This is a genomic window from Streptomyces sp. NPDC056373 (assembly GCF_042262425.1).
Classification (GTDB): domain Bacteria; phylum Actinomycetota; class Actinomycetes; order Streptomycetales; family Streptomycetaceae; genus Streptomyces.
The window spans coordinates 1-112,576 of record NZ_JBHJPX010000022.1; the positions used below are offsets into that span (position 1 = coordinate 1).

The 112,576-nt window shown below is 71.9% G+C and carries 99 protein-coding genes and 1 pseudogene (1 of these 100 cut by a window edge); 42 read left to right on the plus strand and 58 right to left on the minus strand.

Going from position 1 to position 112,576, the window contains the following annotated elements:
* Positions 1–136: 136 nt before the first annotated feature.
* Genes ACFCXS_RS34870 through ACFCXS_RS34885 form a run of 4 tightly spaced genes read left to right on the plus strand, consistent with a single transcriptional unit; the run spans position 137 to position 3,390 of the window.
* Positions 137–568, plus strand: coding sequence for a CBS domain-containing protein (locus ACFCXS_RS34870; RefSeq protein ID WP_376647377.1), 432 nt, complete (start codon positions 137–139; stop codon positions 566–568).
* Positions 565–741 carry a hypothetical protein gene (locus tag ACFCXS_RS34875; protein ID WP_376647378.1) on the plus strand — a complete coding sequence of 59 codons (177 nt, stop codon included), beginning with the start codon at positions 565–567 and terminating at the stop codon, positions 739–741. Before ACFCXS_RS34870 ends, ACFCXS_RS34875 begins: the two co-directional genes overlap by 4 nt.
* A 4-nt stretch (positions 742–745) precedes the next feature.
* Complete coding sequence (locus tag ACFCXS_RS34880) at positions 746–1,288, plus strand: type 1 glutamine amidotransferase domain-containing protein (protein ID WP_376647379.1); 543 nt, start codon at positions 746–748, stop codon at positions 1,286–1,288.
* Positions 1,288–3,390 (plus strand): catalase, encoded by a 2,103-nt coding sequence (locus ACFCXS_RS34885; RefSeq protein WP_376647380.1) that lies wholly within the window; start codon positions 1,288–1,290, stop codon positions 3,388–3,390. Before ACFCXS_RS34880 ends, ACFCXS_RS34885 begins: the two co-directional genes overlap by 1 nt.
* A 78-nt stretch (positions 3,391–3,468) precedes the next feature.
* On the opposite strand, the gene ACFCXS_RS34890 is transcribed toward ACFCXS_RS34885, so the two are convergent.
* Complete coding sequence (locus ACFCXS_RS34890) at positions 3,469–3,726, minus strand: DUF6158 family protein (RefSeq protein WP_376647381.1); 258 nt, start codon at positions 3,724–3,726, stop codon at positions 3,469–3,471.
* A gap of 94 nt (positions 3,727–3,820) precedes the next feature.
* On the opposite strand from ACFCXS_RS34890, the gene ACFCXS_RS34895 reads away from it, so the two are divergent.
* Positions 3,821–4,921 (plus strand): Vms1/Ankzf1 family peptidyl-tRNA hydrolase, encoded by a 1,101-nt coding sequence (locus tag ACFCXS_RS34895; RefSeq protein ID WP_376647382.1) that lies wholly within the window; start codon positions 3,821–3,823, stop codon positions 4,919–4,921.
* Between the two features lie 103 nt (positions 4,922–5,024).
* Here the strand turns inward: ACFCXS_RS34895 and ACFCXS_RS34900 are convergent, their stop codons facing one another.
* Together ACFCXS_RS34900 and ACFCXS_RS34905 are read right to left on the minus strand one after the other, a co-directional pair.
* Entirely contained in the window at positions 5,025–6,644 is a 1,620-nt protein-coding gene (locus tag ACFCXS_RS34900; protein ID WP_376647383.1) for an ATP-binding cassette domain-containing protein, read from the minus strand.
* 62 nt (positions 6,645–6,706) lie between these two features.
* Complete coding sequence (locus tag ACFCXS_RS34905; RefSeq protein ID WP_376647384.1) at positions 6,707–7,249, minus strand: MOSC domain-containing protein; 543 nt, start codon at positions 7,247–7,249, stop codon at positions 6,707–6,709.
* Positions 7,250–7,431: 182 nt separating this feature from the next.
* Here ACFCXS_RS34905 and ACFCXS_RS34910 point away from each other — a divergent pair, with 182 nt between their 5' ends.
* Together ACFCXS_RS34910 and ACFCXS_RS34915 are read left to right on the plus strand one after the other, a co-directional pair.
* Positions 7,432–8,253 carry a methyltransferase domain-containing protein gene (locus ACFCXS_RS34910; protein WP_376647385.1) on the plus strand — a complete coding sequence of 274 codons (822 nt, stop codon included), beginning with the start codon at positions 7,432–7,434 and terminating at the stop codon, positions 8,251–8,253.
* Positions 8,254–8,295: 42 nt separating this feature from the next.
* Positions 8,296–8,466 (plus strand): hypothetical protein, encoded by a 171-nt coding sequence (locus ACFCXS_RS34915; protein WP_031136400.1) that lies wholly within the window; start codon positions 8,296–8,298, stop codon positions 8,464–8,466.
* A 57-nt stretch (positions 8,467–8,523) separates the two neighbouring features.
* Here the strand turns inward: ACFCXS_RS34915 and ACFCXS_RS34920 are convergent, their stop codons facing one another.
* The 13 genes from ACFCXS_RS34920 to ACFCXS_RS34980 form a co-directional block, all read right to left on the minus strand.
* On the minus strand, positions 8,524–8,787 hold the full coding sequence (locus ACFCXS_RS34920; RefSeq protein ID WP_031108664.1) for a gas vesicle protein K: 264 nt from the start codon (positions 8,785–8,787) through the stop codon (positions 8,524–8,526).
* A gap of 35 nt (positions 8,788–8,822) precedes the next feature.
* Positions 8,823–9,011: a gas vesicle protein gene (locus ACFCXS_RS34925; protein WP_361880861.1), complete on the minus strand. Its 189-nt coding sequence runs from the start codon at positions 9,009–9,011 to the stop codon at positions 8,823–8,825.
* 16 nt (positions 9,012–9,027) lie between these two features.
* Positions 9,028–9,783, minus strand: coding sequence for a GvpL/GvpF family gas vesicle protein (locus tag ACFCXS_RS34930; protein ID WP_376647386.1), 756 nt, complete (start codon positions 9,781–9,783; stop codon positions 9,028–9,030).
* Complete coding sequence (locus ACFCXS_RS34935; protein WP_104780937.1) at positions 9,780–10,118, minus strand: gas vesicle protein; 339 nt, start codon at positions 10,116–10,118, stop codon at positions 9,780–9,782. The genes ACFCXS_RS34930 and ACFCXS_RS34935 overlap by 4 nt, the downstream gene beginning before the upstream one ends.
* The gene (locus ACFCXS_RS34940; RefSeq protein ID WP_376647387.1) at positions 10,115–11,218 is read right to left on the minus strand and encodes an SRPBCC family protein; all 1,104 of its coding nucleotides are present in this window, start codon (positions 11,216–11,218) and stop codon (positions 10,115–10,117) included. The genes ACFCXS_RS34935 and ACFCXS_RS34940 overlap by 4 nt, the downstream gene beginning before the upstream one ends.
* Complete coding sequence (locus ACFCXS_RS34945; protein ID WP_376647388.1) at positions 11,215–11,955, minus strand: DNA primase; 741 nt, start codon at positions 11,953–11,955, stop codon at positions 11,215–11,217. The genes ACFCXS_RS34940 and ACFCXS_RS34945 overlap by 4 nt, the downstream gene beginning before the upstream one ends.
* Positions 11,952–12,215 (minus strand): gas vesicle protein GvpG, encoded by a 264-nt coding sequence (locus ACFCXS_RS34950; RefSeq protein ID WP_366716547.1) that lies wholly within the window; start codon positions 12,213–12,215, stop codon positions 11,952–11,954. Before ACFCXS_RS34950 ends, ACFCXS_RS34945 begins: the two co-directional genes overlap by 4 nt.
* Before the next feature lie 4 nt (positions 12,216–12,219).
* Positions 12,220–12,993 (minus strand): GvpL/GvpF family gas vesicle protein, encoded by a 774-nt coding sequence (locus tag ACFCXS_RS34955; RefSeq protein WP_376647389.1) that lies wholly within the window; start codon positions 12,991–12,993, stop codon positions 12,220–12,222.
* The gene (locus ACFCXS_RS34960) at positions 12,990–13,424 is read right to left on the minus strand and encodes a gas vesicle structural protein GvpA (RefSeq protein ID WP_376647390.1); all 435 of its coding nucleotides are present in this window, start codon (positions 13,422–13,424) and stop codon (positions 12,990–12,992) included. Before ACFCXS_RS34960 ends, ACFCXS_RS34955 begins: the two co-directional genes overlap by 4 nt.
* A 46-nt stretch (positions 13,425–13,470) precedes the next feature.
* Complete coding sequence (locus ACFCXS_RS34965; RefSeq protein ID WP_376647391.1) at positions 13,471–13,842, minus strand: gas vesicle protein; 372 nt, start codon at positions 13,840–13,842, stop codon at positions 13,471–13,473.
* 92 nt (positions 13,843–13,934) lie between these two features.
* Positions 13,935–14,864, minus strand: coding sequence for a non-homologous end-joining DNA ligase (gene ligD, locus ACFCXS_RS34970; RefSeq protein ID WP_376647392.1), 930 nt, complete (start codon positions 14,862–14,864; stop codon positions 13,935–13,937).
* Positions 14,861–16,708 carry a transketolase gene (locus tag ACFCXS_RS34975; RefSeq protein ID WP_376647393.1) on the minus strand — a complete coding sequence of 616 codons (1,848 nt, stop codon included), beginning with the start codon at positions 16,706–16,708 and terminating at the stop codon, positions 14,861–14,863. Before ACFCXS_RS34975 ends, ligD begins: the two co-directional genes overlap by 4 nt.
* Positions 16,705–18,642: an FAD-dependent oxidoreductase gene (locus tag ACFCXS_RS34980; RefSeq protein WP_376647394.1), complete on the minus strand. Its 1,938-nt coding sequence runs from the start codon at positions 18,640–18,642 to the stop codon at positions 16,705–16,707. Before ACFCXS_RS34980 ends, ACFCXS_RS34975 begins: the two co-directional genes overlap by 4 nt.
* Positions 18,643–18,813: 171 nt before the next feature.
* Between ACFCXS_RS34980 and ACFCXS_RS34985 the strand changes: the two genes are divergently transcribed.
* Complete coding sequence (locus ACFCXS_RS34985) at positions 18,814–19,776, plus strand: TIGR03557 family F420-dependent LLM class oxidoreductase (protein WP_376647395.1); 963 nt, start codon at positions 18,814–18,816, stop codon at positions 19,774–19,776.
* A gap of 26 nt (positions 19,777–19,802) precedes the next feature.
* Here the strand turns inward: ACFCXS_RS34985 and ACFCXS_RS34990 are convergent, their stop codons facing one another.
* Both ACFCXS_RS34990 and ACFCXS_RS34995 read right to left on the minus strand, forming a co-directional pair.
* A complete protein-coding gene (locus ACFCXS_RS34990) occupies positions 19,803–20,855 on the minus strand; it encodes an SDR family oxidoreductase (RefSeq protein WP_376647396.1) in 1,053 nt (350 codons plus the stop codon).
* A 6-nt stretch (positions 20,856–20,861) separates the two neighbouring features.
* Positions 20,862–21,341, minus strand: a complete 480-nt coding sequence (locus tag ACFCXS_RS34995) for a phage holin family protein (RefSeq protein ID WP_376647397.1) — start codon at positions 21,339–21,341, stop codon at positions 20,862–20,864.
* 48 nt (positions 21,342–21,389) lie between these two features.
* Between ACFCXS_RS34995 and ACFCXS_RS35000 the strand changes: the two genes are divergently transcribed.
* Positions 21,390–21,737 (plus strand): VOC family protein, encoded by a 348-nt coding sequence (locus ACFCXS_RS35000; RefSeq protein WP_104780926.1) that lies wholly within the window; start codon positions 21,390–21,392, stop codon positions 21,735–21,737.
* A 45-nt stretch (positions 21,738–21,782) separates the two neighbouring features.
* Here the strand turns inward: ACFCXS_RS35000 and ACFCXS_RS35005 are convergent, their stop codons facing one another.
* The 14 genes from ACFCXS_RS35005 to ACFCXS_RS35070 all read right to left on the minus strand — a co-directional run bounded on the left by ACFCXS_RS35005 (position 21,783) and on the right by ACFCXS_RS35070 (position 40,225).
* Complete coding sequence (locus ACFCXS_RS35005) at positions 21,783–22,343, minus strand: GNAT family N-acetyltransferase (protein WP_376647398.1); 561 nt, start codon at positions 22,341–22,343, stop codon at positions 21,783–21,785.
* 44 nt (positions 22,344–22,387) lie between these two features.
* Positions 22,388–24,172, minus strand: coding sequence for a CocE/NonD family hydrolase (locus tag ACFCXS_RS35010; protein WP_376647399.1), 1,785 nt, complete (start codon positions 24,170–24,172; stop codon positions 22,388–22,390).
* A 133-nt stretch (positions 24,173–24,305) separates the two neighbouring features.
* Positions 24,306–25,238 carry an LD-carboxypeptidase gene (locus ACFCXS_RS35015; RefSeq protein ID WP_376647400.1) on the minus strand — a complete coding sequence of 311 codons (933 nt, stop codon included), beginning with the start codon at positions 25,236–25,238 and terminating at the stop codon, positions 24,306–24,308.
* Positions 25,235–27,187 (minus strand): prolyl oligopeptidase family serine peptidase, encoded by a 1,953-nt coding sequence (locus ACFCXS_RS35020; RefSeq protein ID WP_376647401.1) that lies wholly within the window; start codon positions 27,185–27,187, stop codon positions 25,235–25,237. The genes ACFCXS_RS35015 and ACFCXS_RS35020 overlap by 4 nt, the downstream gene beginning before the upstream one ends.
* 16 nt (positions 27,188–27,203) lie before the next feature.
* Entirely contained in the window at positions 27,204–28,517 is a 1,314-nt protein-coding gene (locus tag ACFCXS_RS35025) for a M20/M25/M40 family metallo-hydrolase (protein WP_376647402.1), read from the minus strand.
* A complete protein-coding gene (locus ACFCXS_RS35030; protein WP_376647403.1) occupies positions 28,510–29,343 on the minus strand; it encodes a M55 family metallopeptidase in 834 nt (277 codons plus the stop codon). The genes ACFCXS_RS35025 and ACFCXS_RS35030 overlap by 8 nt, the downstream gene beginning before the upstream one ends.
* A 173-nt stretch (positions 29,344–29,516) precedes the next feature.
* Positions 29,517–32,099: an FtsX-like permease family protein gene (locus ACFCXS_RS35035; RefSeq protein WP_376647404.1), complete on the minus strand. Its 2,583-nt coding sequence runs from the start codon at positions 32,097–32,099 to the stop codon at positions 29,517–29,519.
* A complete protein-coding gene (locus ACFCXS_RS35040; RefSeq protein WP_376647405.1) occupies positions 32,096–32,776 on the minus strand; it encodes an ABC transporter ATP-binding protein in 681 nt (226 codons plus the stop codon). The genes ACFCXS_RS35035 and ACFCXS_RS35040 overlap by 4 nt, the downstream gene beginning before the upstream one ends.
* Before the next feature lie 115 nt (positions 32,777–32,891).
* Positions 32,892–33,203 carry a hypothetical protein gene (locus tag ACFCXS_RS35045; RefSeq protein WP_376647406.1) on the minus strand — a complete coding sequence of 104 codons (312 nt, stop codon included), beginning with the start codon at positions 33,201–33,203 and terminating at the stop codon, positions 32,892–32,894.
* A gap of 39 nt (positions 33,204–33,242) precedes the next feature.
* Positions 33,243–33,575, minus strand: a complete 333-nt coding sequence (locus ACFCXS_RS35050) for a response regulator transcription factor (RefSeq protein WP_376647407.1) — start codon at positions 33,573–33,575, stop codon at positions 33,243–33,245.
* Between the two features lie 191 nt (positions 33,576–33,766).
* Positions 33,767–34,492, minus strand: coding sequence for a class I SAM-dependent methyltransferase (locus tag ACFCXS_RS35055; RefSeq protein ID WP_376647408.1), 726 nt, complete (start codon positions 34,490–34,492; stop codon positions 33,767–33,769).
* Positions 34,493–34,614: 122 nt separating this feature from the next.
* Complete coding sequence (locus ACFCXS_RS35060) at positions 34,615–37,035, minus strand: SpoIIE family protein phosphatase (RefSeq protein ID WP_376647409.1); 2,421 nt, start codon at positions 37,033–37,035, stop codon at positions 34,615–34,617.
* A 164-nt stretch (positions 37,036–37,199) separates the two neighbouring features.
* A complete protein-coding gene (locus ACFCXS_RS35065) occupies positions 37,200–39,590 on the minus strand; it encodes an MFS transporter (protein ID WP_376647410.1) in 2,391 nt (796 codons plus the stop codon).
* Between the two features lie 191 nt (positions 39,591–39,781).
* Positions 39,782–40,225 carry an SRPBCC family protein gene (locus tag ACFCXS_RS35070; RefSeq protein ID WP_376647411.1) on the minus strand — a complete coding sequence of 148 codons (444 nt, stop codon included), beginning with the start codon at positions 40,223–40,225 and terminating at the stop codon, positions 39,782–39,784.
* A gap of 170 nt (positions 40,226–40,395) precedes the next feature.
* On the opposite strand from ACFCXS_RS35070, the gene ACFCXS_RS35075 reads away from it, so the two are divergent.
* The 3 genes from ACFCXS_RS35075 to ACFCXS_RS35085 all read left to right on the plus strand — a co-directional run bounded on the left by ACFCXS_RS35075 (position 40,396) and on the right by ACFCXS_RS35085 (position 44,004).
* A complete protein-coding gene (locus ACFCXS_RS35075) occupies positions 40,396–41,433 on the plus strand; it encodes an Rv2578c family radical SAM protein (RefSeq protein WP_376647412.1) in 1,038 nt (345 codons plus the stop codon).
* 301 nt (positions 41,434–41,734) lie between these two features.
* Positions 41,735–43,324 (plus strand): alpha/beta hydrolase, encoded by a 1,590-nt coding sequence (locus ACFCXS_RS35080; protein ID WP_376647413.1) that lies wholly within the window; start codon positions 41,735–41,737, stop codon positions 43,322–43,324.
* Positions 43,325–43,479: 155 nt separating this feature from the next.
* Entirely contained in the window at positions 43,480–44,004 is a 525-nt protein-coding gene (locus ACFCXS_RS35085; protein ID WP_376647414.1) for a GNAT family N-acetyltransferase, read from the plus strand.
* Between the two features lie 2 nt (positions 44,005–44,006).
* Here the strand turns inward: ACFCXS_RS35085 and ACFCXS_RS35090 are convergent, their stop codons facing one another.
* Positions 44,007–44,582 (minus strand): adenylosuccinate lyase, encoded by a 576-nt coding sequence (locus ACFCXS_RS35090; RefSeq protein ID WP_376647415.1) that lies wholly within the window; start codon positions 44,580–44,582, stop codon positions 44,007–44,009.
* 477 nt (positions 44,583–45,059) lie between these two features.
* Between ACFCXS_RS35090 and ACFCXS_RS35095 the strand changes: the two genes are divergently transcribed.
* From ACFCXS_RS35095 to ACFCXS_RS35140, 10 genes are all read left to right on the plus strand, one after another.
* Entirely contained in the window at positions 45,060–46,865 is a 1,806-nt protein-coding gene (locus ACFCXS_RS35095) for a 3-hydroxyacyl-CoA dehydrogenase family protein (protein WP_376647416.1), read from the plus strand.
* Positions 46,866–47,007: 142 nt separating this feature from the next.
* Positions 47,008–47,835: a TetR family transcriptional regulator gene (locus ACFCXS_RS35100; protein WP_376647417.1), complete on the plus strand. Its 828-nt coding sequence runs from the start codon at positions 47,008–47,010 to the stop codon at positions 47,833–47,835.
* Positions 47,836–48,216: 381 nt separating this feature from the next.
* Positions 48,217–49,560, plus strand: a complete 1,344-nt coding sequence (ccrA, locus tag ACFCXS_RS35105; RefSeq protein WP_376647418.1) for a crotonyl-CoA carboxylase/reductase — start codon at positions 48,217–48,219, stop codon at positions 49,558–49,560.
* Positions 49,561–49,682: 122 nt separating this feature from the next.
* Positions 49,683–51,749: a protein meaA gene (locus ACFCXS_RS35110; protein WP_376647482.1), complete on the plus strand. Its 2,067-nt coding sequence runs from the start codon at positions 49,683–49,685 to the stop codon at positions 51,747–51,749.
* Positions 51,746–52,708 (plus strand): HpcH/HpaI aldolase/citrate lyase family protein, encoded by a 963-nt coding sequence (locus ACFCXS_RS35115; protein ID WP_376647419.1) that lies wholly within the window; start codon positions 51,746–51,748, stop codon positions 52,706–52,708. The genes ACFCXS_RS35110 and ACFCXS_RS35115 overlap by 4 nt, the downstream gene beginning before the upstream one ends.
* Positions 52,709–52,710: 2 nt before the next feature.
* Entirely contained in the window at positions 52,711–53,223 is a 513-nt protein-coding gene (locus ACFCXS_RS35120) for a MaoC family dehydratase (protein WP_376647483.1), read from the plus strand.
* 2 nt (positions 53,224–53,225) lie between these two features.
* On the plus strand, positions 53,226–54,431 hold the full coding sequence (locus ACFCXS_RS35125; protein ID WP_362245185.1) for an acyl-CoA dehydrogenase family protein: 1,206 nt from the start codon (positions 53,226–53,228) through the stop codon (positions 54,429–54,431).
* A 170-nt stretch (positions 54,432–54,601) separates the two neighbouring features.
* Positions 54,602–55,258, plus strand: a complete 657-nt coding sequence (locus ACFCXS_RS35130; protein ID WP_053671161.1) for a phosphatidylserine decarboxylase — start codon at positions 54,602–54,604, stop codon at positions 55,256–55,258.
* A gap of 58 nt (positions 55,259–55,316) precedes the next feature.
* Positions 55,317–56,099 carry a CDP-diacylglycerol--serine O-phosphatidyltransferase gene (gene pssA / locus ACFCXS_RS35135; RefSeq protein ID WP_114257714.1) on the plus strand — a complete coding sequence of 261 codons (783 nt, stop codon included), beginning with the start codon at positions 55,317–55,319 and terminating at the stop codon, positions 56,097–56,099.
* Between the two features lie 201 nt (positions 56,100–56,300).
* Positions 56,301–57,521, plus strand: a complete 1,221-nt coding sequence (locus ACFCXS_RS35140) for an alpha/beta hydrolase (RefSeq protein ID WP_376647420.1) — start codon at positions 56,301–56,303, stop codon at positions 57,519–57,521.
* A 4-nt stretch (positions 57,522–57,525) separates the two neighbouring features.
* Here ACFCXS_RS35140 and ACFCXS_RS35145 read toward each other — a convergent pair whose 3' ends face one another.
* Positions 57,526–58,644: a glycerate kinase gene (locus tag ACFCXS_RS35145; RefSeq protein WP_376647484.1), complete on the minus strand. Its 1,119-nt coding sequence runs from the start codon at positions 58,642–58,644 to the stop codon at positions 57,526–57,528.
* Positions 58,645–58,902: 258 nt separating this feature from the next.
* Between ACFCXS_RS35145 and ACFCXS_RS35150 the strand changes: the two genes are divergently transcribed.
* The 4 genes from ACFCXS_RS35150 (at position 58,903) to ACFCXS_RS35165 (ending at position 62,037) form a co-directional block, all read left to right on the plus strand.
* The gene (locus ACFCXS_RS35150; RefSeq protein ID WP_376647421.1) at positions 58,903–59,976 is read left to right on the plus strand and encodes an ADP-ribosylglycohydrolase family protein; all 1,074 of its coding nucleotides are present in this window, start codon (positions 58,903–58,905) and stop codon (positions 59,974–59,976) included.
* Positions 59,977–60,253: 277 nt separating this feature from the next.
* The gene (locus tag ACFCXS_RS35155) at positions 60,254–60,703 is read left to right on the plus strand and encodes a hypothetical protein (RefSeq protein ID WP_376647422.1); all 450 of its coding nucleotides are present in this window, start codon (positions 60,254–60,256) and stop codon (positions 60,701–60,703) included.
* Between the two features lie 27 nt (positions 60,704–60,730).
* Positions 60,731–61,225: an NUDIX domain-containing protein gene (locus ACFCXS_RS35160; RefSeq protein ID WP_376647423.1), complete on the plus strand. Its 495-nt coding sequence runs from the start codon at positions 60,731–60,733 to the stop codon at positions 61,223–61,225.
* 80 nt (positions 61,226–61,305) lie between these two features.
* Entirely contained in the window at positions 61,306–62,037 is a 732-nt protein-coding gene (locus ACFCXS_RS35165; RefSeq protein WP_376647424.1) for an NAD-dependent deacetylase, read from the plus strand.
* Positions 62,038–62,052: 15 nt separating this feature from the next.
* On the opposite strand, the gene ACFCXS_RS35170 is transcribed toward ACFCXS_RS35165, so the two are convergent.
* Positions 62,053–62,535, minus strand: coding sequence for a methylated-DNA--[protein]-cysteine S-methyltransferase (locus ACFCXS_RS35170; protein ID WP_376647425.1), 483 nt, complete (start codon positions 62,533–62,535; stop codon positions 62,053–62,055).
* A 9-nt stretch (positions 62,536–62,544) separates the two neighbouring features.
* Positions 62,545–64,014, minus strand: coding sequence for an AlkA N-terminal domain-containing protein (locus ACFCXS_RS35175; RefSeq protein ID WP_376647485.1), 1,470 nt, complete (start codon positions 64,012–64,014; stop codon positions 62,545–62,547).
* A 142-nt stretch (positions 64,015–64,156) separates the two neighbouring features.
* Here ACFCXS_RS35175 and ACFCXS_RS35180 point away from each other — a divergent pair, with 142 nt between their 5' ends.
* A complete protein-coding gene (locus ACFCXS_RS35180) occupies positions 64,157–64,519 on the plus strand; it encodes a metalloregulator ArsR/SmtB family transcription factor (protein WP_053671172.1) in 363 nt (120 codons plus the stop codon).
* Positions 64,520–64,546: 27 nt separating this feature from the next.
* On the opposite strand, the gene ACFCXS_RS35185 is transcribed toward ACFCXS_RS35180, so the two are convergent.
* Positions 64,547–68,440, minus strand: a complete 3,894-nt coding sequence (locus ACFCXS_RS35185) for a glycoside hydrolase family 2 TIM barrel-domain containing protein (protein WP_376647426.1) — start codon at positions 68,438–68,440, stop codon at positions 64,547–64,549.
* A gap of 149 nt (positions 68,441–68,589) precedes the next feature.
* Positions 68,590–68,757 carry a hypothetical protein gene (locus ACFCXS_RS35190; RefSeq protein ID WP_376647427.1) on the minus strand — a complete coding sequence of 56 codons (168 nt, stop codon included), beginning with the start codon at positions 68,755–68,757 and terminating at the stop codon, positions 68,590–68,592.
* Positions 68,758–68,985: 228 nt separating this feature from the next.
* Between ACFCXS_RS35190 and ACFCXS_RS35195 the strand changes: the two genes are divergently transcribed.
* Positions 68,986–71,031, plus strand: coding sequence for a SpoIIE family protein phosphatase (locus ACFCXS_RS35195; protein WP_376647428.1), 2,046 nt, complete (start codon positions 68,986–68,988; stop codon positions 71,029–71,031).
* Positions 71,032–71,090: 59 nt separating this feature from the next.
* On the opposite strand, the gene ACFCXS_RS35200 is transcribed toward ACFCXS_RS35195, so the two are convergent.
* Positions 71,091–71,510, minus strand: a complete 420-nt coding sequence (locus ACFCXS_RS35200) for a hypothetical protein (RefSeq protein WP_376647429.1) — start codon at positions 71,508–71,510, stop codon at positions 71,091–71,093.
* Between the two features lie 235 nt (positions 71,511–71,745).
* Between ACFCXS_RS35200 and ACFCXS_RS35205 the strand changes: the two genes are divergently transcribed.
* The 3 genes from ACFCXS_RS35205 to ACFCXS_RS35215 all read left to right on the plus strand — a co-directional run bounded on the left by ACFCXS_RS35205 (position 71,746) and on the right by ACFCXS_RS35215 (position 74,779).
* Positions 71,746–72,321, plus strand: coding sequence for a potassium channel family protein (locus ACFCXS_RS35205; RefSeq protein ID WP_376647430.1), 576 nt, complete (start codon positions 71,746–71,748; stop codon positions 72,319–72,321).
* A gap of 3 nt (positions 72,322–72,324) precedes the next feature.
* Complete coding sequence (locus ACFCXS_RS35210; protein ID WP_376647431.1) at positions 72,325–73,734, plus strand: DUF2252 domain-containing protein; 1,410 nt, start codon at positions 72,325–72,327, stop codon at positions 73,732–73,734.
* Between the two features lie 211 nt (positions 73,735–73,945).
* On the plus strand, positions 73,946–74,779 hold the full coding sequence (locus ACFCXS_RS35215; RefSeq protein WP_376647432.1) for a class II glutamine amidotransferase: 834 nt from the start codon (positions 73,946–73,948) through the stop codon (positions 74,777–74,779).
* Between the two features lie 18 nt (positions 74,780–74,797).
* Here the strand turns inward: ACFCXS_RS35215 and ACFCXS_RS35220 are convergent.
* The 4 genes and pseudogenes from ACFCXS_RS35220 to ACFCXS_RS35235 form a co-directional block, all read right to left on the minus strand.
* Positions 74,798–75,306: pseudogene (locus ACFCXS_RS35220) on the minus strand (O-acetyl-ADP-ribose deacetylase).
* Complete coding sequence (locus tag ACFCXS_RS35225) at positions 75,303–76,712, minus strand: phytoene desaturase family protein (RefSeq protein ID WP_376647433.1); 1,410 nt, start codon at positions 76,710–76,712, stop codon at positions 75,303–75,305. The pseudogene ACFCXS_RS35220 and the gene ACFCXS_RS35225 overlap by 4 nt, the downstream one beginning before the upstream one ends.
* Positions 76,713–76,893: 181 nt before the next feature.
* Positions 76,894–77,739, minus strand: a complete 846-nt coding sequence (locus ACFCXS_RS35230) for an inositol monophosphatase family protein (RefSeq protein ID WP_376647434.1) — start codon at positions 77,737–77,739, stop codon at positions 76,894–76,896.
* 107 nt (positions 77,740–77,846) lie between these two features.
* Positions 77,847–79,676 (minus strand): gamma-glutamyltransferase family protein, encoded by a 1,830-nt coding sequence (locus ACFCXS_RS35235; RefSeq protein ID WP_376647435.1) that lies wholly within the window; start codon positions 79,674–79,676, stop codon positions 77,847–77,849.
* A gap of 253 nt (positions 79,677–79,929) precedes the next feature.
* On the opposite strand from ACFCXS_RS35235, the gene ACFCXS_RS35240 reads away from it, so the two are divergent.
* The 6 genes from ACFCXS_RS35240 to ACFCXS_RS35265 all read left to right on the plus strand — a co-directional run bounded on the left by ACFCXS_RS35240 (position 79,930) and on the right by ACFCXS_RS35265 (position 87,235).
* A complete protein-coding gene (locus ACFCXS_RS35240) occupies positions 79,930–80,325 on the plus strand; it encodes a hypothetical protein (protein ID WP_376647436.1) in 396 nt (131 codons plus the stop codon).
* A 262-nt stretch (positions 80,326–80,587) separates the two neighbouring features.
* Positions 80,588–82,291: an NAD-dependent malic enzyme gene (locus ACFCXS_RS35245; protein ID WP_376647437.1), complete on the plus strand. Its 1,704-nt coding sequence runs from the start codon at positions 80,588–80,590 to the stop codon at positions 82,289–82,291.
* 130 nt (positions 82,292–82,421) lie between these two features.
* A complete protein-coding gene (locus ACFCXS_RS35250; RefSeq protein WP_376647438.1) occupies positions 82,422–83,480 on the plus strand; it encodes an AEC family transporter in 1,059 nt (352 codons plus the stop codon).
* An 88-nt stretch (positions 83,481–83,568) separates the two neighbouring features.
* Positions 83,569–85,305, plus strand: a complete 1,737-nt coding sequence (locus ACFCXS_RS35255) for an FUSC family protein (RefSeq protein WP_376647439.1) — start codon at positions 83,569–83,571, stop codon at positions 85,303–85,305.
* Between the two features lie 150 nt (positions 85,306–85,455).
* On the plus strand, positions 85,456–86,346 hold the full coding sequence (locus ACFCXS_RS35260) for a LysR family transcriptional regulator (protein WP_376647440.1): 891 nt from the start codon (positions 85,456–85,458) through the stop codon (positions 86,344–86,346).
* A 220-nt stretch (positions 86,347–86,566) separates the two neighbouring features.
* Positions 86,567–87,235 carry a hypothetical protein gene (locus tag ACFCXS_RS35265; protein WP_376647441.1) on the plus strand — a complete coding sequence of 223 codons (669 nt, stop codon included), beginning with the start codon at positions 86,567–86,569 and terminating at the stop codon, positions 87,233–87,235.
* A 25-nt stretch (positions 87,236–87,260) separates the two neighbouring features.
* On the opposite strand, the gene ACFCXS_RS35270 is transcribed toward ACFCXS_RS35265, so the two are convergent.
* The 9 genes from ACFCXS_RS35270 to ACFCXS_RS35310 form a co-directional block, all read right to left on the minus strand.
* Positions 87,261–88,781 (minus strand): NCS1 family nucleobase:cation symporter-1, encoded by a 1,521-nt coding sequence (locus ACFCXS_RS35270; protein WP_376647442.1) that lies wholly within the window; start codon positions 88,779–88,781, stop codon positions 87,261–87,263.
* A 135-nt stretch (positions 88,782–88,916) separates the two neighbouring features.
* Positions 88,917–89,939, minus strand: coding sequence for a TIGR03842 family LLM class F420-dependent oxidoreductase (locus tag ACFCXS_RS35275; protein ID WP_376647443.1), 1,023 nt, complete (start codon positions 89,937–89,939; stop codon positions 88,917–88,919).
* An 11-nt stretch (positions 89,940–89,950) separates the two neighbouring features.
* Positions 89,951–91,354: a dihydropyrimidinase gene (gene hydA, locus ACFCXS_RS35280; RefSeq protein WP_376647444.1), complete on the minus strand. Its 1,404-nt coding sequence runs from the start codon at positions 91,352–91,354 to the stop codon at positions 89,951–89,953.
* Between the two features lie 67 nt (positions 91,355–91,421).
* Positions 91,422–92,264 (minus strand): nitrilase-related carbon-nitrogen hydrolase, encoded by an 843-nt coding sequence (locus ACFCXS_RS35285; protein ID WP_376647445.1) that lies wholly within the window; start codon positions 92,262–92,264, stop codon positions 91,422–91,424.
* A gap of 155 nt (positions 92,265–92,419) precedes the next feature.
* Entirely contained in the window at positions 92,420–94,018 is a 1,599-nt protein-coding gene (locus tag ACFCXS_RS35290) for a PucR family transcriptional regulator (protein WP_376647446.1), read from the minus strand.
* A 25-nt stretch (positions 94,019–94,043) separates the two neighbouring features.
* Positions 94,044–95,330: an aspartate aminotransferase family protein gene (locus ACFCXS_RS35295; RefSeq protein ID WP_376647447.1), complete on the minus strand. Its 1,287-nt coding sequence runs from the start codon at positions 95,328–95,330 to the stop codon at positions 94,044–94,046.
* A complete protein-coding gene (locus tag ACFCXS_RS35300) occupies positions 95,327–96,169 on the minus strand; it encodes a nitrilase-related carbon-nitrogen hydrolase (protein WP_376647448.1) in 843 nt (280 codons plus the stop codon). The genes ACFCXS_RS35295 and ACFCXS_RS35300 overlap by 4 nt, the downstream gene beginning before the upstream one ends.
* Before the next feature lie 170 nt (positions 96,170–96,339).
* On the minus strand, positions 96,340–98,088 hold the full coding sequence (locus ACFCXS_RS35305) for a hypothetical protein (protein WP_376647449.1): 1,749 nt from the start codon (positions 98,086–98,088) through the stop codon (positions 96,340–96,342).
* A 98-nt stretch (positions 98,089–98,186) separates the two neighbouring features.
* The gene (locus tag ACFCXS_RS35310; RefSeq protein ID WP_376647450.1) at positions 98,187–98,438 is read right to left on the minus strand and encodes a helix-turn-helix domain-containing protein; all 252 of its coding nucleotides are present in this window, start codon (positions 98,436–98,438) and stop codon (positions 98,187–98,189) included.
* A gap of 32 nt (positions 98,439–98,470) precedes the next feature.
* On the opposite strand from ACFCXS_RS35310, the gene map reads away from it, so the two are divergent.
* Both map and ACFCXS_RS35320 read left to right on the plus strand, forming a co-directional pair.
* The gene (map, locus tag ACFCXS_RS35315; RefSeq protein ID WP_376647451.1) at positions 98,471–99,238 is read left to right on the plus strand and encodes a type I methionyl aminopeptidase; all 768 of its coding nucleotides are present in this window, start codon (positions 98,471–98,473) and stop codon (positions 99,236–99,238) included.
* 186 nt (positions 99,239–99,424) lie between these two features.
* Positions 99,425–101,962: an ATP-dependent Clp protease ATP-binding subunit gene (locus ACFCXS_RS35320; RefSeq protein ID WP_376647452.1), complete on the plus strand. Its 2,538-nt coding sequence runs from the start codon at positions 99,425–99,427 to the stop codon at positions 101,960–101,962.
* A 74-nt stretch (positions 101,963–102,036) separates the two neighbouring features.
* Here the strand turns inward: ACFCXS_RS35320 and ggt are convergent, their stop codons facing one another.
* On the minus strand, positions 102,037–103,839 hold the full coding sequence (gene ggt / locus ACFCXS_RS35325; RefSeq protein WP_376647453.1) for a gamma-glutamyltransferase: 1,803 nt from the start codon (positions 103,837–103,839) through the stop codon (positions 102,037–102,039).
* A 104-nt stretch (positions 103,840–103,943) separates the two neighbouring features.
* Here ggt and ACFCXS_RS35330 point away from each other — a divergent pair, with 104 nt between their 5' ends.
* Positions 103,944–104,708, plus strand: coding sequence for a hypothetical protein (locus ACFCXS_RS35330; protein WP_376647454.1), 765 nt, complete (start codon positions 103,944–103,946; stop codon positions 104,706–104,708).
* 116 nt (positions 104,709–104,824) lie between these two features.
* Positions 104,825–106,393 carry a CocE/NonD family hydrolase gene (locus ACFCXS_RS35335; RefSeq protein ID WP_376647455.1) on the plus strand — a complete coding sequence of 523 codons (1,569 nt, stop codon included), beginning with the start codon at positions 104,825–104,827 and terminating at the stop codon, positions 106,391–106,393.
* A gap of 222 nt (positions 106,394–106,615) precedes the next feature.
* On the opposite strand, the gene ACFCXS_RS35340 is transcribed toward ACFCXS_RS35335, so the two are convergent.
* Both ACFCXS_RS35340 and ACFCXS_RS35345 read right to left on the minus strand, forming a co-directional pair.
* Positions 106,616–107,359 (minus strand): amino acid ABC transporter ATP-binding protein, encoded by a 744-nt coding sequence (locus tag ACFCXS_RS35340; protein WP_376647456.1) that lies wholly within the window; start codon positions 107,357–107,359, stop codon positions 106,616–106,618.
* Between the two features lie 140 nt (positions 107,360–107,499).
* Positions 107,500–107,907 (minus strand): DUF6278 family protein, encoded by a 408-nt coding sequence (locus tag ACFCXS_RS35345; protein ID WP_376647457.1) that lies wholly within the window; start codon positions 107,905–107,907, stop codon positions 107,500–107,502.
* A 221-nt stretch (positions 107,908–108,128) separates the two neighbouring features.
* On the opposite strand from ACFCXS_RS35345, the gene ACFCXS_RS35350 reads away from it, so the two are divergent.
* Positions 108,129–109,895, plus strand: a complete 1,767-nt coding sequence (locus tag ACFCXS_RS35350; RefSeq protein WP_376647458.1) for an SGNH/GDSL hydrolase family protein — start codon at positions 108,129–108,131, stop codon at positions 109,893–109,895.
* Here ACFCXS_RS35350 and ACFCXS_RS35355 read toward each other — a convergent pair.
* The 3 genes in view from ACFCXS_RS35355 to pcaC are tightly spaced (at most 44 nt apart) and all read right to left on the minus strand, a layout consistent with a single transcriptional unit that may run on beyond the window.
* The gene (locus ACFCXS_RS35355) at positions 109,892–110,671 is read right to left on the minus strand and encodes an exodeoxyribonuclease III (protein ID WP_376647459.1); all 780 of its coding nucleotides are present in this window, start codon (positions 110,669–110,671) and stop codon (positions 109,892–109,894) included. The two genes, ACFCXS_RS35350 and ACFCXS_RS35355, sit on opposite strands and share 4 nt — an antisense overlap.
* 44 nt (positions 110,672–110,715) lie before the next feature.
* Positions 110,716–111,351 carry an MBL fold metallo-hydrolase gene (locus ACFCXS_RS35360; RefSeq protein ID WP_376647460.1) on the minus strand — a complete coding sequence of 212 codons (636 nt, stop codon included), beginning with the start codon at positions 111,349–111,351 and terminating at the stop codon, positions 110,716–110,718.
* Positions 111,352–111,382: 31 nt separating this feature from the next.
* Positions 111,383–112,576, minus strand: the 3' portion of a protein-coding gene (pcaC, locus tag ACFCXS_RS35365; RefSeq protein WP_376647461.1) for a 4-carboxymuconolactone decarboxylase. The gene runs 114 nt beyond the window's last position; the window shows 1,194 of its 1,308 coding nt (coding positions 115–1,308); its start codon lies off the right edge, out of view; it ends in the stop codon at positions 111,383–111,385.

Below are 112,576 nucleotides of genomic sequence, written 5' to 3' on the forward strand. Positions count from 1 at the left end.
TTTCCAGCGCCCCCCGCGGCCTCGGGCCGCCCCGCGCACGCGGGGCCGTGGGGGTCGGCGGCGGGCGGGCGGGGGGGCGCCCCGGGCCCGCCGCCGCCCCCCCCGCCGGCTTGGAAACGGAGGGAAGGCCCGAGTGATGGCCGAGTACGTGAAGGACGTGATGACGGCGGGTGTGGTCGCCGTGCGCCCGGATGCCTCGCTCGTCGAGGCGGCGCAGCTGATGCGGACGCAGAACATCGGCGACGTGGTGGTGGCCGAGGGGCAGGACGTGATCGGCGTGCTCACCGACCGTGACATCACCGTACGGGCCGTCGCGGACGGCGCCGACCCGATGACGGTCAGCGCGCGAACCGTGTGCACCGGTGATCCGGTGACGGTGGCGCCGGGCGACCGGGTGACGACCGCGGTGGAGCTGATGCGTGAGCACGCGGTGCGCCGGCTGCCGGTGGTGGAGAACGGACTGCCGGTGGGGATCGTGAGCCTCGGCGACGTGGCCGAGGCCGAGGACCCCGCGTCGGCGCTCGCCGACATCAGCCGGGCGGACCCGGACGCCCGGGGCGATGCGTGAGCCCGGACCGGGCCGAGCGGATCGGCGGCACCGCCGACGCGACGAACCAGCACACCGGGCACGACGAGCATCACCACAACCACGAGAACCACGAGAACCACGAGAACCGCGAGAACCGGACAGGGAGCGACGCGGCGCGCCGAAGTGGCGCGCGCTCCCGGAGAGGACGTTGACATCATGCGTATCGCGTTTCTGGTCGCGCCCGAGGGCGTCGAGCAGGTCGAGCTGACCGATCCGTGGCAGGCCGCGAAGGACGCCGGCCACGAGCCCGTGCTGGTGTCGACACAGCAGGGTGAGATCCAGGCCTTCCACCACCTAGACAAGGCGGACACGTTCCCCGTGGACGAGGTCGTGGGCGACTCCGCACCGGACTCGTTCGGTGGCCTCGTGCTGCCGGGCGGTGTGGCGAACCCGGACTTCCTGCGGATGGACGACAAGGCCGTCGCTTTCGTCAGGGACTTCTTCGAGCACGGCCGTCCCGTGGCGGCGATCTGCCACGCGCCGTGGACGCTGGTCGAGGCGGACGTCGTGCGCGGCCGGGAGCTCACCTCCTGGCCGAGCCTGCAGACGGACATCCGCAACGCGGGCGGCACCTGGGTCGACCAGCAGGTGCAGGTCTGTGACCACGGGGCGAACAAGCTGGTCACCAGTCGCAAGCCGGACGACCTGAAGGCGTTCTGCGAGACCTTCCTGGACGTCTTCGCGCAGGAGGCAGCCTGATGGTGCCCCCCGCCGACCGCAAGGAGGCACAGCGCGAGGCGTCCCGGGCCGACGATCCCGCCGCCGGTCCGCTCACCACCGACCAGGGCGTCGAGGTGGACCACACCGACGACTCCCTGGCGGCGGGTGAGCGCGGGCCGACCCTGATGGAGGACTTCCACTTCCGGGAGAAACTCACCCGGTTCGATCACGAGCGGATCCCGGAACGGGTGGTGCACGCGCGGGGCGCGGGCGCGTACGGATACTTCGAACCGTACGAGTCCTGCGCGGAGTTCACCCGCGCGGCGTTCCTCCAGGACCCGTCCGTACGCACACCCGTCTTCGTGCGGTTCTCGACCGTGCAGGGCCCGAAGGGCTCGGCGGACACCGTGCGGGACGTGCGCGGCTTCGCCACCAAGTTCTACACGTCGGAGGGCAACTACGACCTGGTCGGGAACAACTTCCCGGTCTTCTTCGTCCAGGACGGCATCAAGTTCCCGGACTTCGTGCACGCGGTGAAGCCGGAGCCGCACAACGACATCCCGACCGGCGCCTCCGCGCACGACACGCTCTGGGACTTCGTGTCGCTCCAGCCCGAGACACTGCACGCGATCATGTGGCTGATGTCGGACCGGGCGATCCCGCGCAGCTACCGCATGATGCAGGGCTTCGGCGTGCACACCTTCCGGTTCGTGAACGCCGAGGGCCGCGGCACGTTCGTGAAGTTCCACTGGAAGCCGAAGCTGGGCGTGCACTCGCTGGTGTGGGACGAGGCGCAGGAGTGCCAGGGCCGGGACCCCGACTTCAACCGGCGTGATCTGTGGGACGCGATCGAGGCGGGCGAGTACCCCGAATGGGAGCTGGGCGTGCAACTTGTCCCGGAGGAGGACGAGTTCGCCTTCGACTTCGATCTGCTCGACCCGACGAAGATCATCCCGGAGGAACAGGTGCCGGTGCGGCCGATCGGCCGCATGGTGCTGGACCGCAACCCGGAGAATTTCTTCGCGGAGACCGAGCAGGTCGCGTTCCACACCGCGAACGTCGTCCCGGGCATCGACTTCACCAACGACCCGCTGCTGCAGGCGCGGAACTTCTCCTACCTGGACACCCAGCTGATCCGGCTCGGCGGGCCGAACTTCTCGCAGCTGCCGGTGAACCGTCCGGTCGCGCCGGTGCGCAACAACCAGCGCGACGGCTACCACCAGGGCGCGATCCACTCGGGGACGAACTACTCCCCGAACTCGCTCGGCGGGGGCTGCCCGGCCCACGCGGGCGCGGGCGGCAGCGCCTACACGCACCACACCGAGCGCGTGGACGGCCACAAGATCCGGCGCCGCAGTCCCAGCTTCCAGGACCACTACAGCCAGACCGCGATGTTCTGGAACAGCATGGCGGACTGGGAGCGGCAGCACATCGTGGAGGCGTTCCGGTTCGAGCTCGGCAAGGTCGGGGCGCTGACCGTGCGGGCCCGGACGGTGGAACACCTGGCCAAGGTCGACGGCGAGCTGGCGGCTCGGGTGGCGCGGGGCGTCGGGGTACCGGAGCCGTCCGGTGCGCAGACCCCCTCCAAGCAGGCCTCCCCCGCGCTCAGTCTCGAGTCGCTGCGCGGGGACGGTTCGATCCGGACCCGGCAGATCGCCGTGCTCGTCACCGACGGGGTGGACGCCGAGCAGGTGACCTCCGTGCGGGAGCGGCTGGCCGCCGAGGGCGCGATCGTCGAGGCGCTGGCCGCCACGGACGGCACGATCACCGGCGCCGACGGTGAGACGTACGCCGTCGACCGTGCGCTGCCGACCGTGGCGTCCGTGCTGTACGACGCCGTACTGCTGCCCGGCGGGCCCGTCGCGACCCCGCCGACGGCGGCCGATCCGGACATGCTGCGGTTCGTGCGGGACGCCTACCGGCACGGCAAGCCGGTGGGCGCGCTCGGTTCGGGCGTGGGGGTCCTGGCGGCGCTGGAGCCCGAGGGCCTCGGTCTGTCGACGGAGTTCCAGCGGGTGGTCACGGACCGGGGCGTCGTGACGGACACGTCGCCGGGGCCGGCGAGCGAGGAGTTCCGGGACGCGTTCGTGGCGGCGGTCGCGGGGCATCGCCACTGGGAGAGGCCGCCGATGCGGCGCTGAGCGGCGGGCCCGGGCCGGTGGCGGTCCGGCCGCGCGTGGCGCGTCGGTGCTGTTCCCGGTCGTTTCCTTTCGAGGGGCTCAGGTGCCGGGGGCCGTGGGAGTCGCCGACTCCCCGCTCCCCCGCTCCCGGGCCCCTTCGCGCGTGCGGCCCGCCGCCACCGGGCGGCTCGGGTTGCGGCGCAGGTACTCGCCCTCCAGTTGCGCCATGCGCTCGTTGTGGGCGCGCAGCGCGTCGTTCGAGCCGTAGAGCAGTGTGTCGTGGCGCGTGCGGTGGATGGTCTCCAGCTCTTTCATGAGCTGCTGGTCGTCCAGCCGGTCAGGGTTCACTCCGGTCATCGTGTCGCCCCGCTCGTCGTGTTCGTCTCTGCGGTCCGGGTACCCGCCCCCGGAGCAACTGAGCACTACCCCCGAGCGGCATCCGGGAGGAACCATGGATCTCGCCTTTCTGCACCCACTGTACGAACACCCCGGGCCTTGGGCCTCCGTGTACGTCGACACCTCACGGCACACGGAGGGCACTCCCCACGAGCGGGAGCTGACCGCCCAGGCGATGGCCGGGCAGCTGGCCGAACAGGGAGCGGACGAGGCGACGTGCCAGGCCGTGCGCAGCGCGATCGAGGATCTGAAGCACTCCTCCGAGCCGCACGGCCGGGCCCTGTTCGCACGCGCCGGCGAGGTCGTTCTCGACCCGCCGCTGGTCCGTCCACCGCAGGGCGGTGACTGGGCCGAATGGGCGCCGCTGCCCCGGGTCGCACCGCTGCTGGAGCTGGCCGGGGAGGACCCGGTGTGCGTGGTGGCGTACGTCGACCGCAAGGGCGCGGACTTCGAGCTGCGCAACGCGCTGGGCCGGGAGGACGCCGGGAGCGTCACCGGGCGGCAGTGGCCGGTGCACCGGACGAGCTCCGCGGACTGGTCCGAGCGGCATTTCCAGCTGCGGGTGGAGAACACCTGGGAGCACAACGCCGCGGAGATCGCCGACGCGCTCGCGGTGTGCCAGGAGGAGACCAAGGCGGACCTGCTGATCCTCGTCGGCGACGACCGGGAGCGGCGGTCCGTGCACGAGCGGCTGCCCAAGCGGCTGCACGACCTGGTGGTGGAGGCGCCGCACGGGGCGGGCAGCCGGCTGCTCGACGAGGACGTGGAGCGGGCCCGGGCCGAGCACGTGGGGCGGCAGGCCGAGGCGGAACTGGAACGCTTCCGCGCCGCCCGCACCACGGACGACGAGGGCCGGGCCGGAGCCGCCGAAGGCGTGCCCGCGCTGGTCGAGGCGGCGCGGGAGCACCGCATCGACGAGCTGCTGGTCAGGGTGGACGGGCCGGACGCGCACCGCGAGGTGTGGATCGGGGAGGATCCCGACCAGCTGGCGGTGCGCCGCACCGACCTCAAGATTCTCGGCGAGCAGCACTCGTGGCCGGCCCGGGCCGACGACGCGCTGATCCGCTCCGCGGTGGCCACGGACGCGCCCGCGCTGGCGGTTTCCCAGGAGGAGGTGCCGGTGGGGGGCCTCGGGGCGTTGCTGCGTTGGAAGTGAGCGCGGCCTGTGCGCCCAGCCCCCGTAACGCTGCACACGTTGCGTGTGCAGGCACGTCGTGGCTGGTCGCGCGGTTCCCCGCGCCCCTGAGGGGGCGCGCTCCCTAGCGGGCCCGTTCCACCCGGCGTTCGTCCCAGACCGGGTCCGGGGTCTCCCGGACCCGGCCGTCGCTGCCGAAGACCAGGAAGCGGTCGAAGGAGCGGGCGAACCAGCGGTCGTGGGTGACAGCGAGGACCGTGCCGTCGAAGGCCTCCAGGCCCTCCTGGAGCGCCTCGGCGGACTCCAGGTCCAGGTTGTCGGTCGGCTCGTCCAGCAGCAGCGCCGTCACGCCCTGGAGTTCCAGCAGGAGGATCTGGAAGCGGGCCTGCTGGCCGCCGGAGAGACGCTCGAACGTCTGCTCCGCCTGCTGGGTGAGCTCGTAGCGCCGCAGTCGCGAGGACGCGGCGCCGCGGTCCTGCGCGTGCTCCTTCCACAGGATGTCGAGGAGCGTGCGGCCCTCCAGCTCCGGGTGTGCGTGCGTCTGCGCGAAGTGGCCGGGCACGACCCGGGCGCCCAGCTTCCAGTCCCCCGTGTGTGATACGTCGTCGCCGGCGAGCAGGCGCAGGAAGTGGGACTTGCCGGAGCCGTTGGAGCCGAGGACGGCGACGCGTTCGCCGTAGAAGACCTCCAGGTCGAAGGGCTTCATCAGGCCGGTGAGCTCCAGGTTCGCGCAGGTGACCGCCCGTACGCCCGTACGTCCGCCCTTGATGCGCATCTTGATGTCCTGCTCGCGCGGCGGCTCCGGCGGCGGGCCGGCCTCCTCGAACTTGCGCAGCCGGGTCTGCGCGGCGGCGTAGCGGGAGGCCATCTCATGGCTGACCGCGGCCGCCTGACGCAGCGTCAGTACGAGCTTCTTCAGCTGGGCGTGCTTCTCGTCCCAGCGCCTGCGCAGCTCCTCGAAGCGGGCGAAGCGCTCCCGCCGGGCGTCGTGGAAGGTGGCGAAACCACCGCCGTGCACCCAGGCGTCGGCGCCCGCGGGACCGGGCTCCAGCGAGATGATCTTCTCGGCGGCCCGCGCGAGGAGTTCGCGGTCGTGGGAGACGAACAGGACCGTCTTGCGGGTCTCCTTCAGCCGTTCCTCCAGCCACCGCTTGCCGGGGACGTCGAGGTAGTTGTCGGGCTCGTCGAGGAGCAGCACCTCGTCGGTGCCGCGCAGCAGCGCCTCCAGGACGAGCCGCTTCTGCTCGCCGCCGGAGAGGGTGCGGACCTCCCGGAACTGTGCCTTGTCGTAGGGCACCCCGAGCGCGGCCGTGGTGCACATGTCCCACAGCGTCTCGGCCTCGTAGCCGCGGGCCTCGGCCCAGTCGGCGAGGGCCTGAGCGTACGCCAGCTGGGCGGCCTCGTCGTCGACGGTCATGATGGCGTGCTCGGCCTTGTCGACGGCCTGCGCGGCCTCACGGATGCGGGGCGTCGCGACGGACACGAGCAGGTCCCGCACGGTCGTCTCGTCGCGTACGGATCCCACGAACTGCCGCATGACCCCGAGCCCGCCGCCGACGACCACGGAGCCGCCGTGCGGCTTGAGCTCACCGGCGAGCATCCGGAGCAGGGTGGTCTTCCCGGCCCCGTTGGGCCCGACGAGGGCCACGACGGCCCCCTCCCCCACCCGGAACGAGACATCGCCCAGCAGCGCCCTCCCGTCGGGCAGGTAGTACTCCAGGTGCGCGGCTTCGAGGTGTCCCATGGGCGCGATTCTGTGCGGGCGCGGCCCTTCGGGGCAAGCCGGTTTCGGGCCGGGGGTGCCGGTCAGACACGTTCCAGCGGGCGATGCGGCTCGCTCGGGAGCTCCACCTCGATCGGGTCGCCGGGGCGCACCACGCCCCCTTCCCGCACCACGCTCATGATCCCGGCCCTGCGCACGGTGTTCCCCGCCTCGTCGCGTCCGACGACCCGCTTGAGGAGCCCGTCCTGAAAGTGGTCTATCTGCACACAGGGGTTGCGCAGCCCGGTGACCTCCACGACCGCGCCGTCGCCGATGCGCAGCAGGGTGCCGGTCGGCAGTCCGAGCAGGTCGATGCCCCGGGTGGTGATGTTCTCGCCGAGTTCGCCGGCCGCCACCTCGAAGCCGTCCTCGCCGACCTCGGCGAAGAGCTCCTCGTGCATGAGGTGGACCTGGCGCAGGTTGGGCTGCGTGGGGTCCTGTGCGACGCGTGAACGGTGCCTGACCGTCACGCCGGAGTGCACGTCCCCTTCCACCCCGAGCCCCGTGAGCAGCGTGATGCTCTCCCGGTTCGGCTTGGTGAAGGAGTACTCCCCGTTGCTGCTGACTGCCGTGACGTGCGCGTTCATCTCTCTCTTCCCCCTGTGACGCGGATGGTGATCGAACGTGAGCCTGCCCCGTGGGTGCCGGTGTGTCCAGACCCTCACGACTGACGTCCCGTCAGTCCAAATGACAGGATGCGGGTCTCACAATGCGGCACCCGGCGTACGGTGATCTCCTGCCGACCCGACCGGAAGGGGTGGGATCCGCCATGCCGGAACCCCGGGACACCGCCGTCTACACCCACGGGCACCACGAGTCCGTACTGCGCTCGCACACCTGGCGCACCGCCGCCAACTCGGCCGCGTACCTGGTGCCTTCGCTCAGGCCCCACATGAAGATCCTCGACATCGGCTGCGGGCCGGGCACGATCACCGCCGACCTGGCGGAGCTCGTGCCCGACGGGCGGGTCACCGGCGTCGACCGGGTCCCGGAGATCCTGGACCGGGCACGCGCCACGGCGGCCGGACGAGGACTGACCAACATCGACTTCGCGGTCGCCGACGTCCACGCACTGGACTACCCGGACGACACGTTCTGCGTGGTCCACGCCCACCAGGTGCTCCAGCACGTGGGCGATCCGGTGCGGGCGCTGCGCGAGATGAAGCGGGTCGTCAGGCCCGGCGGGTTCGTCGCCGTGCGGGACGCGGACTACGCGGCCATGACCTGGTACCCGGCGTCCGAGGGGCTCGACGCCTGGCTGGACCTCTACCGCCGGGTCGCCCGGGCCAACGGCGGCGAGCCGGACGCCGGACGCCGGCTGAAGGCCTGGGCACGGCAGGCCGGCTTCACGGACATCACGGCGACCTCCGGTACCTGGACGTTCGCCACGGCCGAGGAGCGGGCCTGGTGGAGCGGGCTGTGGGCGGACCGCACGCTGGCGTCGGCGTACGCGGACCGGGCCCGGCTGGGCGGGCACGCCGACGACGCGGAACTGCGGGCGGTGGCCGGAGCCTGGCGGGAGTGGGGCACGCGGGAGGACGGATGGTTCAGCGTGCTGCACGGAGAAATTCTCTGCCGGAAGGAAGCCTGAAACACTGTTTCGGGGACACCCTGAAAGCAGGAGGTTCGAATTATGGTTCCCATCCTGCTGGTGCTGCTTCTGGCTTTGGTTCTGTTCGGCGCCGGATTTGCAGTAAAGATTCTCTGGTGGATCGCACTCGCGGTTCTCGTCCTGTGGCTGCTGGGATTCTTCGTCCGCGGCACGTCGGCAGCCGGCGGCAGGGGCCGTTGGTACAGGTGGTGAATGAAAACCCCTCTTCCCGGTCCTGGGTCAGGGCCCGGGAAGAGGGGTGAGCGGGAGTCAGTCCCGCGGAAGCAGCGGTCCGAGCGGCCCGAGGTCCAGATTGAGGTCCTCGGGCCGCAGTCCGTAGCGCTCACGCAGTTCCGTCATGCGCTCGTCGAGCAGCATGAGCGTGAGCCCGATCCGCTCCTCCTGCTCCTCGCTCAGGTCTCCCACGTCGAACCGGCGCAGCGCCTGGCGCTCCATGAGCTGGCGCAGCAGCTCCACCACCGTCAGCACGAGTTTGACCAGGTCGCGCTCCACCGTGTCGGGCTCCAGATCCATGTGGTTGGAGCGCGGCCGGGGATTCTCCGGGGTGGTCACGGCAACTCCTCGAACGGTGAGGGAACCTGGGCGTTCACCGAGCTGATGAGCGCGTTGAGGTCGATACGGACGAGATCGACGTCGGCGATGCGCAGCGTGATGTCGCCCGTGATCACGACTCCGCCGGCGAGCAGCCGGTCGAGCAGGTCCACGAGGGCGACCTCCCGGCGTTCCACTACGGTCACGGATTCTCCCGGTCGTTCATGTGGCCTCCCCGGCGAAGGAATAGGCCGCCCAGGGGCCGGTGAGTTCGATACGCATTCCGGGCACCTCCCCCTTCGTGCGGTCCACCAGTTCCACGAATTCCTCGGAATGCGCACGCGGAACGAGATAGGCGGCGTTCAGTACGTTCCGCCCGGTCGCCTTGGAAAGCGCGGGGTTCTGCGGAGGATGCATCCGGGAATCCTCCGCGAATGCGGAGAGCTCCTCGTGTAGCCGGTTCGAGAAAGCCTCGGCTTTCTGCCACATTTCCTCGTGGGACCTGGTCTGCATGCGGCGCTGCCGCAGGTAGTCACGGCCCGACGCCGCCTTCTGCGGGGGCTTGGCGCTCTCCTGCGGTTCGGACTCGGCGTAGACCTTGACGCCCCATTCGACCCGGCCTTCCAGCCGGTCCAGGGTGCGCTGGAAATCCTCCTCGCGGGCCTCCATCATCGTCCGCACGCCGCTGTCGTCGTGGAAGACGGTGCCGAGACGCAGCGGCAGCGGGGTGGTGACGGTGGTGAGCGCGTCGATGACGCCCTGGTGGGCGCGGGCCGTCTCGGTGAGCCAGTCCAGGTCCTCCAGATGGCGCCGGAGCGGCTCCTCGGCGAAGTCCCGCTCCGGCACGTGGCTCACCACGGCCACCAGGCCGTGGTGAGCCAGCGCTCTGGGTGGATCACCCGCGACCCCGGTCAGCTGGGCCTGGAGGGGTGTGCCGAAGGGGCGGCAGACGGCGTAGACGTACCGCAGTCCGGTCACGGTGCCTCCTTCTTCTCCGCGCGGCCGGGCTCCAGTTCCTCCAGCCGGGCCAGCCTCTCGCGCAACTCGGCGTTCTCACGGGCCAGTTCGTCACGACGGGCCCGTGAGCTCAGGGCCGGGTCGGTCTCCCACCAGTCGATGCCCATCTCCTTCGCCTTGTCGACCGAGGCGACGATCAACCGCAGTTTGATGGTGAGGAGTTCGATGTCGAGCAGATTGATCCGGATGTCGCCCGCAATGACGATGCCCTTGTCCAGCACCCGTTCGAGGATGTCGGCGAGGTTGGCGCTGCTTCCCTGACCATAGGGCTCGGGCATCCTGCTGGGCGTCGTCATCGCCGGCTCCCCGCCTCGACTTCCTCGTCCTCGTCCTCGTATTCGTCGTCCTCGTACTCACCCTCGGGCTCCTCCTCACCCTCGGGCTCCTCTTCTTCGGCCTCCTCGTCGTACTCGTCCTCGGCCTCGCCCTCAGGCTCCTCTTCGCCCTCCTCGTCCGTCTCCTCCTCGTCGTACTCGTCCTCGGGCTCCTCGCCCTCGGGGCTCTCCTCCTCGGACTCCGACTCCTCCTCGGCGACGGCGTCCTCGTGGCTGCGGACGACCTCGCCGTCGCGGATCTCACCACGCCAGCCGTCCTCCGCCTCGCCCTTGATCGTGATGAAGCGGACGAAGTTCTTCAGGTCGAGCCGGGCACGGCGCCCCTGGGCGCGCCAGATGTTGCCCGTCTTCTCGAAGAAGCCGGCGGGGTAGTACTCGATGACCAGCAGGACGCGGGTCAGACCTTCGGTGAGTTCGTGGAAGGAGACGACGCCCTTCGTGGTGCCCTTGGCGCCCTCGGAGGTCCAGGAGATGCGGTCGTCGGGGATCTGCTCGGTCGTGGTCGCCTTCCAGCTGCGGTTGGACCACCAGACCTTCAGCTGCCAGTCGGAGGTGGTGTCGTCGGACTTGCTCGCGGCCTTGACACCCTTCGCGAAGGTGCTGAAGTCCTGGTACTGGGTCCACTGGTCGTACGCCGTGCGCAGCGGTACGCCGACATCGATGTGCTCGATGATGACCGTGGGCTTGTTGCCGGAACGGCCCTTGCCCTTGCCCTTGCCGCCCAGGCCCTTGAAGGCGCCCGTGACCTTGTCCTTGATGCGCGAGCCGCCCATCTCCAGCGCGGAGCGCAGCGGCCCCTTGCCCTCGGCGATCTTGCGGCCGCCTTCGAGGGCGAGCTTGGCGAAGCCGGGGCTGTTGCCCTCGGCGATGTCGTTCAGCTTTCCTGTGGTCTCGCCGAGCTTGTGGCCCACGCCGGTCAGCATGCGCGTGGCCTGAGCGGCGAGGTACTCCTGCAGTTCGGCCTTCAGCCGGTCGGCGGCCTCGCTGTGAGCCAGGTCTGAGAGCGGGTTCTTCGTCCCTCCGTTGGCGGCGGACTTCGCCGAGCCGAGAGTGTCACTCATCCCTCACCGCCTCCCTTCGACAGCCGGGACCGGGCGCTGCCGCCCCGGCCACCGGAGGTCGCCTTCTTGGCGGGCGTGGTCTTCTTCGCCGCCGCCTTGCGGCCCGCCGTCTTCTTCGCCGGCGCCTTCTTGGCGGGGGCCTTCTTGGCGGGGGCCTTCTTGGCGGGGGCCTTCTTGGCGGGGGCCTTCTTCGCCGCCTTCTTCGCGGGCGCCTTCTTGGCCGGAGCCTTCTTCGCCTCGGGCTCCTCTTCCTCCTCTTCCTCTTCCTCGTCGGAGGCCTCGGGCTCCTCTTCCTCCTCGTCCTCTTCGGCTTCGGAGTCCTCGGGCTCCTCGTCCTCGTCGAGTCCGGAGTCCTCGGGCTCCTCCGGCTCCTCGTCCTCGTACTCGGCGTCCTCGGCGTCGTCGTCCTGGCCGGGCGCCACGCCCGTCAGCTGGTCGCGTACCTTGGCGGTGCGGCCGTGCAGCCGGTCGGCGAGGGCGTCGATCTGCCGCTCGACCATGGCACCGGAGGCGGCCTTGCCGACGCCGCGCAGATCCTGCCGCAGCTGGTCGCCGATCTCCTTGAACTGCGGGTTGTTCCGCAACTGCTGCTGGACCAGATCCGCGACCATGCGCGGGCTCAGGTTCAGTTTCTTCCCGGCGACCAGGCCGCCGACGGCCATCGCCATCTTCAGTTTCTTGGTCCGTCCCAGGAGATATCCGGCCCCTATGGCGAGACCCAGTCCCGTTCGGTTCATTGTGTTGTCCCGTTGCCTGTTCCCGCGCTGCCGCGCGAAGCGATCTCCAACCGGTCGAGGAGTTCGTCCTCAAGACGGTCGAACTCGTCCTCCGTGATCTCTCCGGCCTCCATCTGCTCCTCGAGGCGGGCCAGTTCGGCCCGGATCGTGGCAGGGTCGTAGTAGATCCGCTCGGCCTCCTGCACCACCTGTTTGATGGCCCAGGCGCTGCCGCGTACCGGTGCGAACGGCAGCAGCAGCACCTCAGAGATCAGACCCACGTCGTCACCCCGCTCCGGTGTCCGTTCCGCTCGCCACCGTGCCCGCGGGCTCGGCCGGGCCGGGCTCGACGAAGCTGTACGGCGGCAGCGGTCCGTTGACCCGCACCTCCAGGTGCGGCATGTCCTTGCGAAGCTGCTCGACCGCGGCCAGGAAGGAATCGGCCGTCTCCCGGTCCACCAGGAACGACACGTTGGCCAGCCATCCCGTCGACTCGGGGCCCGTGCTCACGTCGTCGGCGCCCGGCTCCAGCGCCCGCTGCACCGCGGCGCCGTCGTCCGCCTCCTTGGCCTTGACCGCGGCCGCGACCAGTTCGCCGAGCCGGATCTTGTCGTCGTAACTGCCGCCTCCCGCCTGCCGGTTGGCCTCCGCGAGCCCGCGGATGTCGGGGCTCTCGGCCATCACCTGATGCAGCACGGCCTCTTCGACGTGATTGGCCTTGACGTTGTACTCGACCCGGTTGTCCAGGGCCTGCAGCCGCTCCTTGTAGTGCTCGGCGCGCTCGGCGAGCACGGCCGTGATGGAGTTGTCGTCCGGGGCGACGCTGCCGAACCGCATGGGCAGCACGCAGCCGGCCGCGCCGGCCTCGCTGAGCACGTTCTGGTGGGCGAGCAGGTCCTTGCGCTTGGGCCGCAGCCCCTCGGGCGCCTCACTGACGACGGCCGCAAGGTCACCCTCCCGCAGGATGCGCACCTCGCGGGGCGGGTCGCCGACGCCGCCCATGCCCTCGGGCAGGGAGGGGTGCGAGCTCGCCGCGATGCCGTAGACGTAAGTGCTCACTCCTGCTCCTCCTTACGGCGGGACGACGTGCTCTTACGGGCGCGCGGACGAGACTCGCCCTGACGTTCGGAGCCTTCGTCGCGCGCCTGCTTGAAGGCGTCGGATATCGTCTCGGCGGCGCCGGACAGCGCCCCCTTGGACTTGCCGCGGGCGCCGGACTCGGTGATCTCCCCGACCAGGTCGGGCAGGCCCGGGTCCTTGCGCGGCCCGGCCTCCAGGTCGAGCCGGTTGCACGCCTCGGCGAAGCGCAGGTAGGTGTCGACGCTGGCGACGACGACGCGGACGTCGATCTTGAGGATCTCGATGCCGACCAGGGACACTCGGACGAACGCGTCGATCACGAGCCCCCTGTCCAGGACGAGTTCGAGCACGTCGTAGAGACCGCTGCTGCCGCCTCCGCCGCCGGACTGCTGTGCCGGTACGACACTCATGCCGGATGTTCCTCCTCGTGTGTGGGTGCGGGTTCTGTCGGGCGGCCTAGCGGCCGCCGGGCCTGCGCGCGTCGGACCGACCGCGTTCGTAGCGGCGGACGCGCCGGTAACCCGTGAGCTGCCCCTCTGCGTCGAGCTCCACCTGGTAGCTCGCCATCAGGCTCATCGTGTCGGGTACGCGCTCGAGTTCGAGGACCTCGACCTCAAGCGCCCAGCCCTCCTCCGTCTGCTCGAAGGACGACACGGACTCGGCTTCCATGCCGGTGAGCTCCGCGAGCTGGCCGCGCGCCTGGCGCAGGACCTCCATGGGCTTCGGCCGGCTGCCGGCCTTCTGGTCGTCGCTCGTCTTGTCCGAATTCTGTGAGTCCTGAGACTTCTGTGAACTCTGTGACTCTTGCGTGTTTTTTGTGTTCGACATGGCCACCTCCCCCTCCGTGTGGCCGCAAGAGTGTTCGCCAAACCTCTACAGGCGCATGCATCTGACACCCACCGGGAGATCGCCGGGGGGCCTCAGCCGCGCCGGGCGTCCAGCCGCCGCCGGGCCGGTCCCAGCGCCCGGCCGCGGCTCAGCAGGCCTGACCAGGGGTTCGTGCGGGCCTGCTCGACGGCGTCGGCGAGGGTCCAGCGGCGGGCGTGCAGCTCGGGGTCGTCCAGCTGGTCCCAGGTGATGGGGGTGGCCACCGGCGCGCCCGGGCGGGGCCGGACCGTGTAGGGCGCGACGGCGGTCTGGGCGTAGGCGTTGCGCTGGATGTCGAGGTAGAGCCGCTCGCCGCGCTCCTTCTTGCGGGCGGCGGTGGTGAGCCGGCCGGGGTGCGCGTCGGCGAGGGTGCCGGCCACGTCCCGGGCGAAGGCGCGCACCTCGTCGAAGTCGTGCCGGCCGTTCAGCGGCACGATGACGTGCAGCCCGCGCGAGCCGGTGGTCATCAGCGCCGAGGGCAGCTCCAGCTCGTCGAGCAGCTCCCCGAGCAGCCGGGCGGCCTCCCGTACGGCCTCGAAGTCGTTCCCCGAGGGGTCGAGGTCGAAGACCAGCCGGTCGGGGTGGTCGACCCGGTCGGAGCGTGACAGCCAGCGGTGCAGGGTGATGCTCGCCTGATCGGCCAGGTAGACAAGGGTGGCCGTGTCGTCGCAGACGGCGTGGCGGACGGTGCCGCCCTCCTTGGCCACCTCGACCCGGGGGATCCACTCCGGGTAGTGCTCCGGGGTGTTCTTCTGCATGAACGTCGGTCCGTCGATGCCGTCCGGGTGCCGTTCCAGCATCAGCGGGCGGCCGCGCAGGTGCGGCAGCATGAAGGGCGCGACGGCCCGGTAGTAGTCCACCAGGTCGGCCTTGGTGTACTCCTTGGCGTCGCCGCCGCCGGGGAAGAGCACCTTGTCCGGCCGGTGCACCTCCACCGTGCGGCGGCCCGCCCGCACCCCGCGCGTGCCGTCGCCGCCGCTCACCGCACGACCGCCTCCTCCACCAGCAGCCGTCCGGCCGCCGCGATGGAGTCCGCGTCGATGCCCGAGGCGCGCAGCTGCTCCTCGGGGGACGCCGAGCCCGGCATGCTCCGCACGCCGAGCCGCACCAGGCGCGGAACGGGGCGTCCGTCGGTGAAGGCGTCGAGGACCGCGTCCCCGAGGCCGCCCTCGGGGTGGTGGTCCTCCACGGTCACCAGGCAGCCGGTCTCCTCGGCGGCACGGCGCAGGGTGGTCCGGTCGACGGGCTTCACGGAGTACAGGTCGATCACCCGCACCGCGATGTCCTCCCGCTCCAGGGCCTCGGCTGCGGCCAGCGCCTCGTGCACGGTGACTCCCGCGGCGACGAGGGTCAGCCGGTCCTCGCCGGAGGAGCGCAGCACCTTGCTGCCGCCGACCGGGAACTCCTCGTCGGGGGCGTAGATCACCGGGCTCTCGCCGCGCGAGGTGCGCAGGTAGCGGACGCCCTCCAGGCCGGCCATCGCGCCGACGAGCCGTGCGGTCTGGTTGGCGTCGCACGGGTACAGCACGGTCGAGGCGTGCACCGCCCGCATCATCGCCAGGTCCTCCAGGCCCATCTGGCTGGGTCCGTCCTCGCCGATGGCGACGCCCGCGTGCGAACCGACGAGGTTGATGCCGGCACCGCTGACGGACGCCATCCTGATGAAGTCGTACGCGCGGGTGAGGAAGGCCGCGAAGGTGGCGGCGTACGGCACCCAGCCGCGGGACGCGAGTCCGACCGCCGAGGCCACGAGCTGCTGCTCGGCGATGTAGCACTCGAAGTAGCGGTCGGGGTGCTCCTTGGCGAAGAACTCGGCGCGGGTGGAGTCGCCCACCTCGCCGTCCAGGGCCACGATGTCGCCGCGGCCGGTGCCGAGGGCGGCGAGCGCCTCGCCGAAGGCGTTGCGGGTGGCGACCTCCTCGCCCTTGCCCCACTTCGGGAGTTCGTAGCTCCCGGTGTGAACGGAGTGCAGCATGCGGGCGGCGGGCGGCTCCTGCACCCGGACCCGGATGTCGCGCGGGCCGCCGAGTTCGGTGATCGCCTCCTCGGCCTCCGGCAGCGGCTTGCCGTGCAGACCCTCGCGGTCCTGGACGCCCTCGACGCCCTTGCCCTTGAGGGTGCGGGCGAGGATCGCGGTGGGCTGGCCCTTGGTGGAGGCGGCCTCGGCACAGGCCCGGTCGACGGCGTCCACGTCGTGGCCGTCGACCTCGACGGTGTGCCAGTCGAAGGCCTGGAAGCGCCGGGCGTAGGCGTCCAGGTCGTGGCCGTGCCGGGTGGGGCCGCGCTGGCCGAGCCGGTTGACGTCGACGATCACGGTGAGGTTGTCCAGGTGCTCGTACCCGGCGTGCTCGGCGGCCTCCCACACGGATCCCTCGGCCAGTTCGCTGTCGCCGCACAGCACCCAGGTGCGGTAGCCGGTGCGGTCGAGCCGCTTGCCGGCCAGCGCGATGCCGACCCCGACGGGCAGGCCCTGCCCGAGCGAGCCGGTGGCCGTCTCGACCCACGGCAGGCGCTGTGGGGTGGGGTGTCCTTCGAGGCGGCTGCCCAGCTTGCGGAAGGTGAGCAGCTCTTCGTCGTCGATGGCGCCGGCCGCCTTGTACGCGGAGTACAGCAGCGGGGAGGCGTGGCCCTTGGAGAGGACGAAGCGGTCGTTGCCGGGGTGGGCGGGGCGGTCGAAGTCGTAGCGGAGGTGGTTCGCGAGCAGGACGGCCATCAGGTCGGCCGCGGACATCGAGGACGTCGGGTGCCCGGATCCCGCCGCGGCGGCGGCGCGGACACTGTCCACCCGCAGCTGCTGTCCGAGGTCGGTGAGTTCACCGGTGTTCATGAGTCTCCTTTCGTGGAGTCGTCCGGGTCGTCCGGGACGTCGGTTCGTTTGACGGGGCCGGGGGCGGGGTGGGGGGCAGGGGGTTGCCCGGGGCCGGGAGGGCGCGCGGGGCCGGGCTGGTTCTTCGCGGGCCCGCCACCCGGCTGGCCCCTGGCCGGCTCACCGCCCGGCTGGTTCTTCGCGGGCTCACCCCCTGGCTGGTTCTTCGCGGGCTCACCGCCCGGCTGGTTCTTCGCGGGCTCACCGCCCGGCTGATTCTTCGCGGGCTCATCGCCCGGCTGCCCCCCGGCCGGCCCACCGCCCGGCCTCCTCTTCGCAGGCTCGTCGGCGGTCCGCGCGGGTTCCGCAGCGGGGCGCCCCTTCGCGGTCTCCGACTCGGATCGCAACTGCCCGCGCCCCGAGCCGGGACGTCCCGTGGCCGGGCGGCCCTTCGCGGTCTCGGGCTCGGACCGCGGCTGCGCGGCCCCGGATCCGGGCCGTACCTGCGTCGCCCCGGATCCGGGCTGCCCCTTCGCGGGCTCATCGGGGGGCCGGTACCGGGCAGGTCCGGCGCCCCCGTCGTCCGTGTCGGCCGCGAGCGCCGCCCCCGGCCCGGAGCGGGCACTCGCCTCCTGCCGCTGCCCGGGTCCGCCCGGCACCCGGGCCACCTCGGGCGACGAGGTGTCCAGCGGCACGGACCAGGACCGTACGAGACCCAACTGCACGGCCTGTCGGGGCAGTACGGCGTCCAGCAGCCAGTCGGCCGCGACCCGGACGCGGTTGCCGGGCATCGCGGCGAGATGGTAGCCCCGCGTCACCGCGCCCGCCGGTACGCCGGACAGGGGCACGCCGAGAGGATCGGCGGCGGCCTTCGCCCCGCCGAGGTCGACGACGAAGCCCAGGTCACGATGGCGGTAGGGCTTGCGCGCACCGCCGAGACCGAGCGAGGCGGCGACGTTCTCCGCCGCGACCTTGCCGTGCCGCCAGGCGTGCTGCGCGGTCATCGGCGTGCAGCTCCCCGGGTTCTCCAGGTCGGGTACCGCGGCCACGTCACCGCAGGCGAACAACTCCGGCCGCCCCGGCACCCGCAGGTGCGGGTCGACGAGCAGCCGTCCCTTCTCCATCGGCAGTCCCAGGGACTCGACCAGCGGGTCGGGGCGTACGCCCACGCACCACACCAGCGTCCGGGTCTCGACGAACTCTCCGTCGGTCAGCAGGACCCCGTCGTGCGTGGCCTCCTTCACGGAGGTCCCCATCCGCACGTCGACACCCCGCTGCCGCAGCACCCGGTCGGCGGTGGCGGACAGCTTCTCGTCCATCTCGGGCAGTACCCGCGGCGCCACGTCCAGCAGCATCCAGCGCGGTCGCATGCCCTGCCGCAGCGGGTGCTTGCGCACCTGCGCGTCGGTGAACATCTGCCCGTGCGCGGCGACCTCGGTGCCCGTGTATCCGGCCCCGACCACCACGAAGGTGCACCGCGCCGCGCACGTCCCGGGATCGTCGGAGGAGGCCGCGAGCTCGACCTGCCGGGTCACGTGGTCGCGCAGGTACAGGGCCTCCGGCAGCCCCCGGAAGCCGTGCGCGTGCTCGGCGACACCGGGAATGGGCAGCAGCTTGTTGACGCTGCCCGCGGCGAGCACCAGCCGGTCGTAGGCGAGGGTGCCGCCCTCCCCCTCGGGGCCGGTGTAGTGCAGCGTGCGGTCGTCGAGGTCGATGCGGTCGGCCTCGCCCAGCACGAGCCGCACGTCCGGCAGCGAGTCCGGGAGGGAGACCGTGACCCGGCGCGGCTCCAGGACGCCGGCGGCGACCTGGGGCAGCAGGGGCAGGTACAGGAAGTAGTCGGTCGGGTTGAGCAGGGTGATGTGGGCCCGGCCCCGGGTGAGCCGGGACAGGGTGCGGGCCGTGCGGTACCCGGCGAAGCCGGCACCGACGACCAGGATGCGGGGTCGACTCACGGTCGCTCGCCTCCGGCGCTGTCGCGTAGCTCGGGGCCTTCCGCGTCCCCCTGGCCAGGGCACCCAAACGTCGGCGAGGAGCCCGCTCACCCGCACGCCGCCGGTTTCCGGCCCCTCGCTCGGGTACCCGGTGCGGGATACGGACCGCCGATGTCGCGGAGGCACTTCCCCATGCCCGAGTACGGATACTTTCTCTCCTGCGAGCAGTACGGACCCGCCGAGCTGATCGAGCAGGCGCGGATGGCCGAGCAGGCCGGGTTCGAGGCCCTGTGGATCTCCGACCACTACCACCCCTGGAACGACGCGCAGGGCCAGAGCCCGTTCGTGTGGTCGGTGATCGGCGCACTGTCCGAGGCGGTCTCCCTGCCGATCGAGACGGCGGTGACCTGCCCGACCGTGCGCATGCACCCGGCGGTGGTGGCGCACGCCGCGGCGACCAGCGCGGTGATGACGAACAACCGCTTCCGGCTCGGCGTCGGCTCCGGTGAGGCGCTCAACGAGCACATCCTCGGCGACCACTGGCCCCCGGCGCACGTCCGGCTGGACATGCTTGAGGAGGCCATCCAGGTGATGCGCCGGCTGTTCAGCGGCGAGGAGGTCAACCATCACGGGCCGCACTACACGGTCGAGAACGCCCGTCTGTACACCGTCCCGGACGAGCCGATCCCGATCGACATCTCCGGCTTCGGCCCCGCGGCGACGCAGCTCGCCTCCCGGGTCGGCGACGGCTACATCACCGTGACGCCGGACGAGGCGATGGTGGAGCAGTACCGCAAGGGCGGGGGCGGCGGAAAACTCGTCAGCGGCGGCACGAAGGTCTGCTACGGCACGGACAGGGACGAGGCCGTCCGGACCGTCCACCGGCTCTGGGCGAACGAGCAGCTGCCGGGCGAACTGGGCCAGGTGCTGCCCTCCCCCAAGCACTTCGAGCAGGCACAGCAGCTCGTCACCGAGGACATGGTGCGGGCGAACCGGGTGTGCGGCGACGACGTGGACGAGCACGTGGCGGAGCTGAAGCAGTTCGCCGACGCGGGCTTCGACCGGGTCTACGTCAACCAGATCGGCCCGGACCTGCGCGGCTTCTTCGACTTCTACCGCACGAAGGTGCTGCCGCAGCTCCAGCAGGCCGTCTGAGGCAGGTCCCGGAATCCGGGAACGGATCAGAGACCGCGCCCCGGCCGCCGGCGCCGGGGCGCGGCTGCCAGTTTCCGTACGGTCAGGGCGGCCGCTGCCGCGGTGAGGGCCGCGCCCATCCGTCCCCGGTTCCGCGACAGCCACTGCTGCGGGCTGCCGCCCGTGGATTCGTCGTCGAAGCGCCCGTGGGCGCCGAAGTCCCGCCCGTGCGGCCCGTCCGCCGGGGACCACAGGTTCGCGGGCCCCCCGGGCGGGCCGTCCTCCTGCTGCGCGTCGACGTTGGTGCGGGCCAGGTAGCGGTCGAGCAGTCCGGGGGCCACCGCGTTGGCCAGGAGTGTGGCGACGGTGGAACCGCCCACCCAGTACTCCCGGCGCCGTGCGTGCGACGACGCGTGCACGATGGCCCGGGCGGCGACCTCCGGCTGGTACACGGGCGCGACCGGCCGGGCCCGCCCGGGCATCCGGTTCAGCACCCAGTCGAACTGCGGGGTGTTGAGACCCGGCAGCTGCACCATCGTCGTGCGCACCCCGCTGCGGGCGTGCAGCAGCTCGCAGCGCAGCGACTCGTTGAACCCCTGGATCGCGTGCTTGGCCCCGCAGTACGCCGACTGCAGCGGAATGCCCCGGTAGGCGAGTGCGGAGCCGACCTGCACGATCGTGCCGCGGTCGCGCGGCAGCATGTGGCGCAGGGCGGCCCGGGTGCCGAACACGTAGCCCAGGTACGTCACTTCGGTCACGCGCCGGAACTCGTCCGGGGCGACCTCGGTGAACGGTGCGAACACCCCGGTGAAGGCGTTGTTGACCCAGACGTCGATGTGGCCGTAGGCATCGACGACCTGCTGGGCGGCGTCGTCGACGGCCTTGGCGTCGGAGACGTCCACCGGGACGACGAGCGCCTCTCCTCCCGCGCGTTCCACCGCGTCCGCCGCGGCGGCGAGTCCCTCACGTCCGCGGGCGAGCAGGGCGACCCTGTCGCCGCGGGCGGCGAAGGCCCGGACCGTGGCCCGGCCGACACCGCCACTGGCTCCCGTCACCACCACCACCCGGCCGCGCCGGTGCGATGTTCCTGGTGTGCGCATCCGGCGTCACACCCCGCGGCGGGGCACGTCCGGGTCGCCCGCCGGCCGCAGGGGCACGGGGCCCGGGGCGGCCGTGCCCCCGGGCGGGGCCGGCGGCACCGGCGGATACGGCATGCCGCCGACCGCCTCGGCGGCGGTCCGGCGGGCGCCGTCGCCGCCCGGCGCCGTCCCGGCCGCGTGCCCCGCGCCCGGCCCGGACGGCCGGGCCATGCCGCGCAGCACGTAGGCCAGGGCGCCCAGGATCACGGCGGTGATCAGCGCGGCGGCCCAGCCGGGCAGACCGAGGGCGAGGGCCAGTCCCACGGCGAGCGCGAGGGCCGCGCCCGCGTACAGGGCGAGCGCGCCGGACGCGGCGTACAGTGCGGCCTTGCGACGCTGCTTGCGCGTCTGCTCGCGAAGCTCCTCCCGTACCGTCTCGCGCGCCACCTGTGCCAGCTCGTCGACGAGGTGCTTGTCCAGATGCTCCAGGTGATCCAACGGCTTCATACCCGGCCGGGTACCCTCGGCCCCTCGCGCGTAACTAGGCTCAGCCGTATGGAGATTCTGGGTGCCACACTGCGCGTCTGCGTCGACGACCTCGAGACCGCGATCCCCTTCTACGAGCGACTGGCGGGCGGCAGAGCCCAGCGCTTCGAGCGGGGAGGTGTCCAGGTGGCGGCCATCGGCTGCTTCCTGCTGATGAGCGGCCCCCCGGCCGAGCTGGAGGTGCTGCGCAAGGTCGCCGCGACGATCGCCGTGACGGACGTGGACGAGACCCACAAGGTGCTGACCGAACTGGGCGCTCACATCGTCGCGGGCCCGATCGCCTCGCCGGCGGGCCGCAACCTGATCGCCCTGCATCCCGACGGGTCGATCTACGAGTACGTGGACCGTCACGCGTAGGCGCCGCCCGGGTCTCAGGTCCGCCTGGTGAGCGACGGCGGGGTCTCAGTGCCGCCCCGGGTCGGTGATCATCTCGGTGGTGATCGCCCAGCGTTCGTGGTCGCGCCAGGCCCCGTCGACGAAGAGCATCTTCGGTGAGAAGCCCTCCAGGCGGAAGCCGCAGCCGCGGGCCAGGGCGATCGACGCGGCGTTGCCCGGCTGGACGTTGATCTCCAGCCGGTGCAGCCGCATCGGGCCGAACGCGTACCCCACGACGAGGTCCAGCCCTTCGCGCATCAGCCCCCGCCCGGCGGCGTGCGCGAAGGCGCCGTAGCCCAGCGCCCCGGACTGGAAGCCGCCCTCGACGATGTTGTTGATGTTGATGAAGCCGCCGATGGCCCCGTCGTTCTTCTCGCAGACCAGGAAGCCGGCCTTGGACCGATCCTCGATCAGCCGGCCGGCGTAGGCGGTGTACGCCTGTGCCGTGGTGGGCGGGAAGAGCCACGGGTGGTGCAGGTCCTTGCTCTCCCGGGCGCGGGCGGTGAACTCGGCGCCGTCCTCGTAGGTGAAGTGGCGTATGCCCACCCGGGGGCCTTCGGCGAGGTGGCGGGATGCGTGGTGCGGCACCCCGCCACAGTAACCGCGCTGCCTGTGTGTCCCCAGTCGGGGCGTCAGGAGCCGGCGACCGGCAGCCGCAGCACCCCCGTGTCGCGCGGCCCGCCGACCACGGTCACCGGCTTGACGCCCCGGTTGCCGAAGTACGCGTCGTCGCTCGCGGCGATCACGAACCGCAGCCGGTGCCCGGTCTCGTACCGGTGCACGATGCCGGGCAGGGTGACGGTGAAGCTCCGGGTGACGTCCGGGACGCGTACCGGCGCGACCAGGCGGCGCACCAGGGTGCGGCTGCCGTCGGGGGCGACGTCGTAGAGCTTGGCGAACAGCACGAGCTTGTCGGCGGCGTCGGGGCTGTTCTGGGTGCGCTCGGCCTTCGGGGAGACGACCTTGAGCGTGGCCCGGGGGGCTCCGACGACGACGAGGGGGCGTTCCAGCGGCGCGGTCGTCCAGGCGAGGTAGGTGCCTTCGGTGTCGCTCGGCGGTGGGTCCGGCAGCCCGATGAGCCCGGCGAGCGAGCTCTCCGAATGGCTCGTGGGGATCAGCCGGTTGGTGTAGGCGCGGCTGCCGCGGGCCACCTCGCGCCGGTCGTCGACGAGCTTGCCGTCGCCGGAGAGGTACAGGGTGCGGCTGAGGGCCGGGAGGTCGTCGGCGGTGGCGTAGGTGCGGTCCGGGTCGGTGATCCAGTCGCGCTGGTAGGCGAACGCCGGTCCCGTGTCGACGTGGGGTCGTTTCCGCAGGTGCCGGTCGAACCAGGCGAGGACGCGCCGGCCGACGTAGCTGGTCTCCAGGTTGCCCTTGGTCAGGTCGAGTTCCCCGGCGGCGGCGGGGCCGGTGAGCCCTCCGCTGTGGCCCCAGGCCTGCCAGATCATCTTGACGGGTGTGCCCCGGGCCTTCAGCGTCCGGTACGTCGCCGTCGCCTCGTTGAGGTTGAACAGGGTGTCGGCCTGCCCCTGGACCAGCAGGGTCGGCGTGTCGACGCGGTCGAGGTAGGACACCGGGGAGACGCGGCGCGCGAAGGCGAGCAGCTCGGCGGTCCGGTCGGCCGGGTAGCTCCCGGAATTGAGGGTGTGGACGGTGCGGCAGGCCTCGGTGACGAAGTGCAGGCAGGCCAGGGAGTTGATGCGGGAGGGGTCGAGAGCGGGCTGGAGCAGCGGCTGGCCCTCGCCGATGAGGTAGAAGCCGTTCGTCCACTGCCATTTGAAGGCCCCTGGGACGTCCCGGCCGCCGACGGCGTTGCTGGGAGCCAGCGCGTACGCCAGGTCGTTCCAGGTGATCATCGGCACGAGTGCGTCGAGGCGGTGGTCGACGGCGGCCGTCGCGAGCTGGACGGCGCCGCCGTAGGAGCCGCCGATCATGCCGACGCGCGGGTCGCCGGGTGCGTCGCGGGTGACGAAGTCGGCGGTGGTCCCGTCGTCGGCGGCGCGGGTGCCGCCGAGGAAGTCGACCAGCCGCGAGGCGGCGGCCCCGTCGATGTCCGGGTCGTCGAGGGAGATGAGGCACCCGCTGCGGCCGAATCCGAGCCCGGAGTAGACGAGCGAGACGTAGCCGCGTCGGGCGAAGGCCTTGCCGATGGCGTCCGTCGAGCCGTCCGTCTTGCTGCCGCCGAAGCCGTTCGTGCCGAGCACGGCGGGCGCGGGGTGGGCGCGGTCCACGCCCGCGGGACGGTACAGGTCGGCGTCGACCGTGCAGGCACGGCCGCCCGTCCGCACCGTGAACTTCAGCGGAGTGACGGTGTAGGCGTCGGCCGAGGCAGCCGGCGGGGTGAGGGCGAGGGGCACGGCCAGGGCGGCGCCCAGAGCCAGAGCGAGGGGTGCGCGGGTTCTGGGCAGGCGTCGGGACACTCGGACCTCCACGGTGAGGGCAATCCGGATACCGACCAGTAGGTACTGGCCGATTGTCATGGTGTGACACGTGTCAGAAGCCGTCAATCACCGAAACGAGGGTTCTTGACGGGCTTTCAGGAGGGGTAGCCCGTCAGCCGAGGGCCGGTTCCTCCAGGGTCAACGTGCCCGCGTCGGCGTCCAGTTCGGCCCTCACCCCGAGGGGCATGGTCAGTGCCCCCTCGCCGTGCCCGAACCCGAACTCCTCCACGACCGGGACGCCCAGACCACCGAGCCGGTCGGCGAGGACCGCGCGCAGTTCCTCGTACGGTCCGCATCCCGCCCAGGAACCGAGGACGATGCCGGCGACCCCGTCGAGCCAGCCGGTGCGCAGGAGTTGCGTCAGGAAGCGGTCCAGGCGGTACGGGCTCTCGCCGATGTCCTCCATCAGCAGCAGCCCGTCGCGCGCCCCGGGGTGGGCGTGCGGGGTGCCGAGGTCGCTCGCGAGCAGACTGAGACAGCCGCCGAGGGTGACGCCCCCGGCGCGGCCCGGTACCAGTGCGGTGCCGCCCGGGGGGACGGCCGTGAGGGTCGTCACGGTCTCCGGCTCGAAGAGGGTGGCCCGCAGATGGTCCTGGGCCCGGGCGTTCTTGAGGAAGTCGACTCCGGCGGCCGCCGGCCCGTACAGGGTGACCAGGCCCAGACGCGTGGCGAACGCCTGGTGCAGGACGGTGATGTCACTGAACCCGGCGAACACCTTCGGGCCCGCCGCCCGCATCGCCTGCCAGTCGAGCAGGTCCACCGTGCGCTGCGCCCCGTATCCGCCGCGGGCGCACAGCACGGCCGCCACGGACGGGTCGCACCAGGCCCCCTGGAGGTCGGCGGCGCGCTGCTCGTCCGTACCGGCCAGGTAGCCCAGCGCGTCGTGCCGGGCGAGCACGTGGGGTGCCACCACGGGGTCGAGGTCCCAGCCGCGCAGGATGTCGAGCCCGGCCTGGAGCCGCTCCTCGGGTACGGGCCCGCTCGGCGCGACGACGGCGACGCGGGCACCGGGGGTGAGCCGGGGCGGTCGTACCAACGGGTTCACTCGGCGAGCTCCAGGGTCGGGACACCAGGCGATTCCAGGCGGAACACCTGGGCGTAGAGGGAGAGTTCGGCCTCCAGAGCGCGCACCATGGTCTCGGCCCTGCGGAACCCGTGCCCTTCCCCCGCGAAGGTGAGATAGGCGTGCGGCACCCTCCGGCCCGCCAGCCGGGCCAGGAACCGCTCGCACTGCACGGGCGGGCAGATCACGTCGTCCAGGCCCTGGAGCAGCAGGAACGGCACGCTGAGGCGGTCGGCGTGGGCGGCGGGCGAGCGTTCCGCGTACCGGGCGGGCACCTCGTCGAGGGGCCCGATCAAGCCCTCCAGATACCGCGACTCGAAGTCGTGGGTCTCCCCGGTGCCCCAGCCGGTCAGGTCCAGGATCGGGTACTTGATGGTGCCGCAGGCGTAGACGTCGGTGGTGGTGAGCGAGGCGGCCGCGGTCCAGCCGCCGGCGCTGCCGCCCCGGACGGCGAGGCGGCCGCGGTCGGCGGTGCCCTCGTCGGCGAGGGCCAGGGCGACGGCGGCGCAGTCCTCGACGTCCACCACGCCCCACTGCTCGCGCAGCCGCTCCCGGTAGGGGCGGCCGTATCCCGTGGAGCCGCCGTAGTTCACTTCGGCGACGCCGATGCCGCGCGAGGTGAAGTAGGCGATCTCCAGGTCGAGCACGAGCGGCGCCCGGCCGGTGGGCCCGCCGTGCGCCCAGACGACGTAGGGCGGCAGCTCGTCGCCGGGCGCGACGCAGCCGGGGTGGTGCGGCGGGTAGATGTGCGCGTGGATGTCGCGTCCGTCGGGGCCGGTGAAGGTGCGGATCTGCGGTTCGGGGTAGTACGCGGGATCGACGGCGTCGTCGTGCTCGGCGCCGACGACGCGGGCCCGTCCGGTGCGGGCGTCCAGCTCGACGACCTCGTAGGCACTGCGCGGACTGGCCCCGACGGCGACGACCCGTTCGCCGCGGGCGGCCAGGGTGGGGGCGAACTCGGTCCAGGGCCCGGCCGCGTCGACGACCTCGCCGCTCTCCGGGTGCAGTACACCGAGGGCGGTGGCGCCGCGGCCGTGCACGACGGCGATCAGACCGCTCTCCAGCGGCGTGAACCATCGCGAGCCCAGCTTCCACAGGGCGCCGCCGAACTCCTCCTCGCGCGGGCACAGCGGCTGCCCGTCGAGGTAGAGGTTCCACCAGCCGGTGCGGTCGCTCGCGTGCAGCAGGCGGCCGTCGTGGGTCCAGTCGGCCTGGGCGATCGACTCGCCGGGGCCGCCTGCCACGACCCGGCCGCCGCTCAGGGTGCCGTCGGGTGCGATGTCGGCGAGCAGCAGTTCGGTGCCGTCCCACGGCATGCGCGGATGGTCCCAGGCGAGCCAGGCGGCCCGTCGCCCGTCGGGCGAGAGCTTCGGCCCCGTCGCGAACCGGTGCCTGCCGTCGGTGAGTTCGCGTACCGCGCCGCGGTCCTCGGCGGCGGATCCGTCCAGGGGGACGGCGGCCAGGACGCGGCGCACGTCGGTGGGGCCGCCGCCGGTGAACTCCTCCAGCACGCACCACACCTCGCCCCGTTCGGGCAGCGGCAGCGGCTCGGCCCAGCGCAGTCCCCCGCCCACGCGGGACACGGGGGTGAGCGGACGGGGTTCGCCGCCCGGATCGCAGCGGTACAACCGCTGGTCGGCGAAGTTCACGAACACCACGAGCGGTCCGCTGTCGCCGTCGAGCGCGGCCCACGGGTGCCCGCCGTACTCGATGACCCGGCTGCGTACGTTCCACGGCGCGGGCAGCAGCGACTCCTCCCGGCCGTCGGCATGCCGTCGCACCAGGGTGCGACGGCCGCCCTCGGCGGGCCGCGGCTCGGTCCACCACACCTCGTCGCCGACGAAGCCCACGTGCTCCGGGTGCCCGTCGTGCGCGGCGGTCAGGGCCGCGTCGATGGGCGAGGGCCACGCCCCGTAGGCCAGCGTCCGCACCGTCTCCCCCGCTCTCCTAGGCCGTCCGCAGGAACCGGTCGAGTACGCGGACACCGAAGTGCAGCGCCTCGACCGGTACCCGCTCGTCGACCCCGTGGAACATGGCCGCGTAGTCGTAGCCGTCCGGCAGCCTCAGCGGGGTGAAGCCGTAGCCGGTGATGCCGAGCCGGGAGAACTGCTTGGCGTCGGTGCCGCCGGACATGCAGAACGGCACCACGTGCCCCTCGGGCGCGAACTCCTCGATGGCGGCCCGCATCCCTGCGAAGGTCACCGAGTCCACCGGCGACTCCAGGGCGACCTCGCGGTGGTGGAACTCCCAGTCCACGTCCGGCCCGGTGAGCCGGTCGAGGGTGGTGCGGAACTCCTCCTCACCGCCGGGCATGTACCGGCCGTCCACGTGGGCCACGGCCTCGCCGGGAATGACGTTGACCTTGTAACCGGCGTCCAGCATGGTCGGGTTGGCGCTGTTGCGCAGGGTCGGCTCGACGAGCGCGGCGGCCGGGCCGAGCTTCTCCAGCAGCGCGTCCACATCGGTGAGGTCGGTCTCGATGCCGTACAGCGCGGCGAGTTCGGTGAGGGCGGCGCGTACGGTCGGGGTCAGCCTGAGCGGCCACTCGTGCGCGCCGATCCGGGCGATCGCGCCGGCGAGGCGGGTCACGGCGTTGTCCCGGTTGACCTTGGAGCCGTGCCCGGCGCGCCCGCGGGCGGTGAGCTTCAGCCAGGCGGTGCCGCGTTCCCCGGCCGCGATCGGGTAGATCTGCCGCCCGTTGCCGTCGTGGAAGGTGAAGGCGCCCGACTCGCTGATGCCCTCGGTGCAGCCCTCGAACAGCGCGGGGTGCTCGTCGGCGAGGAATCCGGAGCCGTCCTCGGCACTGGCCTCCTCGTCGGCGGTGAACGCGATGACGATGTCCCGGCGGGGCCGGACGCCCTGGCGTGCCCAGCCGCGCACGACGGCCAGGATCATCGCGTCCATGTTCTTCATGTCGACGGCGCCGCGTCCCCGGACGACCCCGTCTCGGATCTCCCCGGAGAAGGGGTGCACGCTCCAGTCGGCGGCCGCGGCGGGCACGACGTCCAGGTGCCCGTGGAGCAGCAGGGCACCGGCCGAGGGATCGGTGCCCTCGATCCGGGCGACGACGTTGGTCCGGCCCTCGGTGCGCTCCAGCAGCGTCGGCTCGATCCCGGCGTCGGCGAGCCGGGCGGCGGCATACTCGGCGGCGGGCCGCTCCCGGCAGTCGCCCCCGCCCCGGTTGGTGGTGTCGATCCGGATGAGGTCGGACGTGTACGTCACGACCTCGTCCAGCGCCTGCTCGTCCACCTGCTCAGCCATACTGCTCCTCCACCGCGGCCGAGACGATCGTGGTGACCGCCTTGAAGGCGCGGATGCCCTCGTACATGGTCCCGCTCGTGTACGCCACCTTCCGCTCCCCGATCCGTTCCACACCCGGGACGACGGTGGCGGCCATCGCCAGGTGCTCGGCGTCGAACTCCACGGCCACGGTGAACGGGCCGCCGAGCACGGGTTCGTGACGCACCGCCAGTGCGGCGGCCTCCTTGGCCGCCGCCCGGATGTCGGCCGCGGTGCGACCGGGCGTGCGGCACACCGCCGCGTAGCGCGACACGTGGTCCTTCACCGCGACCTTCAGCGCCTCGGGCGCGTACCCGAGCGCGTCCTCGCAGGCGACGTCGTCCCCGGTGACCAGCACGACCGGCACGCCGTACTCGGCGACGACATGGGCGTTGAGCAGCCCCTCGCTCGCCCGTACGTCGTTCAGCCACACGCCCGTGATCGAGTTGGCGAGGTAGGTGTGCGCGAGGACGCCCTCCATGCCGGCGCCCGCGTGGTAGCCGACGAACGCGATGCCGTCGATGTCGCCGTGCTGCACGCCCTCCACCATGGACAGCGCCTTGTGCCGGCCGGTGAGCAGCTGGGCCCGGTCGTCGAGCTGCTCCAGCAGCAGGTTGCGCATCGACCAGTGTGCCTCGTTGATGATCACCTCGTCGGCGCCGCCGTCGTGGAAGCCGAGGACTGCGGCGTTGACGTCGGAGGTGAACAGGGAGCGGCACCGTTCCCACTGGGAGGCGCCCGGCACCACGTCGTCGGGCCAGGTGACGCCGGTGGCGCCCTCCATGTCGGCGCTGATGAGAATCTTCACGGACCGAACCCTCGCACGTCGGAGGCCCGATTCCCGGACGCGTGGCAGTGGTCGTCGGCTTCCTGCGCCGCAGCAGGCCTCATGGGGCGTCACGTTACGCGCCCGCCGGGCAACCAGCCAGACACGGCGGTAGGTGTCCCGGCCGCGCCCGCTCCCGGCTGCCTCGGCCGGCCCTACTGGGCCGAGCGCAGCAGTGTCGTCACCCGGGAGCCTCCGAGACAGCCCGCCGCCACCGCTGCGGCCACGGCTCCCGCCGAGGCGGCCGCTAGCCCCAGCCACGGCCACAGCGACCAGCCGACGTCCAGGGAGAGCAGCAGAGCGGGAGTGGCCAACACGGTCACCACGACGCCCATCACCACTCCGAGGAGCGTGACCTGGCCGGCGTACACGCCGGTGAGCCGGGACCGGAAGCGCCGGTCGGCACCCGCCGCGGCCAGTGCCGAGAGGTCCGGCCGCATCTCCTGCGTGGCGAGGCCCACCGTGAGGAAGGCCAGCGTGGCGGCCACGAGCATCAGCACGACCGCACTGCCGAGGGTCGTGGCCCGCAGCACCTCGGCGGCGACGGGGCCCCGCTCCACCTCCAGCGTGAAGTAACCGCTGCCGATGTCCGAGGCGAGTGCTCCGCGCGCTCTGTCCTCCTGTTCCGGCGAGATCGAGCCGTCCGGGGCGGGCAGGTAGAAGTAGGCGGAGTTGGGCTGTTCGACACCGCCGAGGGCCTTGAGGCCGGCGGCACCGATGTAGATGACGGGCAGATTGCGGTATTCCGAGCGTCGCTGGGCCGCGACCGCGTCGAGGGTCTTCGTGTCCATCTCCGTACGGCCGGTGTCCATGACGGGGCCCTTCGGCGCGGTCAGGGTCAGCCGGCCGCCCGGCGCGAGTCGCTCGTCCAGGACGACTGCCCCGCCGGCGGTGAGGGCTCCGCGTTCCCGGGCGGTGGCTTTCCTGCCGAGCACCGTGGACAGGTCCGCCTCACGGATCACCATGACGGCGGAGGGCCGGTCGGGCAGGGGCGCGGCGGCCTGGAACTCTCCCCAGTAGGACCATGCGCTGCCGTCCGGGGCCGTGCTCCGCGGGGCCGGCGGACTGGCGATGCCCATGATCGTCAGGCGCTCGCCCCCGAGGGCCTCTTCCATGGCCGCGACGGTGGCCGGGCCCGGCACCTTCGTGGCATAGGTGAAGGCCGAGCCGTGCGGAGAGGCCGGCTCGTAGGACTTGCCGACCTCCGCGGTGAGCCCTCCCATGGCCGCCAGCACGAGGCCGGTCAGCACCGTCAGGCTGGCCACCACCGTGCCCATGGTCGCGGAGCGGGACGCGGAACGCGCCAGCAGCCGGGCGCCGATGCGCTGCATGAGCCGTAGCCCGTCGGCGCGGCCGCCGCTGGACGGCAGCAGCCGCCGCGCGAGGAGGCCCGTGCCGATGACCAGGCCGAGCGCCCCGATCATGACGGTGAACGGGGCCTTGAGCGACGCGCCCGCGATGGCCAGCAGCAGACCGCAGGTCAGCAGGGCGCCCAGGGCCACCTGCCCGCGGCGCGGGGCGCGCTCCGCGAAGTCGGCCTGGTCCCGCAGGGCCGCGACCACGTCGCCGCCGACTCCGCGTGCCGCGACGCGGGCCGCGACGGCCGGGGTGAGGACCCCGAGCAGTGCCAGGACCGCGGTCGGCCAGGCGTCCAGCCGCAGTGCGCCCCAGAGTTCACCGTTGCGCTCCGCCGCCCAGGGCTTCAGCAGCCACGCACCGGCCACACCGGCCACGAGGGCGAGGCTCGTCGCGAGGAGCCCCACCAGGACTCCCTGGTGCGTGATGACCGAGCGTCTGGTCTTCGGTCCCGCCCCGGCCGCGGCCAGCAGGGCGAGTTCCCGCCGGTTGCTGCGTACGACGATCGCGTAGACCGCCCCCATCACCAGGCCCAGTTCGCCGAGCACCAGGACGGCGAGGCCGATGACCCAGGCGGCCGCCGACTCCTCGGGCAGCAGGGAGTCGGGCGCGTCGCGGGCGACGTCGAAGGCGTTGGAGCGGGGTTCGAGGCGCCAGCCCTGGCCGGCCATGGCCTTCTGCGCTTCGGGGGCGAGAACGTCCGGGGTGTGCCACACGACGACGGTTCCGTCCCGGGTGGCCGCCAAGGAGCCGCCGTGCCCGGGTTTCGGCAGGGCCGGTGCCTGCCCGGCGACGACTGCCGGGAGGGCCACCACGAACTTGCGCAGGGTGTCGGTGGGGATCGCGGCGATGCCGGTGACGTCGGCCGCGGCGCCGCTCTCGCCGAGCTCCACCCGGTCACCGGGACGGGCCCCGAGACGTTCCGCCACGCTCGGCGAGAGCGCGACCTCGTTCGGCGTGCGCGGCGCCCTGCCCTCGGTCAGCACGAACCGGCCGCGGTGGACCGGCCGGCCGAGTTCGAGGCCGTAGCCGAAGGAGTCGACCTGGAGGCCGTCCGAGGAGACGGCGAGCGGCCCGTCCACCTCGGGGACGACCTCGACGACCCGGCCGGCGGCGTCCGCCAGGGCCTGCGGTCCTTCGGTCAGGGCGCGTTCGGCGCCCCGCTCGGCGACGAAGTCGAGGTTGCGCAGGACGCCCTGCGACTGTCCGATGAGCGTGCCGACGCGTTCGTCCTCGGGCATCTCGCTCGTGGCCCGCAGGGTGACCAGCGTGACGGCCAGGGTGAGCGGGACCAGCAGCGCCGCGGTGAGGGCGAGGGTCCGTTTGCGGTCGCGGCGTACCCGCCGCAGGGCGATCCGGAAGGCGATCCTGCGGGCGCTCACGCGGCGGCCCCGGTGTCTTCCCCCACGAGGCCGTCGCGCATCCGGACCACCCGGTCGGCGCGGGCCGCGACCGCCTCGTCGTGGGTGACGATCACGCAGGTCGCCCCGGACCGCACGAGCGACTGGAGGCTGTCGAGGACCTGGCCGGCGCTGTCGCTGTCCAGTGCCCCGGTCGGCTCGTCCGCGAGGATCAGCCCGCGGCCGCCCGAGAACGCCCGGGCCAGGGCGACACGCTGCTGCTGCCCGCCGGAGAGCGAGTCGGGGTAGCGGTCGGCGTAGGCGTCCATGCCCACGGAGGCCAGCGCCTCGCGGGCCTGTGCGCGGGCCTTGCGGCGGGACATCCCGTCGAGCTCTGCGGGCAGGGCCACGTTCTCCGCGACGCTGAGGATGCGGACCAGGTTGTAGTCCTGGAAGACGTACCCGATGTGCCGGCGTCTGTGCTGATAGAGCTCCGCCTCGGTGAGGCCGTCGATGCGCACCCCGGCGACGCTGACGGCGCCGGAGTCCGGGGGCTGCAGTCCGCCCGCCATGGTGAGCAGGGTCGACTTGCCGCATCCGCTGGGTCCCATGACCGCGGTGAGGGTGCCCTCGCGGGCGGTCAGACTCACCCCGCGCACCGCCTGGACCTCGATCTCGCCGCTACGGTAGCGCCGGGTGACACCGTCCAACACCAACACCTGCGTACCCCATTCGTTCGTACTCGACGATGGCTGCGAAACTGGCTGAAGGCTGCCGGGCTGCTTGCTTCAGCCCGGCAGCCGTCAGTCGTGCTTCACCGCCGTTTCACACCGGTCAGCGGTGCTGGAAGCCCGACTCGTCCACGCCCCAGGTGCAACTCGAGGTGGTGAAGCGGCCTCCCGAGAAGGACCCGCCCAGGTAGGGCGAGTACACGGCGAACGGCGAGAGCTCGCACTCGCCGTAGAGACGGACGTCGTGGGCGCCGCTGTGCGAACAGCCGTTGGCCCATGCGTTGCCGCCGTTGGAGGAGCTGTGGCCCTGACTGCTGCAGGACACCGTGCCCGCCTGGGCGGGCAGCACCGTGGCGGCCGTCACGCCGCCGGCGAGCGCGGCCCCCACGGCGAGAGATGCCAGAAGACGCTTCATGGATTACCCCCTAAGATCCATTGTTCGCAACTTCTCGAACTACGGACCGGTTTTTCCGGTCGGACTCTCCGACCGCCATGCGTCACTTTTGCAACCAGCGCCGCGTTCGCCTATCGGACCTTCGGGTATTACCCGAAGGTCCGATAGCGCTTTCTGGGATCTCTGTGCTAAAAGGGCCGCCTCCACACGGGATTCGACCCCCAGTTTGCGCATCACGCTCGTGAGGTGGGCCTTCACCGTCCGCTCCGCGATGCCGAGCCGTTGCGCCAGGCGCCGGTTCGAGTCGCCCGTGGTCAGCAGGGACAGAACCTCGAGCTCACGCCTGGTCAGTTCATGGAACCGCGATCCGTCTCCCCCTTGATCCGGACCCATACATTTCCCCCGATCCGTTGATCCTCAGATGTGTGGCACAGCACAGGGCGCGCCTGAGCGGGGGAATCTTAACCATCCGGGAATCACTGATACACAGGGTGCGCAGCGGGCGCGAAAATCAGCCACAAAAGCAGCTTGAAACAGATGGTTAACTATTAAATGATCTACGGGAGGGGATGCTGCCGCCCGCGTCACGCGGCGCGCCCTGCCACCACCCACCGGGACGGCAGCTCGATGCGCGTGCCGTCGGGGCGGTACTCCGTGGTCCTCAAGGGCAGTCGGCCACTCGCCAGCACGGTCAGACCGGCCGAGCGCAGACACTCGGGTACGGCTTCGTCCGACACCTCTCCGGGTGCGATGCCGTGCCGGAACACGGGCGCGAGCTTGGGCGGCGGACCGTCGGGACCACCCGCCAGGCCCGCCAGGACCGGCTTGGCGGCGCCCGAGAGCTCCACCAGACAGGCCCGGCCCCGGTCGCCGACCAGCGTGGCGATCCCGTCGACGAGGGACTGCCGGTCGTCCCGCTCGCACTGGTGCAGGACGCCCCGCACGTAGACGTTCGTGTCGCCGAGCTCCGCGTGCAGCGCCTGGACCTCTTCCTTCTCGGCGGCGTCCAGCTGCCGGTAGGCGGCCTGCCCCGCCGGGTCGGAGCGCCGGGCGTGGTCGAGGGCCGCGGCGGACAGGTCGACGCCCAGGACGTGCGGGAAGCGGTCGGCGAGGTAGCGGGTCTGCGTGCCGTTGCCGCAGCCGAGATCCACCAGCGGCAGCGCGGGATCGGCCAGATACGGTTCGAACAGGGCGAGGTGCGGACCCACGGTCAGGACCGGTTCCGCGTCCCAGAACACCGCCCCGGGCTCGCCGGACGCCTCACGCCAGAACCCCTCCCAGGCTTCCCGGTACCTGCTCGTCACGCTCATGGCCCACTCCCCGGGTGCGAACGGATCCCGCCGTGCGACGGGCGAGTACGGTGTACCGCGCCCGGGCCGCGGCCACAAGAACACCGGCGCGCAGCGTCACCTCCCGTTCGGCCGGTGGTGTTTCAGCGGCGTGGCGACGTCAGCTCGAACCACACCGTCTTGCCGGCCTCGGTCCGGCTGGTCCCCCACTCGCGGGCCAGCGTGCTGACGACGCGCAGACCGCGTCCGGCCTCGTCGAGCGGGCCCGCGTGCAGCAGCGTCGGCAGTTCGTGGTCGTCGTCGTCCACCTCGCACAGCAGGGTGTCGCCGCGGACCAGCCGCAGTGCGACGGGGCGGGCGTGGGAGTGCCGCAGGGCGTTGGTGACGAGTTCGCCGGCCATCAGCTCGGCCGGTGCGACGAGCTTCGCCAGGCCCCAGTCGTGCAGTTGCTCACGCACCGCCGCGCGGGCCCGGCCCACCTCGGCCGGGTCCAGGGCGAGCCGCCATTCGGCCACGTCGTCCGGCTCGATGCCGGCCAGGCGGGCCATCAGCAGGGCGACGTCGTCCTTGCGGCCACCCCGTGTGCTGAGCGCCCGGATGATGGTGTCGCAGGCGTCGTCCATGGACGCGGCAGGGTGCGCGGCCGACTCGCAGAGCGTCGCGAGGCCCACCCCGATGTCCTCGCCACGCACCTCGACCAGCCCGTCGGTGCACATCACCAGCCGGTCCCCGGGCTCGACGCGCACGCGTACCGCCTCGAAGGGCACTCCCCCGACGCCGATCGGCGCGCCCGTGGGCAGGTCCAGCAGTTCGCTGCGGCCGTCGGCGGCCCGGACCAGGACGGGCGGGATGTGCCCGGCGTTGGCGAGGTGGAGTTCGCCCGCGATGGGGTCGTAGACGGCGTACAGGCACGTCGCCAGGTAGCTGTCGCCGAGGCGCTGGGCGAGGTCGTCGAGATTGCGCAGCAGCTGGGCGGGGGGCAGGTCCAGCCCGGCCATGGTCTGCACGGCCGTCCGCAACTGGCCCATCATCGCGGCCGAGTTCAGGCCGTGGCCCATGACGTCGCCGACGACGAGGGCCGTGCGTCCGCCGTGCAGTTTGACCGCGTCGAACCAGTCGCCGCCGACCCGCCCGAGCAGCGTGCCCGGCAGGTAGCGGGTGGCGAGGTCGCAGCCGGACATGCGGGACGGGATGTGCGGGAGCATGCTGTCCTGGAGCGTCTCGGCGACGTTCTCCTGGAAGGTGTACATACGCGCGTTGTCCAGCACGAGGCCCGCGCGGGCGGCGAGTTCGGCTCCGGTGACCCGGTCCATGTCGTTGAAGACGGGCCGCTCGGGGTGCCGCAGCAGGATCATGAAGCCGAGCACGACGTTGCGCGCCTTGAGGGGCACGACCAGCATCGAGCGGCCCGTGATGAGGGGCCGGATGTCACGCTTGTCGAACTGCGCGGCGATGGCGTGCCCCATCTCCTCGCTGATGCGCGGCACGAGAACGGGTTCGCCGCTGGTCATGCACTGGAAGAACGGCGTGTGCGCCGGGAACGGCATCGCCTCGCCGACGGGGACGACGTCGTCCCAGCGGCCCGGTTCGTCGGTGTGCTCCAGGGCGACCCGGTGCCACATGGTGGTCGTGTCGGGCACCCCGTCCTCGAACCCCTCGCCGGCGACGACCTGTTCGCGCAGATACGTGCCGGCGACGTCGGTGAAGCGGGGCACCACGGCCCGGCTGACCTCGACGATCGTGCGGGAGAGATCGAGGGAGGTGCCGATGCGTCCGCTGACCTCGTTGAGGAACTCCAGGCGCTCACGGACGGCGGCGTACTCGAGGTCCTCGCCCTCGTCCCACAGATCCTCCGGCAGCGGTTCGCCGGCGGCCGGCGCCCGCGCGGCCCGTTCCCGGCGCGCCCTGCGCTCGGCGCGCCGGGCCACACCCCAGTCGGGGGTGACCGGCACCCGGTCGTTCTGGCTGAACTCCAGGATCGGGTAGCCGAGTTCGAGGATCTGCGCGACGACCCGGGCGCTCTCGCCGACGCTCATGCTCGGCATGATCTCGGGGAGCCGGCGGGCGAGCTCCTCCGCCCCGGGGAAGCCGGTGTGCGGCGCGAAGCCGGGCGCGATCCGCTCGAACGGCCCGCCGCCCTCACCCAGCCCGTCCGTGCCGGCGGCCAGCACGAGCAGCCGCTCGGGCCCGGGCCCCACCAGCGGGTAGGCCCACCACAGCACGTCGACGCGGCCGTCCCGGGACGCGGTGAGCCGGGCGCGGCCCGCCGCCGGGTAGGACAGCCCGCCGTCGAGGGAGGACTCGAGACCCGGACCGAGGCCGTCCACCGCGGCGTGTCCGAGGGGGTCCTGCTCTGCGGGCAGGGCGCCGGAGACGGGGAGCAGGTCCAGGGCGGTGCGTCCGATCGCCTCCTCCTTGGGGACGCCGAACAGGAGCCGCGCGCCACGGCTCCAGTGCGAGACGAGGCCGTCGCGGTCGACCACGACGACGGCCAGGGGCACACGGCCGGGCTCGGCGGGTTCCGTCCCCGCGCCCTGCCCGGCCTTGTCGATGCCACGGTCCATGGCCCAGGCCCTCTCTCCCCACGGACGCAAGATCTGTGCCGGCGTCACCACCGTACGGCGACCGCCGCGGGCCATGTGAGGCATTGCGGGAATTGCCCGCGCGCGGGCTCGCACCGGCGTACGACCTCGCGCGCCGGTGCCGTTCGCTCTGCGGCTGGTGCTCCTCAGTCCTCGTGGCTCAGCTGGAGGTCCCGCTCGCTGCGGCCTCCTCCGGCGACCTGGAGCACGGTGGCGACGGGCGGGTAGCCGGCCGCGATGACCGTGTACTCGCCGGAGGAGAGGTCGACGAAGCGGAACGTGCCGTCGGCGCCGGTGGTGAGGGTGTCGACGACGTTGCCCGCCACGTCGAGCAGCGTCACGCGCGCGTCCTCCACGGGCCGGCCGCCGCCGGCCCGGACGGTGCCGCGCAGCACGGCGCCGCCGGCCAGTTCGATGTCGCGGCGGGTCTCGCGGGCGGCCTGGACGGTGACGGGGAGCGCGGCGGGGCGGAAGGCGGGCGCGGATGCGGCGAGGGTGTACTCGCCGGCGACGAGTTCGGTGATGACGTAGCCGCCCTCCCGGCCGCTGCGGGTGGTGGCGACGACCTCGCCGTGCACGTTGGTGAGGGTGACGGTGGCGTCCCGTACGGGCGTGCCGTCGGCGGTGACCACGGTGCCGATCAGGTTGCCGGCGCCGCCGAGGACGATGTCGAGCTCGACGGGACGCTCGCCGACGGTCACGGTGACCGCCTGCGGCTGGTGGCCTCCGGCCGCGGCGATCAGCACGTACGAGCCCGGTCCCGGGGTGGCCAGCGCGTAGCGCCCGTCCGCGCCGCTCGCGCCCCGCCCGGTCTGCTGCCCGGTGGCGTCGATGAGCGTGAGCGCCGCGCGGGGGACGACGGTCCCGTCGTGATGCTGCACCGAGCCGCACACGGGCACACCGGCGCCGTACGCGGCGCGGGCCTGCGGGACCGGGGCGTTCCCCGGCGCCGTGCCCGGGTCGGTGACGGAGGCGTTGTGGGACACCAGGGGTTTCTCCTTGAGGAAGAGGGCGATGACCAGTCCGAGGACGAGCACCGGCACCAGGTAGAGGAAGATCCGCGGCATGGCGTCGGCGTACGCCCGGACGTAGTCGTCGCGCAGGGCCGGGGGCAGTGCGTGCACGAGCTGCGGGGTCAGGGATGCGGGGTCCGGGAGCGCGGTGCCTGCGCGCGCGGGCAGACGCTCGGCGAGGGCGTCGGCGAGCCGGTCGGCGAAGAGGGTGCCGAAGACGGCGGCTCCGACGCTGCCGCCGATCTGCCGGAAGTAGTTGCTGGCGCTCGTGGCGGTGCCGAGGTCGGCGGGGCGTACGGAGTTCTGCACGGCGAGGATCAGTACGGGCATCACCATGCCGATGCCGGCGCCGAGGACGGCCATCCAGATGCTGTAGTGCAGGCGGGGTGTGCCGGCCTCCAGCCGCGACAGCAGCCCCATCCCGACGACGGAGAGGGCACCGCCGAGGATCGGGTAGACCTTGTAGCGGCCGGTGCGGCTGATGAGCCGGCCGACGACGAGCGAGGCGCCGACGATGCCGGCCATCATCGGCAGCATGAGCAGGCCCGATTCGGTGGCGGAGGCCCCCTCGACCATCTGCAGGTACGTCGGCAGGTAACCGGCGGCTCCGAACAGGCCCACCCCGATCACCAGGCCGATCAGGCCGGTGACGTTGAAGACGGAGTCCCTGAACAGCCGCAGCGGGATGAGGGGTTCGACGGCGAAACGCTCGGTGACCAGGAAGAGGACGGTGGCCGCCGTCGCCCCGGCCGCGAGCTGGAGGATCGTCGGTGAGTCCCAGGCGTACTCGGTGCCGCCCCAACTGGTCAGCAGGACCAGGCAGGTGGAGGCGGCTGTCAGGAACAGCACGCCGAGGACGTCGAGACGGGCCCTCGCGGCCGGCTTCGGGAGCTTCAGCGTGACGGCGACGACGGCCAGCGTGACCAGTCCGAAGGGGACGTTGACGTAGAAGCACCAGCGCCAGGAGAGGTGGTCCGTGAAGTAGCCGCCGAGCAGCGGTCCGGCCACGGAGGCGAGGCCGAAGGCGGCGCCGATCAGGCCCATGTAGCGGCCGCGCCGCCGGGGCGGCACGATGTCCGCGATGATCGCCTGGACGCCGGTCATGAGGCCGCCCGCACCGACGCCCTGCAGGGCGCGGAAGGCGATCAGCTGGTCCATGGTCTGCGCCCGGCCCGCGAGCGCGGAGCCGATGACGAAGACGACGATGGCGAACTGGAAGACGCCCTTGCGGCCGAGGAGATCACCGAGCTTGCCGTAGACCGGCAGGCCGACGGTGGCGGTGAGCAGGTAGGCGGTGATGGCCCAGGACATCCGGTCCAGGCCGTGCAGTTCACCGACGATCTTCGGGAGCGCCGTGGCGACGATCATCTGCTCCAGCGCGGCAAGGAGCAGGGCCAGCATCAGAGCGAAGAAGATCAACCGCACCCGCCGCGGGCTGGGCCCGCTGTCCGGATCCGGCGGCGGTACGGGGGTGTCGGGAGGCGCCACCGCCGGTTCGTCCTGCGCCAGAGTGATCCCGCCCACTCACCGCTCCCCTCGTCGCGCTGCCGCACAATTCCCGCGTAAAAGCGACAACTACGAGCAAGCGCGACGAGTTACGGCACAGGAGCGGACCGTACGGAGATCACCCGAACCGGTGAGGGGGCCGTGCGCCGGGCAGGGAGCCGGGCAGCCGGGACCGGCAACACCCCTCGGGCGTCCGCTTCTTGGGAGTGCTACTTCTCGACCTCGGCGGCGAGCCTGGCGAGCATCGCGTCGTAGATCCGGCCGAGGCCCTTGGGGGCGAAGGTCTTCTCGAAGAAGCCGCCGATGCCGCCGGCGCCGGTCCAGGTGGTGGTCACGACGACCCGGGACTTGCCCTCACCGGCCGGGGTGACCCGCCAGGTGGTGACCATGGAGGAGTTGCGGTCCTTCTCGACCAGCTCGCCGTCGGTGGGCTCGCTCACCTCCAGGAGGCAGTCGCGCACGCGCTTGCTGGTGGCCTGGAGCTTCCAGTGGACGAGGGTGCCCTCGCCGTCGCCGCCCTCCCGCACCTCGTACTCGCTGAACTGCTCGGGCAGGAGCTTCGCGCGCGTGCCGCTGTAGTCGGCGAGGGCGTCGAACACCGTCTCCGCGTCCGCCGCGACGATCCGCTCCGTTGTGGCCTCGACCTGCGCCATCGCTCTCCTCCAGGACCTGGTTGCTCGGGGGTCGGGGCAAGCCAACCACCCCGCCGCCCGGCGCCCCAAATCGGGGTGCCGCAACCCGGTCGAACGCGTTCGCAAAACACCCTCGCACGATCAAGGGAACATGTGTTCTATTCTGTGGTCAGTGCTACCGAGGAGGCGTCATGCGCTGGGAGAACCTCACCGTGGACTCCGAACACAGCCGGGCCGATGCCGCGCTGTTCGGCGCGGACGCTGTGGTCACGCGTACCTTCGACACCCCGGAGTTCCGCGGGATCACCTTCCACGAGATCCGGGCCCGCTCGATCATCAACCGGGTGCCGGCGGTCTCACGGATGTCGTTCCAGTGGACCGTCAATCCCTATCGCGGCTGCTCACACGCGTGCGTCTACTGCTTCGCGCGCAAGACGCACAGCTACCTGGACCTCGACACGGGCCTCGACTTCGACAGCCAGATCGTGGTCAAGGTCAACGCGCCGGAGCTGCTGCGCCGGCAGCTCGGTTCACGCCGCTGGCAGGGCGAGCACATCGCGATGGGCACCAACGTCGACTGCTACCAGCGCGCCGAGGGCCGCTACCGCCTGATGCCGGGCATCATCTCGGCACTGCGCGATCACGCGAACCCCTTCTCGATCCTGACCAAGGGCACCCTCGTCCTGCGCGACCTGGAACTCATCAAACAGGCGGCGCAGGTGACCGACGTCGGCATATCCGTCTCGGTCGGCTTCACCGAGGAGGAGCTCTGGCGCACCGTCGAACCGGGCACGCCCGCGCCCGAGCGGCGCCTCGAGGTCGTGCGCACCTTCGGCGAGCACGGCATCGGCTGCGGAGTGCTGATGGCTCCGGTGATCCCGTTCCTGAGCGACAGCCCCGCCCGACTGCGCGCCGCGGTACGGTCGATCGCGGCCAGTGGCGCCACGTCCGTGACTCCACTGGTACTGCATCTGCGGCCCGGCGCCCGCGAGTGGTTCATGGCCTGGCTGGGGCAGCACCATCCACACCTGGTGGCCCGTTACGAGCGGATGTACGCGGAGGGCTCCTACGCCCCGAAGTGGTACCAGCGGCAGATCACACGCCAGGTGCACGAGCTGGCCGAGGAGTACGGCATCGGCCCCACGCGCGCGGACACACCCCGCCGGATCCGGCCGCCCGAACCGGCCGAGCCCCCCTCGTCCGAGCCGACCCAGCTGTCGCTCCTTTGAAGGTCGTGCGGACAGGCGGCGTGGAATGCCTCAGAACCGTGTGCGGGGCTCGCGAGGCGGGCGACCCGGGGTCGGCGCCCGTGCCCTGGTGAACAGGGGCACGGCGGCGGGCGGCGTTCTGCCGGGCGCGGGTGCGCGACATGCCATCGCCGACCGGCCGAGCAGGCGCGTTCGAGCGCATCCCGCGACCCAATCGGGTCAAGTCTCGACGGAAGACGTTCCTTCAGCGCCGTGTGCCGGGACGAATCGGCGAGGGCTGTGAGTCTCGCGGTCCGACGCCCCTCCGTCCTGGAAGGCCTCCATGAGAACACGCGCAGCCGTGCTGTGCGGCGCCGCCGCCGTCGCGCTGGCCGGGAGCCTCACGGCCGTGCCCGCCGAGGCGAACGCACCGCACTCCGCAGGTCCCCTTCGCCTGGCGAAGCCCGGCTGGAAGAAGTGCGGCACCACCGACTATCCGTCGCTCCAGTGCGCGTCCCTCAAGGTGCCGCTCGACCATGCGAGCCCGGACGGCCGGCAGGTCACCCTCGCGCTGTCCCGTGTCCCGCACACCGCCGAGAAGTTCCAGGGCCCGCTTCTCGTCAACCCCGGAGGCCCCGGCGGCGACGGCCTGGCCCTCGCCGGTTTCGTCGCGGACTCGCTGCCCGAGGAGGTCGCGGCCCAGTACGACGTCATCGGCTTCGACCCGCGCGGTGTGGGGGCCAGCAGGCCGGCACTGGACTGCGAGCCCGGCTACTTCGGCCCGGTGCGCCCGGACCCGGTGCCGAGCACGACCGAGACCGAGCGGGCCAACCTCGCCCGCGCCAAGTCCTTCGCGGCCGCCTGCACCAAGAAGTACGGCCACCTGCTGCCGTACATCGACACGATCAGCGCCGCACACGACATCGAGGCGATCCGGCAGGCCCTGGGCGCGAAGAAGATCAACTACTTCGGCTACTCGTACGGCACCTACCTGGGCGCGGTGTACGCCGGCCTGTACCCCCAGCGCGTCCGGCGTCTGGTCCTGGACTCGGTCGTCGACCCCACCGACGTGTGGTACACCGCCAACCTCAACCAGGACCACGCCTTCAACGACCGCCATCGCGCCTTCCTGGCCTGGGTCGCCAGGCACGACGCGCGGTACCGGCTCGGCACCGACCCGGAAAGGGTCGAAGCCACCTGGTACGCCATGCGGGCGGCTCTGGCCAGGAAGCCCGCGGGCGGCCGGGTGGGCGCCGCGGAGCTCGAGGACACCTACCTCCCGGGGGCCTACTACAACGGCTACTGGCCCCCGCTGGCAGAGGCGTTCGCGGCGTACGTCAACCGGAAGAACCCCGAACCGCTGGTCGCGGCCCACAAGGACTTCGGCGCGATCGACGCCGCCGACGACAACAGCTACAGCATCTACGCGGCGGTGCAGTGCCGGGACGCCTTCTGGCCGCGCGACTGGCACCAGTGGCGCAAGGACAACTGGGCGGCGTACGAGAAGGCGCCGTTCATGACCTGGAACAACGCCTGGTACAACGCGCCGTGCGCGTTCTGGCCGACGGAGTCGCTGCGCCCGGTGAACCTGGCGAACGGGAAGCTGCCGCCGGTGCTGCTGTTCCAGGCGACCGCCGACGCGGCCACTCCGTACGAGGGCGGTGTCACCATGCACCGTCTGCTGACCGGTTCCAGCCTGGTGGTCGAGCAGGGCGGCGGCAACCACGGCATCACACTGAGCGGCAACGCCTGCCTGGACAAGCACCTGGCGGCCTACCTGACCGACGGCACCGTGCCGCGCGGCCTCGGCGAGGCGGACGCGGCGTGCGACGCACTCCCCGAACCCAAGCCCCCCGCGACGGCGTCGGACAAGGCGGCGTCGGCCTCCTCGAACGGCGCGGTGCTGCACGCCCTGCTCGGCTACCGTCGCTGAGCCGCTGAGCCGCTGAGCCGCTGACGCACCGTCGGGGGGGCCGTCGCCGTCGGTGCTATGGTCCACCATGGGCGCATGAGTGAGCTGACGAGCATCCCCGCCCCGGGCCGCTGCGCTGCAGCCGCCCGCTTCCGCCTCACGTCCCCGGTCGTGTCATGAGCGTGCGGATACGCGAGATGACGCTCGCCGACTGCGACCGCGTCGCGGAGATCCGCATCGGCGGCTGGCGCAGCGCCTACCGGGGCCTGATCCCCCAGTCGTACCTGGACGGGCTCAGCGTCGAGGCGGACGCCGAGCGCCGTCGTGCGCACCTCTCGCACAGCGACGGCATCGTGGTGAACCTGGTCGCCGAGGGCAGCGGCGGCCAACTCGTCGGCTGGGCCTGCCACGGGCCGTACCGGGAGGGCGAAGCCCTGACGGGGGACGCCGAGTTGTACGCCATCTACGTCCACCCGGATCAGGTGGGCCGGGGCGCCGGACGGTCGCTGCTCGCCGAGTCCGTCGCGCGCTGCTCCGCCGCGGGCCACGGCCGTCTCCTGCTGTGGGTGCTCAAGGACAACGACCGGGCCCGCCGGTTCTACGAGCGGGCGGGTTTCAGTGCGGACGGCGCCGAGGAGCCCTTCGAGGTGGACGGGGTCGCCGTTCCCGAGGTGCGGTACGCCAGGCCCCTGGCCCGCTGACGTCACCTCTGCCTCGGAATCCGCCCCAGCGCCCGCACCGCCGCCTCGGCCAGTGCCGGATGCGCGAGGGCCTCGTTGAGCACGGGTCCGGCCCTCACGTCACCCAGCGCGCCGAGCCCGTCCACACAGGCGAGGGCCACGCGGCGGTGCGGGTCGTGCGGGCGCAACCGGCGGCGGAGGGTGGTGATCAGCGCGGGCACCGCCTCGGGGGCGCGCAGTTCGACCAGGAGCCGTACCGGGTGCAGGGCGTAGGCGACGCGCAGTTCGTTGGTGGCGAGGGCGGCGGCCGCGCGGGCCGTGCGCGGGTCGCCGAGCCGGGCGAGGGCGTGGGCGGCGGAGGCGCAGCGCGGGGGGTCGCGATGGTTCAGCAGCAACACCAGGGCCTCGAAGGCCCGTCGGTCCCGCGCGAGCCCCAGCCGGAAGGCCGCCAGCTCTCTGGCCCACAGGTGCTGCCCGGGCTCGGTCAGCGTCGCGGCCAGGGCGTCGAGGTCGTCCATCGCCACGAGCCGCTCGAACGCCGACGACCCGCCCGACTCCTGCCGTAAGCGCTCCGTGAGTGATCGCAACTCTTCGTCCATGCCTGAGAGGTTAGGGCCTGGTGCCCGGCCCACGCGGGAAGCCCGGGACCTGGAAGCGCCGCCGATTGCGCGCTGCCTCATCCGGGCGACAGGCCCGGCGGTGTCGCGAGCCGTGCGGGACGTACGTCACAAACACGGGGGCTGGCGTGCTCGTTACCCGCCGGTTAAGCTCAGACGAGCGAGTTACCCACTCGCATTTCCTCGCGGCGGTCTGGTGACGCGGCTGTCGCGGGAGCAGTCGGTTCGGTGCCTCAGGTACCGCAGTACGGCTCGGCCCCGGGACAGGGCCGGTCGGAATCACCGTTCATCCCGGGCGTGTGCACGCCCGCGGAGACGGCACCGGGCGTGTGCGCTTCGCAGCCCGGCCAGCACCCGCACTCATCCACGCACCCGGTGCGCCCGTGGTCCGGCCCCTGCCGGTCCTTCGGCGCACCCGGAGCGCGTTTCCCGTCGTCACCCTCATCCTGGAGTCCCGCGATGGCCTCTCCCCTTTCCGACCCGTCCCAGTCCAAGCTGCAGACCGTCGCCGTCGTCGGCCTCGGCACGATGGGCACCGGCATCGCCGAGGTCCTCGCCAAGGCCGGCCGCACGGTCGTCGGCATCGACATCAGCGAGACCCAGGCCGCGAAGTGCGTCGCCGCCCTGGAGGCCTCCACCGCCCGCGGCGTCGAGCGCGGCCGGCTGACCGAGCAGGAGCGTGCCGAGATCCTCGGCCGTGTCCGCACCTCCGCCGATCTGCGCACCGCCGCCGACGCCGACCTGGTCGTCGAGGTGGCCCCGGAGTCGTACGAGATCAAGCACCAGATCTTCCGGGAGCTGGACGGGATCGTGCGCCCGGAGACGATCCTGGCGACCGGCACCAACGCCCTGTCCGTGACGCGGCTGGCCGCCGACTCCTCCCGTCCGGAGCGGGTGCTGGGCCTGCACTTCTTCAACCCCGCGCCGGCCATGAAGCTGGTCGAGGTCGTCTCCTCCGTGCTGACCGCGCCGGCGGCCGTCACGGCGGTCACCGATCTCGCGCTCGACCTGGGCAAGGAGCCCGTCGCGGTCGGCGACCGGCCCGGATTCGTCGCGGACGGCCTGCTGTTCGGCTACCTCAACCAGGCCGCGGCGATGTACGAGGCGAAGTACGCCTCCCGCGAGGACATCGACGCCGCGATGCGCCTGGGCTGCGGACTGCCCATGGGCCCGCTGGCGCTGCTCGACCTGATCGGTGTCGACACCGCCCGCACCGTCCTGGAGGCCATGTACGCCGCCTCCCGCGACCGGCTGCACGCTCCGGCCCCCATCCTCAGGCAGCTGAGCGAGGCGGGTCTGACCGGCCGCAAGGCGGGGCGCGGCTTCTACACGTACGAGGCGCCGGGCAGCGCGGTCGTCGTGCGGGACGCGCTGACCCCGCTGGAGGGCGGCGACCTGGTTCCCGGCCGGGAGATCCGCTCGGTCGGTGTCGCGGGCTCGGGCACCATGGCCTCCGGTATCGCCGAGGTGTTCGCCAAGGGCGGGTACGAGGTGGTCATCGCCGCCCGCAGCGCGGAGAAGGCGCAGAACGCGAAGGCCCGGATCGGCAAGTCCCTGTCCCGCTCGGTCGACAAGGGCCGGATGACCGCCGAGGCGGCCGCCGAGACCCTGGACCGCATCACCGCCACCGGCACCTACGAGGACTTCTCCGGCGTCGACCTGGCCGTGGAGGCGGTCGCCGAGGACCTGGAGGTCAAGCGGCAGCTGTTCGCCGCGCTGGACAAGGTCTGCAAGCCGGGCGCGATCCTGGCCACCACGACCTCGTCGCTGCCGGTCGTCGCCTGCGCCCGCGCCACCTCGCGCCCGCAGGACGTGATCGGCATGCACTTCTTCAACCCGGCGCCGGCCATGAAGCTGGTCGAGGTCGTCCGCACCGTGCTGACCGCCGACGACGTCCACGCCACGGTCCGCGAGGTCTGCGGCCGGATCAGGAAGCACCCGGTCGACTGCGGTGACCGGGCCGGTTTCATCGTGAACGCGCTGCTGTTCCCGTACCTGAACAACGCGATCAAGATGGTCGAGGAGCACTACGCCTCGCTCGACGACATCGACGCGGCGATGAAGCTGGGCGGGGGTTACCCGATGGGCCCGTTCGAGCTGCTGGACGTCGTCGGGCTGGACGTCTCGCTGGCCATCGAGAAGGTCCTGCACCGCGAGTTCCGCGACCCGGGGCTCGCTCCGGCGCCGCTGCTGGAGCACCTGGTGGCCGCGGGCTGCCTCGGCCGCAAGACCGGCCGCGGCTTCCGCGAATATGCCAAGCGCTGAGCGTCCAGGCGACTGGTTCCGGTCCGGCGCGGAGTGGGGCGGCCTGCTCGGCCCGGACCGGTTCCACCCGGCCGGCCCGCCCGCCCCTCCCCCGCCCCCGGGCACCGGGGAAGAACCGGGCCATGCGCGGCGAGCTGCGCACATGCAGTACGTTCAGGGCATGCCCCAGCCCGCCAGGTCCCCACGTACACCCGCCACGGCCGACGCGCCGGAGAGCGCCGCAGGCTCCCGCGCCGCCGCCCAGCGGCTCAAGATGCGCAGGGAACTGGCGGCCGCCGCGATGGAGCTGTTCGCGACCAAGGGGTACGAGGCGACCACCGTCGACGAGATCGCGGCCCAGGCCGGGGTCGCCCGCCGCACCTTCTTCCGCCACTTCCGCTCCAAGGAAGAGGCGATCTTCCCCGACCACGACGACACCCTGATCCGGGCCGAGGCGGTGCTCAACGCGGCGCCCGCGCACGAGCATCCGCTCGACACGGTGTGCCGTGGCATCAAGGAGGTCATGCGGATGTACGCGGCCCGGCCGGAGATCTCGGTCGCCCGCTACAAGCTGACGCGCGAGGTGCCCACTCTGCGCGAGGCGGAGATCGCCTCGGTGGCCCGCTACGAGCGCCTCTTCACCCGCTATCTCCTCGGCCACTTCGACGAGCGCGCGCACGCCGACGACGCCAACGACGACCCGCTGCTGGCGGAGGTCGCCGCGTCGGCGGTCGTCACGGCCCACAACCACGTGCTGCGGCGCTGGCTGCGGGCGGGCGGCCAGGGCGACGTGGAGGCACAGCTCGACCACGCCTTCGCGATCGTGCGCAAGACGTTCGGCACGGGCATCGGGGCCGGGCGCTCCACGGAACCGCAGCCGGCCGTGGCGGCCGCGTCGGCGCAGGGCGAGGTGCTGGTGACCGTCGCCCGCACCGACGCGCCTCTGGACGAGGTCATGCGGACGATCGAGCAGGCGCTCAAGGAGCGCTGAGCCCCCTCGGCACTGTGATGACGGCCACCCTTCGGGGTGGCCGTTTTGGCATGTCAGAGGCCGTTTTGCAGGCGCTTGCCGAGGGCGTTCGATCGATCATCGCTCATTTGTTACGTAAAGATTTCATCTGAGGCCAAGTTCTGGCACTCAGTGCCTTGCGGGGTGACACGCGGTGTCATACGTTGAAGGAGTCCGGACGACGTCCCGGCAGGCCGAACCCGCCTGCACGCCCGGACGCCTGCGTCACAGGCAACCTCCCGCGCCACCATGCGCTGCCGATCAGCACCACCGCCGAACCGACGGCACACCCTCAACCCTCAGCAGCACCGACGAACCCATCGGCGCCCCTCCCTCAGGGCGCTCACCGCCGGAGGCAACACCGTGACCGTTAAGGACATCCTGGCCGCGATCCAGTCGCCCGACTCCACGTCGGAGGACTTCGCCGCCCTCCCGCTCCCCGAGTCGTACCGCGCGATCACCGTGCACAAGGACGAGACGGAGATGTTCGCGAGCCTCGAGACCCGCGACAAGGACCCCCGCAAGTCGATCCACCTGGACGAGGTGCCGCTGCCCGAGCTCGGCCCGGGCGAGGCCCTGGTGGCCGTCATGGCCTCGTCGGTCAACTACAACTCGGTGTGGACCTCGATCTTCGAGCCGCTGTCCACCTTCGGCTTCCTGGAGCGCTACGGCCGCACCAACGAGCTGGCCAAGCGCCACGACCTGCCGTACCACATCATCGGCTCCGACCTCGCGGGTGTCGTCCTGCGCACCGGCCCGGGCGTCAACGCCTGGCGGCCCGGTGACGAGGTCGTCGCGCACTGCCTGTCCGTCGAGCTGGAGTCCAGCGACGGCCACAACGACACGATGCTCGACCCCGAGCAGCGCATCTGGGGCTTCGAGACCAACTTCGGCGGCCTCGCCGAGATCGCGCTGGTCAAGTCCAACCAGCTGATGCCCAAGCCCGACCACCTGTCGTGGGAGGAGGCCGCCGCCCCCGGTCTGGTCAACTCCACCGCCTACCGGCAGCTGGTCTCCCGCAACGGCGCCGGCATGAAGCAGGGCGACAACGTCCTGATCTGGGGCGCGAGCGGCGGACTCGGCTCCTACGCCACCCAGTTCGCGCTGGCCGGCGGCGCCAACCCGATCTGTGTCGTCTCCAGCGACCAGAAGGCGGACATCTGCCGCTCGATGGGCGCCGAGGCGATCATCGACCGCAACGCCGAGGGCTACAAGTTCTGGAAGGACGAGAACACCCAGGACCCCAAGGAGTGGAAGCGCTTCGGCAAGCGCATCCGCGAGCTGACCGGCGGCGAGGACATCGACATCGTCTTCGAGCACCCGGGCCGCGAGACCTTCGGGGCCTCGGTGTTCGTCACGCGCAAGGGCGGCACCATCACCACCTGCGCCTCGACCTCGGGCTACATGCACGAGTACGACAACCGCTACCTGTGGATGTCGCTGAAGCGGATCATCGGCTCGCACTTCGCCAACTACCGCGAGGCCTGGGAGGCCAACCGCCTCATCGCGAAGGGCAAGATCCACCCGACCCTGTCGAAGGTGTACTCCCTCGAGGACACCGGCCAGGCCGCCCATGACGTGCACCGCAACGCCCACCAGGGCAAGGTCGGCGTCCTGTGCATGGCTCCCGAGGAGGGCCTGGGCGTGCGCGACCACGAGAAGCGCGCCAAGCACATCGACGCCATCAACCGCTTCCGCAACATCTGAGACAGCCGAGGTCATCAATGACTGAGCGTCAGCCCGCCGAAGGCGTGCGGGAGCCCGTGCCTGCGTCTGAGGGCGCGTCGGAGCCGAAAGAGACGAAGACAAGGGAGCGAAGCGACCGCGGGCTGAGGAACGTCGGCTCCGACACTGAGCGCCCTCAGACGCAGGCACAAAAGGAAAAGGACCGGCCGTGGCTCATGCGCACGTACGCCGGTCACTCCACGGCCGAGGCGTCCAACGAGCTGTACCGGCGCAACCTCGCCAAGGGCCAGACAGGTCTGTCGGTGGCGTTCGACCTGCCGACGCAGACCGGCTACGACTCCGACCACATCCTCGCCCGTGGCGAGGTGGGCCGGGTCGGCGTGCCGATCGCGCACGTCGGTGACATGCGCCGGCTGTTCCAGGACATCCCCCTGGAGCAGATGAACACCTCGATGACGATCAACGCCACCGCCATGTGGCTGCTGGCGCTCTACCAGGTCGTCGCCGAGGAGCAGGGCGCGGACATCACCAAGCTCCAGGGCACGACCCAGAACGACATCGTCAAGGAGTACCTGTCCCGCGGGACGCACGTCTTCCCGCCGGGGCCGAGCCTGCGCCTGACGACGGACATGATCGCGTACACGGTCTCCCACATCCCGAAGTGGAACCCGATCAACATCTGCAGCTACCACCTGCAGGAGGCGGGCGCCACACCGGTCCAGGAGATCGCGTACGCGATGTCCACCGCGATCGCAGTCCTCGACGCCGTGCGCGACTCCGGCCAGGTGCCGCAGGAGCGCATGGGCGATGTCGTCGCCCGCATCTCGTTCTTCGTGAACGCGGGCGTCCGCTTCGTCGAGGAGATGTGCAAGATGCGGGCGTTCGGCCGCATCTGGGACCGCATCACCCGCGAGCGCTACGGCATCGAGAACCCCAAGCAGCGCCGCTTCCGCTACGGCGTCCAGGTGAACTCCCTGGGCCTGACGGAGGCGCAGCCGGAGAACAACGTCCAGCGGATCGTGCTGGAGATGCTGGCCGTCACCCTCTCCAAGGACGCCCGCGCCCGCGCCGTGCAGCTGCCCGCCTGGAACGAGGCGCTGGGCCTGCCCCGCCCCTGGGACCAGCAGTGGTCGCTGCGCATCCAGCAGGTGCTGGCGTACGAGAGCGACCTGCTGGAGTACGAGGACATCTTCGAGGGCTCGAAGGTGATCGAGGCGAAGGTGGAGCAGCTGGTCGAGGCGTCGTTCGCCGAGATCGACCGCATCCAGGAGATGGGCGGCGCGATGGCGGCCGTCGAGTCCGGCTACCTCAAGTCGCAGCTGGTCGCCTCGCACGCCGAGCGCCGGGGCCGGATCGAGTCCGGCCAGGAGAAGATCATCGGTGTCAACGCCTTCGAGGGCACCGAGCCGAACCCGCTGACCGCCGACCTGGACACCGCGATCCAGACGGTGGACCCGGCGGTCGAGGCCCGGGTCATCGCCGGGCTGGAGCAGTGGCGCGACAGCCGCTACCAGCCGCCCTTCAACCACCCGCGGCCCTGCAAGGCCCTGGAGCGGCTGAAGGAGGCCGCGCGCGGCGACGAGAACCTCATGGAGGCCACCCTGGAGTGCGCGCGCGCCGGGGCGACGACCGGCGAGTGGGCCGGGGCCCTGCGCGAGGTGTTCGGCGAGTTCCGGGCACCCACGGGTGTCTCCTCGGCGCCGGTCGCCGTTCCGGTCGAGGAGGGCAGCGCGCTGGACCTGGTCCGCCGCAAGGTGGACCTGACGGCCAAGGACCTGGGCGTCGGCAAGCTGCGCTTCCTGGTGGGCAAGCCGGGCCTGGACGGTCACTCCAACGGCGCCGAGCAGATCGCGGTCCGTGCGCGCGACGCCGGCTTCGAGGTGGTCTACCAGGGCATCCGGCTGACGCCCGAGCAGATCGTGGACGCGGCCCTCGCCGAGGACGTGCACGCGGTCGGCCTGTCCATCCTGTCCGGCTCGCACGCCCAGCTGGTCCCCGACGTCCTCGAACGGCTGCGTGTGGCCGGTGCCACAGATATACCCGTGATCGCCGGTGGCATCATCCCGAATGGTGACGCCGAGCAGCTCAGGGAAGCCGGAGTGGCCGCGGTCTTCACCCCGAAGGACTTCGACATCACCGGAATCATCGGCCGCATCGTCGACGAGATCCGGAAAGCGAACAAGCTCGACCCCCTGGAGGTCCCCGCATGACCACGGTCAACCGCCTTCGCCCCCGGCGTTCCTGCCTGGCGGTACCGGGCTCGAACCCGCGCTTCCTGGAGAAGGCCCAGGGCCTCCCCGCGGACCAGGTCTTCCTCGACCTGGAGGACGCGTGCGCCCCGCTCGCCAAGCCCGAGGCGCGGCACACCATCGTCAAGTTCCTCAACGAGGGCGACTGGACGGGCAAGACGCGGGTCGTGCGCGTCAACGACTGGACGACCGAGTGGACGTACCGCGATGTCGTGACGGTCGTGGAGGGCGCCGGCCAGAACCTCGACTGCATCATGCTGCCGAAGGTGCAGACGGCCCAGCAGATCGTCGCTCTTGACCTGCTGCTGACCCAGATCGAGAAGACGATGGGCTTCGAGGTCGGCAAGATCGGCATCGAGGCGCAGATCGAGAACGCGCAGGGCCTGAACAACGTCAACGAGATCGCGACGGCGTCCCAGCGCGTCGAGACGATCATTTTCGGCCCCGCCGACTTCATGGCGTCGATCAACATGAAGTCGCTGGTCGTGGGCGAGCAGCCGCCCGGCTACCCGGCGGACGCCTACCACTACATCCTGATGAAGATCCTGATGGCCGCCCGCGCCAACAACCTCCAGGCGATCGACGGCCCCTACCTGCAGATCCGCAACATCGACGGCTACCGCGAGGTCGCCCAGCGTGCCGCCGCGCTCGGCTTCGACGGCAAGTGGGTGCTGCACCCGGGCCAGGTCGAGGCGTCCAACGAGATCTTCTCGCCGTCGCAGGAGGACTACGACCACGCCGAGCTGATCCTGGACGCGTACGACTACTACACGTCCGAGGCGGGCGGCAGGAAGGGCTCGGCGATGCTCGGCGACGAGATGATCGACGAGGCCAGCCGCAAGATGGCCCTGGTCATCTCCGGCAAGGGCCGCGCCGCCGGCATGCAGCGCACCAGCAAGTTCGAGATTCCGGAGGCGTGACCATGCAGTTCGGGCGCACCTACGAGGAGTTCGAGGTCGGGGCAACGTACAAGCACTGGCCGGGAAAGACGGTCACGGAGTACGACGACCACCTGTTCTGTCTCCTCACCATGAACCACCACCCGCTCCACATGGACACGAACTATGCGGAGAAGACGACGGACTTCGGCAGGAACGTCGTCGTCGGGAACTACGTCTACTCGCTGCTGCTCGGCATGTCCGTGCCGGACATCTCCGGCAAGGCCATCGCCAACCTGGAGATCGAGTCGCTGAAGCACGTGGCGCCGACCTTCCACGGTGACACGATCTACGGCCAGACGACCGTGCTCGACAAGTGGCCGTCGAAGTCGAAGAACGACCGCGGGATCGTGCACGTCGAGACCAAGGGCTACAAGCAGGACGGCACGCTGGTCTGCGTGTTCCGCCGCAAGGTGATGGTGCCGACCGAGACGTACATCAAGGAGCGCGGCGGCGAGCAGCCCGGCCGCCCCGAGCTCAGGGAGCAGGAGAAGTAGCCATGGCGCGACTCGCCCAGACCGCCGGTCTGACGGACGTCCAGCAGGAGATCCTGTCCACCGTCCGGGACTTCGTGGACAAGGAGATCATTCCGGTCGCCACGGAGCTGGAGCACCGCGACGAGTACCCGCAGCAGATCGTCGACGGGCTGAAGGAGTTGGGCCTGTTCGGCCTGATGATCCCCGAGGAGTACGGGGGTCTGGGCGAGTCGCTCCTCACCTACGCCCTCTGCGTCGAGGAGATCGCCCGTGGGTGGATGTCGGTGTCCGGCATCATCAACACCCACTTCATCGTGGCGTACATGCTCAAGCAGCACGGTACGCAGGAGCAGAAGGACCACTTCCTGCCGAGGATGGCCGCCGGCGACATCCGGGGCGCCTTCTCGATGTCGGAGCCGGGCCTCGGCTCGGACGTGTCGGCGATCACGTCGAAGGCGGTCAAGGACGGCGAGGAGTACGTCCTCAACGGCCAGAAGATGTGGCTGACGAACGGCGGAACGTCCTCTCTGGTGGCCGTTCTGGTCAGAAGTGACGAAGGTCACGCCGAGGGCACCGCGCCGCACAAGTCGATGACGACCTTCCTGGTCGAGAAGGAGCCCGGTTTCGGCGAGGTCCGCCCCGGCCTCACGATCCCCGGCAAGATCGACAAGATGGGTTACAAGGGGGTCGACACCACCGAACTCATCATGGATGGCCTGCGGATTCCTGCGGATCGTGTGCTCGGCGGGGTCACCGGCCGTGGTTTCTACCAGATGATGGACGGGGTCGAGGTCGGCCGCGTGAACGTGGCGGCGCGTGGCTGCGGCGTCGCTCAGCGTGCGTTCGAGCTGGGTGTCCAGTACGCGCAGCAGCGCCACACCTTCGGCAAGCCGATCGCCCAGCACCAGGCGATCCAGTTCAAGCTGGCCGAGATGGCTACCAAGGTCGAGGCCGCCCATGCGATGATGGTGAACGCAGCACGCAAAAAGGACTCCGGGGAGCGAAACGACCTCGAGGCCGGGATGGCGAAGTACCTCGCCTCCGAGTACTGCAAGGAGGTCGTCGAAGACGCCTTCCGGATCCACGGCGGCTACGGCTTCTCCAAGGAGTACGAGATCGAGCGCCTCTACCGTGAGGCCCCGATGCTGCTCATCGGTGAAGGTACCGCCGAGATCCAGAAAATGATCATCGGCAGGCGGCTGCTCGAAGAGTATCGGTTCCAGGGCTAGATGTCCGGATACGGGGTGTTTTCTTGGAGAAGAAGATCACACCCCGTCAGCACTCTTCTGCCGCCGACTCGGCTGCCTGGCTTACCCAGTTACGGCCCCGAGCCGCTACGATCGCCGGAAAGCCGCCGTCCCCCGTCAGTGTGCGGCATCATCCGCTACGAAGGTCATCCATGCCCCACAGCCAAACCTCTGCACCTCGCGACAGCCGGGCCGGCGTACGCCTCGCGCGCGGAGCATCGCCGTGGCTCCTTCCGACCGTCGCCACCGCAGCCCTCAGCCTGGCGCGGGCCCGGCGCTCCGGCGCCGCCAAGGCCGTCGCCGTTCCCGCCACCGCGCTCGCGGCGGGGATGCTGTGGTTCTTCCGCGACCCCGAGCGCGAGATCACCCAGGGCCGGGTCATCTCGCCCGCCGACGGTGTGGTGCAGAGCATCATGCCGTGGAAGGACGGCCGCACCCGCGTCGCGATCTTCATGAGCCCGCTGAACGTCCACGTCAACCGCGCGCCGCTGGCCGGCACGGTGACGTCGGTCGAGCACATCCCCGGTGGCTTCGTTCCCGCCTTCAACAAGGAGAGCGAGAACAACGAGCGTGTCGTCTGGCACTTCGACACCGAGCTCGGCGACATCGAGATGATCCAGATCGCCGGCGCGGTCGCCCGTCGCATCGTCCCGTACCTGCCCGAGGGCACGAAGGTCGAGCAGGGCGAGCGGATCGGCCTGATCCGCTTCGGCTCGCGGGTCGACCTCTACCTGCCCGAGGGCGTGGAGGTCGCGGTCGAGGTCGGTCAGAAGACCGTGGCGGGGGTGACTCGCATTGACCGTGATTGATCCTGACACCAAGGCCGGCTGGGTCCCGGAGTCCGACGGGGTCGACGAGGAAGAGGAGATGCCCCTCTCTCTTCGCCTGTCGATAGCGGACACCCTCACGCTCGGCAACGCCACGTGCGGCTTCATGGCGGTGTACTTCACCACCACCGGCATCCTGATCCCGGACCTCATGGGCAGCCAGGAGTCCGGCATGGCGCGCAGCAGCGCGGCCACGGCGGTCATCCTGATGCTGTGCGCGGCGGTCTTCGACCTGTTCGACGGCCTGGTGGCGCGCAAGCTGCGCTCCTCCCCGATGGGCGCCGAGCTGGACAACCTGTCCGACCTGATCAGCTTCGGCCTGGCGCCGGCGTACTTCGTCCTCGTCTACGGCATGGTGGCGGAAGGCGCGTACCAGCGGGTCGCGGCGGTCGGGGCGATCGTGGTGCTGCTGGCGGTGGTGCTACGGCTTGCCCGGTTCTCGTGCGTCACGGTCAAGGACGGCACCTTCCAGGGCATGCCGTCACCGTTCGGCGCGCTGACCGTGGTGTCCATCGTGTTGCTGGAGCTGCCCTTCGTGGCGACCCTGCTGGCGATCCTGGGGACGGCGTGGCTGATGGTGAGCCGCGTGGAGTACCCGAAGCCGCGGGGCCGGCTCGCCGTGGCGATGCTGTCGTGGATCGTGGTGGGCATGGGCATGATGGCCGCCTGGGCCTTCGACGCGCCGAGCGGTCAGCTGCTGCTCCAGACGGGCTGCGCGCTCCAGCTGGTCATGGGGGCGGTGATCCCGCTGTTCGCGACGGCCCGCCGGGTGAACAACTTCCGGGACAACCGCCGCGAGGCGCGGGCGGCGCAGCTGCCCTGATCGCGTCCCTGTACTGACGGGTGTGGCCCGGGCCTGAAGGCCCGGGCCACACCCGTTTTCCGTTCAAGAGCCTCCCCTTCTAGCCCTTGACCGGGCAACTACCGCCGTTCGAGGCCGATTTGCGGGGGAATCACCGGAAGAGGAGGGTGGGAAGAGGGGATTGAATCCACTTCGTCCTACTTTCCCCACGGGGAGGCGGCCATGCCCGCACCCATCCTCAGAGAGCACAAAGTCACACTCCGGTCCCAGATCCCCGCGAACTCCGGCGAGACGGTGACCCTGCCGGTACGGGAGTGGGAGGGCACCAAGAAGAACCAGCCGCACCAGCCGGTGCTCATGCTGCACGGCAGGAGCGTGCCGGCACTGCCGGGGTTCGACCTCGCGCCGGTGCCCGGCGGGCGCGCCACCCGCTACAGCTGGGCACAGGAACTCGCGGACGACGGCTACGACGTCTTCATCATGGACCTGCAGGGCGCCGGCCGGTCGCCGCGCCCGATGATGGACGACCCGTGCAACGCCAACCCGGGCCAGCAGCAGGTCCTCGTCCCCAACCCCCTCCAGGCGCCCTGCCCGCCCCCTCCCCCGTACGCCAAGCAGCTGGGCAACTCGGAGAGCGAGTGGGCGGAGGTGGACGCGGTGGTCGAGTACATCCGGAGCCTGCCCGGCCGGAAGAAGCCCATCCGTTTCATCGCCTGGTCCCTGGGCGCGGCCATCATGGGCCCCTACGCCCTCCAGCATCCCGGCAACGTGGAGAGCCTGCTCCTGCTCGCCCCGGTCTTCCCACCCAAGGGACGATGGTCGGACAAACCCGACGATCCGTTCGGCCGTCCCGCCGAGGCCCAGACGCTGCCGATGTCCAAACCGGCCGTCACCTGGGGTTTCCCGATGTTCGTCGGGACCAGGACAGGGTTCACCACCGGGCTGGACGGCAATCCGGACCTGCGGGAACCCGGCGTGGTGGACCTCGCCTGGGAGGCCTGCATGCATGGCGATCCCCTCGGCAGCAAGTGGGGCCCCGAGGTGGCCCCCGGTGAGTACGAGGGCATCCTGCGGTACCGGAACACGTACTGGTGGGGCTGGAACAACCGGACGGTGCCGCACGAGAACCCGGCCGGCACGCCCGTGCTCGGGGAACGGATTCCCGTGCTCATCATCTACGGGGAACTGGACCGGGCCGCCAACAGCCCGGCCACCTTCCCCGACCCGATCCGCTTCTCCGTGCCGGACCTGTACAAGGCCGTCAAGGGACCCCGCAAGCTGATGTTCTGCCTCGAGGGTGCGGGCCACTCGCTGGTGTGGGAGATCACCGCCCAGACGGTGCACCAGATGTCGAAGCAGTGGTTCAAGAACGGCAAGGCGGAGGGCCAGAGCTCCGGCAGCTACTTCCGGGACTCCAACGGTGTGCTGATCCCCCTGCCGTGACGGTTCAGGTCAGGAAGTCCCGCGCGATCCGCTCCGCCACCCGTTCCAGGATCGGGCCGGCCTCGGCGATGCACTTGGCGACGTCCGGTTCCGCGTCCGTCAGGGGGTAGGCCCGGCGGAAACCGGCGCGGCCCAGGGTCTGGGGCGGCAGGGCCAGGCGGCCGCAGACGGCCACGACGTCCTTGTCCGCGGCGCGGGCCGCGGCGGCCACACCCGCCGGGGCCTTGCCGTGCAGGGTCTGCTCGTCGAGGGAGCCCTCGCCGGTGATGACCAGATCGGCGCGGTCCAGGGCGGGGGCGAAGCCCAGGACGTCGAGCATCACCTCGATGCCGGGACGGAACCGGGCGCCCAGCAGCAGAGCGCCGTAGCCGATGCCGCCCGCCGCGCCCGCGCCCGGTGACGCCGCGTACTCGGCGGCCCTCGGGCCGGCCGGGCCCCGGAGCACCCCCGCGAAGTGCGCGAGAGCGGAGTCCAGGGCCGCCACGTCGTCGGGTGAGGCGCCCTTCTGCGGGCCGTAGACCGCGGGGGCGCCCTTCGGGCCGGTCAGCGGGTTGTCGACGTCGCTCGCGAGGACCAGCTCGATCTCGGCTAGGCGCGGGTCGAGTCCCGACAGATCGGCGGTGGCCAGCTCGGCGAGTCCGCCGCCGCCCGGGGGCACAGGTTCCCCGTCGGCGGTCAGGAACCGGGCGCCCAGCGCCGACAGCATCCCGGCGCCGCCGTCGGTGGTGGCGCTGCCGCCGACCCCGAAGACGATCGTGCGGGCACCGGCGTCCAGCGCGGCCTTCAGCAGCTCGCCGGAGCCGTACGTGGACGCCGTGAGCGGGGCGAAGACGCCGGCGGGCAGCCGTTGCAGACCGCTCGCCTCGGCCATCTCCACGACCGCGGTGCCCTCACGCAGCGCGAACGCCGCCGTCACCTCGTCGCCGAGGGGTCCGGCGACCCTTGCCTCACGGCGTTCGAACCCGGCCGCGACCGCCGCGGCCACGGTCCCGTCGCCGCCGTCGGCCACGGGCAGCGCCTCGACCTCGAGGTCCGGGCGGACCCGGCGCAGCCCGGCCGTGACGCGCTCGGCGACCTGCACGGCCGTCAGCGACCCCTTGAACTTGTCCGCGGCGACGAGCACCCGCCGTGCCTTCCGGGTGCCGCTCACTGCAGCGTCCGCCACTTGCACTCCCCTTGCTCTCCGGGCCCTCACGCACGTCAGGGCCAGTCGCGCCGCTGTGACCTTAACCGGAGGAGCCGTCCGCCGTCAGCCCGTGCCCATCTCATGGACCGGGGAGCCCTCGCCGCAGGGGCGCGGGGAACCGCGTGGCCGGCCACGACACAGCCGCGGCCCCGAGCACGCCGCAGTCCCCACTCTCAAAACGGGTAGACCTTCACTGTGACTCCCGCACGCTCCGACACAGACCTCGGCAACCGCATCCTCGGCGGCTGGCAGGGCCGCATCGCGGGAAACATGCTCGGCAAGCCGGTCGAGCAGGGCGAGGTGTGGACCCGCGACCGCATCGACCGCTATCTCAGACAGGCCGCGGCCCTGCCGCTGACCGACTACCTGCCCGAGCCGGTCAGCGAGCACGACGGCTTCGCGCTGCGCCCCGAGTGGCGCAGCTGCGTCCGCGGCCGGATCCACGGCAGCTGCCGTGACGACGACGTCGACTACGCGATCCTCGGCCTCGACCTGCTGGAGACCCACGGCTTCGGCTTCACCACCGAGCAGGTGGGCGACCTGTGGCTGCTGCGGCTGCCGTACCTGCAGACGTTCACCGCCGAGCGCGCCGCGTACCGCAACCTCGCGGGCGGGCTGAAGCCGCCGCTGACGGCGACGTACGACAATCCGTACCAGGAGTGGATCGGCGCCCTCATCCGGGCCGACGTCTTCGGCTGGACCTGTCCGGGAGTCCCGCGCCGCGCCGCCCTGCTCGCCCGGCGGGACGCGGTGCTGTCGCACACCGGCAACGGGGTCTACGGCGCGATGTGGGCGGCGGCGCTGATCGCGGCGGCGTTCACGGCGCCCACCGTGCGGCACGCCGTCGACGAGGCCCTGGCCGTGATCCCGGCGAGCAGCCGGCTGGCCCGCGCGGTACGCCGGGTCGTCGCTCTGCACGACACCCGGATGTCCTGGGAGGACACGCTCACCACGCTCGCCGAGGAGACGGCCGGGATGGGCTGGATCCACTCCGTGCCGAACGCGGCCGTCCTCACCGCCGGCCTGCTCTACGGCGACGGCGACTTCACCCGGACCATCACGCTCACGGTCCGCGGCGGCCTGGACACCGACTCCAACGGCGCGACCGCCGGTTCGGTGGCCGGAGTGTTCGGCGGGGCCGCGGCCATCCCGGAGCAGTGGAAGGCGCCTCTGGAGGACACGGTCCGCAGTGCCGTGTTCGGCTTCGACGGGGTACGGATCAGCGAGCTGGCGGAGCGGACACTGCGGCTGGCGGAACAGGCGGCCTGACCGGATCGAACCGGCCATTCCCTGACGCGTGCGGCGGCCGTCCTGGTCTTCCGCTTCGCGGCCCGGACCTCGTGACCGCTCAGTATCGGCCACCCCTAGGGGGCCCATTAAGCCATTCCGCTTGAAAGCGCTTCCATCCGGCTGATTCCGGCCACTCGGCCGTGAGCCACCGATACCGATCAAACCCGATCGTAAGGTGATCTGACCATCGGGTGCTCCGATCGTTTCCAGTCACCCGGCCCGCGTCCTCGCGCCTGACAGAAAGCGTCTGCTTGTCATGTCTCGTCTCAGAACCGCTGCCCGCGCCGCCGCCTCCGTGTCCCTTCTGACCGCCGCCGTCCTCACCGCCCCACAGGCCGTCGCCGCCGGGCAGCCCGCCGCCGCCGCGGCCAACGTCTGCGGCACCGGTTACACCCTGAGCAAGGCGATCCCGCTGCCCCTCGGCACCGCACCGAGCGAGCGCCTGGCCACCCTCTTCGCCTACGAGAACGGCGGCAAGGGCTGCGTCATCCTCGACAACAACGTCGGCAAGTCGCGGTACATGCTCGTGCAGGTCTGCAAGGTCGGCGGCACCTCCTGCGACAAGGACTCGGGCAACTTCACCGAGTACGCCGGTCCCGTCTACGTCTCCAGCTTCGCCTGCGCCCCGGTGACCGCCAAGATGGGCACCTCCTCCAGCAGCCTCTTCATCAACTACAAGTCCGACTACGTCTTCCCCTGCGGCTGAGCCGGGCCCGGTGGTTACCCTGCACCGATGACCACCTCTCCTGACTACGCCGCCTACATCGCGTCCCTGCCCCGCGTCCTGGCCGGCGCCGCCGCCCTGTTCCGCGACGACGAGGGCCGTGTGCTGCTCGTCGAGCCCAACTACCGGGAAGGCTGGACACTGCCCGGCGGAACGATCGAGTCCGACGACGGCGAGACCCCGCGGCAGGGCGCGCGGCGCGAGACGGCCGAGGAGATCGGCCTGGACCGCGAGCTCGGCCGGCTGCTGGCCGTGGACTGGGTGCACGGCACGGGCCGCCCGCCGCTGGTGGTCTATCTGTACGACGGCGGGGTGCTCGGCGAGGACGAGTTCAGGGCGATCCGGCTCCAGGAGGAGGAGCTGCTGTCCTGGCGGCTGGTCCCGCGCGAGGAGCTGACCGGGCATCTGCCGGGTGCCCTCGGCGGGCGGGTCCTGGCCGCCCTCGACGTCCTCGCCGACGGCTCCGGGACGGCCGAGCTGGAGAACGGCAGGCGGGTGTCCTGACGGGTCCGGCCGCTCACCTCCGGGTCTCCCGTTCGAAATCCGCTCGCCGCCGCCCCGCGGCCCGGCCTACCCTCGGCGACATGGCCAGGCCCCTTGTCGCCCTGCTCACCGGTGCCGGCATCAGCACGGACTCGGGGATCCCGGACTACCGCGGTCCGAACGGGCTGTGGCGGCGGGATCCCGACGCCGAGAAGCTCGTCACGTACGAGTACTACATGGGCGACGCCGAGATCCGCCGCCGGTCCTGGCTGATGCGGCGCGACACGGGGGCGCTGCGGGCCGAGCCCAACGCCGCGCACCGGGCCGTGGCGGAGCTGGAGCGGGCCGGGGTACCGGTGCGGGTGATCACGCAGAACGTGGACGGACTGCACCAGCTCGCCGGGATGCCCGACCGCAAGGTGCTCGAACTGCACGGCACGGCACGGAGTGTCGTGTGCACCGGCTGCCACGCCCGCGGCCCCATGACGGACGCGCTCGCCCGGGTGGAGGCCGGTGAGGACGATCCGCCCTGCCGCGCCTGCGGCGGCATCCTGAAGCCCGCGACGGTGATGTTCGGCGAGCGGCTCGACCCCGTCGTCCTCGGCGAGGCGGCCGCCGTCAGCAAGGCCTGTCAGGTGTTCATCGCCGTCGGTTCGAGCCTTCAGGTGCAGCCCGCGGCCGGTCTGGCGGGTGTCGCCGCCGACCACGGCGCCCGCCTGGTCGTCGTCAACGCCGAGCCGACCCCGTACGACGACCGTGCCGACGAGATCGTCCGCGATCCCATCGGCACGGCACTGCCGGAGCTGCTGCGTCGCCTCCGGGACACCCCCTAGACCTCGGGCCCCCGCTCAGAACAGGGCGGCCCCGCGTTCGAAGTCCAGCAGGCGCTGCTTGCGCTCCAGGCCGCCGCCGTACCCCGTCAGGCTGCCGTTCGCGCCGATGACCCGGTGGCAGGGGACGATGATGCCGACGGGGTTGCGGCCGTTGGCGAGGCCGACCGCGCGGGAGGCGGTGGGGATGCCGAGGGTGTCGGCGAGCCGGCCGTAGGTGCGGGTCTCGCCGTAGGGGATGCGGCGCAGTTCCTCCCAGACGGCGCGCTGGAACGGGGTGCCGTTCAGGCGCAGGGGGACGGTGAACTCCTCGAGGTCGCCCGCGAAGTAGGCCTTCAGCTGCTCCTCCGCCTCCGCGAAGAGGGTGTCGTCGCGGGTGCCGAAGGTCTCCTCCGCGGGGCGGTGGCGTTGGTCCGTCATGTACAGGCCGCACAGGACACCGTCGTCGCAGACGAGGGTGAGGGGGCCGTAGGGGCTGTCGGTCACGGTGTGCTGCTTCATCGAACGTCCCTATACCGGAAGGAAGTTGATCGGGTGCCTGTCGGTCGCCCAGAGGTACTGGACCGCGTAGGCCCGCCAGGGGCGCCAGGCCGCCGCGCGGGCGGTGAGGGCGGCCGGGGTGGAGGGCAGGCCCAGTTCCCGGGCGGCGCGGCGGATGCCGAGGTCGGTGGGGAGGAAGGCGTCGGGGTCGCCGAGGGCGCGCATGGCGATGACGTCCACCGTCCAGGGGCCGAAGCCGGGCAGGGCGAGGAGCTGGGCGCGGGTGCGTGGCCAGTCGCTCTCGACGCCCAGCTGGAGGTCGCCGTCGGCGAGCCGCTCGACCAGGGTGGTGAAGGTCGTACGGCGGGTGCGCGGCATCGCCAGCGTCTCGGGGTCGAGCGCCGCGAGGGACTCGGGGGCCGGGAAGAGGTGGGTGAGACCGCCCTCGGGGTCCTCGACCGGTTCGCCGTGCGAGGTGACCAGCCGGGCCGCGTGGGTGCGGGCGGCGGCGGTGGAGACCTGCTGGCCGAGCACGGCCCGGACGGCGAACTCGGCCTCGTCGACCGTGCGCGGCACCCGCCGTCCGGGCGCCTTGTCGACCAGGGGCGCGAGGTCCGGGTCGGTGCGGAGCTCGTCGTCGATGGCTACGGGGTCGGCGTCCAGGTCGAGCAGGCGGCGGCAGCGGCTGATGGCGACGGTCAGATCGCGCAGGTCGCTGAGGGTGAGGCGGCAGGCGATGTGGTCCGGGTTGGGGGTGAGGGCCACGATGCCGTGGCCGTACGGGAGGCGCAGGGTGCGGCGGTAGGAGCCGTCGCGCCACTCCTCCACGCCGGGTACGGCCGTCGCGGCGAGGTGGCCGAAGAGGTTGTCGGGGTTGAGCGGGGCGCGGAACGGCAGCCTTAGGGACAGGGCGCCGGGGGTGCTCGCGCCCTGCCGTTTCGGGGCGCGGGCGCGCAACTCGCTCGGGGGCAGGGCGAAGACCTCGCGGACCGTGCCGTTGAAGGTGCGGATCGAGGCGAAGCCCGCGGCGAAGGCGATCTGCGCCATCGGCAGGGCAGTCGTCTCGACGAGCAGCCGGGCCGTCTGGGCGCGCTGGGCGCGGGCGAGTGCGAGGGGGCCGGCGCCCAGCTCGGCGAGGAGCTGGCGTTCGACCTGCCGGGTGCTGTAGCCGAGCCGGCCGGCCAGGCCCGGCACGCCCTCGCGGTCCACGACGCCGTCGGCGATGAGCCGCATGGCGCGGGCCACGAGGTCGGCGCGCTGGTTCCACTCCGGGGAGCCGGGGCTGGTGTCGGGACGGCAGCGCTTGCAGGCCCGGAACCCGGCCTGCTGGCAGGCCGCCGCGCTGGGGTGGAAGACCATGTTCTCCGGCTTGGGCGGCACCACCGGGCAGCTCGGACGGCAGTAGATGCCGGTGGTCAGGACGGCCGTGAAGAACCAGCCGTCGAAGCGCGCGTCCTTGGACCGGACGGCGCGCACGCAGCGCTCGGTGTCGGTGTGCATCCCCATCTGCATGCCTCCAGCATCCGGCACCGGGCGATTCGGGGCTGGCGAGAATCCGACATCGACGTGCTCGGGCCGCCCCCCGGACGGGGTCAGATGAAGAATCATTCATGTGTTCGTGCGGGGCCGGTACGATGACGGCATGGGTCATGGAGCCGTCACTCCCGCACAGGACGCCGCCGAGCGCGTACGCCTGGACGCGGACAACGTCGCGAAGGTCGCCACCACGCTCCAGGCCCTGTCCACGCCCTCCCGGCTGCTGATCCTGGCGCGGCTGCGCGAAGGCCCGCTGCCGGCCACGGAGTTGGCCGCGGAGGTGGGCATGGAGCAGTCGGCCTGTTCCCACCAGCTGCGGCTGCTGCGCAATCTGGGCCTGGTCGTGGGCGAGCGGCAGGGCCGTTCGGTGGTCTACGCGCTGCACGACCACCATGTCGCCGAGCTGCTCGACCAGGCCGTGTACCACGTGGAGCATCTGCGGCTCGGCATCAGCGACGCCGCCGACTGAGGCGGCGCCGCTGTCCCGCCGTCCGTTCTAGTCGGTGGCGGTCGGCCGCCGCGAGGCCTCCATCGCCTCGCTCACCCGCGTCAGCGGACGCAGCCGGTAGGTGTACGCGTAGTCGCGGTCGGCGAGCAGCTTGAACTCGGCGTGCGTGTGTGCGCCCCAGCTGTCGTCGCCGCCCACGCCCATCTGGCGGTGGTTGAGGCGCAGGACCACCGCGTCCCGGGGAGTGAGCTGGTAGTCGTGGCGGGCTCCGACGGACAGGTCCTCGGGCGTGAAGTGCGAGGCGTTGACCTCCAGCAGGGGCTCACCGCTCACGAGCAGTCCGCGTCCCCGCCCGTCGGTCAGCGCGGCCCACCGCACGTCGGTCTTGTTGCCGTTCTCCTGGGGGCGCAGGTAGGAGGTCCACTGCCCGGAGACGGTGCCCGAGTGCAGGCCCACGTCGGTGGCGTTGTTGCGGTCCCACATGTTCTCCTCGGGGCCCCGGCCGTAGTAGTGCAGCCGGTCCAGGCTCCGCGGCAGGAACAGCAGGGTGCCGACCTCCGGGATGTACGGCAGGTTCGCCGCGCCCGGGTGCAGGGTGTTGTCGACCTTGATCTCGCCGTTGCCGAAGACCGTGTACGTCGTGCTGTACGTGGACTCGGTGCTCGTGGGCAGTGTGCCGGTGACGGTGACCTCGACGGCCCGGTCGGCCAGGGGCCGGACGCGTACGTCGGACACCTTCCGCTTCGCTCCGGCGTCGCGCCAGGTCTGGTTGCGGGTGTGCTGGCCGTTGCCGCGGTCGTTGTCGGTGGGCGCGCGCCAGAAGTTCGGGACGGGGCCCGAGGTGAGGAGACGGGTGCCGCCCGCCTCGTAGGAGGTGATGGTGCCGGTGCCCTTGTCGACGGTGACGGCGAAGCCCTTGCCCTTGACGGTGACGGTCCTGTCCCCGTCGGTGTGGCTCAGGGCGGGCACGCTCCGCAGCGGGGCGGGCTTCACGGCCGGGCTGTCCGTGTCGAGGGCGAGTTGCTGCTTGGCCACCTCGAAGCCGGCCTTCGCCCACGGGGTGGCCTCCCTCGTGGTGAAGGAGAGCTGGAGGAAGTACTCCGTGCCGGGCTCGGCTTCAGCCGGGATCCGCACCGGGACCTTGATGTCCTTGCTGCTCAGCGGTGCCACATCGAGCTGGTCGCGGGTCAGCCGGCCCCGCTGGACGACCTCGCCGTCGGCGACCAGCAACCAACGTCCCTCGAACTCGCGCAGGTTGGTGAACAGGTACTCGTTCGTGAGTGTGACGGCACCGGGACCGCCCGAGGCCGACGTGGCATTGACGGCCTGGTAGATCTGCTTGACCTCTGCGGACTTGCCGGTGAGACCGCGGTCGGCGGTGATGAGCCCGTCCCCGGCGAAGGCACCGTCGTTGGGGTTGTCGCCCCAGTCACCACCGTAGGAGTAGAACGTCCTGTCGCGCGGGCGCTTCTCGGTGAAGCCGGCTGTGGCGGCGTCGAACCAGAAGCGCACGCCCTCGTCGTCGGGCCCCCGCGTGTCCGAGGCCAGCTCCGCCGCGCTCAGGGCGCGGGCGTACACACGGGCCCGGCGGATGGTGCCGCTGAACTCCCGGGTGGGGTTGTCGACGTCGGTGGCGAGCGAGAGGGGGGCGGTGTTGCCGGCGGGGCGGCGGGTGGTGGTCCTGGTGCCACGCACCTGGCCGTCGACGTGCAGGGTGAGCGTGCCCGCGTCCGCGTCGAAGACGCCGGCGATGTGGTGCTCCTCGCCGGTCCAGCCCTCGGGCAGCGCCCAGCTCGCGGTGACCCACTGGCCGCCGCCGTGGATGAAGAACTCCAGGTTCTTGTCGGTCTGCTTGAGGGCGTACTGGGTGTCGCCCTTGGCGATGAGGGGCTGGTGGCCGCCGGTGACGTCCGGGGTGACCCAGGCCTCCAGGGTCAGGGAGCCGGTGAGGTCGAGGCGGGAGTCGCGGGGGAAGACGGTGCCGCCCGAGACGCCCTTGGCGCGGTCGAAGGTGCCCGCGGGTGCCATGACCTCGCCGCGCAGCGAGCCCGGGCCGGACTCGGTCAGCAGCTTGCGCGTCGGGGTGGGCCAGCGCAGGGCCTGGTCCACGAAGTCCCAGATCCAGCCGCCCTGGAGGACGTCGTAGCGGCGGACGATGTCCCAGTACTTCTTGAAGTTGCCGCTGGAGTTCCCCATCGCGTGGGAGTACTCGATCATCACGTAGGGCCGGGTGTCGCCGGTGTCCTTGGCGCGCTGCTCGACGCGCTGCGGGCTGTCGTACATCTCGGAGCGGATGTCGCTGATGCCCGGGCGGTCGTCGCCCTCGTACTGGATGACGCGGGTGGAGTCGTAGGAGCGGATCCAGTCGTGCATGGCGTTGAAGGTGGTACCGCCGCCGGCCTCGTTGCCGAGGGACCAGATGACCACCGAGGCGTGGTTCTTGTCCCGGTGGACCATGTTCTGGGCGCGGACCACGCACGCCTCGGTCCACTCCGGGTGTCCGCTGCCGGGGAACTTGTCGCGGATGCCGTGGGTCTCGAGGTTGGTCTCGTCGACGAGGTACAGGCCGTACTCGTCGGCGAGTTCGAGCCACAGCGGGTTGTTGGGGTAGTGCGAGGTGCGGACGCTGTTGATGTTGAGCCGCTTGATGATCCCGATGTCCTCGACCATCTGCGCCCGGGTGAGCGCCGAGCCGGTGACGGGGTGCATCTCGTGCCGGTTGGTGCCGCGGAAGGAGACCGGCTTGCCGTTGATGCGCATCAGGCCGTCCCTCAGCGCGAACTCGCGGAAGCCGACCCGGTGCGAGAGCGTCTCGACCACCTTGCCGGCCGGGTCGCGCAGGCGGAGCACGGCGGTGTAGAGGTTCGGGTGCTCGGCCGACCACAGCTCGGGCGAGGGGACGGCCCTGGACGCCTCGGCGGTGGCCTCCTCGCCGTCGGGGACCTCGACGGTCCGGTTCAGGGGACGGGACCAGACGGCGTGGCCGCGCGCGTCGTAGAGCTGCGTCTCGACGGTGTAGCGGCCCGCGCCCTGGCCGCCGTAGTCGCGGACCTGTGCGGTGACCTTGAGCTCGGCGGAGGTGTAGTCGTCGCCCAGCGGGGTGTCCAGGCGGAAGTCGCGCACGTGCACGGCGGGCGTGGAGAACAGGTGGACCGAGCGGAAGATGCCGCTCAGCCGGATCATGTCCTGGTCCTCCAGCCACTCCGCGTCGGAGTAGCGGTACACCTCGACGGCGATCTGGTTGGTGCCCGGCTTGAGGTGGGGGGTGATGTCGTACTCGGCGGAGGTGTAGGAGTCCTCGTGGTAGCCGGCCAGCTTGCCGTTGATCCACACGTAGTGGGCGGACTTGACGCCCTCGAAGTGCAGGAAGGTGCGCCGGCCCGACCAGTTGCGGGGCACGGTGAACGTGCGGCGGTACTGGCCGACGGGGTTGTAGCGGGTCGGGGCGGCGGGCGGCTGGGCGTTCTCGCCGCCGCCGTTGGGGCCCCACCAGGGGTAGGTGATGTTGACGTAGATCGGGAAGTCGTAGCCGTGCAGCTGCCAGGCCGAGGGCACCGGGATGGTGTCCCAGCCGGAGTCGTCGACATCGGTGCCGTAGAAGTCCGGGTCACGGTCGTCGGGGCGGTCGGCGTAGGCGAACTTCCAGGTGCCGTCGAGGCTCAGCCGGTACGGCGAGCGCTCGCGGTCGCCCTTCAGGGCCTGTCCGAGGTTCGCATAGGGCATGAGGGTGGTGTGCGGTGGCTCGGTGCCCACCCGGTACACGCTCAGGCCGTCGTTCCACTCCGGAGGGCCGTCCGCCGCCGGGCGCCGGCCGGCCGCGTGCGAGACGGTGGGCGACGCCGAGAGGGCGAGCGCGCCGAGCACGGCGGCTCCTCCCTCCAGCAGACGGCGGCGGCTGACGACGGGCCGCTCGGCGGAGAACGGATGCGGGGGGTGCGGCATGAACGTGGCCTTCCTCGGTTCGACAGGTGCGGTGCTGCACGGACTGAGGGCACGTCAGATGCGATCCTCAACTGCGCACCCCTGGTGGGTGTTTCTGTTGATTCGATGGACAACTGACGGTGACAGAGCAACTGCTGAGCAGGCACACCCTAGGACTCGCACACAATCGAAGCAATGACCGCGTCGGACTTTGTGCGGTCCTGATGATTCTCACGCACCAGGGCCTCGTGCGGCGCCGGGGCGAGCCGCCGGTGGTGCGTCCCGTGCAGCAGGTGGGCGCGCAGGTCCACGCGGCCGCCGAAGTCGTGCGCGGTCACCGACGGCTCCCGCAGGCCCCGTGCGCCGGCAGCCCGGTGAGGACCGGCCCTGAGCGGCGAGTGGAAACGTCCTGGCCGGCGTGCGTGCCGGCGCCGAGGGTGGTGACCGGCGCTTTTTTGTCATTTCGGCGCGACAGTGCCGCTCCTGCGACCGTAATGTGACCTCATCGGACAGCCCGCACGACAGATCATGGCGGTACCCTTGCCGCGCCGGAAGGAGCGGCCCGCATGAACGGCTACGCGACCTCGGACCGCGACGCCGTCACGGCCGCGCCCGGCGGGCTGCTGGACCTGCTCAAGGTCGCGGCCGTGGTCCTCGACGCGGGCGGGCACATCGCGCTGTGGAGTCCCGAGATCGAGCAGCTGCTGGGCTGGACCGCGCAGGAGGCCCTGCGGCAGCGCGCCGACACCCTCCTGGTCTCCCCCGAGAACCGCCCCCGTGGCAGGGAGCTGTTCGCGCAGGTCAGCACGGGGGCGCGGTGGGCCGGGGTGTTCCCGCTGCGGCACCGCGACGGCACGGAACGGGCCGTGGAGTTCCGTACGATGCGCCTCCTCGACCCCGACGGGCAGCCCCACCTGCTGGGACTGGCCACGGACGCCACGACCGTACGCAAGGTGGAGCGCGACCTCGCGCTCTCCCACAGCCTCGTCAACCAGACCCCGCTCGGCATCGCCGTCTTCGACAACGACCTGCGCTGGGTCGGTGTCAACCCCGCACTGGAGCGGATCAACGGCGTGCCCGAGGAGGCCGTGCTGGGGCGCCGGGTCGGGGAGGTGCTGCCGGACCTGGACGTGGCGGCCATCGAGACCCGGATGCGGCACGTCCTGGAAACCGGCAGACCGCTGCTGGACCAGCAGACCGTCGGGCGTACGGCGGCGGACGCGCGGGAGCGCGCCTACTCGGAGTCGTACCACCGCATCGAGGACACCGACGGCCGGGTCCTGGGGCTCGCGATGGCGGTGCTGGACGTCACCGAGCGCCAGCAGGCCGCGGCCGAGGTCGCCCAGGCGCGCCAGCATCTGTCGGTGATCGCCGACGCGGGGATGAAGATCGGCACCACGCTGGACCTCCAGCAGACCGCCCGGGAACTGGCCGGCGTGGTCGTGCCGCATCTGGCGGACCTGGCCGCCGTGGACGTCCTGGAGTCGGTCGTCTCCGGGGGCACCATCGCGCCGGTGTCGGGCGGCTCCCCGGCCGAGTTCCGGGCGCTGGCCGTCGCGGCCGGTTACCCCACCGACGCCATCCACGCCGCCGACCCGGTCGGCGAACTCGCCACGTACGGCTCGTCACGGATCATCACGCAGTGCGTCCGCAGCGCCCGCCCGGTCCTGGTCGAGCGCGTGGACGCCAAGATGCTGCGGCGACTGGCCCGGGACTCACGCGCCGCCCAGGCCCTGCACGAGGCCGGCGCCCACTCCTACCTGGCGCTGCCGCTGGTGGCCCGGGGCAAGGTGCTGGGTACGCTCTCGCTGTACCGCACGGTCAACGAGCGCTCCTTCGACGACCAGGACCGCGTGCTCGCCTCGGAACTCGCCGCGCGCGCCGCGATCTGCATAGACAACGCCCGCCTCTACGGCCGCGAGCGCGGCACCGCCCTGACCCTGCAGCGCAGCCTGCTGCCGAGCACACCCGCCGAGCGGGAAGGGCTGGACATCGCCGCCCGCTACCGCCCGGCCCTCAGCGAGGTCGGCGGCGACTGGTACGACGTGCTCCCGCTGGGTCCCGGGCGCACCGGGCTGGTCGTCGGGGACGTCATGGGCAAGGGCGTCCAGGCCGCGGCGATCATGGGGCAGCTGAGCACGGCGACGCGGGCGCTGGCCCGGCTGGACCTGCCGCCCGCCGAGCTGCTGCGGCACCTAGACGACATCGCCGGATCGCTCGGCGACGCGATCGCGACGTGCGTATACGCGGTGTGCGACCTCGGGCGCGGCACCTGCGAGCTGTCCAGCGCCGGGCATCTGCCGCCGGTGCTCGCCGGGGCGGACGGCCGTGCGCGGCTCGTCGACGTGCCGGGCGGTGTCCCGCTCGGGGTCGGCGGCGTGGAGTTCGGCACCGTGGAGGTGGAGCTCGGCCCGGGCTCCCTGCTCGCCCTGTACACGGACGGCCTGGTCGAGAACCGCGGAGAGCCCATCGACACCGGCCTCGGCACCCTGACCCGGCTGCTCCAGCACGCGGGACCCAGCCTTCAGCGCGCGAGCGACTCCCTGCTCAGCGCGCTGAGTCCGGAGCCGGACGACGACGTGGCCCTGCTGCTGGTCCGCACGCGGGCCTGAACGCGGGGCCGTGACGCGGCCGCGTCCGTCCCTTGCGGGCGGGTACGGCCGCCCGGCTCTCAGATGTCGCCCTTCTTCGCGGTGCACAGGGCCCAGATGATGAACCCGGTCAGAGCGATCATCACCACGGACCAGACCGGGTAGGCCGGCAGGGAGAGGAAGTTGGCGATGAGGACGAGTCCAGCGATCCCCACACCGAGGACGCGCGCCCAGGTGGATGCCTGGAACAGCCCCACGCTGACGAGCACGGCGACGATGCCGAGGGCGAGGTGGATCCAGCCCCAGCCGGTGAGGTCGAAGGAGAAGACGTAGTTGGGGGTACTGACGAAGACCTGGTCCTCGGCGATGGCTGAGATGCCGCGCATGATCGCCAGGATCCCGGCGATCATGAGCATGATGGCCGCGAAGATCATCAAGCCCGCGGCGGCGGTTCCGTGCCTCGCCCTCGGCGATCCGTGCGTCGGGTGTGTAGCGGTCATCCTGCTGCCTCGATTCGCTGCGTCCGGTGCGGTCGGCGACCGGAGGTGGAGGTACGGGGCCGGAAAGCCCGACGTGCGGGAACCGTCCCCCTCGACCCCAGCCTGCCCAGGGCCGGTCCGGGCCGCCTCACCCGTGACGGGTGATCCGAATGCGGCGCCGGAGCGCTGAGGTGGTGGGACAGGCCTTGTGGGGCGCCCCGGTGCCGGAGGCAGGACCGCGACCGAGAGACGCGCGATGGACGTTCCAGCGAAGCAGCCGCACCGGCGGCGGGGACAGCGACGGCGTGCGGCGATCTCGGCCCTCGCACGCGCCGCGCTCGTCGCGGCGGGGCTCGTCACCGTCTACTACGAGCTGCCTCTGGACGGCCGCGGCACGACCGGCGATTCGGTGCTGCTGGCCTGCGGTCTGCTGCTGGTCGTCGTGGTGTTCTGGTGGCAGGTGCGGGCCATCGTGACCTCGCCTCACCCCCGGCTGAAGGCCGTCGAGACCCTGGCCACCACGCTGGCGCTCTTCCTGCTGCTCTTCGCGGGCGCCTACTTCCTGCTGGAGCACACCACCCCCGGCTCGTTCAGCGAGCCGCTGACCAAGACGGACTCCCTGTACTTCACGCTCACGACGTTCACCACCGTCGGATACGGCGACATCACGGCCCGCTCGCAGACCGGGCGGGTACTGACGATGATGCAGATGGTGGGCGGTCTGATGCTGGTGGGCGTTGCTGCACGGATCCTCGCCGGCGCCGTCGAGGCGGGACTGCGACGGCAGGGCCGGGAGCCCTCGGACGACTTCCCCAGTCGGCGGAAGGACTGAACCATGACCGTACCGAGCCCCTTCACCACCTTCATGTCACCGGCCGAGCGGGCGGCCGCCGGCCGGGACGCGCGGCGGCGGGTGCCGCGATCGGCCCACGCCGGGTTCGAGGCCGGGCCGGACCGGTTCGACCCGGTCGACGTGCTGGAGCGCCAGTCGGCCACCCGGGTGACGGAGCTGGTGCCGATCCGCTACGCCCGCATGCTGGAGTCGCCGTTCCGTTTCTACCGCGGCGCGGCGGCCGTCATGGCGGCGGACCTGGGGGCCACCACGGACACCGGGCTGCGGGTGCAGCTGTGCGGGGACGCCCACCTGCTGAACTTCCGGCTGCTGGCCTCGCCGGAGCGCCACCTGGTCTTCGACATCAACGACTTCGACGAGACGCTGGCCGGGCCGTTCGAGTGGGACGTCAAACGGCTCGCGGCCAGCTTCGCCATCGCGGGCCGCGCAGGCGGCTTCAAGACCGCCGAGCAGAACAGCGCGATCGAGACGTGTGTCCGGGCGTACCGGCGGCGGATGCGTGACTTCGCCGGGATGCGGAACCTGGACATCTGGTACGCCCAGGACGACGCCGACCACATGCGGGAGCTGATGGCCGCGTCGATGTCCAAGGAGGCACGGCGCCGCACCGCGAAGGCCACGGCGAGCGCCCGGACCCGCACCCACATGCAGGCCTACGCCAAGCTCACCCGGGACACGGCCGAGGGGCGGCGGATCACTCCGGACCCGCCGCTGATCACCCCGCTGCGGGACCTGGTGGGCGACTCCTCGGAGCACGGACGGGAAGGAGAGCTGCGCGCCGTCCTGGAGGGGTACGCCCGCAGCCTGTCGTCCGAGCGCCGGCATCTGCTGCGCCGGTACCGCCTGGTGGACATCGCCCGCAAGGTCGTCGGGGTCGGCAGTGTCGGCACCCGGTGCTGGATCGTGCTGCTGCTCGGCCGCGACGACGACGATCCCCTGCTGCTCCAGGCCAAGGAGGCGCAGGAGTCGGTGCTCGCGGCGCACAGCGGCGGCGACCGCTGGGACAACCAGGGCCGCCGTGTGGTGGCGGGGCAGCGGCTGATCCAGACGACCAGCGACATCCTGCTGGGCTGGACGCACGCGGTGGGCCTCGACGGACAGGAGCGGGACTTCTACGTGCGGCAACTGCGGGACTGGAAGGGCATCGCCCAGCCGGAGACCATGGACCCCGACCTGCTGCGGCTGTTCGGGCGGCTGTGCGGAGCGAGCCTGGCACGGTCCCACGCACGCTCCGGCGACCCTGTCGCCATCGCCGCCTACCTGGGCGGCGGCGACCGCTTCGACCGCGCCCTCACGGTGTTCGCCCAGGCGTACGCCGACCAGAACGAGCGGGACTTCGCGGCGCTGGGCGCAGCCGTCCGCTCGGGGCGTGTGCACGCGGCGGCCCGGTGACGACCACTGCGGCCGGTCCCGGGCGGACCGGAGCGCGTCCTGCTCCCGGCCCCCCGCGGGGCGCCACGTGGGCGGACCGCTCTCACCCGTCACGCTCTCACCCGCCGCGGGCGATGCGCCCCCGGCGCGACCCGGGGTTCCCTGAGGGTCACGGACACCGCCTACGGAGCCGCCCGGTCCGCCCCGGGCGGCTCGGAACAGGGGTACGGCCATGTGCCGCTGGCTCGCCTACTCGGGCACTCCCGTGCTGCTCGACGACGTCCTCTACCGTCCGCAGCACTCGCTGATCGACCAGAGCCTGCACGCGCGGATGGGGGTCGAGACCACCAACGGCGACGGCTTCGGAGTCGGCTGGTACGCGTGGCATCTGCGCACCCCCGCCGTCATCCGCGACACCGGCCCGGCCTGGAGCAACCGCAACCTGCGGGAGATCGCCGACCACGTCCGCTCGCCCCTGTTCTTCGCGCATGTACGCGCCTCCACGGGATCGGCCGTGCAGCAGACGAACTGCCATCCGTTCCGCCGCGGCCGGTGGATGTGGATGCACAACGGGGCGATCGACGGATTCCGCGAGATGCGCCGGGACCTCACGCTGGCGGTGGATCCGGGGCTGTTCGCCTCGATGGAGGGCACGACGGACTCCGAGGTGATGTTCCACGTGGCGCTCACCTTCGGGCTGGACGGCGACCCGCCGGGCGCGGTGGCCCGGATGACAGGGCTGATCGAGCGGCTGGGCCGCGAGCACGGGGTGCCGCAGCCGCTGCAGATGACGGTCGCGGTGACCGACGGCGAGCGGGTGTGGTTCTTCCGCTACTCCAGCGCGGGCAAGTCACGGTCGCTGTACTACAGCAGCCGGGTGGAGGACGTGCGTGCCCTCCACCCCGACCTCGGGTTCCTGAACCATGTGTCCGACGAGACCCGGCTGGTCGTGTCGGAGCCGCTCGGCGATCTGCCCGGCGTGTGGAACGCCGTACCGGAGAGCACCTACGGTGTCGTGCAGCCCGGGCGGGACCTGCTGCAGCACTTCGAGCCGGAGCCGGTCTGAGCCCTGCCCCCGCCCTGCTCAGCGCAGCCGCGCGGCGAACGCCTCGTACGCCCGCTCGTCGAAGAGGACGAACCTGACCTCCTCGACGGTGGTGTCCGCTGCCCGGACGGTCTCGACGGCGATGCGGGCCCCGTCGTCCATCGCCAGCCGTAGACACCGGTGGAGATGGCGGGGAACGCCACGGTACGGGCGCCGAGTTCACCGGCGACGCGGAGCGACTCGCGGTAGCAGGAGGCGAGCAGGCCGGAACGGTCCTCGGTGGTGCTGAACACCGGACCCACGGTGTGGACGACCCAACGGGCGTCCAGGTCGCCCGCGGTGGTGGCGACCGCCTGACCGGTGGGCAGGCCCTTGCCGAGGTGCGCCGCGCGGAGCCGGCGGCAGTCCTCCAGGATCGCGGGGCCGCCACGGCGGTGGATCGCCCCGTCGACCCCTCCCCCGCCCAGCAGGGAGGAGTTGGCCGCGTTGACGATCACGTCGACGCTCTCGCGGGTGATGTCGCCCCGGACCGGTTCGATGGCCGTCATATCTGCCTCAGTCGCTTCCAGACGGCCTTCGCCGCGTTGTGCCCCGACATGCCGTGCACGCCGGGGCCCGGCGGGGTCGCCGACGAGCAGATGAAGACGGCCGGATGCGGGGTGCGGTACGGGAACAGGGTGGGCCTCGGGCGCAGCAGGAGCTGGAGGCCGGAGACCGCGCCGGAGGCGATGTCCCCTCCGATGTAGTTGGCGTTGCGGGCGGCGAGTTCGGGCGGTCCCGCCGTGGCCCGGGCCAGGACGCGGTCGCGGAACCCCGGGGCGAAGCGCTCCAGTTGGCGTTCGATGGCGTCGGTGAGGTCGCCGGTCCAGCCGTGCGGGACGTGACCGTAGGCCCAGAAGACGTGCTTGCCCGCCGGCGCCCGGGTGGGGTCGACGACGCTCGGCTGGACCGTGATCAGGAACGGCCGGTCGGGGGCCCGGCTCTCCCGGGAGGCCGCGCGCAGGGCCGATCCGATCTCCGCGCTGCTCGCGCCGACCTGCACCGTCCCGGCGGCGCGGGCCTCCTTCGCGGTCCAGGGCACGGGGCCGTCCAGCGCGTAGTCGATCTTGAAGACGCCCGGCCCGTAGCGGTATCCGGCGTAGTGGTTTCCGAAGCCCGCGATGCGGGCCAGGGCGGTGGGTGAGGTGTCGAAGACGTACGCCCGGGCCGGTGGCAGGTCGTCGAGGCGCTTGACCTCGTAGTCCGTGTGGACGCTGCCGCCCAGGTCGCGCAGGTAGGCGGCGAGGGCGTCGGAGAGGGACTGGGAGCCGCCGCGGGCGAGGGGCCAGCCGCGGGCGTGCGCCGCGAGGGCGAAGACCAGGCCGACGGCGCCGGTGGCGAAGCCGCCGAGCGGTGCCATGACGTGGGCGACGAGCCCGGAGAAGAGGGCCTTGGCCGGCTGGTCGCGGAAGCGGCGCATCAGCAGTGTCGACGGGGGCAGCCCGGCCAGACCGAAGCGGGCGAGGGTGACCGGGTCGCGGGGCAGGGCGGTCAGCGGCAGTGACATGAAGTCCCGGGCGAGGGTGTCCCACTTGGGCAGGAAGGGCTCGACGAGCCTGCGGTACGCGCCGGCGTCACGCGGGCCGAAGGAGGCCGCCGTCTCGCCGACGGTCCGGGCCAGGACGGCCGCCGAGCCGTCCGGGAAGGGATGCGCCATGGGCAGCTCGGCGTGCAGCCACTCCAGCCCGTACCGCTCGAGCGGCAGGGCGCGGAACGCCGGGGAGTTGACGGCGAGCGGATGGGCCGCCGAGCACGGGTCGTGACGGAAGCCGGGAAGGGTGAGCTCCTCGGTGCGGGCTCCGCCGCCCACGGTGCTCCGGGCCTCGAAGACGGCGACGGAGAAACCGCGGCGGGCCAGCTCCACGGCCGCGGTCAGTCCGTTCGGTCCCGCACCCACTACGACGGCATCGAGCATCGACGGCACCTTCGGACCCCTTCGTCAGCCGACGGCCACTGAGCCTCAGGATATGCCCGGAGACGGACAGTCACCGGCCGCAGGCGATTTCCGCTGCGGAAGGGCACTTCACGCCCGCCGGAACCCCTGCGTGCGCACAGCGGGTAACCGACTGTGTGCGACACGCAACGATCTTCCGTACTCAGGCCCCGCCCGACAGCAGCCCCACCACCCTGCGGGCCGTGGCCGCGTCGCGGGCGGCGGTGAAGGGCAGGGCGTTGCCGCCCTGGATGCGGAACGGGTCGCCCGTGAGGGTGAGGTGAGCGCCACCCGCCTCCTCGACCAGGAGCAGACCGGCCGCGTGGTCCCAGGCCGCTTCCCAGGAGAACGCCACCGCGTCCAACTCGCCCCGGGCGATGGCGAGATACTCCAGCCCGGCGGAGCCGCACGGGCGCGGAGCCACACCGTCGGCGCGCAGGCCGAGCAGGGCGTCCTTCTGCTCGTCCGTCGTGTAGTCGGGGTGGGAGGTGGCCACGCGCAGGTCCCGGCCGGGCTCCGGCACTCCGGCGAACAGCCGCTCCCCGTCGAGGTGGGCGCCCTTGCCGCGCTGGGCGAAGGCGAGCCGGTCGTGGGCGGGCGCGTACGTCCAGGACGCGAGCAGGGTGCCGCGGTGGGCGAGCGCGACCAGGGTGCAGAACCCGGCCTCGCCGCGCACGAACTGGCGCGTCCCGTCGACGGGGTCGACGATCCAGACCGGGGCGTCGTCGCGTATCGCCTCGTACGTAGCCGGGTTGGCGTGCACCGCCTCCTCGCCGACCACGACCGAGCCGGGCAGCAGGGGGGCCAGGGCCTCGGTCAGGTACAGCTCGGCCTTGCGGTCGGCGTCGGTCACCAGGTCGTGCGGGCCGCTCTTCTGGTCGACCTCGTGCGCGGCGAGCCGGCGCCAGCGCGGCAGGATCTCGGCGGCGGCCGCCTTGCGGATCGCCTCGTCGACGTCGGAAGCGTGCTCTGCGAGAAACTCTTCGATGGTTTCGTTGCTGTCGTTCACCCCTCCATGACAACACGGGCCACTGACAGGCCCTGCCCGCCCGGTGCACTCCGGGTGGCATCGCGATGAACAGCGGGGACGGTTCCTGCGGGCGCGGACCCGCCTGATCAGCGGCCCACCGCGTACCCCTGCATCCCGCGCGGGTTCGCCGCCGCCGACAGCACGCCCGTCTCCGGGTCCCGCGCCACCACGCACAGCCGGCCTTCCGACCAGGGGCCGCCCACCGTCACGTCGTGGCCGCGGCGCCGCAGTTCCTCGACGACGGCGGGGTCGGTGCGGGACTCCACGGTCACACTGCCCGGGCGCATACCGCGCGGGTAGAAGGAGCCGGGAAAGCTGTCGTTGTGCCAGTTCGGGGCGTCGATCGCACCCTGGAGGTCGGGGCCGCCGCGCACGGCGCCGCGCAGGGCGACGGCAAGGAAGAAGTGCAGCTGCCACTGGTCCTGCTGGTCCCCGCCGGGCGTGCCGAACGCCATCACGGGCACGCCGTCGCGCAGGGCGATCGACGGCGTCAAGGTGGTACGGGGGCGGCGCCCGGGGGTGAGGGAGTTCGGCAGCCCCTCCTCCAGCCAGGTCATCTGAAGCCGGGTGCCGAGCGGGAAGCCGAGTTCGGGTACGACGGGGTTGGACTGGAGCCAGCCGCCGCTGGGGGTGGCCGAGACCATGTTGCCCCAGCGGTCGACGACGTCGAGGTGGCAGGTGTCGCCGCGGGTGGTCCCGTCGGCGAGGATCTCCGGCTCGCCCGGCACGGGGGACGCCGGGCTCTTGGCGACGGTCGGTTCGCCGGCCCCCAGGGCGTCGAAGCCCTCCTGTGCCGCGGCCGCTGCGCGCGCGTGCGCACCCAGCCGCGGGGTGCGTCCGCCGGGGCTGCCGGGCCGCAGGTCGTTGTCGGCCCGCTCGCCGACGAGGGCGCGGCGAGGCGTGTTGTACGCCTCGGACAGCAGGTCGTCGAGGGGTACGTCGGCGGCGTCCCCGTACCAGGCCTCCCGGTCGGCCATGGCGAGCTTGCAGTTCTCCACCAGGAGGTGGACGTAGTCGGCGGAACCGTACCGGGGCAGCTCGGGCGGGAGCAGGGCGAGTTGCTGGAGGAGGACCGGGCCCTGGCTCCAGGGGCCCGGCTTGCACACGGTCCAGCCGTTCCAGTCGTACGTCGCCGGGGTCTCGTAGGTCGCGGACCAGGCGGCGAGGTCGGCGGCCGTGAGGGTGCCGGTGTGCCGTTCGCCGCTGGTGTCCTTGGTGGGACGCGCGGCCTGGCGGGTGAGCGCCTCGGCTATGAACCCGGTGCGCCACACCTCCCGCGCGGCGTCGATCCGCGCCTCCCTGTCCCCCGCCCCCGCGGTCTCGGCGAGCAGGCGCTTCCAGGTGGCGGCGAGCGTGGGGTTGGCGAAGAGCTCACCGGGGCGCGGTGCTTTGCCGCCGGGGAGGTAGACGTCCGCCGAGGAGGTCCATTCCGTCTCGAACAGCTCGCGCACGGTCTCGACGGTCTCGCCGACCCGCTCCACGGGCGCGTGTCCGTGCTCGGCGTATCCGATGGCGTACGCCAGGACGTCGTCGAGGGACTTGGTTCCGTGGTCGCGCAGGAGCAGCATCCAGGCGTCGAACGCGCCCGGCACGGCGGCGGCGAGCGGCCCGGTGCCGGGGACGAGATCCAGTCCGAGGCCCTGGTAGTGCGCGACGGTGGCACCCGCCGGGGCGACGCCCTGCCCGCACAGCACCCGCACCTCGCCACCGGCCGGGGCGAGCAGGACCGGCGCCTCGCCGGCCGGGCCGTTGAGGTGCGGTTCGACGACGTGCAGCACGAACGCGCCCGCCACGGCGGCGTCGTAGGCGTTGCCGCCGGTCTCCAGGACGGCCATCGCGGACTGCGAGGCGAGCCAGTGGGTGGAGGACACCATGCCGAAAGTGCCTTGCAGGGTGGGACGAGTCGTGAATTCCATAGCTGACCTCGGTGTTCACATGTGTCGGTCGGTCCGGAACGGGCTGCGGGGAGAAGAGCGCGAGGCCGTCTCCTCCAGGTAGACACCTTGCCCCCTCTTTCCTGGCCGGGCTGTTGCGGCCCGAAAGGCTCTGGTGAGTGCGCGCCGGGGACATCCTCCCCGGCTACCCCCGAAGGCCCGGCGGTCTCCCTTTCCTCCTTCTTCCTGCCTTGTTCCCGTGCAGCCGGCGAGGCGGATGCCGCATGATCGGACCATGTTGGTCGAGGTGGAGAAGATCGCGACGTTCCCGCGGGGCCGGGTGCTGGCCCAGGTGCAGACGGGATTCGGCCGCGCAGCGGTCATCTGGCGCGGAGATGCCGACGCCGGGCCCGGCGCGTACTTCGTGGAGTGGACTGTCGACGAAGCCATCACCTGGGGGCGAAACGCCAGGCCGGCGGCCGGGACCGGGCCTGAGGTCCGCCACGGCGGGCACTGTGTCGTGCTGCGGGGAAGACTGAGCCCGGTGGAAGACGGTGCCGCCGTGCTGCAGGTGGACGACGCGAACATCCTGCTGGACATGACCGATCCGTTGCCTGATGGCGTGGACGGCATGTGGGTCGAGCTCTTCGTCGACCGCGACAAGATCGCTCTCAGCCCCATCCGGATCTGACTGCACATCAAGGCGAGCTCAGCCGATACGGCGGCCCCGGCCGGCCCGTCTCGTCGTTGTGCTGCCTCGGCCGCTTCATGAGGTCCGCGGGCGACGTCGATCACAGTCGGCGCCGCGGGCTTCTCCTCACCCATGGAAAACCGCAGGTCAAAGCTCGAATTCCGTCAGGTTATGGATCTCCGTCGTGTCAGGCATTGGACGCATGCCACGCAGCGTCACAGTCTGGGACGAGTTCCCGGTCCCGACCTTCTGAGGAGTCATCATGGGCACAGAGAGGAGCACCGTAGACGGTGTCATCAGGACGAGCGCGCGCGGACACTCGGTCCTGAACAGTCCGCGTCTGAACCGGGGTACGGCCTTCACCCGGCGGGAGCGGCAGGAGCTCGGGCTGACCGGCCTGGTGCCGCCGCAGGTCCTGACGCAGGACCAGCAGGCCGCCCGCGCCTACACTCAGTTCCGGTCCCAGCCCGACGACCTCGCCAAGAACGTCTACCTGACGGCGCTGCGCGACCGCAACGAGGTGCTCTTCCACCGGCTCCTCGGTGACCACCTCGCCGAGATGCTGCCGATCGTCTACACCCCGACCGTGGGTACGGCGATCGAGCGCTACAGCTACGAGTACCGCCGCCCGCGCGGCGTGTACCTGTCGGTCGACGACCCCGAGTCCATCGAGAGCTCCCTGCGTGCCTCCGGGCTGGGCGCCGACGACGTCGACCTGATCGTGGCGACGGACGGCGAGGCGATCCTCGGCATCGGTGACTGGGGTGTGGGCGGCATCGACATCGCGGTCGGCAAGCTCGCCGTCTACACGGCCGCCGCCGGCGTGGACCCGGCCCGCACCCTGGCGGTGATGCTGGACGCCGGCACCGACCGGCAGGAGCTGCTGGACGACCCGCTGTACCTGGGCAACCGGCACCCGCGCGCGGACCGGGACCGCTACGACGCCTTCGTCGACGCCTACGTCGCCGCGGCCACGAAGCTGTTCCCCGACGCCCTGCTGCACTGGGAGGACTTCGGCTCGTCCAACGCCCGCCGGATCCTGGACCGCTACCGCGAGAAGACGCTCACGTTCAACGACGACATCCAGGGCACCGGCGCCGTCAATCTGGCCGCCGTGCTCTCCGGCGTGCGCGCCGGCGGTGCCGCGCTGCGCGACCACCGGGTGGTGCTCTTCGGTGCCGGAACCGCCGGCATCGGGATCGCCGAGCAGCTGCGCGACGCGATGATCGCCGACGGACTGACGCCGCGGGAGGCCGCGGAGCGGATCTGGGCCGTGGACCGTCACGGACTGCTGACCGAGGGCCAGCAGGGGCTGCGGGACTTCCAGATGCCCTTCGCCCGTGGCCGCGCCGAGGTCACCGGCTGGCGGCACGACGAGAACCTCGGTGGCGTGCCGCTGGCCGAGGTCGTCGACCGGGTGCGCCCGAGCGTCCTGATCGGCACCTCGGGACAGGGCGGCGCCTTCACCGAGGACATCGTCCGCGCCATGGCCGCGCACACCGACCGCCCCATCGTCCTGCCGCTGTCCAACCCCACGCGGCTGGCCGAGGCCGTCCCCGCCGACCTGCTCGCCTGGACCGAAGGCCGGGCCCTGATCGCCACCGGCAGTCCCTTCGGGCCGGTGGAGACGGACGGCGTCACCCACCACATCGGGCAGGCCAACAACGCGCTGGTCTTTCCCGGGCTGGGGCTCGGCACGGCCGTCGCCCGGGCCGAGCGGATCACCGACGGCATGCTGGTGGCCGCGGCCCGCGCCATCGCGGACCAGACCGACCCCGAGGCACCGGGCGCGCCGATCCTGCCCCCGATCGACCGGCTGCGGGACACCTCCGTGGCGGTCGCCGTGGCCGTGGCCCGTGCCGCGGTCGCCGACGGCGTCGCCCGGGAGAGCGCCGACGACACGATCGAGGAACGCGTCCGCGCGGCCATGTGGCATCCGGTGTACCCGCCGATCGAGGCCGTCTGACGGGCCACCGCCCGGGTATCGCTCCCCCACCCCCCAAGGGGGCACCGACCGGATCCTCTCGGCTCTCTGACATACGGTCACCGGCCCGCACGGTCGCGCCCCCGCCTTGCTCCAAAGGATTGACGCAGTCATGTCTTTCGCCGAGATCTTCACCGTCGTGGTGCCGGTCTTCCTCCTCATCCTGGTCGGCTACGGCACCGGCCGCCGGGCGCTCTTCGACGCGGGCGGCGCCCAGGCACTGCGCGAGCTGACCATGCAACTCGCTTTGCCCGCCGCCCTGTTGCTGAGCATCTGGCAGACGCCCCGGCACGTGCTGGTCGAGCAACTGCCCCTGGTGGGCCTGCTGGCGTTCGGGTTTCTCGCCGTGTACACCGTCCTGCTGGGCGTGCTGCGCCTCGCGGCCCGCCGGCCGCTGCGGCGGGCGGCCCTGTTCGCGCTGGCCTGCGTCCAGCCGCAGTACGCCTTCATGGGCACGTCCATCCTGGGGGGCCTGTTCGGGACCGCGGAGGCCGCCGTGCCGATCGCCGTCGCGGGCATCATCGTCAACGTCGTCCTCGACCCGGTCGTCCTGATCCTCCTCGGCATGCCCGAACATCCGGAGCCCCGGACGGTCACAGCCGGGGTGGCGGCCCCCGCACGGCGGCACGTCCTGGCCACCGTCGGCGCGGGCGCTCCCGAGGCGGCCGCCGGGCCGGCGCCCGCCGAGACCGGATCGCCCGGCCCTCGCCCCTCCGTGCTGCACACCGTCGGGCACGCGCTGCGCGAGCCGTTCTGCTGGGGCCCCGTCCTCGGTCTCGTGCTGTCGGTCGCAGGGGTCGGCGTGCCGGAGATCGCCGACTCCGCGCTGAGCCTGCTCGCGGGCGCCGCGTCGGCGACGGCCCTGCTGTACGTCGGCGTCTCCGTCGCCCGGATCGGCCGGCCCGCGCTGTCCCCCGCCGTGTGGGCGGTCTCGCTCACCAGCGTGGTCCTGCTGCCCCTGCTCGTCTACGGGACGGGGCTGCTCCTGACCTCCGAGGCGGTCGCCGCCCAGGCCGCGCTGATCCTCGCGTTCCCGGTCTCGCCCGTCCCGCTGATGTTCGCCGCCCGGCACGGCTCGGCCGAGGACGTGCGGACCATCGGCTCCGCCGTCGTACTGAGCCTGCTCCTCTCCTTCGTCACCCTGCCCCTGCTCATCGAGCTGGTCGGCTGACCCCGGCCCGGGCGCCGCGCCGCCGGGGCCACGCCCCGGGTGCAGCGCACCCGCCTTCCGCCCGACCACCCCGAAAGGACACGGCCTCATGACATCAGCCGCAGACACGCGACCGGACCGTCCGCGCCGCCCGTCGCGGCCGTGGGGGCCGCGCTCCGTTCTCGGCCGGCTGCGCGGATCCCTGCCGTTCGCCGCGGCGGCGCGAGGGGCCGTCGCGCTCGCGCTGCCCCTGCTCGTCGGGCTCGCCACCGGGTGGGTCGTGCTCTCGGCGATCGCCGCCATCGGCGCCCTGTGGGGGGTGAGCCAGGACGGTTCCGACCCGTACCGGGTCCGGGTGCGGCGGCTGGGCTGGACGGGGGTGTCCAGCGCGCTCGGCCTGCTCGCCGGTGAAGTCGCCCTGCGCAGCGGGGAGCAGGCGGCGGTGGCGGGGTGTCTGGTGGCGGCGGCGCTCGTGGCGGGCGGTGTCGGCCTGCGCGGGCGGATCGCGTCCGTGTCGGGCATGCACCTGCTGCTCGGCGTCACGATCGGCAGCGGCATCCCGGTGCCGGGGCCGTGGTGGCAGCCGCCGCTGGCGCTGCTCGCCGGTGTCGCCCTCGTCCTCGTGCTGTCGGCGGCGCCGTGGCTGTGGCGCCGTCACCACGTCGAACGGGCCGCCGTGCTGGCCGTGTACCGGAGCGCGGGCGAGGCGCTGGCCGCCGCGGGTACCGGTGCCGCCGAGGAGGCCCGCCTGCGGATGACGCTGGCGCTGAACCACGCCCACGAGGTGATGGCCCCCCGTCTCGCCCCGCGCGGGCGGCGGCAGCGGGACGAAACGGGTGACCTGGTCCGGGCGTTCCACTACGCCGTGCGGCTGGGCGAGGCCGTGACCGCGGTGGTGTGGGAGGGCCGTGCGCTGCCGCCCGCCCTGACCGATGTGCCGCGGCACCTGGCCGGGCGTCTGCTGCCCGACCGCCTCGCGGCCCCGGAGGAGCGGGCGGCGCCCGCACCGGTGACCGGCTCGCCGGGCAGGCGCGCCCTGGCCGAACTGGTCGCCGCCGTGGACGGCGAACCGGACGGGACGGACCTGGAGTTGCGTCTGCCGGCGCACGAGGGGCCCGGACGGGCGGCGCGGCTGCGGTACGCCCTGCTGCTGGCCGGGTGCGTGCTCGCCGCCCATGTGCTGGCGGAGGTGCTGCACCGCCCTCGCGGCTACTGGCTGCCCATGACGGTGGCCTTCGTCTACAAGCCCGACTTCGGGCCGCTGTTCCCACGGGCACTGCACCGCTGCGTCGGCACGATCGTCGGGGTGGCCGCCATCGGGGCGGTGTCCTCGGCGGCCAGCGGCACGTACGCCGTGGTGGGCGTCGTGGCGGTGTTCGGCGCGCTCATGGCCGTCGGTGTGCGGCACCACTACGCGCTCGCCACACTGGGTCTGACCGCCGTCGTGTTCGTGCTGCTCGACCTGCTGGGCGACCACCGGCCGTTGTACGGCACGCGGGTGGTGGACACGGCGCTGGCGTCCGCGCTGGTGCTCGTCGCGCACTTCGCGGTGTGGCCGGACTCCGCCGCCCACCGCGCCGAGGCACAGACCGAGGCCGCCGTCGCCGCCGCGCGGCGCTACCGCGACGCCGCGCCGGAGGCCGGCCCGGCCCAGCGGCAGTCGCTGCGCCGAACCGCCTACCACCAGCTGGCCGAGGCACGCCGTACGGTCGCTCACGCCCGGCGCGAACCGGCCCGCCGCGGGCGGCCGCTGCCCGACTGGGAGAGCGCGATCACGGCGGCCGAACAACTCTGCGACCAGGTGACGGCACACGTGGTCGCGGGTGCGCCGAGGCCGGTCCGGTAGCGGAAGTCGGGCACCGGCTCGGCAGCGGCCGCCTTCCGGCTCGCCCCTGAAGCCTCTCCATGCCGTCGTCGCCCGGGGCGTCGCCCCTGGGGCCTTCCATACTGCCCCCGCCCGCTTCGTGGGCGACCCATGACGGGGAAGAATGACAGCATGGATCTTCAGGTGCTGCGTTCCTTCCGGTCCGTCGCGGAGGGGACGACGGTGACCGATGCCGCGACGGACGCCGGCATCACCCAGCCCGCCCTGTCCCGGGCCCTGGCCCGGCTGGAGGACGAGGTCGGCGCCGAGCTGCTCCAGCGCGTCGGGCGCGTGCTGCGCCTCACGCCGGCGGGCCGGGTGTTCAAGGAGTACGTCGACGGGGTGCTCGACAACTACGACCGGGGCCGGCGAGCCGTGGCCGAGATGGTCCACCCCGACTCCGGCGTCGTGTCGCTCGCCTTCCTGCACACCCTGGGCACCTGGCTGGTCCCCCAGCTCGTCACGGGCTTCCGTTCGGCCTTCCCGCAGGCGCAGTTCGAACTGCACCAGGACGGCGAGATGGGCCTGACCCGGCACCTCCTGGACACGACCGCGGATCTGGTCATCACCAGCAGCGACCCCGGCCACCCCCTCATCACGTGGCGGCGCCTGCTGGTGGAGCCGCTGCTGCTGGCCGTCCCGTCCCGGCACCGGCTGGCCGAGCGCCGCCGGATCCGCCTGGCCGAGGTGGCCGAGGAGCGGTTCATCCTGCTCAAGCAGGGATACGGGCTGCGTGACATCACCGCGGGGCTGTGCCGCGAGGCCGGCTTCGCACCGGTCATCGCCTTCGAGGGCGAGGAGGTGGAGACCCTGCGCGGTCTGGTCGCCGCGGGTCTCGGGGTGTCCCTGATCCCGTCGTCGCCGGACGTCACGGCGGCATCCGAGTCCCCGATCCGCTACCTGGAGATCACCGACGTACGGGGCGCCCGGGACATCGGCATCGCCTGGCTCGGCTCCCGCGCCGTGCCGCCGATCACCCGGCGCTTCCTCGACCACGCGCTACGGACGTCGACCGTGGAGTGAATGTCCTTTCCTGTCGCGGGAAGTTGGGGCATGTCCGGTCTTGTCCCGGGCGATGCCGGCAGGTCGCGCCGGGCGCAGCGCGACGGCGTCGACACGCACGGTGTTCCACGGAACATGTCGGGGAGGCCGCACTTCCGCAGCACAGAGACGCATGTGACACTGTCGTCCCGTCCGCCGTGCGGACCCGTTCCGCACCGTCCGTCCCCACCTGAAGGGCGCCGTGCGTTCCCTACCTCTGCCCCTGGCCCTGACCGCCCGTCTGTCCCCGGTGGTGGTGCTCGCCGCGGTGGGCTGGGCGCTGTCGTCCGGTCCGCTCGCCGCGCCGCAGGCCGCCGAGCACAAGCCGGCCGAAGAGAAGACCGATACCCGCTCGGAGTCCGCCCCGTCGACGTCGACGGTGCCGAAGACGTACTCCGCGTCGCCCGCCCCGTGCGAGGCCGTCGCCAAGAAGACCATCGAGGCGCTGGTGCCGGGCGCCAAGACGGCCGGCAAGGAGATCCCGTCCACGGACTCGGAGCTGCGCCGCACCTGCTCCTGGAACGCCCTCAAGGGCTACGACTACCGCTGGCTCGACGTGTCCTACGAGGTCATGGAGTCGGACGAGGCCGCGCAGAAGTCGTACCAGGCGCACACCGAGAAGCAGAGCGGCGGCGGCGCGGTACCCGGTCTGGGGGACAGCGCGTACTCCGTGGTCAACCTCACGACCGAGGACAAGCAGGAGACCCGTGAGGGCGTGGTGTTCGCCCGCGCCGCCAACGCGCTGGTGACGATCACCTACAACGGCAGTGACTTCGAGTCGAAGAAGGCGCCCGGCACGGACACGATCAACAAGGGTGCCATCAAGGCCGCGAAGGAAGCGGTGGCCGCGCTGGAGAGCGACAAGGACTGAGCGCCCTCCAGCGCGCCGTTCTCCCTCAGCGGGTGCTGCGGCCCCGGGTGGCCATCAGCACCAGGTACAGGATCATCGAGGTGCCCAGGCCCACGGCCCAGCCGTAGTCGGCCAGATCGGCCAGCGCCGGGACGGGACGGCCGTCGATCAGCGGCTTGAAGCTCGCGCCGCCCACGGCGAGGACACCGCCGACCGCGAAGGCGACGACGGCCCGCCAGTTCCAGCCGCCCTCGTACCAGTAGCGGCCGCCGGGCCGGTACAGGTCGGCGAGGTCGAGCCGGGCGCGGCGCAGGATCCAGTAGTCGGCGATGAGGATGCCCGCGACGGTGCCGAGCAGGCCGCCGACCAGGCCCAGCCAGGTGAAGATGTAGCCCTGCGGGTCGGAGTACAGCTTCCAGGGGAAGATCAGCACACCGAGGACACAGGTGGCGAGGGCGCCGGCCCGGAAACTGATGCGCCGGGGCGCGATGTTGGAGAAGTCGAACGCCGGCGAGACCAGGTTGGCCGCGACGTTGACGGACAGCGTCGCCACCAGGACGGTGACCAGCGCGAAGAGCAGGCCCACCGTGTTGTCGGTCTTGGCCGCAAGCTGCACCGGGTCCCAGATGGCCTCGCCGTAGACGGCCTGGGAGCCGGAGGTGACCATCACCGACAGGAAGGCGAACAGGGTCATGGTGGTCGGCAGGCCGAGGGCCTGGCCCCGGGTCTGCGCCTTCTGGCTCCTGCCGTAGCGGGTGAAGTCGGGGATGTTCAGCGACAGTGTGGACCAGAAGCCGATCATTCCCATCAGGGCGGGGGCGAACAGTTTCCAGAAGTCCGCGCCCCAGCCGAGCTTGGAGGGCTGGTCGAACAGCGGGCCGAAGCCGCCCGCCTTGTCGCTCATCCACCAGAGCATCACGAACGCGCCGACGAGCACGAACGGCGCCGCCCAGTTCTCGAAGCGGCGGATCGTCTCCATGCCCCGGTAGATGATGACGACCTGGAGCGCCCAGAAGATCGCGAACGACAGCCACATGGTCCAGGCGTAGCCGCCGGCCTTCGCGGCGTCCGTCCAGCCGGAGCCGACGAGCTTGCCGGCGAGGAAGTAGATGGCCTCGCCGCCGATCCAGGTCTGGATGCCGAACCAGCCGCACGCCACCAGCGCCCGTACGACGGCGGGCAGGTTGGCGCCGCGGATGCCGAAGGAGGCCCGGGCGAAGACCGGGAAGGGTATGCCGTACTTGGGACCGGCGTGCCCCGTGAGCAGCATCGGTATCAGCACGATGACGTTGGCCAGGGCGATGGTGAGCACCGCCTGCTTCCAGTCCATGCCGACGGCGATGAGCCCGGAGGCGAGGGTCCAGGAGGCCGTGTTGTGGGCCATGCCGACCCACAGCGCGGAGAAGTTGTACGTGGTCCAGGTGCGCTTCTCGACCGGGACCGGCAGCAGGTCCTCGTTGGCGTAGGGGCCGGTCGGTGCGGGGACGCCCGGGGCGATCTCCACCCGGCCGTCGGCGAGGGTGACTTGGGTGGTCGGCGGTGGGGCCGTGGGAGCGGTATCGGTCATGGGCCGGGCCAATCAGGGGAGGTGGGACGGGAAAGGCCGTGCGGTGAGCCGATGGGGGGTGCGCTCGGGAGCGTCCTGGGCCCCCTTCCCGAGCCGCCGGGAAGGGGGAGTTCACAGGGGGTGGAGCGGCGGAGGTCAGCCGTTGACGGCCGGGATCACCCGGGATCCGTAGGCCTCGATCACGGCCTCCTGCGCGTCGTGCATGTCGTAGACGGCGAACTGGTCCACGCCGAGCGCGCGCAGCGCCTCCAGCTTCTCGATGTGCTTCTCGACCGGGCCGATGAGGCAGAACCGGTCGACGATCTCGTCTGGCACGAACTGGGTGTCCGGGTTGTCGGCGCGTCCGTGGTGGGAGTAGTCGTAGCCCTCGCGGGCCTTGATGTAGTCGGTCAGTTCGTCGGGGACGGCGGCGGAGTGCTCGCCGTACTTGGAGACGAGGTCGGCGACGTGGTTGCCGACCATGCCGCCGAACCAGCGGCACTGCTCGCGCGCGTGGGCGAGCGCCTCGGGCGAGTCGTCCTCGGTGACGTACGCCGGTGCGGCCACGCAGACGGTCACCTCGGCGGGGTCCCGGCCGGCCGCGACGGCCGCGTCCTTCACCGCCTTGACCATGTACTCGGTGAGATAGAGGTCGGCCAGCTGGAGGATGAAGCCGTCCGCCTCCTCGCCGGTCATCTTCAGGGCCTTGGGGCCGTACGCGGCCATCCACACCGGCAGTTCGGCGCCCTGCCCGATCCACGGGAAATGGACGACGGTGCCGCCGCCGAGGTCGGCCTCCCGTCCACTGCCAAGGTCCCGGATGACCTTCATGGCCTCGCTGATGCGGGCCAGGGTGTTGGGCTTGCGGCCGGCCACCCGCATCGCGGAGTCACCGCGGCCGATGCCGCAGACCGTGCGGTTGCCGAACATGTCGTTCAGGGTGGCGAAGGTGGAGGCGGTGACCTCCCAGGTGCGGGTGCCCGGGTTGGTCACCATCGGCCCGACCTTCAGGGTCGTGGTGTTGGCGAGGATCTGGCTGTAGATCACGAACGGTTCCTGCCACAGCACGGCGGAGTCGAAGGTCCAGCCGTACGTGAAGCCGTTCCGTTCCGCGCGTTTCATCAGGCTGACGACCCGCGAGGCCGGCGGGTCGGTCTGCAGGACGAGTCCGAAGTCCATCTGCGCCACTCCTAGTTGAGGTACTGACAGGTGGAACGCGGGGTGAACACGCCGTGCCCGGCGTGCCCGGTGTACTCCCGCTCGGTGATGACGGGTTCGCCACGCGAGAGGACCGTCTCGACCCGGCCGGTGGTGCGTTTGCCCTCGTACGCCGAGTAGTCGACGTTCATGTGGTGCGTCTCCACCGACATGACCTGCTCGGCGTGCGGGTCGTAGACGACGACGTCGGCGTCGGCACCCGGCGCGATGGTGCCCTTCTTCGGGTACAGGCCGAACATCCTGGCCGGGGTCGCACAGGCGATCTCGATCCAGCGGCGGCGCGAGATGTGCCCGTCGACGACCGCCTGGTGCAGGAGGTCCATACGGTTCTCCACGCCCGGCAGGCCGTTGGGGATCTTGGAGAAGTCGCCGCGGCCGAGGTCCTTCTGGCCCGTGAAGCAGAAGGGGCAGTGGTCGGTGGAGACGACCTGGAGGTCGTTCGTGCGCAGGCCCCGCCACAGCGCGGCCTGGTGCTCCTTCGGCCTGAGCGGGGTGCTGCACACGTACTTGGCGCCCTCGAAGTCCGGCTCGGCGAGGTTGTCGGTGGACAGGAACAGGTACTGCGGGCAGGTCTCGCCGAAGACGTTCAGTCCCTCGTCGCGGGCCCGGGCGAGCTCGGCGACCGCTTCCGTCGCGGAGACGTGCACGACGTAGAGGGGCGCGCCGGCCACCTGCGCGAGTTTGATGGCGCGGTGGGTGGCCTCCGCTTCGAGGAGGGCCTTGCGGACCTCGCCGTGGTAGCGGGGGTCGGTCTCGCCGCGGGCCAGGGCCTGTTCGACGAGGACGTCGATCGCGATGCCGTTCTCGGCGTGCATCATGATCAGCCCGCCGTTCTCGGCGGAGCGCTGCATGGCGCGCAGGATCTGGCCGTCGTCGCTGTAGAAGACGCCCGGGTAGGCCATGAACTGCTTGAAGGAGGTGATGCCCTCCTCGACCAGGTGGTCCATCTCCTTGAGCGTGTGCTCGTTGACGTCGGAGACGATCATGTGGAAGCCGTAGTCGATCGCGCAGTTGCCGTCGGCCTTGGCGTGCCAGGCGTCGAGGCCCTCGCGCAGGCTGTGCCCGACGCTCTGCACGGCGAAGTCGATGATCGTCGTGGTGCCGCCCCAGGCGGCGGCTCGGGTGCCGGTCTCGAAGGTGTCGGAGGCGAAGGTGCCGCCGAAGGGCAGCTCCATGTGGGTGTGGGCGTCGACGCCGCCGGGGATGACGTACTTTCCGGTGGCGTCGATGGTGCGGTCGGCCGTGAAGGATTCGGCGGCGGGGGTGTGGGAGGTGGCGAGGGCGGCGATTCGGCCGTCCTCGATCAGGACGTCGGCGTGGATCTCGTCGGATGCGGTGATGACGAGGCCGCCGCGGATGACGGTTCGGGTGCTCATGATCTGTCGCTCCTCGCCGTGTGAACGTGACGGTTGTGTGTGGCTGGTCGCGCAGTTCCCCGCGCCCCTAGGGGGCCGTCAGCGGGCCGTAAGTTCCAGGCGCCCGGTCCCGGTAGAACTGCCAGCGGTCGCGGACCTCGCGGAGTTTGGCCATGTCCAGGTCCCTCACCACCAGTTCGGGCTCCTTGTCGCTCGCCACCTCGCCGACGAACCGGGCCTCGGGGTCCACGAAGTACGAGGTGCCGTAGAAGTCGTTGTCGCCGTACTCCTCGACGCCGACCCGGTTGATCGCGCCGACGAAGTACTCGTTGGCGACGGCCGCCGCCGGCTGTTCCAGCTGCCAGAGGTAGCCGGACAGGCCGCGGGAGGTGGCCGAGGGGTTGAAGACGATCTCGGCGCCCGCGAGGCCGAGGGCGCGCCAGCCTTCGGGGAAGTGGCGGTCGTAGCAGATGTAGACGCCGATGCGGCCGGCCTTGGTGTCGAAGACGGGCCAGCCGCTGTTGCCCGGGCGGAAGTAGAACTTCTCCCAGAAGCCCCTGACCTGGGGGATGTGGGTCTTGCGGTACTTGCCGAGGTAGGAGCCGTCCGCGTCGATCACGGCGGCGGTGTTGTAGAGGACGCCGGGCTGCTCCTCCTCGTACATCGGCAGCACCAGGACGATGCCGTGTTCCTTCGCGAGGGCCTGGAAGCGCCGGACGACGGGGCCCTCGGGGATCTGTTCGGCGTACTCGTAGAAGGCCGGGTCCTGGACCTGGCAGAAGTACGGTCCGTAGAACAGCTCCTGGAAGCACAGGACTTGAGCGCCCTGCGCGGCCGCGTCGCGTACCGCCTGCTCGTGGACCTGGATCATCGATTCCTTGTCGCCCGTCCAGGCGGTCTGGAAGACGGCGGCACGGATCACTTGGCTCATCGGGACCTCCGGTCGCTCGGTGTGCCGTGAGCCTAGGGAGGGCGAAGGGCGTCTTTGAGTTGCAGCGTGTCACGTCCGAGGGCGTGCGGCGTGCCACCGTGTCACTCTTTCGTGGACTCATGTTTCACCGCCGTTTTCCCAGGTGGTTGCGTGTTTCACTGCTGTTGCGCGTCGTGCGCGAGGAGTGCGATGTGCACCGAGGCGGCCTGCTCGAAGTCGTCGAGGTCCACCCCGAGGCGGACCTGTATGGACTCCAGGCGGCGGTAGAGGGCCGGCCGGGAGACATGGTGGAGCTGGGCCGTGCGGGACTTGTTGCGGCCGGTGGCGAGGTAGGTGCGCAGGACCGACAGCAGGTCCTCGTCGCTCTCGCGCAGCAGCCCGTCCAGCTCCCGCTCCGCGAAGGACTGCACGTGCGGATCGTCGCGCAGCAGCCGGACCAGGCCCCGCAGGTGGACGTCCTTCAGGCGTACGACCGGGGGGAGGTCGAGGACGGCGGAGGAGTCGGCCACGGCGTCCGACACGTGCTGCGCCTCGCGCAGTCCGGCGGGCACGTCGTCCCAGGCGGTGCGGGGTTCGGCCGCGGCGACGACGGTGTGGTCCGGGCCGGTCCCGGTGCGCAGCCGGGTCGCGAAGTGCTCGGCGAGGGCGTCCGCGTCCTGGTCCCGGGGGACGCTCAGCAGCACGGCGGTGGCACCGTCGGCGAGTTCGGCGACCAGCCCGGGCAGGCCCAGCAGCCGCAGCAGCCGTTCGAGCCGGGCCGGGTCGCCGTCGCGGACGACCAGCGGCACGAAGGTGCGCCGGTTGACGGGCAGCCCGGCCGCCCGGGTCCGGGGCAGCAGTTGCCGTGCCGGTACGACGCCGCTGACCAGGTCGGTCAGCAGACTCTGCGCGGACTGCTCCTCCCAGGAGCACCCGGCGCCGCCGCCGAGCATGCGGTGCAGGACGAGCGCCTCGGCGGCGCGGTCGGCCAGCAGCCGTCCGGTGGCGGTGTCGCCGCGGTAGCCGCACAGCACGATCCGGCCCCAGCGCTCCCCGCGCCCGCCCAGTTCGGCCCGGATCCAGCCGTCGCCCCCGGTGCCTCCCCCCGTGCCCGAACGGCCTGGGTGGTGCCCCCACGCCTGCCGGGCGATGCGCTCCCAGTCGCGCAGCACGTCGTCCACCGCGGACCGCTCCCCCGCCGTGCCGAGGACTCGATGGGCGAGGTTGGTGACGACGACCGGGCAGGCGCTGTGCCGGGCGACCTCGTCGAGCAGGCGCTGCAACGGGGCGCCGGCGGTGATGAGGGCGGTGAGTTCGGTGCGGACGGCCTCGGAGAGGCTGACGGCGGCGAACTTGCGCCGCACGAGCCGCGACTGGACCTCCTCGGTCAGGTCGGCGAAGGGGAAGGGCCGGTGCAGGACGACCATCGGCAGTCCGCAGCGTTCGGCCGCCCTGCGCATCACGTCCGGCGCCGCGGGGAAGGCGCGGCCGAGTCCGAGGACGACGGCCGCCGCCTCGGCGCGGTGCAGGGACCGGACGTACTCGGTCTGTTTGTCCTCGTCTCCGGCGAGCAGCACGCCGGTGGTGAGGACCATCTCGCCGCCGCTGAGCATCACGCCGACGTCGGCGGCCTCGGCGACGTGCACCCAGCGCACGAGCCGGTCGAGATGTCCCGCGCCGGCCACCACCTCGGGCTCCCCGGCCAGTACCCGCTCCAGGGTGAGGACCTGCCGCACCGACAGGGCGGGCTCCAGGGAATCCAGGGTGATGGTCATGACGGGTCCCTTGCTCAGCGCAGTACTACTGGATGCTCCTCAGAGCGTTTTCGAGGATCGCGGCGCCCTCCTCGGCCTCCGCGACGTTGAGGGACAGCGGCGGCGCGACGCGCAGCGCACTGGTGTCGTGCCCGCCGCCCTTGCCGATCAGCAGGCCGCCCTCGCGAGCCGTCTCCAGGACGGCCGCGGCGGTCCGCGGATCGGCCTCGTCGGTCCCCGGTTTCGTGATCTCGATGCCGATCATCAGCCCGCGGCCGCGTACCTCCCGTACGGCCGGTACGTGCGCGGCGACGGCCCTCAGCCGCTCGAGGAGCAGTCCGCCGACGCGCCGGGCGTTGCCCTGGAGGTCGTGTTCCAGCAGGTAGTTGAGGTTGGCGAGGCCCGCCGCCATGGTGATCTGGGTGCCGCCGAAGGTGGAGATGCTGTTGGAGTCCAGGCAGTTCATGATCTCGGAGCGGGCGACGACCCCGCCGATGGACATGCCGTTGCCGATGCCCTTGGCGAAGGTCATGATGTCGGGCGGTCCGTTGCGGCCGTGGGCCTGCCAGCCCCAGAAGTGCTCGCCGGTGCGGCCCCAGCCGGTCTGCACCTCGTCGGCGATCCACAGGATGCCGCGCTCGTGCAGCACTTCGCGGAAGGCGGCGTAGAGACCGTCCGGCGGAGCCGTGAAGCCGCCGACGCCCTGGACGGGTTCGGCGATCAGCGCGGCCGGCGCGCGGGTGTGGCCGAGCAGGTCCTTCAGGTCCTCGACGCAGGCCGCGATGTAGGCGTCGTCGCTGAGTGAGGCGAACGGGCCGCGGGTGCGCACCCCGCCGTGGACGTACAGCGTCTGGAGCGGGGACAGCGAGGTCGGGGACCAGCCGCTGTTGCCGGTGATGCCGACGGCGCTGAAGGAGCGGCCGTGGTAGCTGTTGCGCATGGCCAGGATCGTGTTGCTGCGCCGGTAGGCGGTGGCCAGCAGCAGGGCGGTGTCGTTGGCCTCGGTGCCGGAGGTGGTGAAGAAGACGCGGGCGTCCGGGATGCCGCTCAGCTGGGCGATGCGCTCGGCGAGTTCGACCATCGGGCGGTTGAGGTAGAGGGTCGAGGAGTGGATGATCCGCCCGGCCTGCTCGCTCACCGCCTTGGTCACCTCGGGCAGTGCGTGCGCCGTCATGGTGGTGAGGATGCCGCCGAAGAAGTCGAGGTACCGGTTGCCCTGGGCGTCCCAGACGTGGCGGCCCTCGCCGTGGGTGATCTCGAGGGGCTCCTCGTAGTAGAGGGCGAGCCAGTCGGGGAGCACGGCCCGGTGGCGGCCCAGGAGGTCGTTGGTCACGGCTGCACCAGCCCTTCGTAGGCGTCGGGGCGGCGGTCGCGGTAGAAGGCCCACGTCTGCCGTACCTCTTCGATGAGGTCGAGGTCGATGTCCCGGACCACGAGCTCCTCCTTGCTGTCGCTGGCGACGTCCCCGACGAACTGCCCGCGCGGGTCGACGAAGTAGCTCGTGCCGTAGAAGTCGTTGTCGCCGTACTCCTCCTGGCCGACGCGGTTGATCGCGGCGATGTAGTACCCGTTGGCGACGGCCGCCGCCGGCTGCTCCAGCCGCCACAGGTGGGAGGACAGGCTCCGGTGGGTCGCGGAGGGGTTGTAGACGAGCTGGGCTCCGGCCAGGCCGAGCTGGCGCCAGCCCTCCGGGAAGTGCCGGTCGTAGCAGATGTACACGCCGACCCTGCCGGCCGCCGTGTCGAAGACGGGCCAGCCGAGGTTCCCGGGCTTGAAGTAGAACTTCTCGCGGAAGCCCTTGAGCTGCGGGATGTGGTGCTTGCGGTACTTGCCGAGATAGGTGCCGTCGGCGTCGATCACGGCCGCGGTGTTGTAGTAGAAGCCGGGCTGCTCCGCCTCGAACACCGGCGCGACGATCACCATGCCGGTCTCGCGGGCGAGCGCCCGCATGCGCCGTACGGTCGGCCCGTCGGGGACGGGCTCGGCCCAGCGGTAGTGCTCCGGCTCCTCGACCTGACAGAAGTAGGGGCTGTTGAAGACCTCCTGGAAGCCGATGATCTTCGCGCCCCGGCGGGCCGCCTCCCGGGCGTGCTCCTCGTGTTTCGCCACCATGGACTCGGTGTCGCCGGTCCAGGTGGCCTGGACCAGGGCGGCACGTACGACGTTGGCCATGAGCTGCTCCTTCGACGCGACGTCTGCGCCTCTACGCCCGTAGAAGCGGGCCGTAGAGCCACGAACGTAAGCCTCTGGCACGGGGTTGCCAAGACCATCGTCGCCAACCCGCGGGGCATTGCGCGATTCGCACTCCTGTGGGTGAGTCGCCCGGGGTGCGACGTCGCCGGTCAGGCGGCGAATCCCGCGACCCGCAGGGCGTGCACGAGGTCCCAGTGGCGCTCGTCCGAGACACCTCGGGCCGCCTCCAGCAGGAGCGGCACGAGGCGCCCCGGTTCGGGTTCGGCGCTGCGCGCGGCCTCCTCGGGTGTGCGGGCCGCCACGTACGCGTCGAGCAGCACGCGCACCTCGCGGTGACGCCCCTCGGCGACCAGGCCGAGGACCGCCCGGCCGATCTCGGCAGGCGGCCGTGCGACCCCCTGCCGCAGCATCTGCCGGCCGTCACCCGCCCGCCCGGCCTCGACCAGCGCGTCGGCGGCGGCGACCAGCCGCCCGGCGGGCAGCGAGGCGGCCTCCCACAACAGCGTCTGCCAGTCGGCGTCCAGGCCGGCGAGGTGCAGCCGCTCCGCGAGCAGCGGATACCGGCCGGGCGCCCACGAGGCGACCTCGGCCAGCAGCGCGTGGGCCTCCCCGCTGCGCCCCTCGCTGCGCAGTCGGGCCAGCGCCTCCACGGTCCTTGCGACCTCGGCCCGGTCGCCGGTCCCGACCGCGTCGCCCTCCCGCACCCGCACCGGCCGCTCCGCCGCCGCCTCCTCGGCGGCCCCGGCGAAACGCGCCCCGCGGAGGGTGCGGCCGGTGGCCATGGGGGCGGGGGCGGGCAGGGAGGGCAGGGCGGGCACGGCGGAAGGCGGCACGACGACGGGTGCGGCTGCGGCTTCCCCCTCCGCCATCCCGGCGAAACGAGCACCGCCCCGACGGCGCTTGCGCTGCTTGGGGACGGTGGCGGGGCGAGGGGCCGGGGGTTCCGGGACGACTGGGCCGTACCGGGCGTCACGCCCGGCGTCGCTTCGGGCGTCAGGCCCGGCGTCGCTTCGGGCGTCAGGCCCGGCGTCGCTTCGGGCGTCAGGCCCGGCATCGCTTCGGGCGTCAGGCCCGGCATCGCTTCGGGCGTCAGGCCCGGCATCGCTTCGGGCGTCAGGCCCGGCATCGCTTCGGGATTCGCGGTCGGCGTCGATCCGGGTATCGCGCCCCGCGTCGCTCCAGGCATCACGCCCCGCGTCGCTTCGGGCATCACCGCCGGCGTCGTTTCGAATGTCCTGGCGGGTGTCGTGTCGGGTGGCCTGCCGAGCGGCGGCATCGGTCACGGCCGAGGGTCTTACGGGGGCGGGCGGGTCATCGGTGAACGACGGTGCCGCCCCGCCACCGTGCGTCCTCTCGGCAGCACTCCACGCCGGCGGGGGCACTCTCCGCTCACGCCGGTCCACGTGGGCCATCCGGGCCCGGAGTTCCGCACACCGCGCGCCGGCCCGTTCATGGTCGTCCCGGGCCCAGGCCAGGTCCACGCGCAAGGCGTCCGCCTGTTCGCCGGTCGCGGCCGAGGCCAGGCGGCGGGCGAGGGCGGCCTGGCGTTCGGCGGCGTACTTCTGCTCGCGGAGCATGACGTCGAGGCGGTCGCCGAGGGCGTCACGGCTCCCGGGCAGGGTGTCGTACGCGGCGAGCGCGGTGGCGTGCAGGGCGCGGGCGCGGTCCGTCTCCGGGCCGGCTCCCCCCGGGCCGTACTGCCCGGCGAGATCGTGCAGGAGCGCCTCCACCACGTCCCAGGGCGGCATCTCGCGCCCGTCGAGGCAGGCCCGCATCCCCTCCGGGTCGCGCCGCCAGAACACGGCGCACCAGCCGCCGGACGGGTCGAGGCGTGCCAGCAGACCGTCCAGATAGGTCGCGAACTCCCCGACCTCAGCCGGGAGTTGATCCGCCGCCATCGCTCAACTCCCGAGAGACCGGAGCACTTTTGCCCGTAGGCAACACCAGTCGTGTTACGGGAGTGCTACGGGGAGTTTTCACCCAAGGCGCAAGAGCCTCAGACCGGCGCAGGCGTGCACTGCCCGGCCAGGTCGTCCATGGACAGCCCGAGGACCCCGGCCAGCGCGGCCACCGTGAAGAAGGCCGGGGTCGGAGCCCGCCCGGTCTCGATCTTCCGCAGGGTCTCCGCGGAGATGCCGGCGCTCGCCGCGATCTCCGTCATGCTCCGGCCACCACGCGCCTCACGCAGCAGCCGGCCGAGCCGCTCGCCGCGTTCGCGCTCTTCGGGGGTGAGAGGGGTGCGCACCATGCCCCTATTCTAATACCGGTATAGTAATTGGCATGGTGGAGCTGAAGACAGACACTTCTATCGACGCGATGTACGAGGCGGGCCAGGTCGTCGCCCGCGCCCTGACGGCCGCGCAGAAGGCCGCCGGCGTGGGTGTCTCCCTGCTGGAACTGGACGAGGTGGCGCGCGGCGTGCTGCGCGAGGCGGGAGCGACCTCGCCCTTCCTCGGGTACCGCCCCTCCTTCGCGCCGACCCCCTTTCCCGCTGTCCTCTGCGTCTCGGTCAACGACGCGATCGTGCACGGCGTGCCGGGCCGCTACCGCCTGCGCGACGGAGACCTCGTCTCCATCGACTTCGGCGCCGAACTGGGCGGCTGGGTCGGCGACTCCGCGCTCAGCTTCGTCGTCGGCACCCCGCACACGGCGGACCTCCGCCTGATCGAGACCGCGGAGCGGGCCCTCGCGGCCGGGATCGGGGCGGCTGTCGTGGGCAACCGCATCGGCGACATCGCCCACGCGATCGGCACGGTGTGCCGGGGCGCCGGCTACGGCATCCCGGACGGCTTCGGCGGCCACGGCATCGGCCGCCGGATGCACGAGGACCCCGGAGTGCCGAACGAGGGCCGCCCGGGGCGCGGTATGCGGCTGCGGCACGGCATGGTGCTGGCCATCGAGCCCATGGTCATCGCGGGCGGCACGGACGATTTCCACGCGGCGCCCGACGGCTGGACCCTGAGGACGAACGACGGCTCCCGTGCGGCTCACGCCGAGCACACGGTGGCGATCACAGAATCCGGGCCGAGGATCCTCACGGCCCGCTGAGCCGCGCCCTGCGCCCCGTTCCTCCTGATACGCCCCTAAGGTGCCCCCCGTCGACGATCGTGCGAAGGTGTTCTACGAGCGCGCCCCAGGTGTAACCGGCTGCCACCCGGGTTACCCGACCCCGGCACGTCGACAAGCGAGGGCGTCCCCCGCCCGCGCGCCGGGGACGCCGGGAACGGAAGGCCCATGAGCAGCGGCTTCACCAGCCCGGAGGGCTACGGCTCGGATCCCTTCGGAGAATTCCTCGCACGCTTCTTCGGCGGACCGCGCCCCGGTCCCCGGCAGATCGACCTCGGGCGGCTGCTCAGCCAGCCGGCCCGGGAGCTCGTCCGCGGCGCCGCGCAGTACGCCGCCGAGCACGGCAGCCGGGACCTCGACACCCAGCATCTGCTGCGGGCGGCGCTCGCCACGGAGCCCACCCGCACCCTGCTCACCAAGGCCGGTGCGAATCCCGACTCGCTGGCGTCGCAGATCGACGACCGGTCGGGACCGGCCCAGCACACCAAGGACGACGCCCCGCCGCCGACCGCCCTGTCCCTCACCCCGGCCGCCAAGCGGGCCCTGCTGGACGCGCACGACATGGCCCGGGCCCGCGGCTACGGCTACATCGGCCCGGAGCACGTGCTCAGCGCCCTCGCGTCGAACCCCGACTCGGCCGCCGGGCACATCCTCAACGCGGCCCGCTTCGCCCCCTCCGAGCCGCCCGAGGCACCGGAGGTCCCCCAGGCCGAGCGCCCTCGCCCGACGAACACGCCGACCCTCGACAAGTACGGCCGCGACCTCACCGAACTGGCCCGCCAGGGCCGCATCGACCCGGTGATCGGCCGGGACCAGGAGATCGAGCAGACCGTGGAGGTCCTCTCCCGGCGCGGCAAGAACAACCCGGTGCTGATCGGTGACGCGGGAGTCGGCAAGACGGCCATCGTGGAGGGGCTGGCGCAGCGCATCTCCGAGGCCGACGTGCCCGACGTGCTGATCGGGCGCCGCGTGGTCGCCCTGGACCTCACGGGCGTGGTCGCGGGGACCCGCTACCGGGGTGACTTCGAGGAGCGGATGAACAACATCGTGGGCGAGATCCGGGCCCACTCCGACCAGCTGATCATCTTCATCGACGAGCTGCACACGGTCGTGGGCGCCGGTTCCGGTGGCGGCGACGGCGGTTCGCTGGACGCGGGCAACATCCTCAAGCCGGCCCTCGCCCGGGGCGAGCTGCACATCGTTGGCGCCACGACGCTGGAGGAGTACCGCCGCATCGAGAAGGACGCGGCGCTGGCCCGCCGCTTCCAGCCGATCATGGTGCCAGAGCCCACGGCAGCGGACGCGGTCGAGATCCTGCGCGGTCTCCAGGACCGCTACGAGGCCCACCACCAGGTCCGTTACACCGACGAGGCCCTGGTCGCGGCCGTGGAGCTGTCCGACCGCTACCTCACCGACCGCCGCCTGCCCGACAAGGCGATCGACCTCATCGACCAGGCCGGCGCCCGGGTGCGGCTGCGAGCCCGGACCAAGGGCACGGACGTACGGTCCATGGAGCGGGAGCTGGAGCAGCTGACCCGGGACAAGGACCAGGCCGTCGCCGATGAGCAGTACGAGCAGGCCACCCAGTTGCGCGACCGGATCGTGGAGCTGAAGCAGCGGATCACCGAGGCCGGCGGTGACGGCGAGGTCGACGAGGGCCAGGACCTGGTGGTCGGGGCCGAGTCGATCGCCGAGGTGGTGTCCCGGCAGACCGGCATCCCGGTCAGCAGCCTCACCCAGGAGGAGAAGGACCGCCTGCTGGGCCTGGAGGAGCACCTGCATCAGCGGGTGGTCGGCCAGGACGAGGCCGTGCGGGTCGTCTCGGACGCCGTGCTGCGCTCGCGCGCCGGGCTCGCGGCCGCCGACCGCCCGATCGGCAGCTTCCTGTTCCTCGGCCCGACGGGTGTGGGCAAGACCGAACTGGCCCGGGCGCTCGCCGAGTCACTGTTCGGCAGCGAGGACCGCATGGTCCGGCTCGACATGAGCGAGTACCAGGAGCGCCACACCGTCAGCCGGCTGGTCGGCGCCCCGCCCGGTTACGTCGGCCACGAGGAGGCGGGCCAGCTCACCGAGGTCGTGCGCCGCCACCCCTACTCGCTGCTCCTGCTGGACGAGGTGGAGAAGGCCCACCCGGACGTGTTCAACGTCCTGCTGCAGGTCCTCGACGACGGCCGGCTGACCGACTCCCAGGGCCGCACGGTGGACTTCAGCAACACGGTCATCGTGATGACGAGCAACCTCGGTTCCGAGGCGATCACCCGCCGCGGTGCCACGACGGGCTTCGCGGCGGGCGGCGCCGACGCGGACGAGGAGGCCCGCCGCGAGCAGATCCTGCGCCCGCTGCGCGAGCACTTCCGCCCCGAGTTCCTCAACCGCATCGACGAGATCGTGGTCTTCCGCCAGCTGACCACGGAGCAGCTGCGCCGGATCACCAACCTCCTGCTGGACCGCACCCGGTCCCTGGTGCAGGGCAAGGGCGTCACGGTGACCTTCACCGACCGTGCCGTGGAATGGCTGGCCGACCGCGGCTACCAGCCGGAGTACGGCGCCCGCCCGCTGCGCCGAACGATCCAGCGCGAGGTGGACAACGAACTGTCACGCCTGCTGCTGGACGGCCGCGTGCCGGAGAACGGCCGGGTGACGGTGGATGTGGAAGACGGCAGGCTCGCGTTTCGCACTCAAGAGGCAGCGGCGCCCTCACCCTAGGGGCGCGGGGCTGTGTCGATGTGTGGCTCCGCCGTGTGCGCGCGACCAGCCCCCGCGCCCCCGCAAGGGGCAACTCAACGCACAGGCCGCACCACCATCGCCGACCCCCCACCCCGCCGCGCGCTCTCCGCGGCTGCCAGCCACTTCCCACCCGGCAGCCGCTGCACACCGGTAGCCGCACCGATCTCGGGACTGGCCTTGAAGGAGTGCCCGATGGCCTCCAGCTGCTTCCTGACATCCGCGTCGAGACCGGGTTCCGCTTCGGTCTGCGCGGCGTTGCGCTGACTCACCCGGGGCGCCGCGATCGCGTCGACCAGCGGCAGCCCCCGGTCGACGAACCCGGTGAGCGTCTGCAGAACGGTCGTGATGATCGTCGCGCCACCCGGCGACCCCAGCGCCACCACGGGCCGGTCGTGCCGGTCCAGCACGATCGTCGGCGAGATGGACGACCGTGGCCGCTTGCCGGGCCCCGGCAGGTTCGGGTCGTGCACGGCCGGGTTCGCCGGGGTGAAGGAGAAGTCCGTCAGCTCGTTGTTGAGGATGAATCCCCGCCCGGGAACGGTGATCCCGCTGCCGCCGGTCTGCTCGATGGTGAGGGTGTAGGCGACGACGTTGCCCCACTTGTCGGCCACCGTCAGATGCGTGGTGCTGTCACCCTCGTACGTCGTCGGAGCCGCCTTGCCCCCCGAGACGCAGCGTGCGGGGTTGCGCGGGTCCCCCGGCGCCACGGGGCTCGTGAGCACCGCGTCGTCCTTGATGAGGCACTCGCGCGAGTCGGCGAACCGCTGCGAGAGCAGTTCCTTCGTCGGCACGTCCTCGAACGCCGGGTCACCGACCCACCGCCCCCGGTCCGCGAACGCGATCCTGCTGGCCTCGATGAACCGGTGGAGGTACTTGGCCTTGCTCGCCTTGGACAGGTCGGTCCGCTCCAGGATGTTGAGCGCCTCACCGACCGTCGTGCCGCCGGAGGAGGACGGCGCCATGGAGTAGACGCCGAGACCGCGGTACGAGGTCCTGGTGGGCGCCTGGAGCTTCGTGCGGTAGGCGGCCAGGTCCTTCGCGGTCAGGTCGCCGGGCCGGGCGTTCCAGCCCGAGGCGGGGTCGACCGGCGGCTTGGCGACCGTGTCGACGATCTCCCGCCCCAGGCGGCCGCGGTAGAGCGCGTCGACACCCTTGTGCCCCAACTCCGCGTACGTGCGGGCGAGATCGGGATTCTTGAAGGTGGAGCCGACGACGGGAAGCTGCCCGCCCGGCAGGAACAGCTCGGCGGTGTCCGGGAAGTAGCGGAAGCGGGTCTCGTTGGACGCCGTCTGCGAGCGGAACGTCTCGTCGACGGTGAAACCGTCGCGCGCCAGCCGCTCGGCCGGCTTCAGGACGCTCGCCAGCCGCTTGCTTCCCCACTGGTCGAGTGCGGTCTGCCAGGTGGCGGGCGTACCCGGGGTGCCGACGCTGAGGCCGCTGCTGACGGCGTCGGCGAAGGCGAGGGGCTTGCCGTTCTCGACGAAGAGGTTCTTGTCGGCGCTCAGCGGCGCGGTCTCGCGGCCGTCGATCGTGCGTACGGTGCGGGACTTGGCGTCGTAGTACACGAAGTAGCCGCCCCCGCCGATGCCGGCGGAGTAGGGCTCGGTGACGCCGAGCGCGGCGGCCGTGGCGACGGCGGCGTCGACGGCGTTGCCGCCCTTCCGCAGGACCTCGATCCCGGCGGCGGAGGCGTCCGGGTCGACGCTCGAGACGGCGCCGCCGTAGCCGACGGCCAGCGGGGTCTTCCCACCGCCGGTGCCCGGCGCGGCGGATGGCGGCGCCGCCGCTCCCACCGACATCACGACGGCGGCCGAAACCGCCAGGACCGTCAGATTCCGTGCCACAGGGCGACGCATCCGCACCTCCAGTCAAAGGCCGTCCGCGCAGCTTAATTCATCGCCATGGTCGCGTCAGGCAGGCGTCGAACACCGGTGCGTCGGGCCCGCTAGCATGCGCGCCCATGAATGACGACGTGCGCAACATCGTCCTGGGTGTGGTCGCGGCGGGCATCAGCGCCGCGCTGGGCTGGCTCGCCCGTACGTTCCTGTGGCGGCGCAAACTCCGGCGCAAGCAGGCCTTCTTCGGGCTGCCCGAGAACTCCGAGTCCCTGCTCGTCGTCAACCGCGATCCGGCCTCGAGCGAACCCGCGGTCCACCGCTTCGACGTGTACGCCCTTCTTGAGCTCTCTGCACTGATCAAGGACTGCGGGGCGCACCTCCATGTCGTCACCCAGGACTCGGCGCATCAGGGATTCGGGGAGCGCACCGAGTTCTGCGTGGGCGGCCCGGGGTCGAACCGCCGCATGATGGCGCACATGTCGGCCCTACTGCCCGGGGTGCGCGTCAACATCGACGCCGAACCGGGGCCGGACCGAGGCGCCTTCCAGATCGGCGGCGAGCGCTACCGCATGGACCCGGGCATCACCGAGTACGTGCTGCTCGCCCGGCTCACTGTCGGCGACCGCCGCGACGCCCGGCCCGTGTTCCTGTTCTGCGGCCAGCGTGCCATCACCAATCAGGCCGCTACCCGCTACCTCGCCCGCAACCACGAGCGGCTGACCCGCAAGTACGGCACCGGCTCGTTCGTCCTGCTGCTCAAGGTGATCAACTCGCAGGCGTACGGCCCGGACGTCGTCGAACTGGTGGAGGACGTGACGCGCGCGGCGCAGACCGCACCGCCCGCGGCGGCGACGCCCGTTCCACGCAATGCACACCGTGCCTCCTAGACTCCTCCACCGCTCAACAATCGTTACTGGCACGTAACTTACCGGCGGGTTACCTCTGGTAAGAGGTCGCGGTTACCGTTCGGTCACTTTGCACTGACACGAGTGAGGAGTGACCCGTGGGACGTCACCGCAAGGCCCTGCGCACCACCGCCGTGGGCGCCGTCTCGGCGACCCTGGTCGCCGGCACCGCCCTCGGGTTCGCCCCCACCGCGCAGGCGGCCCCGAACCCGGTCCGCTTCGTCGACATCGCCGGCGACGGCGGCACCGTCCTCAAGGCCAACGTCGTCACCCCGGCGGGGGCCCGCGGCACCGACCGCTACCCGCTGCTGGTCATGCCCACGAGCTGGGGCCTGCCCCAGGTCGAGTACCTGGCCCAGGCGCAGAAGCTCGCCGACTCCGGGTACGTCGTCGTCACCTACAACGTGCGCGGCTTCTGGCAGTCGGGCGGCGAGATAGAAGTGGCGGGCCCACCCGATGTCGCCGACGCCTCGAAGGTCATCGACTGGGCGCTCGCCCACACCCCCGCCGACGCCGGGCACATCGGCATGGCGGGCGTCTCCTACGGCGCGGGCATCAGCCTGCTCACCGCCGCGCACGACAAGCGGATCAAGGCGGTCGCCTCACTCAGCGGATGGGCCGACCTGATCGGCTCCATCTACTCCGGACGCACCCAGCACCTCCAGGCCGCGGCCCTGCTGGACGGCGCGAGCGTGGTGACGGGCCGCCAGAGCCCGGAACTCCGGCAAACCTTCAACGACTTCTACTCCTCCAACTTGGCGAAGGAACCGGAGCTCATCGCCTGGGGGAAGAAACGTTCCGCTGCGACCTACGTCGACCGGATCAACGAGAACGGCGCGGCGATCATGCTCGCCAACGCCTGGGGCGACAGCGTCTTCCCGCCCAACCAGTACGCCGACTTCTACGAGAAGCTGACCGGCCCGAAGCGGCTGGAGATGCGGCCCGGAGACCACGCCACCGCCGAGCTGACCGGCCTGTTCGGGCTGCCCAACGACGTCTGGAAGGACACCGGCCGCTGGTTCGACCACTACCTCAGGGGCGAGGACAACGGCATCGACCGCGAGCAGCCCGTCCAGCTCAAGTCCCGTTCCTCCGGCGGCTACGAGGGTTACCCGGACTGGAAGTCGGTCGCCGCGACCGAACGGAAGATCGCCCTCGGCGGCACGACCACGATCCGCGCGAACGTGAACTCGGGGGCGGACGGCGGTGTCGTCTTCCTGTCCAGCATCCTCGACCAGGTGGCCCAGCTGCCGCCGATGGCCTCGATCCCGCTGCTCCCCCGCCGCTGGGCCGCCGTGTGGCAGTCGGAGAAGTCGGCCACGGCCCAGCAGGTGCGCGGAACGACGAAGTTGCACACGACCCTCACCCCGACCAAGGAGAGCGGCACCCTCGTCGCCTACCTGTACGACGTGGGGCCGCTCGGCCTCGGCAAGCTGGTCACCCACGCGCCGTACACCTTCCACGGGCGCACCCCCGGAAAGCCGTTCGGCGTCGACCTGGAGCTGTACTCCACGGCCTACGACGTCCCGGCCGGGCATCGCCTCGCCCTGGTCGTCGACACGGTCGACCCGCTCTACATCGAGCACAACCCGTCCGGCGCGCAGCTGACCTTCTCCTCGCCGGCGGACGACCCGTCGTACGTGTCGGTTCCGCTGCGCGAGCAGTGATCTCCGGCTGCCGCCGGACGGGCCTGGCCGATGTGAACCGCCTGCCCCCGTGGCCTTCGGGCCGTGGGGGCCGCACCCGGTGGGAATGCCCCGCGGACCGGGCGGGCGGTCTGCTCCCCCTGAAGGGATCGGCGGCCTTCGGCGAAGTCCCCCTCTCCGACAGGGATGAAGGGCACATCGTAGTCGAGGTCCGATCCGATGAGCCGTCCGGTGCCTGCCCGTTCAGTGCTTGAGGATCTTGGAGAGGAAGTCCTTGGCGCGGTCGCTGCTCGGGTTGGTGAAGAACTCGTCCGGGGCGCGGTCCTCGACGATCCTGCCGTCGGACATGAACACCACGCGGTTGGCGGCCGAGCGGGCGAAGCCCATCTCGTGCGTGACGACGATCATGGTCATGCCTTCGCGGGCGAGCTGCTTCATGACCTCCAGCACCTCGTTGATCATCTCCGGGTCGAGGGCCGAGGTCGGCTCGTCGAAGAGCATCGCCTTGGGCTCCATGGCCAGGGCACGGGCGATGGCCACGCGCTGCTGCTGACCGCCGGAGAGCTGCGCCGGGTACTTGTCCGCCTGGTTGGCGACGCCGACCCGGTCGAGGAGCTCCCGGGAGCGCTTGTCGGCGTCCTCCTTGCGGCGCCCGCGGACCTTGATCTGTCCCAGGGAGACGTTCTGCAGCACGGTCTTGTGGGCGAAGAGATTGAACGACTGGAAGACCATGCCGACGTCGGCGCGCAGCCGGGCCAGGGGCTTGCCCTCTTCCGGCAGCGGCTGCCCGTCGAGGACGATCTGCCCGGACTCGATGGTCTCCAGCCGGTTGATCGCCCGGCACAGGGTCGACTTCCCCGATCCCGACGGGCCGATGACCACGACCACCTCCCCCCGGCCGACCGTGAGGTTGATGTCCTGCAGGACATGCAGCTCCCCGAAGTGCTTGTTGACGTCACGCAGCTCGATCAGCGGTTCGACGGCCATACTCAGCCCTACTCACTCTCAGCTGTGTGGTGGTTGCCGCAACGTATCCAGGCAAGATCGAACGTGGCGGGCGACACGCACTTTTCGATCATTAGCCGTATTTACGTCGGACTTTGGGCCAAAGCTTCTGGCCCGGGCGTTCATGACTCGGCGACTTCCGCGTACAGCTGCGACAGCTCGGGCACCCCGTACGCGGCCCACTCGTGGCCGGATTCGACGACGTCGAACTCGCGGCCGGAGTCCAGCGCCACGACGGGCTGGCCGTCGGGACGGATCTCCCAGGCGGCGCCCGGTACGGTGCGCACGATGACACTGCCCAGATAGAGACCGGCGTCGTTGCCCAGCCAGGTCAGGGTCTCCTCGTCGTCCCGCCAGCGCGGCAGGAGTTGGTCCAGCGCCTCCAGCGAGGCCGCCGTGTCGTCCAGCCGGACACCCGCCCGGGACGCCTGGGAGCGCAGCAGCTCACACTCGGCGAGGAGTTCCGCGATGCCCGCCGGGTCGGGAAACCCGACCTTCTGGCGCCGGTGGCCCAGGAAAGGGATGTTCATACTCCCAGCGTGTCATTCGTACCGCCGTACGCACCACAGGGCGCGCGGGCCCGCCGACCCCGGTCGAGTTCAGGCCGAGTTCACGTGACGCGCGTTGACGTGTCACTCCCGTCTCCCTAACTTCACCGTGCGCCGTGCGTCTCGGCCGTCGTTGTCTCTTCGGTTCCGTCCCTGCGTTCCGTGTTGTCGCGTCGTGTGTCGCTGAGTGGGAGGAGTCGGCCGTGCGCCGATGTGTCCGGGGGATCCTGGTCGTCCTGGCCCTGTGCGGGTCGCTGGTCCCGGCGGTGTCCGCCGCGGCCGTCGCGGAGGGACGGGCCGCACCGGTGCCGCTGGAGCGGCTGTTCGACAACGTGGCCGTCAGCGACGACAGCCGGCCGGCGGAGGCCGACTTCGACGGGTCCGGAGCCTCCCTGTCCGCGCGGGACCTCAACGCCGCGGGCTGGGAGCCCGGCCGCGCCCTCACGGTCCAGGGCGCCCGGCTGACCTGGCCGCAGCGGCCGCCGGGCGAGCCGGACAACGTGCGCGCCGCCGGGCAGGAGGTCCGGGTCACGGGGCGGGGCGACGCCCTCGCCTTCCTGGTGGCGGGCACCGCAGGCGCGGAGGTGGGCGGCCCGGGGACGGTCACGTACGCCAACGGCTCCCGCGCCGCTTACCGGCTGACCGCGCCGGACTGGCGCACCGGGCCGCTCGCGAGCAAGGCCGTGGCTCTGCCGCACATCAACACGCCCGGCGGCCGACTCGCCGAGCAGGCCCGCCTGTACGTCGTGACGGTGCCGCTGGTGCCGGGGCGCGCGGTGACCTCGGTCCGGCTTCCGCGCGCGGCCGGGCTGCACGTCTTCGCGGTGTCGGTGCGGACCGCCACGCAGGGCTGGACGGGCAGCTGGACGACGGCCACGGGCGGGTACGCCGCGGTGGGGCCCTGGTCGGACCGGACACTGCGGCTGGTCGTGCACACATCGGCCGGCGGCCCCCGGGTGCGGGTGCGGTTCGACAACACCTTCGCGTCGGCTCCGGTACGGATCGGGAGCGCCACGGTCGCGGTGCGGGAGTCGGGCGCCGCTTCCCGGGGCACTCCGGTGGCGCTGGCCTTCGGCGGTGCGGCGGCCGTGTCGATCCCGGCCGGGGGCCAGGCCTACAGCGACCCGCTCGGTTTCCCCGTTCCGGCGGACGCCGATCTGCTGGTGAGTTTCCACCTGCCCGGCACCGTGGCCGCGGCGCCCGTGCACGGGCTCGCGCAGCAGCGCTCCTACGTCAGCGAGCCGGGCGATCACGCGGCGGACGGCTCCGCCGGGGCGTACACCTCGGTGATCACCCGCTGGCCGCTGCTCGCCGGGGTCGACGTGAGCGGCGGGCCCGGGTCCGTGGTGCTGCTCGGCGACTCGATCACCGACGGCGACAAGTCCACGCCGGACGCCAACCGGCGCTGGCCGAACGTCCTGGCCGCCCGGCTCCTGAAGCAGAGCGCCGTCCCGCGGTACGGCGTGCTGAACCTGGGCGTCTCGGGCAACCGCGTGGTGACCGACCGGTACCCCGGCGACGGGGTGTCCACGGACACGGCCGGGGTGAGCGCCCTGCACCGCTTCGACCGGGACGTCCTGGCCCAGCCGTCGGCGCGTACGGCAGTCGTCTTCGAGGGCGTCAACGACCTGCGGTGGGGAACGTCGGCGGAACAGCTGGTCGCCGGGCTGCGGGAGCTCGCGGCGCGGGGGCACGCACGGGGGCTGAGGATGCTCGCGGCGACGATCCTGCCCTGTGAGGGCGAGGCGCGGTGCACTCCCGCCGTCGACGCCGAGCGGCACGCGGTGAACCAGTGGATCCGCTCCGGCGGGGTCTTCGACGGGGTGCTCGACTTCGACGCCGTGGTCCGTGATCCACAGCGGCCGGCCCGGATGCTTCCCGCCTATGACAGCGGGGACCATCTGCATCCGGGCGACGCGGGGCTGGCGGCCCTGGCGGACTCCGTCGACCTGGAGCTGCTGCGGCCCTAGACGTCCAGGTCCACGACCACGGGCGCGTGGTCGGAGGCGCCCTTGCCCTTGCGCTCCTCACGGTCCACGTACGCGTCGCCGACGGCCTTGGCGAAGGGCGCGTTGCCGTACACCAGGTCGATGCGCATGCCGCGGTTCTTCGGGAAGGAGAGCTGGCGGTAGTCCCAGTACGTGAAGGGGTGCTCGTACTTCAGGGGCCGCGGGACCACGTCCGACAGGCCGGCCTCGCGCAGGGAGGCAAGGGCGGCGCGCTCGGCGCCGGTGACATGGGTGGACCCCTCGAAGAAGGCGGGGTCGAAGACGTCGTCGTCCGTCGGCGCCACGTTGTAGTCGCCCATCACCGCGAAGGGGCGGCTGCCCGCGGCGTCACCGGCGACGGCGGCCTTGAGCGCCTCGAACCACTGGAGCTTGTAGGCGTAGTGGGGGTGGTCCACCTCACGGCCGTTCGGCACGTAGACCGACCAGACGCGGAGCGGGCCGCAGGTCGCCGAGATGGCGCGGGGTTCCACCGAGCCGTCGAAGCCGGGGTCGCCGGGCAGGCCCTTGACGATGTCCTCGATGCCGACGCGGGAGAGCACCGCCACGCCGTTCCACCGGCCGGTCGCGTGGACCGCCGACTCGTAACCCAGCTCGCGCAGCTGCTCCGCGGGGAACTGCTCCTCGGCGACCTTGGCCTCCTGGAGGCACAGCACGTCCGTGCCGCTGCTCTCCAGCCAGGCCAGGAGCCTCGGCAGGCGGGCGGTGATCGAGTTCACGTTCCAGGTCGCGATGCGCATGCCCCACAACCTACCCGGCGGGTCCGACAACGCCGCCGGCCCCGTCAGACCTCGGCGGACTCCCCGGGCGTCAGCCGCAGGTGGTCCGAGCCGCCGAGCTGCCCGATCTGCCGGTCGTACACGGGCCGGGCCAGGTCGGTGAGGTAGGCGTCGTGGATGTCGTAGGCGCGGTGCGGCTTCAGCTCGCGCACGTAGTCGATGACCTCGGAGATCTTGCTCCACGGGGCCATGACGGGGAGCATCAGCGTCTCCACCGGGTGGTCCGGGACGGTGAGGGCGTCGCCGGGGTGGAAGACCTTGCCGGCGTCGACGAGGTAGCCGACGTTGGTGATGCGCGGGACGTCCGGGTGGATCACCGCGTGGAGTTCGCCGTGGACCTGGACGTCGAAGCCGGCGGCGGAGAAGGTGTCGCCGTGGCCGACGGTGTGCACGCGGCCCGGGAAAGCGGACGAGATCTTCTCCGCGACCGCCTTCAGGGTCCAGATCTCGGCGGCCGGGTTGTGCTCCATCGCGGCCCGCAGCCGCGACTCGTCGAAGTGGTCGGGGTGCTCATGGGTGACGAGGATCGCGTCCGCGCCGAGCGCGGCGTCCTCCTCGCTGAACCCACCGGGATCGAGGACGAGGGTCCGGCCGTCCTTCTCCAGCCGGACGCAGGCGTGCGACTTCTTCGTGAGCTTCATGAATCCATCCTGCCTCTGACCCTGCCCGGGCTCACTCCTGGGGCGTGGTCTCCTCGCGAATCACCTGCTGGGCCACCTTGAACGCGCTGTTCGCGGCCGGGACACCGCAGTAGACGGCCGCCTGGAGCAGCACTTCCTTGATCTCGCCCGGGGTGAGGCCGTTGCGCAGGGCGGCTCTGGTGTGGAAGGCCAGCTCGTCCAGATGACCGCCCGCGACCAGGGCGGTGAGGGTGACACAGCTGCGGGTGCGCCGGTCGAGGCCCGGGCGGTCCCAGATCTCGCCCCAGGCGTAGCGGGTGACGAGTTCCTGGAAGTCGCCGGAGAAGTCGTCGGCGTGGGCGAGCGCCCGGTCGACGTGCGCGTCGCCCAGCACCTCGCGGCGCACCTTGATCCCGGCGTCGTACGGGTCGGGCCGCCCCTGGACCTGCGGCGGCACGGCGGCCGGGGCGATCTCGGCGACGGGCCCGGTCTGCAGAGGCTGCGGTGGGGCGGGAGACAGGACCGGCTTGAGGGCGGCCTGGGGCAGGGCGGTCTGGCCGGTGGAGGTCTCGTAGGCGGGCTGCCAGGCGGTGGAGAAGTGCCGCACCAGCAGGTCGGTGACCGCCGCGGGCTGCTCCACCGGGACCAGGTGGGAGGCGCCCGGGACGACGGCGAGGCGGGCGTCCGGGATGCCGGCGACCAGCGTACGGGCTTCGGCGGGGCCGGTGACCTGGTCGTCCGATCCGACCAGGACGAGGGTCGGGACGCCGACCCGGCCGAGTTCGGGGCGGACGTCGAACGAGGCGAGCGCCTCGCAGGAGGCGATGTAGCAGCCGGGGTCGGTGGTGCGCACCATCTGTACGGCCCACTCCGTGATCGCGGGCTGGGCGGCCGCGAACCCGCCGGTGAACCAGCGCTCCGGGGCGGTACGGGCGATCGGGTCGAGGCCGTTCGTGCGGACGATCACGCCCCGCTGGCGGAACTCGTCGGCCGTTCCGAAGCGGGGCGAGGCGGCGATCAGTGCGAGTGAGGCGAGCCGCTCGGGGTGGCGCAGGGCCAGTTCGATGCCGATGGCGCCGCCGAGCGCGCAGCCCGCGTAGCCGAAGCGCTGGACGCCGAGCCCTTCGAGGGTGGCCAGCAGCCGCGCGGTGATGTCACCGACGGAGCCCGCCGGGTGCGCGGGAGCTCCGCCGTGGCCGGGCAGGTCGAACCGGAAGACGCGCCACTGCTTGGTGAGCTCGGGGAT

What these genes read in the sequence shown, in the direction of transcription:
- ACFCXS_RS34870 (WP_376647377.1), top strand. Translation starts at nt 137, where the DNA reads ATGGCCGAGTACGTGAAGGACGTGATGACGGCGGGTGTGGTCGCCGTG.
- ACFCXS_RS34880 (WP_376647379.1), top strand. Translation starts at nt 746, where the DNA reads ATGCGTATCGCGTTTCTGGTCGCGCCCGAGGGCGTCGAGCAGGTCGAG.
- ACFCXS_RS34885 (WP_376647380.1), top strand. Translation starts at nt 1,288, where the DNA reads ATGGTGCCCCCCGCCGACCGCAAGGAGGCACAGCGCGAGGCGTCCCGG.
- ACFCXS_RS34890 (WP_376647381.1), bottom strand. Translation starts at nt 3,726, where the DNA reads ATGACCGGAGTGAACCCTGACCGGCTGGACGACCAGCAGCTCATGAAA.
- ACFCXS_RS34895 (WP_376647382.1), top strand. Translation starts at nt 3,821, where the DNA reads ATGGATCTCGCCTTTCTGCACCCACTGTACGAACACCCCGGGCCTTGG.
- ACFCXS_RS34900 (WP_376647383.1), bottom strand. Translation starts at nt 6,644, where the DNA reads ATGGGACACCTCGAAGCCGCGCACCTGGAGTACTACCTGCCCGACGGG.
- ACFCXS_RS34905 (WP_376647384.1), bottom strand. Translation starts at nt 7,249, where the DNA reads ATGAACGCGCACGTCACGGCAGTCAGCAGCAACGGGGAGTACTCCTTC.
- ACFCXS_RS34910 (WP_376647385.1), top strand. Translation starts at nt 7,432, where the DNA reads ATGCCGGAACCCCGGGACACCGCCGTCTACACCCACGGGCACCACGAG.
- ACFCXS_RS34915 (WP_031136400.1), top strand. Translation starts at nt 8,296, where the DNA reads ATGGTTCCCATCCTGCTGGTGCTGCTTCTGGCTTTGGTTCTGTTCGGC.
- ACFCXS_RS34920 (WP_031108664.1), bottom strand. Translation starts at nt 8,787, where the DNA reads ATGGATCTGGAGCCCGACACGGTGGAGCGCGACCTGGTCAAACTCGTG.
- ACFCXS_RS34935 (WP_104780937.1), bottom strand. Translation starts at nt 10,118, where the DNA reads ATGACGACGCCCAGCAGGATGCCCGAGCCCTATGGTCAGGGAAGCAGC.
- ACFCXS_RS34940 (WP_376647387.1), bottom strand. Translation starts at nt 11,218, where the DNA reads ATGAGTGACACTCTCGGCTCGGCGAAGTCCGCCGCCAACGGAGGGACG.
- ACFCXS_RS34945 (WP_376647388.1), bottom strand. Translation starts at nt 11,955, where the DNA reads ATGAACCGAACGGGACTGGGTCTCGCCATAGGGGCCGGATATCTCCTG.
- ACFCXS_RS34960 (WP_376647390.1), bottom strand. Translation starts at nt 13,424, where the DNA reads ATGAGTGTCGTACCGGCACAGCAGTCCGGCGGCGGAGGCGGCAGCAGC.
- ACFCXS_RS34965 (WP_376647391.1), bottom strand. Translation starts at nt 13,842, where the DNA reads ATGTCGAACACAAAAAACACGCAAGAGTCACAGAGTTCACAGAAGTCT.
- ACFCXS_RS34975 (WP_376647393.1), bottom strand. Translation starts at nt 16,708, where the DNA reads ATGAACACCGGTGAACTCACCGACCTCGGACAGCAGCTGCGGGTGGAC.
- ACFCXS_RS34985 (WP_376647395.1), top strand. Translation starts at nt 18,814, where the DNA reads ATGCCCGAGTACGGATACTTTCTCTCCTGCGAGCAGTACGGACCCGCC.
- ACFCXS_RS34990 (WP_376647396.1), bottom strand. Translation starts at nt 20,855, where the DNA reads ATGCGCACACCAGGAACATCGCACCGGCGCGGCCGGGTGGTGGTGGTG.
- ACFCXS_RS34995 (WP_376647397.1), bottom strand. Translation starts at nt 21,341, where the DNA reads ATGAAGCCGTTGGATCACCTGGAGCATCTGGACAAGCACCTCGTCGAC.
- ACFCXS_RS35000 (WP_104780926.1), top strand. Translation starts at nt 21,390, where the DNA reads ATGGAGATTCTGGGTGCCACACTGCGCGTCTGCGTCGACGACCTCGAG.
- ACFCXS_RS35025 (WP_376647402.1), bottom strand. Translation starts at nt 28,517, where the DNA reads ATGGCTGAGCAGGTGGACGAGCAGGCGCTGGACGAGGTCGTGACGTAC.
- ACFCXS_RS35045 (WP_376647406.1), bottom strand. Translation starts at nt 33,203, where the DNA reads ATGAAGCGTCTTCTGGCATCTCTCGCCGTGGGGGCCGCGCTCGCCGGC.
- ACFCXS_RS35050 (WP_376647407.1), bottom strand. Translation starts at nt 33,575, where the DNA reads ATGGGTCCGGATCAAGGGGGAGACGGATCGCGGTTCCATGAACTGACC.
- ACFCXS_RS35055 (WP_376647408.1), bottom strand. Translation starts at nt 34,492, where the DNA reads ATGAGCGTGACGAGCAGGTACCGGGAAGCCTGGGAGGGGTTCTGGCGT.
- ACFCXS_RS35060 (WP_376647409.1), bottom strand. Translation starts at nt 37,035, where the DNA reads ATGGACCGTGGCATCGACAAGGCCGGGCAGGGCGCGGGGACGGAACCC.
- ACFCXS_RS35070 (WP_376647411.1), bottom strand. Translation starts at nt 40,225, where the DNA reads ATGGCGCAGGTCGAGGCCACAACGGAGCGGATCGTCGCGGCGGACGCG.
- ACFCXS_RS35075 (WP_376647412.1), top strand. Translation starts at nt 40,396, where the DNA reads ATGCGCTGGGAGAACCTCACCGTGGACTCCGAACACAGCCGGGCCGAT.
- ACFCXS_RS35080 (WP_376647413.1), top strand. Translation starts at nt 41,735, where the DNA reads ATGAGAACACGCGCAGCCGTGCTGTGCGGCGCCGCCGCCGTCGCGCTG.
- ACFCXS_RS35085 (WP_376647414.1), top strand. Translation starts at nt 43,480, where the DNA reads ATGAGCGTGCGGATACGCGAGATGACGCTCGCCGACTGCGACCGCGTC.
- ACFCXS_RS35090 (WP_376647415.1), bottom strand. Translation starts at nt 44,582, where the DNA reads ATGGACGAAGAGTTGCGATCACTCACGGAGCGCTTACGGCAGGAGTCG.
- ACFCXS_RS35095 (WP_376647416.1), top strand. Translation starts at nt 45,060, where the DNA reads ATGGCCTCTCCCCTTTCCGACCCGTCCCAGTCCAAGCTGCAGACCGTC.
- ACFCXS_RS35100 (WP_376647417.1), top strand. Translation starts at nt 47,008, where the DNA reads ATGCAGTACGTTCAGGGCATGCCCCAGCCCGCCAGGTCCCCACGTACA.
- ACFCXS_RS35115 (WP_376647419.1), top strand. Translation starts at nt 51,746, where the DNA reads ATGACCACGGTCAACCGCCTTCGCCCCCGGCGTTCCTGCCTGGCGGTA.
- ACFCXS_RS35120 (WP_376647483.1), top strand. Translation starts at nt 52,711, where the DNA reads ATGCAGTTCGGGCGCACCTACGAGGAGTTCGAGGTCGGGGCAACGTAC.
- ACFCXS_RS35125 (WP_362245185.1), top strand. Translation starts at nt 53,226, where the DNA reads ATGGCGCGACTCGCCCAGACCGCCGGTCTGACGGACGTCCAGCAGGAG.
- ACFCXS_RS35130 (WP_053671161.1), top strand. Translation starts at nt 54,602, where the DNA reads ATGCCCCACAGCCAAACCTCTGCACCTCGCGACAGCCGGGCCGGCGTA.
- pssA (WP_114257714.1), top strand. Translation starts at nt 55,317, where the DNA reads ATGCCCCTCTCTCTTCGCCTGTCGATAGCGGACACCCTCACGCTCGGC.
- ACFCXS_RS35140 (WP_376647420.1), top strand. Translation starts at nt 56,301, where the DNA reads ATGCCCGCACCCATCCTCAGAGAGCACAAAGTCACACTCCGGTCCCAG.
- ACFCXS_RS35155 (WP_376647422.1), top strand. Translation starts at nt 60,254, where the DNA reads ATGTCTCGTCTCAGAACCGCTGCCCGCGCCGCCGCCTCCGTGTCCCTT.
- ACFCXS_RS35160 (WP_376647423.1), top strand. Translation starts at nt 60,731, where the DNA reads ATGACCACCTCTCCTGACTACGCCGCCTACATCGCGTCCCTGCCCCGC.
- ACFCXS_RS35165 (WP_376647424.1), top strand. Translation starts at nt 61,306, where the DNA reads ATGGCCAGGCCCCTTGTCGCCCTGCTCACCGGTGCCGGCATCAGCACG.
- ACFCXS_RS35170 (WP_376647425.1), bottom strand. Translation starts at nt 62,535, where the DNA reads ATGAAGCAGCACACCGTGACCGACAGCCCCTACGGCCCCCTCACCCTC.
- ACFCXS_RS35175 (WP_376647485.1), bottom strand. Translation starts at nt 64,014, where the DNA reads ATGCACACCGACACCGAGCGCTGCGTGCGCGCCGTCCGGTCCAAGGAC.
- ACFCXS_RS35180 (WP_053671172.1), top strand. Translation starts at nt 64,157, where the DNA reads ATGGGTCATGGAGCCGTCACTCCCGCACAGGACGCCGCCGAGCGCGTA.
- ACFCXS_RS35185 (WP_376647426.1), bottom strand. Translation starts at nt 68,440, where the DNA reads ATGCCGCACCCCCCGCATCCGTTCTCCGCCGAGCGGCCCGTCGTCAGC.
- ACFCXS_RS35195 (WP_376647428.1), top strand. Translation starts at nt 68,986, where the DNA reads ATGAACGGCTACGCGACCTCGGACCGCGACGCCGTCACGGCCGCGCCC.
- ACFCXS_RS35200 (WP_376647429.1), bottom strand. Translation starts at nt 71,510, where the DNA reads ATGACCGCTACACACCCGACGCACGGATCGCCGAGGGCGAGGCACGGA.
- ACFCXS_RS35205 (WP_376647430.1), top strand. Translation starts at nt 71,746, where the DNA reads ATGGACGTTCCAGCGAAGCAGCCGCACCGGCGGCGGGGACAGCGACGG.
- ACFCXS_RS35210 (WP_376647431.1), top strand. Translation starts at nt 72,325, where the DNA reads ATGACCGTACCGAGCCCCTTCACCACCTTCATGTCACCGGCCGAGCGG.
- ACFCXS_RS35215 (WP_376647432.1), top strand. Translation starts at nt 73,946, where the DNA reads ATGTGCCGCTGGCTCGCCTACTCGGGCACTCCCGTGCTGCTCGACGAC.
- ACFCXS_RS35225 (WP_376647433.1), bottom strand. Translation starts at nt 76,712, where the DNA reads ATGCTCGATGCCGTCGTAGTGGGTGCGGGACCGAACGGACTGACCGCG.
- ACFCXS_RS35235 (WP_376647435.1), bottom strand. Translation starts at nt 79,676, where the DNA reads ATGGAATTCACGACTCGTCCCACCCTGCAAGGCACTTTCGGCATGGTG.
- ACFCXS_RS35240 (WP_376647436.1), top strand. Translation starts at nt 79,930, where the DNA reads ATGTTGGTCGAGGTGGAGAAGATCGCGACGTTCCCGCGGGGCCGGGTG.
- ACFCXS_RS35245 (WP_376647437.1), top strand. Translation starts at nt 80,588, where the DNA reads ATGGGCACAGAGAGGAGCACCGTAGACGGTGTCATCAGGACGAGCGCG.
- ACFCXS_RS35250 (WP_376647438.1), top strand. Translation starts at nt 82,422, where the DNA reads ATGTCTTTCGCCGAGATCTTCACCGTCGTGGTGCCGGTCTTCCTCCTC.
- ACFCXS_RS35255 (WP_376647439.1), top strand. Translation starts at nt 83,569, where the DNA reads ATGACATCAGCCGCAGACACGCGACCGGACCGTCCGCGCCGCCCGTCG.
- ACFCXS_RS35260 (WP_376647440.1), top strand. Translation starts at nt 85,456, where the DNA reads ATGGATCTTCAGGTGCTGCGTTCCTTCCGGTCCGTCGCGGAGGGGACG.
- ACFCXS_RS35270 (WP_376647442.1), bottom strand. Translation starts at nt 88,781, where the DNA reads ATGACCGATACCGCTCCCACGGCCCCACCGCCGACCACCCAAGTCACC.
- ACFCXS_RS35275 (WP_376647443.1), bottom strand. Translation starts at nt 89,939, where the DNA reads ATGGACTTCGGACTCGTCCTGCAGACCGACCCGCCGGCCTCGCGGGTC.
- hydA (WP_376647444.1), bottom strand. Translation starts at nt 91,354, where the DNA reads ATGAGCACCCGAACCGTCATCCGCGGCGGCCTCGTCATCACCGCATCC.
- ACFCXS_RS35285 (WP_376647445.1), bottom strand. Translation starts at nt 92,264, where the DNA reads ATGAGCCAAGTGATCCGTGCCGCCGTCTTCCAGACCGCCTGGACGGGC.
- ACFCXS_RS35290 (WP_376647446.1), bottom strand. Translation starts at nt 94,018, where the DNA reads ATGACCATCACCCTGGATTCCCTGGAGCCCGCCCTGTCGGTGCGGCAG.
- ACFCXS_RS35300 (WP_376647448.1), bottom strand. Translation starts at nt 96,169, where the DNA reads ATGGCCAACGTCGTACGTGCCGCCCTGGTCCAGGCCACCTGGACCGGC.
- ACFCXS_RS35305 (WP_376647449.1), bottom strand. Translation starts at nt 98,088, where the DNA reads ATGGCGGCGGATCAACTCCCGGCTGAGGTCGGGGAGTTCGCGACCTAT.
- ACFCXS_RS35310 (WP_376647450.1), bottom strand. Translation starts at nt 98,438, where the DNA reads ATGGTGCGCACCCCTCTCACCCCCGAAGAGCGCGAACGCGGCGAGCGG.
- map (WP_376647451.1), top strand. Translation starts at nt 98,471, where the DNA reads ATGGTGGAGCTGAAGACAGACACTTCTATCGACGCGATGTACGAGGCG.
- ACFCXS_RS35320 (WP_376647452.1), top strand. Translation starts at nt 99,425, where the DNA reads ATGAGCAGCGGCTTCACCAGCCCGGAGGGCTACGGCTCGGATCCCTTC.
- ggt (WP_376647453.1), bottom strand. Translation starts at nt 103,839, where the DNA reads ATGCGTCGCCCTGTGGCACGGAATCTGACGGTCCTGGCGGTTTCGGCC.
- ACFCXS_RS35330 (WP_376647454.1), top strand. Translation starts at nt 103,944, where the DNA reads ATGAATGACGACGTGCGCAACATCGTCCTGGGTGTGGTCGCGGCGGGC.
- ACFCXS_RS35340 (WP_376647456.1), bottom strand. Translation starts at nt 107,359, where the DNA reads ATGGCCGTCGAACCGCTGATCGAGCTGCGTGACGTCAACAAGCACTTC.
- ACFCXS_RS35345 (WP_376647457.1), bottom strand. Translation starts at nt 107,907, where the DNA reads ATGAACATCCCTTTCCTGGGCCACCGGCGCCAGAAGGTCGGGTTTCCC.
- ACFCXS_RS35355 (WP_376647459.1), bottom strand. Translation starts at nt 110,671, where the DNA reads ATGCGCATCGCGACCTGGAACGTGAACTCGATCACCGCCCGCCTGCCG.
- ACFCXS_RS35360 (WP_376647460.1), bottom strand. Translation starts at nt 111,351, where the DNA reads ATGAAGCTCACGAAGAAGTCGCACGCCTGCGTCCGGCTGGAGAAGGAC.